Annotated in this window: 85 protein-coding genes (1 of these 85 running past the window's edge); 32 read left to right on the forward strand and 53 right to left on the reverse strand. The window is 71.7% G+C overall.

Going from position 1 to position 91,460, the window contains the following annotated elements:
- The 3 genes in view from ADK57_RS14350 to ADK57_RS14360 are tightly spaced (at most 9 nt apart) and all read left to right on the forward strand, a layout consistent with a single transcriptional unit that may run on beyond the window.
- Positions 1-1,057, forward strand: the 3' portion of a protein-coding gene (locus tag ADK57_RS14350; RefSeq protein WP_053749814.1) for an FHA domain-containing protein. The gene continues 1,283 nt to the left of window position 1, outside the view; 1,057 of the gene's 2,340 nt are visible here — the last part of the coding sequence; its start codon lies beyond the left edge, outside the window; its stop codon occupies positions 1,055-1,057.
- A gap of 9 nt (positions 1,058-1,066) precedes the next feature.
- On the forward strand, positions 1,067-1,612 hold the full coding sequence (locus ADK57_RS14355; protein ID WP_053749815.1) for a hypothetical protein: 546 nt from the start codon (positions 1,067-1,069) through the stop codon (positions 1,610-1,612).
- Complete coding sequence (locus tag ADK57_RS14360) at positions 1,602-2,579, forward strand: serine/threonine-protein kinase (protein ID WP_053749816.1); 978 nt, start codon at positions 1,602-1,604, stop codon at positions 2,577-2,579. Before ADK57_RS14355 ends, ADK57_RS14360 begins: the two co-directional genes overlap by 11 nt.
- A 4-nt stretch (positions 2,580-2,583) precedes the next feature.
- On the opposite strand, the gene ADK57_RS14365 is transcribed toward ADK57_RS14360, so the two are convergent.
- Together ADK57_RS14365 and ADK57_RS14370 are read right to left on the reverse strand one after the other, a co-directional pair.
- A complete protein-coding gene (locus ADK57_RS14365) occupies positions 2,584-2,997 on the reverse strand; it encodes a nuclear transport factor 2 family protein (protein WP_053749817.1) in 414 nt (137 codons plus the stop codon).
- A 45-nt stretch (positions 2,998-3,042) separates the two neighbouring features.
- Positions 3,043-4,323 carry a streptophobe family protein gene (locus ADK57_RS14370; protein ID WP_053749818.1) on the reverse strand — a complete coding sequence of 427 codons (1,281 nt, stop codon included), beginning with the start codon at positions 4,321-4,323 and terminating at the stop codon, positions 3,043-3,045.
- A 181-nt stretch (positions 4,324-4,504) separates the two neighbouring features.
- On the opposite strand from ADK57_RS14370, the gene ADK57_RS14375 reads away from it, so the two are divergent.
- Entirely contained in the window at positions 4,505-5,725 is a 1,221-nt protein-coding gene (locus ADK57_RS14375; RefSeq protein WP_053749819.1) for a DUF6777 domain-containing protein, read from the forward strand.
- A 126-nt stretch (positions 5,726-5,851) separates the two neighbouring features.
- Positions 5,852-6,307 carry an ATP-binding protein gene (locus ADK57_RS14380; RefSeq protein ID WP_053749820.1) on the forward strand — a complete coding sequence of 152 codons (456 nt, stop codon included), beginning with the start codon at positions 5,852-5,854 and terminating at the stop codon, positions 6,305-6,307.
- An 88-nt stretch (positions 6,308-6,395) separates the two neighbouring features.
- Here ADK57_RS14380 and ADK57_RS14385 read toward each other — a convergent pair whose 3' ends face one another.
- Complete coding sequence (locus ADK57_RS14385) at positions 6,396-7,286, reverse strand: RNA polymerase sigma factor SigF (protein WP_053749821.1); 891 nt, start codon at positions 7,284-7,286, stop codon at positions 6,396-6,398.
- A gap of 348 nt (positions 7,287-7,634) precedes the next feature.
- Entirely contained in the window at positions 7,635-8,408 is a 774-nt protein-coding gene (locus tag ADK57_RS14390; protein ID WP_053749822.1) for a class I SAM-dependent methyltransferase, read from the reverse strand.
- An 87-nt stretch (positions 8,409-8,495) separates the two neighbouring features.
- On the opposite strand from ADK57_RS14390, the gene ADK57_RS52230 reads away from it, so the two are divergent.
- Entirely contained in the window at positions 8,496-8,915 is a 420-nt protein-coding gene (locus tag ADK57_RS52230) for a helix-turn-helix domain-containing protein (protein ID WP_053749823.1), read from the forward strand.
- A gap of 21 nt (positions 8,916-8,936) precedes the next feature.
- On the opposite strand, the gene ADK57_RS14400 is transcribed toward ADK57_RS52230, so the two are convergent.
- From ADK57_RS14400 to ADK57_RS14410, 3 genes are all read right to left on the reverse strand, one after another.
- The gene (locus ADK57_RS14400) at positions 8,937-9,539 is read right to left on the reverse strand and encodes a ClpP family protease (protein ID WP_053749824.1); all 603 of its coding nucleotides are present in this window, start codon (positions 9,537-9,539) and stop codon (positions 8,937-8,939) included.
- Between the two features lies 1 nt (position 9,540).
- Positions 9,541-10,179 (reverse strand): ATP-dependent Clp protease proteolytic subunit, encoded by a 639-nt coding sequence (locus ADK57_RS14405; protein WP_053749825.1) that lies wholly within the window; start codon positions 10,177-10,179, stop codon positions 9,541-9,543.
- Between the two features lie 145 nt (positions 10,180-10,324).
- Complete coding sequence (locus tag ADK57_RS14410; protein WP_053749826.1) at positions 10,325-11,536, reverse strand: epoxide hydrolase family protein; 1,212 nt, start codon at positions 11,534-11,536, stop codon at positions 10,325-10,327.
- Between the two features lie 124 nt (positions 11,537-11,660).
- On the opposite strand from ADK57_RS14410, the gene ADK57_RS14415 reads away from it, so the two are divergent.
- Complete coding sequence (locus ADK57_RS14415) at positions 11,661-12,143, forward strand: VOC family protein (protein ID WP_053749827.1); 483 nt, start codon at positions 11,661-11,663, stop codon at positions 12,141-12,143.
- Positions 12,144-12,167: 24 nt separating this feature from the next.
- Here ADK57_RS14415 and ADK57_RS14420 read toward each other — a convergent pair whose 3' ends face one another.
- Positions 12,168-13,076, reverse strand: coding sequence for an SGNH/GDSL hydrolase family protein (locus ADK57_RS14420; protein ID WP_053749828.1), 909 nt, complete (start codon positions 13,074-13,076; stop codon positions 12,168-12,170).
- Between the two features lie 326 nt (positions 13,077-13,402).
- Complete coding sequence (locus ADK57_RS14425; protein ID WP_199830578.1) at positions 13,403-14,410, reverse strand: zinc-binding alcohol dehydrogenase family protein; 1,008 nt, start codon at positions 14,408-14,410, stop codon at positions 13,403-13,405.
- A 211-nt stretch (positions 14,411-14,621) separates the two neighbouring features.
- Between ADK57_RS14425 and ADK57_RS14430 the strand changes: the two genes are divergently transcribed.
- Positions 14,622-15,422: a VOC family protein gene (locus tag ADK57_RS14430; protein ID WP_053749830.1), complete on the forward strand. Its 801-nt coding sequence runs from the start codon at positions 14,622-14,624 to the stop codon at positions 15,420-15,422.
- Between the two features lie 31 nt (positions 15,423-15,453).
- Positions 15,454-16,158, forward strand: coding sequence for a ribonuclease H family protein (locus tag ADK57_RS14435; RefSeq protein ID WP_053749831.1), 705 nt, complete (start codon positions 15,454-15,456; stop codon positions 16,156-16,158).
- Between the two features lie 10 nt (positions 16,159-16,168).
- Here ADK57_RS14435 and ADK57_RS14440 read toward each other — a convergent pair whose 3' ends face one another.
- From ADK57_RS14440 to melC1, 3 genes are all read right to left on the reverse strand, one after another.
- Positions 16,169-16,621 carry an SRPBCC family protein gene (locus ADK57_RS14440; protein ID WP_053749832.1) on the reverse strand — a complete coding sequence of 151 codons (453 nt, stop codon included), beginning with the start codon at positions 16,619-16,621 and terminating at the stop codon, positions 16,169-16,171.
- An 84-nt stretch (positions 16,622-16,705) separates the two neighbouring features.
- Entirely contained in the window at positions 16,706-17,530 is an 825-nt protein-coding gene (melC2, locus tag ADK57_RS14445; RefSeq protein ID WP_053749833.1) for a tyrosinase MelC2, read from the reverse strand.
- 32 nt (positions 17,531-17,562) lie between these two features.
- On the reverse strand, positions 17,563-17,946 hold the full coding sequence (gene melC1, locus ADK57_RS14450) for an apotyrosinase chaperone MelC1 (protein ID WP_053749834.1): 384 nt from the start codon (positions 17,944-17,946) through the stop codon (positions 17,563-17,565).
- A gap of 343 nt (positions 17,947-18,289) precedes the next feature.
- Here melC1 and ADK57_RS14455 point away from each other — a divergent pair, with 343 nt between their 5' ends.
- Positions 18,290-19,507 carry an FAD-dependent monooxygenase gene (locus tag ADK57_RS14455; RefSeq protein ID WP_053749835.1) on the forward strand — a complete coding sequence of 406 codons (1,218 nt, stop codon included), beginning with the start codon at positions 18,290-18,292 and terminating at the stop codon, positions 19,505-19,507.
- A gap of 61 nt (positions 19,508-19,568) precedes the next feature.
- Here the strand turns inward: ADK57_RS14455 and ADK57_RS14460 are convergent, their stop codons facing one another.
- A complete protein-coding gene (locus ADK57_RS14460; RefSeq protein WP_234390181.1) occupies positions 19,569-21,194 on the reverse strand; it encodes a cholesterol oxidase substrate-binding domain-containing protein in 1,626 nt (541 codons plus the stop codon).
- A gap of 235 nt (positions 21,195-21,429) precedes the next feature.
- Between ADK57_RS14460 and ADK57_RS14465 the strand changes: the two genes are divergently transcribed.
- Positions 21,430-22,413: an aldo/keto reductase gene (locus ADK57_RS14465; RefSeq protein ID WP_053749837.1), complete on the forward strand. Its 984-nt coding sequence runs from the start codon at positions 21,430-21,432 to the stop codon at positions 22,411-22,413.
- A 21-nt stretch (positions 22,414-22,434) separates the two neighbouring features.
- Here ADK57_RS14465 and ADK57_RS14470 read toward each other — a convergent pair whose 3' ends face one another.
- The gene (locus tag ADK57_RS14470) at positions 22,435-22,776 is read right to left on the reverse strand and encodes a hypothetical protein (RefSeq protein WP_053749838.1); all 342 of its coding nucleotides are present in this window, start codon (positions 22,774-22,776) and stop codon (positions 22,435-22,437) included.
- A 141-nt stretch (positions 22,777-22,917) separates the two neighbouring features.
- Positions 22,918-23,346, reverse strand: a complete 429-nt coding sequence (locus ADK57_RS14475) for a hypothetical protein (protein WP_107091549.1) — start codon at positions 23,344-23,346, stop codon at positions 22,918-22,920.
- A gap of 143 nt (positions 23,347-23,489) precedes the next feature.
- Here ADK57_RS14475 and ADK57_RS14480 point away from each other — a divergent pair, with 143 nt between their 5' ends.
- Positions 23,490-23,990, forward strand: a complete 501-nt coding sequence (locus ADK57_RS14480) for a DUF6328 family protein (RefSeq protein ID WP_053749840.1) — start codon at positions 23,490-23,492, stop codon at positions 23,988-23,990.
- A gap of 24 nt (positions 23,991-24,014) precedes the next feature.
- Here ADK57_RS14480 and ADK57_RS14485 read toward each other — a convergent pair whose 3' ends face one another.
- The 3 genes from ADK57_RS14485 to ADK57_RS14495 all read right to left on the reverse strand — a co-directional run bounded on the left by ADK57_RS14485 (position 24,015) and on the right by ADK57_RS14495 (position 26,599).
- Positions 24,015-24,440 carry an SsgA family sporulation/cell division regulator gene (locus ADK57_RS14485; RefSeq protein ID WP_053749841.1) on the reverse strand — a complete coding sequence of 142 codons (426 nt, stop codon included), beginning with the start codon at positions 24,438-24,440 and terminating at the stop codon, positions 24,015-24,017.
- 62 nt (positions 24,441-24,502) lie between these two features.
- Positions 24,503-25,534, reverse strand: coding sequence for a hypothetical protein (locus ADK57_RS14490; protein WP_053749842.1), 1,032 nt, complete (start codon positions 25,532-25,534; stop codon positions 24,503-24,505).
- 93 nt (positions 25,535-25,627) lie between these two features.
- Positions 25,628-26,599: an LLM class F420-dependent oxidoreductase gene (locus ADK57_RS14495; protein WP_053749843.1), complete on the reverse strand. Its 972-nt coding sequence runs from the start codon at positions 26,597-26,599 to the stop codon at positions 25,628-25,630.
- Between the two features lie 86 nt (positions 26,600-26,685).
- Here ADK57_RS14495 and ADK57_RS14500 point away from each other — a divergent pair, with 86 nt between their 5' ends.
- Positions 26,686-28,155, forward strand: coding sequence for a serine hydrolase domain-containing protein (locus tag ADK57_RS14500; protein ID WP_053749844.1), 1,470 nt, complete (start codon positions 26,686-26,688; stop codon positions 28,153-28,155).
- Here ADK57_RS14500 and ADK57_RS14505 read toward each other — a convergent pair.
- The 8 genes from ADK57_RS14505 to ADK57_RS14540 form a co-directional block, all read right to left on the reverse strand.
- Positions 28,147-29,790, reverse strand: coding sequence for a serine/threonine-protein kinase (locus ADK57_RS14505; RefSeq protein WP_053749845.1), 1,644 nt, complete (start codon positions 29,788-29,790; stop codon positions 28,147-28,149). The genes ADK57_RS14500 and ADK57_RS14505 overlap by 9 nt on opposite strands.
- A 160-nt stretch (positions 29,791-29,950) precedes the next feature.
- Positions 29,951-30,910 carry a threonine/serine dehydratase gene (locus tag ADK57_RS14510; RefSeq protein ID WP_053749846.1) on the reverse strand — a complete coding sequence of 320 codons (960 nt, stop codon included), beginning with the start codon at positions 30,908-30,910 and terminating at the stop codon, positions 29,951-29,953.
- 81 nt (positions 30,911-30,991) lie between these two features.
- Positions 30,992-32,020: a polyprenyl synthetase family protein gene (locus tag ADK57_RS14515; RefSeq protein ID WP_053749847.1), complete on the reverse strand. Its 1,029-nt coding sequence runs from the start codon at positions 32,018-32,020 to the stop codon at positions 30,992-30,994.
- The gene (locus tag ADK57_RS14520; protein WP_053749848.1) at positions 32,017-33,129 is read right to left on the reverse strand and encodes a tetratricopeptide repeat protein; all 1,113 of its coding nucleotides are present in this window, start codon (positions 33,127-33,129) and stop codon (positions 32,017-32,019) included. Before ADK57_RS14520 ends, ADK57_RS14515 begins: the two co-directional genes overlap by 4 nt.
- A 171-nt stretch (positions 33,130-33,300) precedes the next feature.
- A complete protein-coding gene (locus tag ADK57_RS14525) occupies positions 33,301-33,978 on the reverse strand; it encodes an AIM24 family protein (protein WP_053749849.1) in 678 nt (225 codons plus the stop codon).
- 103 nt (positions 33,979-34,081) lie between these two features.
- Positions 34,082-35,497 carry a CAP domain-containing protein gene (locus ADK57_RS14530; protein WP_053749850.1) on the reverse strand — a complete coding sequence of 472 codons (1,416 nt, stop codon included), beginning with the start codon at positions 35,495-35,497 and terminating at the stop codon, positions 34,082-34,084.
- A gap of 93 nt (positions 35,498-35,590) precedes the next feature.
- Complete coding sequence (locus ADK57_RS14535; protein ID WP_053749851.1) at positions 35,591-36,829, reverse strand: serine hydrolase domain-containing protein; 1,239 nt, start codon at positions 36,827-36,829, stop codon at positions 35,591-35,593.
- 132 nt (positions 36,830-36,961) lie between these two features.
- Positions 36,962-37,699 (reverse strand): hypothetical protein, encoded by a 738-nt coding sequence (locus ADK57_RS14540; RefSeq protein WP_053749852.1) that lies wholly within the window; start codon positions 37,697-37,699, stop codon positions 36,962-36,964.
- Between the two features lie 95 nt (positions 37,700-37,794).
- Between ADK57_RS14540 and ADK57_RS14545 the strand changes: the two genes are divergently transcribed.
- Genes ADK57_RS14545 through ADK57_RS14560 form a run of 4 tightly spaced genes read left to right on the forward strand, consistent with a single transcriptional unit; the run spans position 37,795 to position 44,407 of the window.
- The gene (locus ADK57_RS14545) at positions 37,795-38,967 is read left to right on the forward strand and encodes an ROK family transcriptional regulator (RefSeq protein WP_053749853.1); all 1,173 of its coding nucleotides are present in this window, start codon (positions 37,795-37,797) and stop codon (positions 38,965-38,967) included.
- Between the two features lie 44 nt (positions 38,968-39,011).
- Positions 39,012-40,802, forward strand: a complete 1,791-nt coding sequence (locus tag ADK57_RS14550) for an alpha-galactosidase D (protein ID WP_053749854.1) — start codon at positions 39,012-39,014, stop codon at positions 40,800-40,802.
- Between the two features lie 27 nt (positions 40,803-40,829).
- Positions 40,830-43,199, forward strand: coding sequence for a glycosyl hydrolase family 95 catalytic domain-containing protein (locus ADK57_RS14555; RefSeq protein ID WP_053749855.1), 2,370 nt, complete (start codon positions 40,830-40,832; stop codon positions 43,197-43,199).
- On the forward strand, positions 43,196-44,407 hold the full coding sequence (locus tag ADK57_RS14560) for an SGNH/GDSL hydrolase family protein (RefSeq protein ID WP_053749856.1): 1,212 nt from the start codon (positions 43,196-43,198) through the stop codon (positions 44,405-44,407). Before ADK57_RS14555 ends, ADK57_RS14560 begins: the two co-directional genes overlap by 4 nt.
- Here ADK57_RS14560 and ADK57_RS14565 read toward each other — a convergent pair.
- From ADK57_RS14565 to ADK57_RS14585, 5 genes are all read right to left on the reverse strand, one after another.
- On the reverse strand, positions 44,373-47,384 hold the full coding sequence (locus ADK57_RS14565) for a helix-turn-helix transcriptional regulator (protein WP_053749857.1): 3,012 nt from the start codon (positions 47,382-47,384) through the stop codon (positions 44,373-44,375). The two genes, ADK57_RS14560 and ADK57_RS14565, sit on opposite strands and share 35 nt — an antisense overlap.
- A gap of 107 nt (positions 47,385-47,491) precedes the next feature.
- Complete coding sequence (locus tag ADK57_RS14570) at positions 47,492-47,851, reverse strand: UBP-type zinc finger domain-containing protein (protein ID WP_053749858.1); 360 nt, start codon at positions 47,849-47,851, stop codon at positions 47,492-47,494.
- Positions 47,848-49,308, reverse strand: coding sequence for an ATP-binding protein (locus tag ADK57_RS14575; protein ID WP_053749859.1), 1,461 nt, complete (start codon positions 49,306-49,308; stop codon positions 47,848-47,850). Before ADK57_RS14575 ends, ADK57_RS14570 begins: the two co-directional genes overlap by 4 nt.
- Complete coding sequence (locus tag ADK57_RS14580; RefSeq protein WP_053749860.1) at positions 49,305-50,981, reverse strand: FAD-dependent oxidoreductase; 1,677 nt, start codon at positions 50,979-50,981, stop codon at positions 49,305-49,307. The genes ADK57_RS14575 and ADK57_RS14580 overlap by 4 nt, the downstream gene beginning before the upstream one ends.
- A 129-nt stretch (positions 50,982-51,110) precedes the next feature.
- Positions 51,111-51,464, reverse strand: coding sequence for a VOC family protein (locus ADK57_RS14585; protein ID WP_053749861.1), 354 nt, complete (start codon positions 51,462-51,464; stop codon positions 51,111-51,113).
- A 70-nt stretch (positions 51,465-51,534) separates the two neighbouring features.
- Between ADK57_RS14585 and ADK57_RS14590 the strand changes: the two genes are divergently transcribed.
- Entirely contained in the window at positions 51,535-52,407 is an 873-nt protein-coding gene (locus ADK57_RS14590) for a universal stress protein (protein WP_053749862.1), read from the forward strand.
- Position 52,408: 1 nt separating this feature from the next.
- On the opposite strand, the gene ADK57_RS14595 is transcribed toward ADK57_RS14590, so the two are convergent.
- From ADK57_RS14595 to ADK57_RS14610, 4 genes are all read right to left on the reverse strand, one after another.
- Complete coding sequence (locus ADK57_RS14595; protein WP_053749863.1) at positions 52,409-53,647, reverse strand: DUF4032 domain-containing protein; 1,239 nt, start codon at positions 53,645-53,647, stop codon at positions 52,409-52,411.
- Between the two features lie 57 nt (positions 53,648-53,704).
- Positions 53,705-54,451 (reverse strand): MBL fold metallo-hydrolase, encoded by a 747-nt coding sequence (locus ADK57_RS14600; protein ID WP_053749864.1) that lies wholly within the window; start codon positions 54,449-54,451, stop codon positions 53,705-53,707.
- 49 nt (positions 54,452-54,500) lie between these two features.
- Positions 54,501-55,727 (reverse strand): acyltransferase family protein, encoded by a 1,227-nt coding sequence (locus ADK57_RS14605; protein WP_053749865.1) that lies wholly within the window; start codon positions 55,725-55,727, stop codon positions 54,501-54,503.
- A gap of 158 nt (positions 55,728-55,885) precedes the next feature.
- Positions 55,886-56,515 carry an alpha-ketoglutarate-dependent dioxygenase AlkB gene (locus ADK57_RS14610; protein WP_053749866.1) on the reverse strand — a complete coding sequence of 210 codons (630 nt, stop codon included), beginning with the start codon at positions 56,513-56,515 and terminating at the stop codon, positions 55,886-55,888.
- Positions 56,516-56,641: 126 nt separating this feature from the next.
- Here ADK57_RS14610 and ADK57_RS14615 point away from each other — a divergent pair, with 126 nt between their 5' ends.
- A complete protein-coding gene (locus ADK57_RS14615; protein WP_053749867.1) occupies positions 56,642-57,289 on the forward strand; it encodes a TetR/AcrR family transcriptional regulator in 648 nt (215 codons plus the stop codon).
- Positions 57,290-57,306: 17 nt separating this feature from the next.
- On the forward strand, positions 57,307-58,980 hold the full coding sequence (locus ADK57_RS14620; protein WP_053749868.1) for an FAD-binding dehydrogenase: 1,674 nt from the start codon (positions 57,307-57,309) through the stop codon (positions 58,978-58,980).
- Between the two features lie 30 nt (positions 58,981-59,010).
- Here ADK57_RS14620 and ADK57_RS14625 read toward each other — a convergent pair whose 3' ends face one another.
- Positions 59,011-59,361 (reverse strand): DUF488 domain-containing protein, encoded by a 351-nt coding sequence (locus tag ADK57_RS14625; RefSeq protein ID WP_053749869.1) that lies wholly within the window; start codon positions 59,359-59,361, stop codon positions 59,011-59,013.
- Between the two features lie 158 nt (positions 59,362-59,519).
- Here ADK57_RS14625 and ADK57_RS14630 point away from each other — a divergent pair, with 158 nt between their 5' ends.
- The 4 genes from ADK57_RS14630 to ADK57_RS14645 all read left to right on the forward strand — a co-directional run bounded on the left by ADK57_RS14630 (position 59,520) and on the right by ADK57_RS14645 (position 64,312).
- The gene (locus ADK57_RS14630; RefSeq protein WP_053749870.1) at positions 59,520-60,932 is read left to right on the forward strand and encodes a M1 family metallopeptidase; all 1,413 of its coding nucleotides are present in this window, start codon (positions 59,520-59,522) and stop codon (positions 60,930-60,932) included.
- A gap of 76 nt (positions 60,933-61,008) precedes the next feature.
- Positions 61,009-61,755: a L,D-transpeptidase family protein gene (locus ADK57_RS14635; protein WP_053749871.1), complete on the forward strand. Its 747-nt coding sequence runs from the start codon at positions 61,009-61,011 to the stop codon at positions 61,753-61,755.
- A gap of 38 nt (positions 61,756-61,793) precedes the next feature.
- Positions 61,794-62,492 carry a response regulator transcription factor gene (locus ADK57_RS14640; protein ID WP_053749872.1) on the forward strand — a complete coding sequence of 233 codons (699 nt, stop codon included), beginning with the start codon at positions 61,794-61,796 and terminating at the stop codon, positions 62,490-62,492.
- The gene (locus ADK57_RS14645; RefSeq protein ID WP_053749873.1) at positions 62,489-64,312 is read left to right on the forward strand and encodes a sensor histidine kinase; all 1,824 of its coding nucleotides are present in this window, start codon (positions 62,489-62,491) and stop codon (positions 64,310-64,312) included. The genes ADK57_RS14640 and ADK57_RS14645 overlap by 4 nt, the downstream gene beginning before the upstream one ends.
- 238 nt (positions 64,313-64,550) lie before the next feature.
- On the opposite strand, the gene ADK57_RS14650 is transcribed toward ADK57_RS14645, so the two are convergent.
- Together ADK57_RS14650 and ADK57_RS14655 are read right to left on the reverse strand one after the other, a co-directional pair.
- Positions 64,551-64,802 (reverse strand): WhiB family transcriptional regulator, encoded by a 252-nt coding sequence (locus tag ADK57_RS14650; RefSeq protein WP_053749874.1) that lies wholly within the window; start codon positions 64,800-64,802, stop codon positions 64,551-64,553.
- A 129-nt stretch (positions 64,803-64,931) separates the two neighbouring features.
- Positions 64,932-66,152, reverse strand: coding sequence for a saccharopine dehydrogenase family protein (locus ADK57_RS14655; protein ID WP_053749875.1), 1,221 nt, complete (start codon positions 66,150-66,152; stop codon positions 64,932-64,934).
- 177 nt (positions 66,153-66,329) lie between these two features.
- Here ADK57_RS14655 and ADK57_RS14660 point away from each other — a divergent pair, with 177 nt between their 5' ends.
- Positions 66,330-67,034: a TetR/AcrR family transcriptional regulator gene (locus ADK57_RS14660; protein ID WP_053749876.1), complete on the forward strand. Its 705-nt coding sequence runs from the start codon at positions 66,330-66,332 to the stop codon at positions 67,032-67,034.
- On the opposite strand, the gene ADK57_RS14665 is transcribed toward ADK57_RS14660, so the two are convergent.
- A complete protein-coding gene (locus ADK57_RS14665) occupies positions 67,031-67,930 on the reverse strand; it encodes a LysR family transcriptional regulator ArgP (protein WP_053749919.1) in 900 nt (299 codons plus the stop codon). The two genes, ADK57_RS14660 and ADK57_RS14665, sit on opposite strands and share 4 nt — an antisense overlap.
- Before the next feature lie 69 nt (positions 67,931-67,999).
- Here ADK57_RS14665 and ADK57_RS14670 point away from each other — a divergent pair, with 69 nt between their 5' ends.
- Positions 68,000-68,614: a LysE/ArgO family amino acid transporter gene (locus ADK57_RS14670; protein WP_053749877.1), complete on the forward strand. Its 615-nt coding sequence runs from the start codon at positions 68,000-68,002 to the stop codon at positions 68,612-68,614.
- Between the two features lie 79 nt (positions 68,615-68,693).
- Positions 68,694-70,016 (forward strand): MFS transporter, encoded by a 1,323-nt coding sequence (locus ADK57_RS14675; protein ID WP_107091546.1) that lies wholly within the window; start codon positions 68,694-68,696, stop codon positions 70,014-70,016.
- A 4-nt stretch (positions 70,017-70,020) separates the two neighbouring features.
- Here ADK57_RS14675 and ADK57_RS14680 read toward each other — a convergent pair whose 3' ends face one another.
- The 3 genes from ADK57_RS14680 to ADK57_RS14690 all read right to left on the reverse strand — a co-directional run bounded on the left by ADK57_RS14680 (position 70,021) and on the right by ADK57_RS14690 (position 72,536).
- Positions 70,021-70,476: a cyclic nucleotide-binding domain-containing protein gene (locus ADK57_RS14680; RefSeq protein WP_053749879.1), complete on the reverse strand. Its 456-nt coding sequence runs from the start codon at positions 70,474-70,476 to the stop codon at positions 70,021-70,023.
- A 300-nt stretch (positions 70,477-70,776) separates the two neighbouring features.
- Positions 70,777-72,261, reverse strand: coding sequence for an aminotransferase class I/II-fold pyridoxal phosphate-dependent enzyme (locus ADK57_RS52235; RefSeq protein ID WP_053749920.1), 1,485 nt, complete (start codon positions 72,259-72,261; stop codon positions 70,777-70,779).
- Positions 72,262-72,314: 53 nt separating this feature from the next.
- On the reverse strand, positions 72,315-72,536 hold the full coding sequence (locus tag ADK57_RS14690) for a hypothetical protein (RefSeq protein WP_053749880.1): 222 nt from the start codon (positions 72,534-72,536) through the stop codon (positions 72,315-72,317).
- 259 nt (positions 72,537-72,795) lie between these two features.
- Between ADK57_RS14690 and ADK57_RS14695 the strand changes: the two genes are divergently transcribed.
- From ADK57_RS14695 to ADK57_RS14715, 5 genes are all read left to right on the forward strand, one after another.
- Positions 72,796-73,242 (forward strand): ATP-binding protein, encoded by a 447-nt coding sequence (locus ADK57_RS14695; RefSeq protein WP_053749881.1) that lies wholly within the window; start codon positions 72,796-72,798, stop codon positions 73,240-73,242.
- Between the two features lie 180 nt (positions 73,243-73,422).
- On the forward strand, positions 73,423-74,280 hold the full coding sequence (locus tag ADK57_RS14700) for a SigB/SigF/SigG family RNA polymerase sigma factor (RefSeq protein WP_053749882.1): 858 nt from the start codon (positions 73,423-73,425) through the stop codon (positions 74,278-74,280).
- Between the two features lie 20 nt (positions 74,281-74,300).
- Positions 74,301-74,528, forward strand: coding sequence for a DUF5133 domain-containing protein (locus tag ADK57_RS14705; protein WP_053749883.1), 228 nt, complete (start codon positions 74,301-74,303; stop codon positions 74,526-74,528).
- A gap of 227 nt (positions 74,529-74,755) precedes the next feature.
- Positions 74,756-75,589 (forward strand): DUF1206 domain-containing protein, encoded by an 834-nt coding sequence (locus ADK57_RS14710; RefSeq protein ID WP_053749884.1) that lies wholly within the window; start codon positions 74,756-74,758, stop codon positions 75,587-75,589.
- 68 nt (positions 75,590-75,657) lie between these two features.
- A complete protein-coding gene (locus ADK57_RS14715) occupies positions 75,658-76,089 on the forward strand; it encodes a hypothetical protein (RefSeq protein ID WP_053749885.1) in 432 nt (143 codons plus the stop codon).
- Positions 76,090-76,105: 16 nt separating this feature from the next.
- On the opposite strand, the gene ADK57_RS14720 is transcribed toward ADK57_RS14715, so the two are convergent.
- From ADK57_RS14720 to ADK57_RS14770, 11 genes are all read right to left on the reverse strand, one after another.
- The gene (locus ADK57_RS14720) at positions 76,106-78,355 is read right to left on the reverse strand and encodes an FUSC family protein (RefSeq protein WP_053749886.1); all 2,250 of its coding nucleotides are present in this window, start codon (positions 78,353-78,355) and stop codon (positions 76,106-76,108) included.
- A 65-nt stretch (positions 78,356-78,420) separates the two neighbouring features.
- Positions 78,421-78,633 carry a DUF4287 domain-containing protein gene (locus ADK57_RS14725; RefSeq protein WP_053749887.1) on the reverse strand — a complete coding sequence of 71 codons (213 nt, stop codon included), beginning with the start codon at positions 78,631-78,633 and terminating at the stop codon, positions 78,421-78,423.
- 105 nt (positions 78,634-78,738) lie between these two features.
- Entirely contained in the window at positions 78,739-80,115 is a 1,377-nt protein-coding gene (locus tag ADK57_RS14730) for an NAD(P)/FAD-dependent oxidoreductase (protein WP_053749888.1), read from the reverse strand.
- Between the two features lie 235 nt (positions 80,116-80,350).
- Positions 80,351-82,069: a PP2C family protein-serine/threonine phosphatase gene (locus tag ADK57_RS14735; protein WP_053749889.1), complete on the reverse strand. Its 1,719-nt coding sequence runs from the start codon at positions 82,067-82,069 to the stop codon at positions 80,351-80,353.
- Positions 82,066-83,109 (reverse strand): ATP-binding SpoIIE family protein phosphatase, encoded by a 1,044-nt coding sequence (locus ADK57_RS14740; RefSeq protein WP_053749890.1) that lies wholly within the window; start codon positions 83,107-83,109, stop codon positions 82,066-82,068. Before ADK57_RS14740 ends, ADK57_RS14735 begins: the two co-directional genes overlap by 4 nt.
- On the reverse strand, positions 83,110-83,550 hold the full coding sequence (locus ADK57_RS14745; protein WP_053749891.1) for an anti-sigma regulatory factor: 441 nt from the start codon (positions 83,548-83,550) through the stop codon (positions 83,110-83,112).
- On the reverse strand, positions 83,550-83,969 hold the full coding sequence (locus tag ADK57_RS14750) for an STAS domain-containing protein (RefSeq protein ID WP_053749892.1): 420 nt from the start codon (positions 83,967-83,969) through the stop codon (positions 83,550-83,552). The genes ADK57_RS14745 and ADK57_RS14750 overlap by 1 nt, the downstream gene beginning before the upstream one ends.
- Entirely contained in the window at positions 83,966-84,865 is a 900-nt protein-coding gene (locus ADK57_RS14755; protein ID WP_053749893.1) for an STAS domain-containing protein, read from the reverse strand. The genes ADK57_RS14750 and ADK57_RS14755 overlap by 4 nt, the downstream gene beginning before the upstream one ends.
- A gap of 187 nt (positions 84,866-85,052) precedes the next feature.
- Positions 85,053-85,454, reverse strand: a complete 402-nt coding sequence (locus ADK57_RS14760; RefSeq protein WP_053749894.1) for an anti-sigma factor antagonist — start codon at positions 85,452-85,454, stop codon at positions 85,053-85,055.
- A gap of 237 nt (positions 85,455-85,691) precedes the next feature.
- Positions 85,692-88,136 carry a SpoIIE family protein phosphatase gene (locus ADK57_RS14765; RefSeq protein ID WP_053749895.1) on the reverse strand — a complete coding sequence of 815 codons (2,445 nt, stop codon included), beginning with the start codon at positions 88,134-88,136 and terminating at the stop codon, positions 85,692-85,694.
- The coding region (locus ADK57_RS14770; protein WP_053749896.1) for a HAMP domain-containing protein at positions 88,133-91,460 on the reverse strand (3,328 nt) is incomplete at its 5' end. The genes ADK57_RS14765 and ADK57_RS14770, both read right to left, overlap by 4 nt.

Raw genomic sequence — 91,460 nt, forward strand, 5'->3', positions numbered from 1 at the left:
CCGGCTCCTCGTGCTCGCACCCGGCGGAAAGATCGCCTACTACGGCCCGCCCGAGGAAGCCCTGGCCTTCTTCGGCTTCACCGAGTGGCCGGAGGCCTTCGAGGCCTTCGAACGGGACCGCGACCGGGACTGGGCGGGGGACTTCCGCACCTCGCTCCTCCAGCGCCAGTACGTCCTGGACGCGACCGCGCAGCCCCGGCGGCCGCGCGAGGGCCCCGTCGTCATCACGCCCCCGCCCAGACCCCGCAGCCGTGGCGCACAGCTCGGCACCCTCGCCCGCCGGTACACGGCCGCCCTCGCCGCCGACCGCACCTTCCTCGCCATCATGATCGCGCTGCCGTTCGTGATGGGCGCCATGGGCCGGGCCCTGGCCGGCAGTAAGCTGACCCAGGAAACGGCGATGAACGCCCTGCTCATCCTGTGCGTCGGCGGAGTCCTCACCGGCGCGGCCAACGCCGTGCGCGAACTCGTCAAGGAGCGCGTGATCTACCAGCGTGAGCGGGCCGTCGGCCTGTCCAGATCGGCGTACCTGATGTCCAAGGTCGTCGTCCTCGGCACGATCACCGTGCTGCAGGCCGTGGTGCTGACCCTGGTCGCCCTGCTCGGCGTCGACCTCAACGCGCCCGGTGGCGAAGGCGTGTTGATGCCGCCCCTTGCCGAAATCACCGTCGCCGTGGCCCTGCTGGCGTTCACCGCGATGATGCTCGGCCTGCTGGTCTCCGCGCTGGTGCGCAAGGAAGAGGTGACGATGCCGCTGCTCGTGCTGCTCGCCATCGTCCAAGTGGTGTTCTGCGGCGCCCTGCTGAAACTCGACGGCGTGCCCGGCCTGGAACAGCTGTCGTGGCTGGTGCCCTCGCGGTGGGCGCTCGGTGCGATGGCCGGCACCATCGGCCTGGCCCGGATCGTGCCGGGCGAGCTGACCGGCGATCCGCTGTTCAAGCACTCGGCCGGGGTGTGGCTGCTGAACGTGGCCATGCTGGTCGTGCTGTCGGCGGCCTTCGGATACCTCGTCGCCCGGCTGCTGCGCCGGCACGAACCCGCCGTGATGCGGAAGTAGGGGGCGGCGATGACGACCCCAGGCTTCCGGCCCACCCACGTGGTCCCCCAGAACGGCATGCCCGCCTGGGAGGCCCCCGACCCCGCCCGGCCCACCGTGCCCCTCGACGCGCTGCTGCCGGTCCAGCTCGTCGAGCGGCGCGGCGACTGGGGGTACGTTCTGTGCGCCAACGGCTGGTCCGCCTGGGTCGACGGCCGCCACCTGGTCGCCGTACCCCAGGACCCGCCGCTGGCCGACGGCCCGCTCACCCGCACCGCCGACCCCCGCCCCCTGCTCACCCGCGCCGAACAGACACTGGCCCGCTACCGGGCCGCCGTCGAGGAGCTGGCGGCGGGCGGTCTGGAGGGCGAGGCCTTCCGTGTGCGCACGCGGGGACTGCGGCTCGGCGTCGTCGTGGACGGGGAGTCGATGTGGCTGTACGACGCCGAGCAGGGCAGGTGGGCGTACGCGGACGGGGCGCGGCTCAGCACCTACGTCACGGACGACGGACCCCGCGCCGCCGCCGCGGATGCCGGGCACGCCCCCACCCAGGTCGTGACGCCCGATGGCACGTGAGGCGAGCCTCTTCTCCGGCCGGCCCTCCGAGCTGGTCGGCAAGCAGGTCGCGGGCTACCGCATCGAGCACGAGATCGGCCGGGGCGGCATGGCCGTCGTCTACCGTGCCCGGGACCTGCGGCTGGACCGGACCGTCGCCCTCAAGCTGCTCGCCCCCGAACTCGCCCGCAACGACACCTTCCGCCGTCGCTTCACCCACGAGTCCCATGTGGCCGCCGCGATCGACCACCCGAACATCGTGCCGGTCTTCGAGGCGGGCGAGACGGACGGCGTCCTGTACATCGCGATGCGCTACGTCCCCGGCAGCGACCTGCGCCATCTCCTGGACCGCGACGGGCCTCTGCCGCTCGCCACCGCGGTCCGGATCGCCGCCCAGGTCGGATCCGCGCTGGACGCGGCCCACGAGCACGGGCTGGTCCACCGCGACGTGAAGCCCGGCAACATCCTGGTCGCCCGGGGCACCGACAGCGACCACCCCGAGCACGTCTACCTCACCGACTTCGGCCTGACGAAGAAGTCCCTGTCCCTGACCGGCTTCACCACGGTCGGCCAGTTCGTCGGCACGCTCGACTACGTCGCCCCGGAACAGATCTCCGGCCGCCCCGTCGACGGCCGCTGCGACGTCTACGGCTTCGCCTGCGTCGTCTACGAGACCCTCGCGGGCCGCCCGCCCTTCCGCCGCGACGACGACATGGCCCTGCTCTGGGCCCACCAGTACGACGAACCGCCACCTCTGACCGAGGCCCGCCCCGGGCTCGCCCCGTACCTCGACACCGTGTTCGCCAAGGCCCTGGCCAAGAGCCCCGACGACCGCTACGACTCCTGCCTCACCTTCGTCGCGGCCCTGCGCGGCGCCCCGGCGGTCGGTCACCCGCCGACAGAGGTCGATCGGGGTGTCGTGGCACCGGTTCACGACCGGCCGAAGCCCCCGCCACGGTGGGCCGAGCCGGTCTTCGGGCAACGGTAGGCCGTCAGCCCCGACCGAGCCCGTTCAGCGGCACGCGCCGCGCCAGCACCCTGCGGTGGCTGATGCGCCAGCCGTCGGCGACCCGCACCACGGTGTCCTCGTACGTCGCGGACCCGCACGAACCGTCCGCCATGACACCCAGCCCCTTGCACCGGGCGCGCACCCGGTCGTCGGACACCTCCTCGATCACCACGTTGGTGACGTGGTGCGCGACGGGATTCGCCGCGCCGAGTGCGAGAGCCGCCTTGGTGAGGGCGGCGAGTCCGGTGAGCCGGCCCTGACCGAAGTCGGACACGTCGTAGACGACGTCCGGCGTGAAGACCTCGGACCAGCGGTCCAGTTCCCCGGCGTCTATCAGGTGCCCGTACAGTGCGATCAACTCCGTGACGGCCAGGCGGTCTTCGAGTGCCAGCGCCATGTCAAGCCCTTCCCTCGGCTGCGGCGCACACTCCCACATCCGTCGTCACACGTTCCAGTCCTCTCCTGTCGCGCCCCGCCGCCGTACCGGCCTGGCCAGCAGTCCGCCCAGGAACCCGGTGACCAGCCCCCACAGCAGGGCCAGGCCGACCGCCGACCACACCTCGGGCTTCAGGAACAGGTCGCCGCCCAAGTCGCCGCCCAGGTCGCCGATGCCGAGGACGGACAGGCCGTAGTGCGCGGAGATACGGCCGACGAGGCAGATCATCAGCACCGTCAGCGCGAGGGCGACCGCCATGTGCACGGCGTGCTGCCAGGCGCGCATCCGGGCCGGTGAGCGGGCCGCCATGACGAAGGCGGCGGCCAGCAGCAGCACCGCGTCCACGACCAGGAGCCACCACACCCTGCCGTCGTACTCGGCGAGGGTGCTCAGATTGAGCGTGGCGGTGTCCGAGGAGCGCAGCACCTCGTCGAGCACATGCGGCATCGGCAGCCCGAACGGCCCTTCCACCCGGCCGTTCCAGGTGGCGCCGAGGCCGATCGTGAGGGTGAGCCAGACCAGGTTGGGCATGCCGAGCAGGATCACCGCGAGAGTCTCCGGCGCATGGCCCTTCGTCGCCGCGACGACGAGGGCGATGACGACGCCGAGGGCGACGTACGCGAGCAGCAGCAGGACCATGGCGTACGCGGCCGGCCGCACCGAGGCCTGGAAGCGCAGGAGCCGGGCCGGCAGCGGCGCCCCGCGCGAGACCGCCAGGGCCACCGCCAGCACTCCCGCCATCCACAGCAGACCGAAGAAGAGCGTCGGCGGCACGTCCGTGGTGAAACCGACCTTCGGTGACACCCCGAACACGTCGCCGAGGTCGCTCAGCGTGTCGTCCCCGAGGGAGAGCTGAAAGGTCTGGCGGGCCGCCAGGGCCAGCCCGAGGAGCGTGAGCAGCCACAGGACGGCGAGCCGCGCCGCCCACCCGGCCAGCTCCCCGGCACCCGCCACCGCCCGGTGCCGCAGCGGCCGCAGAAAGCCCGCACCGAGCACCAGCGCCCCGACGAGCGTGACCGAGAGCGGGATCACGGTGAGCCCCGCATTCGTGTCGGCGAGCCCTCCGGCGTCCCCCGACAACTCGATCGTGCCGCCGACGGCCGTGACGACGGTCGCCGCCACGACCCGGGGGAAGGCGTTGTCCGGAAGGTCCGTCGCACCGGCCGCCCACAGCCCCAGCGCGGCGACCACTCCCATGGCGATCAGCGCGCCCAGGACCGTGGCCACCGCCTGCACCCAGCCGTGGCGGGCGAGGACTGCCTGGTCGGAGCGGGTTCGGACACTCACCCTGCCACGCTAAGCAGCGCCCGGGGAGCGCGCCCGTCGGGAGAGCCGTCCGCGTCGGCTTGCGGGAGGCACGGGATCGGGGGACACAATGGGGATGTTGCGGAATAAAGCGGCAAAAGCCAAACAAAGTCCCTGGAATCCCCCGTAGGGAACTGGAATCCCCCGTAGGGAAGAAGAGCTCGTGAGCGTCGAACCGCCGTCCTCCGGCCGCCCCACAGGACCGCCCTCCGGCCCACTGTCGGGTCCCTCCCAGCCGCCCTCGGGCCCGCCCTCGCAGCCCCCGGGCGGCAGCGGAGCGCACGCGCCGGAACCGGGCGGCCGCCCCTGGTGGCGGTCCGTCCCGCGCATCGCGATCCTCTCCACCCTGGTGGTGGCCGCCGTGGTCCTGACGGTCGTCTTCACCCGGTCCGACGGCGGCTCCTCGGGCAAGGGCGGCGAGGTCTTCCTCCAGGCCGCCGGCAAGAGCGGCCCCGACCCCTTCACCGAGTCCACGGCCACGGACAACTCCGCCCCGCCGCTCTCGGCCTCCCCGACCTCCGAGTCGGCCCCCGCCAACGCGGTGCGCGGCGTCGACGGCGGGGCACCCGGCCTCTACGGCGGCACCCGAAACGTCGCCAGCTGCGACGTGGAGAAACAGATCACCGCCCTTCAGGCGGCCCCGGCGAAGAACAGGGCCTTCGCCGACGTCGCCGGTGTCGGCCCGTCCGAGGTCCCCGGCTATCTGCGCGCCCTCACACCCCTGCAACTGCGCATGGACACCCGTGTCACCAACCACGGCTACCGCGACGGCGCCGCCACGAGCTACCAGGCCGTCCTGCAGTCCGGCACCGCCGTCCTCGTCGACGACCACGGGGTGCCCCGCGTGCGCTGCGCCTGCGGCAACCCCCTCACCCCGCCCGTCGCCCAGCAGACCACGCCGCGGCGCACCGGCGACTCCTGGCCGTCGTACCGCCCCTCGAACGTGATCGTGGTCGCCCCCTCGGTGCAGGTCGTCAACATCTTCGTGGTCTATGACCCCGACCGCGGCGAGTGGTTCTCCCGCCACCGCGGAGACACCGGGGAGAAGGACAAGAAGACCGACCCGCCCGCGCACCAGCCGAGCCCGAAGGTCAGCCCGTCCACGCCGAGTTCCCCGTTGCCGTGCGTCACCCTCTCCGACGGCGGCACGAAGACGCCCTCCGGTTCGGCGAGCCCGTGCCCGTCCACGTCGACCGCCCCGTCCTCACCGTCCCCGAGCTCCGAGTCGCCCTCCTCCGAGTCGCCGTCCTCCGAGCCGCCCACCCTCGACCCCGACACGACCGAGCCGCCGTCGCCAGAGTCCTCGCCTCCGCTGGCGTCCGACTCGACGGTCACCACGAGCTCGACGTCCGTCCATTCGCTCTCCGTCCCCCTGGCGCTGTGACCCGATCGGGTTGTTCGACCACGGCGTAAGCGCCGTCACGGTGACTCGGGGACTGCGGCGCGCGGCTCGGGGTACGAGGACTGGTGCAGCAGCGTCCGGCCAGTCCGGCTTCCGAGAGAGAAACGCATGATCGAGCATCTGGACGGGGCAGTGATACCGACTGGTTTCGACGTGCCCGTGGAACCGCTACGGCGGGCGGCGCACTACACGGGCGAACCGGGATGCATAGCCGAGGCGAGGTCCTTCGCCGCGGGCTTCCTTCAGCAGCTCAGGACCGAGTGGTGCGCCGACGTCGAGGACCGGGCCGAGGACGCGGTGCTCCTGGTGGTGAGCGAACTGGTCACCAACGCCGACCGGCACAGCAACGGGCCGTACATCCTGGAGCTTGAGGGTACGGACTCCGCGGTGGCGGTGATCGTCTACGACAGCAGCGCCGCCCTGCCCCGGCGTTTCCCCAAGGATCCCGAGCGCATCGGCCGGCACGGCCTGGAGATCGTCCACGTGCTGGCGACCGACCTCGCCGTGGAACGGGTACCGGTCGGCAAGCGCGTGCGCGCCGTCGTGGACCTGGGCAGAGAGTGAGCAGAGGGTGATTCGTCGAGCCCCCGGTCGCGGGTGCCGCCCCCTACCTGCAGGTAGGGGGCGGCACCCGCTTCTCGGAGTGTTCCGGTCAGGCGCAGCCCAGCTCGCCCAGCATCCCCTGGCGCAGCCGCAGGATGATCCGCTTGATCAGCCGCGACACGTGCATCTGTGAGCAGCCGAGGCGTTCGCCGATCTCCGCCTGGGTGGCCTCCTCGACGAACCGCATATGGATGATCTGACGGTCGCGTTCACTCAGTTCGGCCATGAGCGGGGCCAGCGACTGGAAGTCCTCCACGAGCCGCAGGCCGTTCTCCTCCACGCCGATGAAGTCGGCGAGGACAGCCTCGCCGCCCTCGGCCCCGTCGCCCGTGAGGGCGGCGTCCAGCGACGAGGAGTTGTAGCCGTTGGAGGCGATCTGCGCCTCGACGACCTCGTTCTCGGCGATGTTCATCAGCGTGGCGAGCTCGGCGACGGTCGGCTCGCGGTCCAGGCGGCTGCCGAGTTCCTCGCGGGCCTTGGCCAGCTCCACGCGCAACTCCTGGAGCCGGCGCGGCACATGCACCGCCCATGTCGTGTCACGGAAGAACCGCTTGATCTCACCCACGATGTAGGGAAGCGCGAACGACGTGAACTCGACCTCACGGGCGAGTTCGAAGCGGTCGATGGCCTTGATCAGACCGATCATCCCGGTCTGGACGATGTCCTCCATGTCGTCCCCGCGGCCGCGGAACCGGCCGGCCGCGAAACGCACGAGGGACATGTTCATCTCGATGAGCGTGTTGCGCGCGTACTGGTATTCGTGCGTGCCTTCCTCGAGTTCGGTCAGGCGCTGGAAGAACTGGCGGGACAGCTCTCGCGCGTCGCGCGGAGCCACGGTCCGCGGATTCTCGACTCCCGGCAGCGGTCCGTCACCCGTCGTCCTGGTCCTGGCGGTCCCCTCGACGACCCCTGCCTCCGACCGGATCACGGCGGTGTCCATTACCTCTCCCACGAAAGTCACGGCTCGACGTCTGCCTCTTCGGCCTCGGTTGTCTTCGGGTCCTGCTGAGTACTCGTCGGCTGCGAGTACCCGCATTGCCGCCGGTTATGCACCCCGACCGCCGAACAGGACCTTCTGGGTAGCGCGTACCCGCACTGTGACTACGCATGCTTGTTCTGTGTCCGGTCGGCGGAAATTCGGTGGCGGTGCGGGCGGCGGACGCCGGGGCCGGCCCTCATGGGCGGCACCGCGTGATCGAGGAGTACGCCCGGCACACTCGTCAGGCCGACTTACTGCGTGAGAGTGAGCGGGAGCGGGTCGACGGGCGAGTGGGGCGGCAACGGCCGCTCAGGTGCGGGTGGCGACGATCAACTCGTGCAGGTAGCGCTTGGTGACGCAGCCGTCGTAGCGGCTCTCGATCAGCTCCCGGATGCAGGTCAACAGGCCGTCGCGACGGGCCTCGTCGAGTGCGCGGTGGCCCGAATAGGTGAGCAGTACGTCGATGTACTGGTCGGCGGTGTACGTGATGTCCTGGAGGTACCGGGTCGCCACGACGTTCTCGAAGCGCCCGCCCCGCTCCAGCTCGCCGGTGTCCGTGGCGATGTCCGACTGGTCCTGCAGTCGCAGCCCGGGTGGTGTGGCCGGGTCCCAGCGTTCGTAGCAGCGCTGGGCTTGTGCGAAGAAGTCCGTGCTGCCGCCCGCCACATGATCGGTGGTGACGACCGCGAGCCGGCCTCCGGGATGCAAGGCGTCCGCCGGCTTCCGTACGCGCACGGCCGGGTCGAGCCAGTGGAACGCGGTGGCGCACACCACCAGGTCGAACGGCTCACGCGGCAGCCGCCACTGCTCGAAGTCCGCCACCTCCACGTCCGCCAGGGGAAACTCCCGCAGCCGTCGTCGGGCCATGGCCGCCATGGCGGGGCCCAGCTCCACGCCAGTGATTCGGCAGCCGAACTCCGCCAGCGGAACGGTCAGTTGGCCGGTCCCCAGGGCCACCTCCAGGACCCGGCTGCCCGGTCCGAGGTCCGCGACCCGCGCCAACTCGTCGACCAGAGATCGGGGATAACGGGGCCGTGCCCGGTCGTACAGCTCCGCGACCTCGTTGAACGTCTCCCGCAGCATTCTTCGCACGCCCCCTCGCCGTCGGATTCCACCCAGGGCAGAATGCCGATCTCTTCCCCTGAGGCCCAGGAAACCTAACCTGAAAAGGTGAGCAGCCAAGCGCCGAACCAAGCCCGCGTGATCCCCCTGCGCCCGCCCTCCGCGCGCCCCGGGACCGCCGGCCCAGTGTCCGAACGTCCCGCCGCCGCCCCTCCGGAGCCCGCCGCCAAGGAACCCCTCTGGCGGGACCTGGTCGGCGACGTCCTGCGTCGCGAGCGCCTCGCCCAGGAACGCACGCTCAAGGATGTCGCCGACGCGGCCCGCATTTCCATGCCGTACCTCTCGGAGGTGGAGCGCGGCCGCAAGGAGGCCTCTTCGGAGGTCCTCGCGGCCGCCGCCCACGCCCTCGGCTTCGGCCTCGGCGACCTGCTGTCGCTGGCGCAGGGCGAGCTCGCCCGCCAGTCCCGGCCCGCCAGGAGCCACGGCCGCTCCACGGCGCCGTACAACGGGCTCTGCCTGGCCGCCTGACGACCCCCGCGTGCCGGCGCCTCAGACCGCCACGAGGCGCCGGCTCACCACTTCGTCGGCCAGCCCGTACGCCACCGCCTCCTCGGCGGTGAACACCTTGTCGCGGTCCATGTCCCCGCGCAGTGTCGCGATGTCGTGATGCGTGTGGCGGGCCAGCACCTCCTCCACCTGGGAGCGGATCCGCACCATCTCCTTGGCCTGGAGCGCGAGATCGGACACCGTGCCCTGGCGCCCCCCGCTGGCCGGCTGCCCGAGCAGCACTCGCGCGTGCTCCAGGACGAACCGCCGCCCGGGGTCCCCTCCGGCCAGCAGTACGGCCGCCGTGGAGGCCGCCTGTCCGACGCAGAACGTCGAGATCGGCGACTGTACGTACGTCATCGTGTCGTAGATCGCCATCAGCGAAGTGAACGATCCGCCGGGGGAGTTGATGTAGATCGCGATCTCGTTCTCCGGGGCCGACGACTCCAGATGGAGGAGCTGCGCGATGACGACGTTCGCCACGCCGTCGTCGATCTCGGTCCCGAGGAAGATGATCCGCTCCGACAGCAGCCGGCTGAACACGTCGTACGACCGCTCGCCCTGCGGGGTCCGCTCGACGACGTTCGGAATCGTGTAGCTCCCCATGTCACAGCCCCATCCGTCGCTTCGAGGCGGCCGGGCGGACGTCCGCGAGGGACTCCACGACCCGGTCGACCATGCCGTACTCCCTGGCCTCCTCGGCCGTGAACCAGCGGTCGCGGTCGCCGTCCCGGGAGATGGTCTGCGGGCTCTGTCCGGTGTGTTCGGCGGTGATCCGCTCGATGGTCCGCTTGGTGTGCTCCAGGTTGTCCGCCTGGATCTCGATGTCCGCCGTGGTACCGCCGATACCGGCCGACGGCTGGTGCATCATGATCCGCGCGTTGGGGAGCGCGTAGCGCTTGCCGGGGGTGCCGACGCTCAGCAGGAACTGGCCCATGCTCGCGGCGAAACCCATGGCGAGCGTGGAGACGTCGTTGGGGATCAGCCGCATCGTGTCGTAGATGGCCAGGCCCGCGTGCACGGAGCCACCCGGGCTGTTGACGTACAGGCTGATGTCGGTGCGCGGGTCCTCCGCGGACAGGATCAGCAACTGGGTGCAGACCCGGTTCGCGGAGACCTCGTCGACCTGGGTGCCCAGCAGGACGATGCGCTGCGCGAGCAGCTGGGCGGCCAGGTGGTCGTCGAACCGGGTGGGCGGAGTGTCGCCCTCCTCGGCCCGCCGCGCGAGCATGGTGAGCGGAGTCATCGGTTCTCCTCGTGGTGGCGGGGATGCCGTCGACTCCACTCTTGACCTCGGACGGTGCCGGGATGCGGATTCTCTGCCCGCGGCAGATTCGCTGAGGGCAGAGCGGGCGGTCAGCGTTCTCGTGTCGGTCGACGTTCCCCCCGCGTCAGCCGACGCCCTTCTCGCGCAGCTGCCGGAAGAAGGCGCGCACGTCCTCCACCAGCAGGTCGGGCTCCTCCATCGCCGCGAAGTGTCCGCCCCGGTCGAGTTCCGTCCAGCGCACGATGTTCTCCGTCCGCTCCGCCTTGTGACGCAGGGGGATCTGCGGGTCGCCCGGGAAGGACGCCACCGCGGTCGGGGCGGTCGAGGGCTCGTTCGGAGCGGCGATCCGGTCCCCGCTGGCGTGGGCACGCTCGTAATAGACCCGGGCGGACGAACCCGCCGTCCCCGTCAGCCAGTACAGCATCACGTTCGTCAGCATCTGGTCCCGGTCGACGGCTTCCTCGGGCAGCTCGTCGGAGTCCGTCCACTCCTGGAACTTCTCGACGATCCAGGCGAGTTGGCCGACGGGTGAGTCCGTGAGCGCGTACGAAAGAGTCTGCGGCCGGGTGGACTGCACGTGGAAGTAACCCGTCCCGTCCCGGAACCACTCGGCCCACCGGCGCCACGAGGTGAGCGTGCGCTCCCGCTCCTCGGGGCTCAGCGCCTCCAGCTCCTCGGTGGTCGGCTCGGTGGCCGCCTGTGCGCCGGGCAGCAGGTTGAGGTGGATGCCGATGACCCGGTCGGGGTGGACACGGCCCAGTTCGCGCGAGATCCCGGCGCCCCAGTCGCCGCCCTGCGCGCCGAATCGCTCGTAGCCGAGGCGGGTCATCAGCTCGACCCAGGCGTCGGCGATCCGGCGCGCCTCCCAGCCGGTCTCCCGGGTGGGCCCGGAGAACCCGAAGCCGGGAATGCTCGGCAGTACCACGTGGAAGGCGTCGGCGGGGTCACCGCCGTGAGCGGCCGGGTCCGTCAACGGTCCGACGACGTCGAGGAATTCGACGATCGACCCCGGCCAGCCGTGCGTGATGATCAGCGGGGTGGCGTCGGGCTCGGGGGAGCGGATGTGCGCGAAGTGCACGTGCGCGCCGTCGATCTCGGTCGTGAACTGCGGCCACTCGTTCAGCCGCGCCTCGGCCGCCCGCCAGTCGTACGCGTGCCGCCAGTGGCGCACCAGCTCGCGCAGGTAGTCCGACGGAACGCCGTATGCCCAGCCCACCCCCGGCAGCTCGTCCGGCCACCGGGTCGCATCGAGGCGGTAGTGGAGGTCGTCGAGGTCGCTCTGCGGTATGTCGATGCGGAAGGGCCGGATGCCGCTGTCGGCGCGCGATGACGTCATGGTCGCGATGCTAGTTCCGGTCGGTGCATCGGCCACCCGGATTGATCGGCCGCCCGGCCGATGAGTTCCGCGGCCAGAATCGGTCGACACAGGTGACCGTGTTCCACACGCCCAGGAGGTACGCATGACCACCGACGGATTCACCACGTGTCTCTGGTTCGACGGCCAGGCCGAGGAGGCCGCCCACTTCTACGTCTCGGTCTTCAAGAACTCCAGCGTCGGCAAGGTCGCGCACTACCCCGAGGGAGCGCCCCAGCCTGCCGGCACCGTGCTGACCGTGGAGTTCACGGCCAACGGCCACAAGTTCCTCGGGCTCAACGGCGGCCCCGAGTTCAAGTTCACCGAGGCGGTCTCCTTCATGATCTTCTGCCAGAACCAGGAGGAGGTCGACTACCACTGGACCAAGCTCACCGAGGGCGGCGGCGAGCCCGGCCCCTGCGGCTGGCTGAAGGACAGGTACGGCGTGTCCTGGCAGGTCGTCCCCGACCGCCTCATCGAGCTGACCACCGACCCGGACCGGGAGAAGGCGGCCCGCGCGACCAAGGCCATGATGGCGATGGGCAAGATCGACATCGCCGCCCTGGAGAAGGCGGCCGCGGGGGAGTGACCCCTATTCGCGGGGGAGTGACCCCTATTCGCCGAGGCTCTCGCCGACCACCCGCGTGATCTCCCGGGCGATGCGCAGGATGCCGGGGGAGCGGACCGGGCAGGGCTTCGGCGTGGCCGTCGTCGGGGCCAGACAGAAGTGCAGGTAGTCCTTGTCGAGGTGGAGGGCGGTACGGTCCCGGTCGGGCTGGGTGCAGTAGTCCGGGTGGTCGTGCTCGTAGGCGGTGCACGGCAGGTACTGGACCCAGGTCTGACGGGCACCGGCGGGGCTGACCGTCCCGCCCGCGTCGGCGACGAGGTCGCCCGAGGCGGCGGCCCGCTCCTCGTAGAGGCTGTTCACCCGCCGCACGCGCTCGGGGGTCATCGGGTCCGGGCCCTGCAGCACCCACACGATCCGCGGCCGCTTCGACCCGCCGGCCACGGTGATCTGCTCGGTGAGCCGCTCGGCGTCGGCGGTGTACCGGTCGAAGTACTCGGTGGGCGAGGCGTCGTGGGTGATCCCGTCCATGCACCAGGTGTAGCCCCAGGCGTTGCCCCAGAACTGCAGGACCACGTAGTCCGGGTGCAGCGACCGCACCAGGGCGGCCGCCTTGTCCCGGTCCGGTACGAGCGACCGCGCCCCGGTGCCCTCCAGGTAGTCGCACAACGTGGTCCCCGAATAGGGGGCGCTCGTGTACCGCGCGCCCAGGTCCCGGGTCAGCTGCTGCCCGAGCACCCGCTGGTTCTCCATCGCGAGGGAGTCGCCCAGGTACAGCACGGTGGGCGCCTTCGCCGGGGCACGCGGCGAGGCGACCGGCCGCCGGTGCTCGGTGACGGGGGACGAGGCCGGTACGCCGGGGGCGGGCGGCGCATCCTCCGGACCCGACGACGGATCCGTGCACGCGCCGAGCAGCAGCCCGACCAGCAGCACCCCCACGACCCACACCCTGCGCATGCGACCACTCCCGCCCCGGTCGGCGAAACGGCTCCCCAGGCAAGCACAGCCGGACACAGGGCGGAAGACCCACGACCGGCCAACAGCCGACCCAGATGGTCCGCTTGCTCGCGCAGTTGCCACGATGGCGAGATTGCGGGCCCGGGCGCTTGCGGAATCGGCCTGCGCGGCGGCGATCGTCACCTCGTCGGCCCGGCAGCCGTACCTCAGATGTCAGGGGACGGAGACGGGGCGGCGAGGAGTGCACGGACCACCGCCCGCGCTCCCCGCCGACGACAAGGACCGCCGCCCAGGCTGCCCGGCACGCCCCCCGCGGACCAGCCGGTTCAGCGCGGGTCGTTCACCAGCACCGCCGCCCCGTCGAAGCGACCGGCCTTGAGGTCCCGCAGCGCCTCGTCGGCCCGCGACAGGGGATAGGTGTGCGTGGTGGCGCGCACGCCGTACCGCGCGGCGCGGGCCAGGAACTCGCGCCCGTCCTCGCGCGTGTTGGAGGTGACGCTGCGCAGCTCCTTCTCGTAGAACAGCTCGCTCTCGTAACGCAGTGGCGGGATGTCGGTCAGATGGATCCCGGCGACCGCGAGGACCCCGCCCCGGTCCAGGGCCCGCAGCGCGACCGGCACCAGATCGCCGACCGGCGCGAACAGGATCGCGCTGTCCAGCGGCTCGGGCGGCTGGGCGTACGCCTCCTGCGCGGAGGCGGCTCCGAGGGCCAGCGCCAGCCGCCGCGCGTCGGCGCCCCGTGTCATGACGTGCACGGAGGCACCCTCGGCCAGCGCGACCTGCGCGCACAGGTGGGCGCTGCCCCCGAAGCCGTACAGCCCGAGGCGTCCGCCCGGCGGCGGTGCCGCCCGCCGCAGCGCGCGGTATCCGATGATCCCCGCGCACAGCAGGGGCGCCGCGGACACGTCGTCCAGGCCGTCGGGCAGCCGGTAGGCGAAGGCGCCGGGCACGGTCGTGTACTCCGCGTAACCGCCGTCGGCGTCCCAGCCCGTGTACCGCGAGGCCGGACACAGGTTCTCGGCCCCGCGCAGGCAGTGGGCGCAGGTGCCGTCGGTGCGGCGCAGCCACGCCGCGCCCACCCTGTCCCCGGGGGCGAAGCCGCGCACCGCCGCCCCGAGGCCCGCCACCGCACCGACGACCTCGTGCCCGGGCGTCACCCCGGGTCGGCGCACCGGCAGGTCGCCCTCGGTGACGTGGAGATCGGTACGGCACACCCCGCACGCGCGCACACGCAGGAGCAGCTCGTCCTCCCCGGGCACCGGCACCGGTTTCCCGGCGAACCGGAGAGGCCCTCCCTCGACCGGTCCCGGGGCCACCACGGACCACGCTCGCATCGTTCCGTCCGTCATATCGCTCCCCGTCCCGCCGAAGATCTCGTGGGGTCTGTCGAAAGCCGACCTCTTCTGTCCAGTGTGAAACGGTCCGGACCGTTCGACGCGCGGTCCGGCGAACCGGTGGCTAGCGTGAGGAAACGGACCACGGAAACGGACCACGGAAACGGACCACGGAAACGGACCACCCACCGAATCGGAGAGGGCCGCAGTCATGGCCGTACAACCTGAGGGAACCCCCTGCTGGGCCGATGCGATGTTCAAGGACGTCGAGGGAGCCAAGAGCTTCTACGGCGACGTCCTGGGCTGGACCTTCGGCGAGGCGTCGTCGGAGTACGGCAACTACACGCAGGCCTACGCCGACGGGAAGGCGGTCGCCGCCGTCGTACCGCCGATGTCCGGTCAGGAGGGGCATTCGCAGTGGTGCCTGTACTTCGCGTCGCCGGACGCCGCCGCCACCGCCGGCCGGATCCGTGAGAACGGCGGCGAGGTGGTGATGGAGCCGATGCAGGTCGGCGACTTCGGCACCATGTGCCTGGGCCGCGACCCCAGCGGCGTCGTCTTCGGCGTCTGGCAGGCCGGCGTCCACGAGGGGTTCGAGGCGCCGCCCGAGCAGCCGGGCGCGTTCTGCTGGGCCGAGGTCTTCACCCGTGAGCCCGAGAAGTCGGACGCGTTCTTCCCGGCCGTCTTCCCGTACACCGCGAAGCAGATGCAGGACGACGCGGTCGACTTCCGCATGTTCGAGGTCGACGGCAACACGGTGCTGGGCCGGATGACGATGGGGGACGAGTTCCCGCCCGAGGTGCCGCCGTACATCAACGTCTACTTCACCGTCGACGACTGCGACGACGCCGTCGCCAGGGCCACCAAGCTCGGCGGCGTCCTCAGGTTCGGCCCGATGGACACCCCGTTCGGCCGCTTCGCCGCTCTCAGCGACCCGCAGGGCGCGAGCTTCTCGGTGATCGACGTCACGACGACTTCAGGAGAGATGCCGCAGGTCGCGGACGTCTCCTGAGTACCGTCCGAACGCCCCGCGCGGCCGTGGCATGATCGAGCGCATGCGTGAACGTGTTGTGGCCGCGTGCGACGGGGCTTCGAAGGGAAACCCGGGACCGGCGGGCTGGGCCTGGGTGGTTGCGGACGAAACGGGGACCCCGGCCCGGTGGGAGGCGGGGCCGCTCGGCAAGGCCACCAACAACGTCGCCGAACTGACCGCGCTGGAGCGCCTGTTGGCGTCGACCGACGCGGACGTACCGCTCGAGATCCGGATGGACTCGCAGTACGCCATGAAGGCTGTCACCACCTGGCTGCCCGGCTGGAAGCGCAACGGCTGGAAGACCTCCGCCGGAAAGCCGGTCGCCAACCAGGATCTGGTCGTGCGTATCGACGAACTCCTCGACGGCCGCTCGGTCGAGTTCCGCTATGTGCCCGCCCACCAGGTCGACGGCGACCGGCTCAACGACTTCGCCGACCGCGCCGCCAGCCAGGCGGCGACCGTGCAGGAGCCCGCGGGCAGCGGTCTCGGTTCGCCGGAGCCGCCGCCCGCACCGGACACGCCGCCGACCCGCACTCCGCGCAAGCGGTCCGGTGGGGCCAAGGCGTCCGGCGGGAGCGGCGGCTCCGCACGGACCATCAAGGCGAAGTTCCCCGGCCGCTGCGTCTGCGGACGCCCGTATGCGGCCGGGGAACCCATCGCCAAGAACGATCAGGGCTGGGGCCATCCGGAGTGCCGTACGGCTGCTGCCGGATAGCGCGCGGTGGTCACACGACCACGCCGCGCCATTCCCCGCTCTCCTGGCCGCGCTCCTCGATGTACTTCTTGAAGCGCTCCAGGTCGCCCTTGGTCTGCCGCTTCACGAAGCCGAGCTTGTCGCCGACCTTCTCGGTGACGCTGTCCGGATGGAAGTCCATCTGGAGCATCACCTTGGTGTGCTGGTCGTCGAGCCGGTGGAAGGTCACCGCACCGGCCTGCTGGGCTTCGCCCGCGATCGTGGTCCAGGCGACCCGCTCGTCCGGGATCTGTTCCGTGATCTCCGCGTCGAACTCCCGGTGGACCCCGTTCACGTTGGTCACCCAGTGGGTGAGCGTGTCCGTGCGCTGTTCGATGTGCTCCACCCCGCTCATGAACTCGGGGAAGGTCTCGAACTGCGTCCACTGGTTGTACGCCGTGTGCACGGGGACACCGACCTCGATGGATTCCTCGACCTGCGACACAGGTCATCGCCTCCTTCGTCTCGTCGGGTTGGTCCGGCGCGGGTACCCGTGACCTGCGGAGCAAACCCCGGAAACCGGCGGCCGTCAGTCGGTGTCGAAGGTGTAATGGGCGGTGTGGTCCAGCAGGTCGGCGGGACGCGTGTCGTTCCAGGGCTTCATGGTCTCGCCGAGGTCGACCACGTCCGGCGTCCCGGCGGCCGGCAGGTAACCGGCCCCCGGGTACCGGCGCTGCCACTCGGCCCACAGCTTGTCGACGTACGCGTGGTGCAGCCAGAACACCGGATCGTTGGGGGAGACCCCGGTGGCCATCTGCCCGCCGACCCAGACATGGACCCTGTTGTGCAGGTTGACGCCCCTCCAGCCCTCCAGGTGGTTGCGGAAGCCGTCCGACGCGCTGTTCCAAGGCGCCATGTCGTACGTGGGTATGGACAGGACGGACTCCACCTCGGCCCGCGTCGGCAGCTCCCGCACACCGGTGCCGAGCGAACGCCGAAGAAACGTACGGCCGTCGATGCGCACGCTGATCGGCCAGTTGCCGGCGTCGGCGGCGAACGGACCGTCCGTCACCCGGCCGTCCCTACTGCGCCCGGTGCCGCCGAGGAAGTCGGGCGCCCACAGCGAGGCCCGCGCCGAGCGGTCGCTGCTCCAGTCCCAGTACGGCAGCGCGACCGACGCGTCCACCGACTGCAGGGCGCGTTCGAACTCCAGAAGGAATCTGCGGTGCCAGGGCAGGAACGACGGCGAACGGTGGCCGGTGCGTTCGCCGTTGTCGGTGTCACCGACGATGAAGGCGTTGTGCGTGGTGACGAAGGTGTCGTAGCGGCCACTGCGCTTGAGCTCCAGGACGGCGGCGACGAAACGGCGCTTCTCGTCGGCGGTCAGGCTCGCCTGGTTCTTGCGGACGGTCATGTGCGGGTCTCCCAACGAGCGGGTGGATCAGATCAGTTGGCGGGGAACGGCAGGAGCGCGGCGCCCTGCAGTTCGTCCACCGCGGCACGGGCGGCGGCCCGCGGGGTGGCCACCGGGTCGTAGTGGCTGACGACGCTGATCCAGCTGCCGTCGGCGTTGCGCATCACGTGCAGCTCCACCGTGTCGATGAACACGGCGTATCCGGTGCCGTGGTGGTGACCGCCTCCGGCGGTGGGCCGGCCCTGTATCCGGCGCCCCCTGTAGACCTCGTCGAAGGACGCAGCGGAATCCTGGTGACGGTCGGCGGCGGACGCGCCCGGTGCGGTGATCACCGGGGCTCCGGCCCCCGCGGCGAGGGCCCCCGCGGCGAGGGCCGCCGCGGCGGTGAGCGCGCGGCGACGGCTGAGTTCAGGCATGCGGGACCTCCTGGGGTGTCTTCGGTTGACGACCCCGCATGCCTATCGGCCTGGTCGAGAGCCGGAGAAATCCCCCGCGGCCGGTTGGCTGCGATCCGGACAATTACCAAGATGTCGTGCAGAGTTGAACGAAGTTGATCTTGCCGCGGAGAAGGCCCGTCGTTCCCCGGAAGGGGGAATTCCTTCTCTCGGGAGCGGCGATTCCGGTGGTCCTTCGCGGCGGGGTGCGCGCCCTGTGGCCTGTCTCACCTGCGAAAAGTGACGCGAACCGGAAGGTCTCGGGAGTGCGCCAGGCTCCTGCTACTGTGCGTTGCCAGTTGACCGCTCTGGGTAATTTCTAGGGGTGCGCGTGAAGGTCGCCTGCGTCGGCGGCGGGCCCGCCGGCCTGTATCTCTCGATCCTGCTGAAACGACGGGACCCGTCCCACGACATCACGGTCCACGAACGGAATCCCGAGGGCTCGACCTACGGCTGGGGCGTGACGTACTGGCGGGGACTGCTGGACAGGCTCCGTGAATACGACCCCGAGTCGGCCCGCGCCCTGGAGGAGCACTCGGTCCGCTGGAGCGAAGGCGTCGCGCACGTGCGGGACCTGGCGACCCGGCACAAAGGTGACGAGGCCTTCGGCATCGGCCGCCACCGCCTGCTGGAGATCCTCGCCGGACGAGCCCGCTCCCTCGGCGTACGGCTGGAGTTCGATCAGGGGATCACGGACCGGAACCTTCCCGCCGCCGACCTGGTCGTGGCGGCCGACGGCGTGCACAGCACGCTCCGCACCCGCCACGCGGACCACTTCGGCACGGAGGTCAGGACCGGCCTCAACCGGTACATCTGGCTCGGCACCACCAAGGTCTTCGACGCCTTCACCTTCGCGTTCGTCGAGACCGACCACGGCTGGATCTGGTGCTACGGCTACGCCTTCGACCCCGAGCGCAGCACCTGTGTCGTCGAGTGCGCGCCGCAGACATGGGCCGGCCTCGGCCTCGACGAGGCGAACGAGCCCGACGGACTGGCCCTCCTGGAGAAGCTCTTCGCCGACGTACTGGACGGCCACCCCCTCATCGGGCGCTCCTCGGCCCAGGCCGGCGCCCAGTGGCTGAACTTCCGCACGCTCACCAACCGCACCTGGCACCGCGACAACCTCGTCCTGCTCGGCGACGCGGCCCACACCACGCACTACTCCGTCGGCGCCGGCACCACCCTCGCCCTGGAGGACGCCATCGCCCTGGCCGACGCCCTCGGCGAACACTCCGCCCTGCCGCAGGCCCTCGCCCGTTACGAGCAGCAACGCAAGTCCGAGCTCCTGTCGATCCAGAGCGCGGCCCGCTACAGCGCCCAGTGGTACGAGAACCTGCCGCGCTACATCCACCTCCCCCCGGACCGGATGTTCGCCCTGCTCGGCCAGCGCCACTCACCCCTGCTGCCCTACGTCCCGCCCCAGCTGTACTACCGGATCGACCGGGCGGCCGGACAGCTGGAGGCACTGCGCAGGTTCAAGCGCTGGCTCGGACCGAAGGTGGCGCGGACCGTCCACGCGCGGGCGCTGGCGTCACGCAAGTAGCGCCGGTCACGCAAGTAGCGCCGGTCACGCAAGTGGAGCCGGTCACGCAGGTGGCGCCGCTCTACCGGAACAGCCGGTCGAGGAAGGCGTTGGCGAAGACGCGGTGCGGATCGAGGCGGTCGAGTGTGCCGGCCGCCTGCCCCCACACGCTCTCGCCGAACGAGGTGGGCACCACCGTCCCCAGCACCTCCTCGTCGCTCCACACGGCCTCGTCGGTGTACGCCCACCCCTTGGACCACTCGACCCGGGTGAGGGCGTGTCCGCCGTCGTACGTGTCCAGCAGGAACCGCTCGATCTCGCGCAGGAACATCTCGGCGTACGGCGTGCCGGGCAGCGTCAGCACGTCCAGCCACACGGCCGTGTCCCACTCGGGGTGCTCCTCGCTCGGCCGCAGCGCGGACAGCAGCGGGGCACGGGCGCCCTCCGACTCGACGTCGGCAGGGTCGTCGAGGCCGGTCACCCGGATCTCGACGGTGCCGTTGACCGGGAAGCGGCCCCGGGCCGCGTACTCCGTGAGCCGCTCCCGGTAGTAGGCGGTGAACTCGGCGACGACACGCTGCACCTGGTCCCTGGTGGTGACCACCGCGTACCCGTTCGCGGTCACGCGGAGCGTGGTGGGCTTGAGGTAGAGCAGCGTGTTCTTGGAGGGCCCCCAGATGTCGGCGGACAGCGTGGTCACGAGGCCGAGCGCCGCCGTGTCGTACTGAGCGTTGCCGAGCACCGGGGCCAGATACCAGGCCGCGTCGGAGACCATCCGCCCGGCCAGGTCCGCCACCAGGGTCGGGACGTTGTCGGAGAACGGGTAGTTGTACGGCGACGTCACGTGCCGCGAGGTGAGCGGCCGGGTGGGGGAGACGCTCCACACCTTCAGCCACGGGAACTCGGTGAAGGCGAACCAGATCGCCTCCACCCGCCCGGATTCCGCCAGGAAGCTCGCGAAGGTCCGACCGTCCTCGCCGGGTGCCGCGAACAGCTCGCCCGCCGGGATGTCCACCCGGCTCACACACCGCAGGTTGGTGTTCGCGCCCACCCGCAGCACCACCTCGATGACGAGGGCCCGCCCGAGATGGGTGAGGAGCGCGGCGCAGTCGGCCTCGTCGCGGCGGAACGTCCGCAGGACATAGGTACTGCTGTCCTCGTCCCACACCACCGCCGTCAGCGACAGCACCAGATTGCTCAGCGAGCCGTACGTGTGCCCGGCCGGCGGCCGCTCGTCCTCGGCCGGTACGGCGGTTCCGTGCGCGTCGATCGCCAGGGCGCCGCCCAGGGTGAGGTCGCCGGGTGCGGGTGCGGCCGTCACACCGAGGCCGTGCTCCTCCAGGAAGGTGAGCAGGGCCTCCAGCGTGACGCCCGTGCCGGCGCGGACGGACGAGGCGGACTCCAGGGCCAGGCCGGTGAGACGGGTGGCGGTGTCGACGAGGAGAACCCGCGCGTCCGACGCCGTCCCGTCCGGAACGGTCAGCGGCGACCAGCCGTGCGAGGAACCACGGGCGCGCACCGTCCAGCCGTGCCGCCAGGCCCAGTTGACGACGGCGACGGCCTGCTCGCCGTCCTCCGGGGCACAGGCCCACAGCCCGTCGGCGGTGATCTCGCCGACCCAGTTCCGGTACGCCGATCGGTACAGGGCGACGTCGGCCGGGAAATCCGGCAACTCCTGGGCCGCGACCACCGGATCGGCGGCCACCATGACGGGTACGACGGCCAGCGCGGCGGCGGAGCGGAGGAAGCCGCGGCGGCTCCAGGACGAGTCATCCGGCGGGAAGTTGCTTACTGAACGATCAGTCACGGGATCACGCTAGGGGGCGGTTGACACGTGCATGCCTTCCACCCCGTCCAATCACTCGTGTGGGTGAAAGACTCACCGGTGACCTGCTGGAGCGGCCGGTTCCGCGCGGGGTGGAGGCGGGTGACAGACTGACGCCATGGACGAGCGCACATTCGGTAGGTCGCAACAGCACGCATCCGTCGTCGGTCTCGGCACCTGGCAGCTGGGTGCCGACTGGGGAGACGTCGACGACAAGGAAGCCCTGACGGTTCTGGAGGCGGCGGCCGAGTCGGGGGTCACCTTCTTCGACACGGCCGACGTGTACGGCGACGGGCGCAGCGAGCAGACCATCGCCGCCTTCCTGAGCGGCCGGCCCGACCTGCACGTGCTGGTCGCGACGAAGATGGGCCGCCGCGTCGACCAGATCCCGGAGAACTACGTCCTGGACAACTTCCGGGCGTGGAACGACCGTTCCCGGCGCAACCTCGGCGTCGACCGCCTCGACCTGGTCCAGCTGCACTGCCCGCCCACGCCCGTGTACTCCACGGACGAGGTGTTCGACGCCCTGGACACGCTGGTCGAGGAGGAGCGCATCGCCGCCTACGGCGTCAGCGTGGAGACCTGCGCGGAGGCACTGACCGCGATCGCCCGGCCGGGCGTGGCGAGCGTCCAGATCATCCTGAACCCGTTCCGCATGAAGCCCCTCGCCGAGGTGCTGCCCGCGGCCCGGGAGGCCGGCGTCGGCATCATCGCCCGCGTCCCGCTCGCGTCGGGCCTGCTGTCCGGCAAGTACACCAAGGACACCGTCTTCCCCGAGAACGACCACCGCACCTACAACCGGCACGGCGAGTCCTTCGACCAGGGCGAGACCTTCTCCGGCGTGGACTACGCGACCGGCGTCGAGGCGGCCGCCGAGTTCGCCGCGCTCGCCCCCGAGGGGTACACCCCGGCCCAGTTGGCGCTGCGCTGGATCGTCCAGCAGCCCGGCGTGACCAGCGTGATCCCCGGCGCCCGCTCGCCCGAGCAGGCCCGCGCCAACGCGGCCGCCGCCAGGCTGCCGGAACTGCCCGAGGCGACACTCACCGCGATCCGCGAGCTGTACGACCGACGGATCAAGGGCCAGGTGGAAGCCCGCTGGTAGACCACTCGGCCTCCGGCCGGGTCAGGGTGTGAGGAGCAGCTGACGTTCCTGCTCCTGGTCGCCGGACGCGGTCCCCTGGTCGTGCGCGGAGAAGGCGCGGGCGAGGGTGTCGCTCGCCTTCTCGACGGCCTCCGGTGTGCCCTGCACGGTGACCGTGACCGGCGCCGACAGGTGACCGGCGCTCTCCTGAGGGGAGCCGCCCTCCCCGGCGGCGAACGTGGCCGTGTGGACGGTGGCGTTCGCGTCGGCGGGCGGCTCGTCGGGGGCGCCGAAGGCAGGCTCCAGGGCCTGTACGACCTTCTGCGCATCGGCGGTGCTGCCGCCGGAGACCGTGACAGTGAGTTCGGTGCCGGGCGTGGTCAAAGGGACTCCTCGAGTGATCGGCGTCTGGGGGCGGGGCGGGACGGCTGATGCGGGTGCACCGCACGTTCAACGGCCGCTCGTGCTCCGTGTAACCGCCCGGTGATCGCTGAAACAGCCGCCCGCCCCGGCCGGGGCCGCCCCTCAGAGGCGGCCGCCGGTCAGCCGGGTGACCGGCCCGTACGCGTGGCGCTCCGCCCGGCGGCCCGCCGCGAAGGACGCGGCGCCCAGCGCGGTCAGGCCCGCCCCGACACCCGCGGCGACGAGCTTGCGCTGGCTGAGCACCGTCCATGCCGTCTTCGCGCCGGCCGCTACCTGGCCCGAGGCCGAGACGACCGCCTGTCGGCCGACCTCGACGCTCCTGGCCGCCGTGTGCGCGGCCGCGCTGGTCGCGTCGGCCGCCCGCTGCGCGCCGGCCTTCGCGGCCGACGCCGCCTCGTCGGTCTTCGTGGCCGCCTCCCGTGCGGTCTGCGCCGCCGGGGCCGTCGCCTTGTCCGCGCTCTGCCGTGCCTTGCCCGCGGCGGCCGAGGCGGTTGCTGTCTTCTTGCTCGTGTCCTTGTCCGATTCCGTCATGGGGTCCGGATTGCCGTTCGACCGCATCGCAAACACGTTCCGTCACGGACGTTTCCTCCGCGGCCGCCACCGGTCAGAAACGCGCGAAACAGGGAACCCGGTGCACAGGAGCCAAGCGGGGTTCGATCGGTCAGGGAGGAAGCTTGTCCGCCACGGGAAGCGCAGCAGACACGAGCAACACCGGGCGCAACGAGACCGAGGAGGAGAGAGCCGACCGGAAGTGGGCGGAGCTCATCCAGGAGGTCAGGGTCGCCCAGACGGGCGTGCAGATCCTCTTCGGCTTCCTGCTCACCGTCGTGTTCACCCCGAGGTACGTGGATCTCACGAGCACGGACAAGAACATCTACATCGTCACGGTCGTCCTGGGCGCCGCCGCCACCGGCGCGCTGATCGGCCCGGTGTCCCTGCACCGCCTGGTGTCGGGGCGCAGGGTCAAACCGCAGGCGGTGGAGTGGGCCTCCCGGCTGACCTTCGTCGGCCTCGTGCTGCTGCTCGCCACCATGACGGCCGCCCTCCTGCTGATCCTCCGGGTCGCGACCCACGACGGATACGTGCCCTGGCTGGTCGCGGGAGTGGTCGCCTGGTACCTGCTGTGCTGGTTCGTCGTACCGATGCTGACGCGCCGCCGCCACACGACGAAGTGACGGCGGCCGACGCGTGCGCCCGGATCAGCTCCCCGCGATGACGTCCTGCAGGAAGTCGTCGATCCGCACCTCTTCCCGCCCCGGCGCCACCACCTCGTGGGTCTCCCGCAGGAAGGTCGCGAGCGCCGGAGCCCAGGCGAAGACCACCGCACGCTGGCGGCCTCCGTCGGGGCGGGCGTCTCCGAGGAACTCAAGGCACAGTTCCTCCCACACCCCGGTGGAGACGGGACGCATGCGCACATCACCGACCCCGACCGGGCGGCCCAGTCCGTCCATGAGCATCTCCCGGTCCAGCCGCCACCGCGCCAGCACCCGGCCGTCATGGCTGAACACCACGGTGACGGCGAACGGGTCCGCCGCGTCGTAGCTCAGATGCGCGAGCACCGGGAAGCGGTCCGTGCCGCCCGCCTGGAGCTGCACGACGAGCGTCTTGTGCACGAAGGAGTTCACGAGAGGGCCTCCGGAAGGAACAGTCGTAGAGCCCTCTAGTACCCCCGTCCTGCACAAGATGCTCAGCCTTCCGGGTGATTCCCGCGCGACCCGCGCAGGGCCGTGATGCAGGTGGCGATGGCGCTCTGGAGATCCTCCAGGCGCTGGACCATGTCGTCCTCGTAGAACTCCTGGGCGTCGTCGAAGGTGAGCTCCTCGAACACCTTCGTGGCCCTCTGCAGGCTGCTGTAGAACTTCGTCCGCCGTTCCTGGACGCGCAGTTCGGGATCGGCCTCCACGGCCTCGACGACGAGCGACTTCATGGTGTCGTACGCCTCGGTCGCCCACTCGCCGGTGTCCTCGTCCTCCTCCAGCTCGTCGAGGAGCGACAGATGCCGTTCGGCCTCCTGGCGGAGGTCGACGGGCGCGTCGATCGTCTGTCCGGCGGGGGTCTTGACCTGGCCGGACTCGGCGATCTGGCGCACGTACCCGATCCGGTCGGCCGCCCGGCTCTCGGTGGCGACGGCCTTCTTCAGGTCGTCGGTGCGTACGACGTCACGCGCCAACTCGGCCTGGAGTTCCGGGTCCTCCCGCAGCCGGTCCAGTAGCGCGCTGCGGGCCGCGCGGGCGGTGGAGGGGTCGGCGAGGATCGCGGCGCGCAGCGCGGTCGGGTTCTCGGCGACCTCCAGCGCCTTGGTCGGGCGAATGCCCTCGGCCTCGGCGGCCTCCGCGATGGCGGTGCCGCGCTCGGAGGTGGCGCTGGAGCGGGAGACGTAGTAGCCGAGCCACACGTCGGCGTCCGGCAGTTCGACCTCCTGGCCCGGCGCCAGCGCCTCGAAGTGCGGGACGAGACCGTCGTCGGCGGCCCGGTCCCACGCCTTGTAGTAGCGCATGACACGCTCGGGCGAGCAGCCGGCGAGTTCGGCGAACTCCTTCGCCGACACCTTCGGCGTCTCGTCCGCGCTCTGGCCGCCGGGGCGCACGCTGCGCGCCACCATCAGGCCGAAGGCCCAGCCTCCGGTCCGCGCGTAGACGCCGAACTCGCGGGCGTCCCGCGCCACGAGGTCGGACAGGGGCACGGGGGACGTCTCGGACGGGACGATCGCAAGGGTCACGGGTGATTCTCCTGGGCAGGCTGGTCGGACCGCACAATGTGCAGCTCGGAAGCCTATTGCACTCCCCGGTGCCGCCCGGTGGCCCAGGCCCGGTCAATCGAACGCGTCGTGCAGCGCCGGCAGCAGGGTCTTCTCCGCCCAGTCGAGATACGCGGGCTGCGACTCCCCGCCGATCTGCACCAGCGCGATCTCGGTGAAACCGGCCTCCGCGTAAGGGCGTACCGCCTCGACGAAGTCCTCGGGATCGTCGCCGCACGGGATGGACGCGGCGACGTCGTCGGGCGTGACGAACTGCGTGGCCGACTCGAACGAATCGGGGTGCGGCAACTCGGAGTTGACCTTCCAGCCGTTGCCGAACCAGCGGAACTGGGAGTGGGCGCGCTTGACGGCCGCGTCCCGGTCCGGGTCGTGGCAGACCGGCAGCTGGCCCACGCGCGGCTTGCCCGCGCCGCCGTGCCGGTCGAAGGCGTCGAGCAGCCCCGCCTCGGGCTCGGTGGCGATGACCAGGTCGGCCAGCCGGCCCGCGAGGGAGCAGGACTGCTCGCCGGAGACGGCGATGCCGATCGGCGGCGGCTGGTCGGGCAGGTCCCACAGCCGGGCCGACTCGACGTCGAAGTGCGGCCCGCGGTGGTTCACATGGCCGCCCCCGAAGAGCGCGCGGATGATCTCCACCGCCTCTTCGAGCATCTCGTGCCGCACGTCGACGGACGGCCAACCGCCGCCCACCACATGCTCGTTGAGGTTCTCGCCCGAGCCGAGCCCCAGCCGGAACCGGCCCTGCGACAGCAACTGCATCGTCGCGGCCTTCTGCGCCACCACCGCCGGGTGGTAGCGGACGGTGGGACACGTGACGTACGTCATCAGCGGAATGCGCGAGGTCGCCTGGGCGGCGGCCCCCAGCACACTCCACGCGTACGGCGAGTGACCCTGCGAACGCAGCCACGGAAAGTAGTGGTCCGAGGTCACCGAGAAGTCGTAGCCCGCCTCCTCGGCCCGCACCACATGGTCGACGAGCTCGCGGGGGCCGGCCTGCTCGGTCATCATCGTGTAGCCGATTTGCACCATAAGGGCTGGGTCCCCGGTGAGCGGCAGGGAAAACGGTCCGATCGCGGCCTCTCGATCACGGCGGGGGATCGGGAGAGGATGCCCGCATGAGTACTCGCCGTCAGCCCCTTCGCCCCTTGCCCACGAGTACCCCCGCCGCCCAGGGCGTCGACGCGTCGGGTGTGCACGCCTTTCTCGACGCCCTCGAAGCCGCCCCGGGCATCGAGCCGCACAGCCTGATGATCCTGCGCCACGATCACGTGGTGGCGTCCGGCTGGTGGGCGCCGTACACCCCGGACCGTCTGCACCTCCTGTACTCCCTCAGCAAGAGCTTCACGGCGACGGCCGCGGGCCTCGCGGTCGCCGAGGGGCTGATCGGGCTGGACGATCCGGTGATCTCGTACTTCCCGGAGCTCGACGCCGACATCACCGACCCGCGCAGCCGCGCGATGCTCGTACGGCATGTGGCGTCCATGTCCAGCGGCCACCTCGACGAGACCTACGAGCGAGCGCACGCACTCGACCCGGACGAACTGGTCCGCGGCTTCCTGCTGCTGCCGCCGGACCGGGATCCGGGGACCGTCTTCGCCTACAACCAGCCCACCACGTACACGCTCGCCGCGATCCTCGAGCGTGTCACCGGTCAGCCGCTGACCGAGTACCTGCGGCCGCGGCTGCTGGATCCGCTGGGCATCGGCGAGGTGGCGTGGACGCGGGACCGGGCGGGCCGCGAACTGGGCTTCAGCGGGCTGCACGCCACCACCGACGCGATCGCCCGGTTCGGCCTGCTGTACCTGCGGGACGGGATGTGGGAGGGCGAGCGGCTGCTGCCCGAGGGGTGGGCGGCCGAGGCGAGCCGCGTGCACATCGCGAACGCCGACGGTACGCCCGAGGGCGCGTTGTCGGACTGGCAGCAGGGCTACGGCTTCCAGTTCTGGACGTCCCGGCACGGTTACCGGGGTGACGGCGCGTACGGGCAGTACTGCCTGGTGTTGCCCGAGCACGACGTGGTGGTCGCGATGACGTCGGCGACCGAGGACATGCAGGAGATCCTGAACCTGGCCTGGGAGCATCTCTTGCCCGCCTTCGGGCCCGGAGGGCGGCGGACGTTGTCCGGCAGGCAGGAGGAGGACACGGCCCTGGCCGAGCGGTTCGCCCGGCTCGCGCTGCCGCCGGCGCCGGGCAAGCCGGCACCGCCGGATCGGGCGGAGACCTGGTCCGGCGCCGAGTTCGCCCCCGACGACAGCGCACGCGAGACCCTGCGTGCGCTGACCGGGGTGCGGGTGTCGACGGACGGGGAGGGCTGGCGCCTGACGCTCGTCGAGGACGGCCACGGGCTGGAACTGCCGCTCGGGCAAGGCGGTTGGACTGTCACCGAGGAGCCGGTTCCCGTCGCGGCCGGCGGGGGATGGGCCGACGCGGACACCCTCGTCGCCGACCTGGCCTTCCTGGAGACACCGCACCACCTGGTGGTGACGTGCTCCCTCACGGACCGGACCTTCACGGCACGGTGGAGCACGGAGCCGCTGCACGGAGGGCGGCTCCACTCGATGAAGGCCCCCCGCGGATCAGTCTGAGGGCTGCCGGAACGTTCTCAGGAAGGTGTCCAGCGCCTCCCGGTTCGCGCTGTCGTCCCAGTCCGCGGCCGGGGTCGTCCAGCGCAGCGAGTAGCCGCTGCCTCCTCCGATGAGGAAGCCGCGGCCGAACGTGCGCACGCGGGTGCCCTCGACGTCGGCGAGCCACTCCATGTCGGCGGCCTCGCGCCCCTGGTACGTCGTCGCGCGGATCTCGCCGATCCGCCGGTAGTCGCCCGACGTCTTGAGATCCGGCTCGACGTCGTCCCGCCAGACGGCGACGGCGTCGTCGCCCACCCGTTCGCTGTAGGTGACGGCGAGCGTGCGCGGGTCGTCCTTCGCACCGAGGACCACGCGGTACGCCAGGTCGGCCATACGCGTGGTGCTCAGCGGCTTCCAGCCCTCGGGGAGGGCCACGGAGAAGCCCTCGGGGGAGTGGTAGACGCGGTATCCGGGGGGCAACGCGTTGCCCGAGGGGGTCGCCGTCGGTGTTGGTGTTGGGGTAGGTGTCGGCGTGGGAGTGGGGGTGGGTGTGGGGGGCGCCGTGGTGGGTGACGGAGTCTGCGGGGGCCGGGAGGTCTGTCCGTCGGCGCGGTCGCCGGGCGCGACGGCCGAGGCGGAGGGGGCCGGAGCGGAGGGCGCGTCGCTCGCGGAGGTACTGGTGCCCGGCAGCTGACGGGTCACGGCCAGGACGGCGACGGCGACCGTGACGACGGCCAGGGCGGTTCCGGCGACCATGGTGCGCCTGCTCCACCCCGGGCCCGCCGCGTACATTCCTCGCAACCGGGGGCGAGGCATCGGACTCAGGGTCATGTCCGGGTCGTCGTCGAGCACCCGGACGAGCGCCTCGCGGACCACCGGACGGGTCAGCCGTTCCCGGGAGTTCTTGCGCAGCAGCCCCTGCACGGTCTGGGTGAGCGGACCGGTCCGCAGCGGCGAACGCAGCGGCAACCGGTCCACGCCCTTCAGGGTGGCCTCGGGCCGGTCCCGGTCACGGAAGGGCGGACGGCCCTCGATCATCGTGTAGAGGATCGCGCCCAGCGCCCACAGGTCCGCGGCCGGCCCGATGCGCTCGTCACGGGCCTGCTCGGGGGAGGCGTACGACGGCACGGCGACCCGGGGCGCGAGGGTCGCGCCGGCGAGGCCGAAGCCGGTGACGACGACCGTGCCTCCCTCCTGTACGAACACCTGGCCGGGGCTGAGTTCGCCGTGCGTGATGCCCTCGCCGTGGGCCGCCTCCAGCACGTCGAGCAACTCGAGACCGATGCGTGCCGCCCGCACGTAGCTGAACGTGCCCTGTCGGCCGATCACTTCGCCCAACGGGATGCCGTCGATGCATTCGGTGACGGTCCACAGGGTGTCGGACTCCACGACGGCGTCGACGACCGGGGCGACCCGGCCGGGGCACAGCAGCCCCATGGTCTCCGACATACGGATGACCCGCGCGGTGGCCCGGCGCGCGCTGTCGCCGTCCGGGTCGGCCGGCAGCCCGATCTGGGTGAGCAGGCACGGCCGTTCCACCTGGATGTCCTCGCCGTACCAGCAGATGCGGTTCGTTTCGCGGTGGAGGATCTCCAACAGCCGGTACCTTCCGGCGACCAACTCTTGTGTGGAGACGTGCGCCTTGACCATGGTCATCCCTCGCTGAACCGCTGGCTCTCACCTTTCACACAGGTACGGCGCCCGCGGCGGAAAGTGTTCAATGAATCCTCAACTGAGGGGCGTCTCTTTTCTTTTGTTCACCTGCTGTACGACAGGTCAGGGGGAACTGTCCGACGAACGACCGGAGTTGCTCGTATCAGAGCAGTCCGAACCGCTCCGACCAGGCCAGTACGTCACCGGTCGTCGCGTTGCCCCCGCACACCACGAGTCCCAGTCGGGCACCCTCGCCGACCCGTTCCAGGACCTGCCGGGTCGCGGGAAGCAGGCAGCCGGCGGCGGGTTCGGCCCACACCTTGGCGTGGTCGGCGAGGTCGAGCGAACCCCGCACAGCCTCCCGGTCCGGGACCACGAGCACCTCGGTCACCAGCGCGGACACATGGTCGTAGGTCAGTTGCGACACGGAGGGCGCGCTCAGCGTGGACACGACCGACGACAGCGGGACCGGTACCGGGCCGCCCGCCGCCAGGGCCCGGGACATCGCCTCGGCGCCCTCGGTCTCCACACCCCAGATCCGCAGGCCCGGACGGCGGGCGCGCAACGCGGCCGCGACACCGGCGATCAGCCCGCCGCCGCCCACGCTCACCAGCACGTCGGTGAGCTCGTCGGCGTCCTCGGCGAACTCCAGCCCGACGGTGCCCTGTCCGGCGACCACCACGGGGTCGTCGAACGGGTGCACCAGGGTCAGCCCCTCGTCCCGCAGCCGTGTCACGAGTGAGAACGCGCCGTCCATGTCGTCGGTCAGCCGCACCGACGCGCCCGCCTCCCGCACGATCTCGACGGAACGGGCGGGCGCCGAACGCGGCATGACGACCGTGGCCTTCACGTCGAGGGCCGCCGCCATGACCGCGAGGGCGATCCCGTGGTTGCCGCCGCTGACCGCCACGACCCCGGCGGCCCGCTCGGCCCCACTCAGCGCGAGCAGCCTGGCCGTCGCCCCACGCGCCTTGAACGAGCCGGTGCGCTGGAGCAGTTCGAGCTTCGCCGTGACGGGGACACCGAGCAGCCCGGACAGGCCGGGGCTCGGCACCGTCGGGGTACGTACCACGTGTCCGGCGATGCGCTCGGCCGCGTTCTCGATGTCCGTGATCCCGATCAAGGCAGTCGTCCTCCCGGCACGGGGCGCTGATCCACGCCGACTCGCACCCTGGCGTGCGGTGCGGCGCGGGTCAACCCGCTCTCAGAGGTCCCGCCGTACCAGGAAGGCCAGCAGCGACCTCAGGTCGTCGGCGGCTCCTCCCGCGATCGGCACGTCGGCGAGGGCCGACTCGACGGCGGTGACATGACGGTGTGCCTCGGCCAGCGCCGCCTCCCGGCCGCCGGCCTCGTCGATCAGCACGGCCGCCTCCGCGGGATCCCCGGCGGACTCCAGGAGAGCGGCGAGTCGTCCGGCCCCGGGGGACGCCGAGTCGAGAGCCGCCAGTACCGGGAGGGTTTTCTTGCCCTCCCGCAGATCGCCGTGGACGGGCTTGCCGGTGACGGCCGGGTCGCCCCAGATCCCCAGCACGTCGTCGACGACCTGGAAGGCGATCCCGAGATGCCGTCCGGCCCGGTCGAGGGCGGTGACCGCGGCGGGTGGCGCTCCGCCGAGCAGGGCGCCCAGCGCGGCCGCACAGCCCAGCAGCGCGCCGGTCTTCTGCTCGGCCATCGCGCGGTACTCGCCCGGCCGCACCCGGCGCGGCCCCGTCCACGGACGTGCGGCGAACAGCAGGTCGTCGGCCTGCCCGCGCACCAGATCCCCCAGCGCCACGGACAGCAGGCGCAGGGCCTCGGGGCCGCCCGTCGGCGTCACGGCGAGCGTCTCGACGGCCAGGGCGAACAGCGCGTCGCCCGCGAGGACCGCCGGACCCGTCCCGTACGCCTTCCACACGGTCGGGCGGCGGCGCCGGGCCGCGTCGCCGTCCATGATGTCGTCGTGCAGCAGGGAGAAGGTGTGCACCAGCTCCACCGCGACCGCCGCCGGCACCCCGGCCCGCCCGGGCGCACCGGCCGCCTCGGCACCGAGCACGGCGAGGGCCTGCCGCAGCCCCTTGCCGCCGGACGCGACGGCGGGCCTGCCGCCGACCTCGCACCAGCCGAACGAGTACGCGGCCATCTCGCCGACCCACGGATGCATCCGCCCGACGGCCTCCCGCAGCGCGGGCCGCACCAACGCGCGGCAACGGTCCAGGACTTCGGGTGCGGCGACGGCCGACGTCAGCGCCGTCACCGTACGACCTCCGCCCGCGGACCGGACTCTTCCTGAGCCCGTGGACCGGACTCGTCCCGAGCCCGCAGACCGGACTCCTCCTGAGCCCGCAGACCGAACTCCTCCTGCGCCCGCGCCACCATCTCCCGCGCGTGCCGCAGACCTGTCCGCTCCAACGTGTGGGCAAGGTCCGCCAGTTCGGCCGCGGTCTCGGCGCGGTCGCGGCCCAGCCGGGCCAGGGACTTGGCCAGCCCGAGCCGGGCCAGCGCCTCCCCGCGCGGCTCGCTCATGGCGCGGAACTCCGTCAACGCCTGCTCGTACAGGTCCCGGGCCTCGGCATGACGCCCGGCGCGATAGAGGACGTTGCCGCGCATCTTGTGGTTGTAGGCCAGCGCGCTGGTCAGCTTCATCGTGCGGCACGTGGTCTCCGCCTCGGCCAGCAGGGCGAGCGCCCGCTCGGTGTCGCCGTCGCGCACGGAGACGACGTCGGCGAGCCCGCGCAGCGCCCAGGCATGCCCCCGCCGGTCGTCGGCGCGTGCGGCGATGCCGGCGGCCTCCTCGAACATCGCGTACGCCGTGTCGTACGCGCCGGTGTTGCGGTGCATCTGCGCGATGCCCTCCAGCGCCCACACCGTGTGCCGCGCCTCGCCGCGCCGACGGGCCTCGGCGAGCAGTTGCTCGTGCAGTTCGCCGACGGCCTCGTAGTCGCCCTGGATGCGGCCGGTCTCGGCCAGCCCCGCCAGCGAGTAGCCGCGGACGACGATGTCCCCGCCGCGCTCGCCCAGTTCGGCCGCGAGCCGAAGCAGCCGTCGGGCCAGCGCCAGGGCGCCACGCTGCCGGGCCAGGGTGCCGCCGCTCCACAGGGCCCAGGCCATCGCCGCGATGTCCCCGGCGGCGCGGGCCGCACGGTAACTGGCCTTCCACGCCTGGTCCGCCTCCCCGATGCGGCCGAGCCGGCGGTGCGCCTCGGCGACCGCGAGCCCGGAGCGTGCCGCTTCCCCGTGCTGCCCGGCCCGCTCGGCCGCCCTCAACTGCTCGGTGCCGGCGGCCAGTACGTCGGTCAGCGAGGAGTTCACGGACAGGGTGGTGAGGGCGCCCTGGTACTCCGGGGCGGATGCCTTGCCGTACATGCATGCCTTTCGGTCCGTATGCACACCATCTCTACACTGCGTGTATACATGGCGTGTATAGTGCGTCGGAAATCAGCCCCGGCCCGAGGGCCAGGGCTTGGTCTGCTGCCGATCAAGACGCGGGCGGAGCCGAACGGGTTGCCCGTGAGGCGCAGATCACTTCATGGGGCCTCAGTGCTGCTGGGGCTTCTGGGGCGTGACCTCGCTCGGCCGGACGACGACATGTCCCTGGCCCTGCAGCATCAGCTGCACGGCCTCGCCGGAACCGCCGCGCAGCATCGACCCGATGGACTGCGAACGGTGCAGCGAGGTTCCCAGGCCCGCCGTCCAGCCGACGACCGCGTCCGTGTCGACGTACACCGGGTACTGCGGCGAGACCGGAATGACCAGCGGGTCGCCGTCGCACACCAGGCCCAGCTTGCCCTGCCCGGTGAACACGCTGTTGAACAGGCCGCCACCGGTGATGCCGGCGCCCTTCACCGTGGCGATCCGGTACGACAACGTGGCGTCGAAGCACAGCACGTTGCGGCCGTTGACGGTGAACTCGTCGCCTGGGTCGACCTCGACGACGAAGCAGTTCTGCGCCTCGTGCGCGAACCAGGCCTCGCCCTGTCCGCGTACCGCCATGAGGGGGAGTCCCTCACCGGTGACCGCGCGCTTGAGCATGCCGCCCACGCCCTGGCCCTTGCGCTCGAACTGGAGATTGCCGCGGTAGGCGACCATCGCCCCCTGGCGGGCGAGCATCTCGCCGTGCACCGCGTACTTGATGCATTTGGAGTTCTCGACCGTCATGCCCGGCGCGGAGGCCGGCTGCACCATGTGCTCGCTGGAAAACAGGTCACCCTTCATGGAGGCATCCTGTCCCGGAGGGATGCCTTCCGCCAAGATCGTGGGTCGGGACGCTTTCTCAAGTGCCGCCGTCTCGGGCAGGGCTGTGCCGGGCAGGCCTGCCTCAGGCGCCGAACAGCTGTGTCCAGTACGTGCCCGCAGGGCCGCCGCCCGCGAAGCCGACCCCGATGTGGGTGAAGGTGGACTTGAGGATGTTGGCACGGTGGCCCGGGCTGTTCATCCAGCCCTCCACGACCTCGGCGGGGGAGCGCTGGCCGCAGGCGATGTTCTCGCCGATCGAACGCCGGGTGGAGCCCGCGGCGGCGGCCCGGTCCCAGGGCTGGGTGCCCTCGGGCGAGGTGTGGGAGTAGAAGGCGCGGGCCGCCATGTCCGTGCTGTACGCCTGCGCGGCGGTGGCCAGCAGCGGATCCACCGCGAGGGGCGGCAACCCGGACCGGGCGCGCTGCCGGTTGGTGAGGTCGACGACGTCGGCCTGTGCCCGCGCCAGGTCGGCGGGCGTGAGGGGCCTTGCCCAGAGCGCGGTCCAGAACATGTCGCCGGAGCGGGTGTCGGTGACGTGTGCCAGGCCGACGTGGGTGAACGCCGGGTCGTGCAGGGTGTGCCGGGGCTGTTCGGTGCGCAGGCAGTACGCGACGAACTCGGCGGGCGTGCGCGGGCCGGAGACCAGGTGCTCGCCGACGGTGACATACGCGTATCCGGCGGCGGCGACGCGCTGGTGGACAAAGACCCCGTCCGCGCCCTCGACGCCGAGCCGCCCCGCCGAGGCCATGGCGGATGCGTGGGCGTGCGCCGCGGCGGCCAGCCGTGCGTCGAGGGCGACCGGCGGTGCACCGACGGCGGTCCGGGCGGAGTTGACCAGGCCGAGGAAGCCCTCGGCGTCGGAGGACGGTGGTATCGGCCGGGTCACGGAAGGGGCGAGCGGTGCCGGGCGGGCGAGGGACGGTGCGCTGGGAGCAGGGCGTGACGGAGAGGGGGTCTTCGGCGCCGGCCGGGTGGTCGGGAAGGAGGCGGACGGCAGGGGGCGGGTCGGCGCCGGCGTGTCCTGAACGACGTCCACTCCGAAGTCGCGGGCCAGGCCCGCCAGGCCGTCGGCATACCCCTGCCCCAGGGCCCGCAGCTTCCAGCCGTCGCCGCGTCGGTAGATCTCCGCGAGGAGCAGGACGGTCTCCTGCCGCGGGCGTTGCGGGGCGAACCGGGCGAGGGGCCGGCCGCTCGCGTTGGTGACGTGCAGGGTGGGGGCGGGCAGTCGGCCCAGGGGAGTGCCGGGATCGGCGGGGCTGACGACCACCGTGACCCGGGTGGCGCCGGCGCGCAGCCGCGACGGGTCGACGACCAGTGTGTCGCCGTGCAGCCGGGCGCCCGGAGCGCCCGGCTGGTTGTAGAAGACGAAGTCGTCGTCGCCCCGGACCTTGCCGCCGTCGTCCGTGATGAGCGCGGACACGTCGAACGGGCCGGGCACCCGGACGGTCACGGCACCGCCCGGGAGGGGCAGATTGCCCCCGGGGACCAACTCGCTCATCGTGCCGCCCTGATGTCGTCGTCCGGGACCCCTCGGGGTCGTCCGGACAACGTGCGTCAGCGCGTGAGCGTTCCCCGCCCGCCCGGTCCGCGGTCAGTCCAGGGCGGTCCCCGGAGCGATGTCCTCGTGTCGTTCGACGGGCGTGGTCACACCGCGAGTCGCCTTCGTCCGCTTGCCGCAGAACGCGGACTCCAGCGTGCCCAGCATCGTGTTGAGGACCGTGCCGTTGTTGGAGGTGTTGGCGAGTGCGCTGAGGCTGCGTCCACCGTCCTTCGAGGTGAAGGCGTACGTGTAGTAGCCCTGGACGGCACCTGTATGGCCGTACACCGACACGCCGCACGAGAGGGTGCGGCGGCGCAGCCCGAGTCCGTACGCCTGTGAAGTGCCCGCCGACACCCACCGCTGCATCTGCGCCAGTTGCGCGGCTGAGGTCAGCCGGCCGCGGAGCAGCGCCGTGAGGAAGGTGTTGACGTCCCGGGTGCTGGAGATGAGCGCGCCTGCGCTCTGTGCCCAGGACGCCGTCTGCCGGGTGGCGTCGACCGGTGCGGCGCCGGCCTGGTCCGGGGTGAGGTAGCCGCGGGCGTGGCGGCCGGGGATGTCCGTGCCGGGGTGCACATAGAAGGTGTCGCGCAGCTTCAGCGGTTCGATGATCCGGTTCTGGTACTCGGTCCGCAAGGAGTGGCCGGTCAGCTTCCTGACGAGCATCCCCGCGATGACGAAGTTGGTGTTGGAGTACGAGTAGACGGCGCCCGGCGCGTGGGTCCGAGGCCGGCGCAGCGACCGGTCCACCAGCTGGCGGAGTGTGAAGACCTTCGTGCGGACCGCCTCGAACCCCGGGACCGTCCCCGCGAACATCTCGTTCGTGTAGTCGTACAGCCCGCTGCGATGGCTCAGCACGTGCCGCACCGTGATCCGGCCGTCGGGCAGCAGCCCCGGCAGATAGTGATTGACCGACGAGTCGAGGTTCAGCTTCTTCTCGTCGACCAGTTGCAGCAGCACCGTCGCGGTGAAGACCTTGGTGACGCTGCCGATGCGGAAGCGGTCGGCGTTGTCGATGGCCCGCCGTGTCGTCCGGTCGGCGACGCCCGTGGCGGCCAGGTGGACCGTCCCGGCGTCGTCGATCCGGGCCATCGCGCCGGGCGCGCCCTGCTTCAGCGCCGCGCCCAGGACGCTGCGCAGACCGGTGAGGTCGGGCTTCGGCAGCGCGTCGGCCGAGGCGGTACCGGCCTCGGAGGCCGTCGATTCCCGGGGTGCGGCATGTGCGGGAACCGCCAGCAGGGACAGTAGAACCGCCCCCACCGCCGTGCCCCTGCGCACCGTTGCTGATGCCATGTGACTGCTCTCCTGTTCCTGTCGGCGAGTCACATACGCACAGGGGACACACGGTTGGTCACTCGGTGATCACTGCGCGATGTGGATTCGCGCAGTATTGCTGCTGAAGTGCCTGAAATCGACCATTTCGCGCTAGGTCCAGCGTCGTTCCACCTGCTCGGACACGGAGAACACGGCATCGCAGGACGGGCAGCGGGCCTCGCCGAACACGTGGGTCAGTGCCTGGGCGACCTGGGTCCGGCCCGCTTCGGCCGCCGCCCGATACAGCCGGGCCCCGATGCCCTCCAGTCGGTCCGGGACCGCCGGTACGAGCTCGGCCCGGCCCTCCTCGCCCACGGCGTCGGAGCCGACGTAGTCACCGGACGAGGTGAAGGTCCCGTACGAGCCGAAGGCGACGAAGAGGCCGCCCTCGCATGCCGGGCAGTCGAGTTCGTACTCCTCGTCGCACACCCCCTCCAGCTCCCGCGACCACACGGCAACGCCCTCGAAGGCGAGGACCGACTGCAGCAGGTAGACGAACGAGCTCTCGTCCACGGCGGGGTCAAAGAGCAGGCCGCGTGCGACGCCGAGCAGCTCGCCGATCTCCCGTGCGAACCGGGCCCGGCGGGCCTCGTCCGGGCCGGACGCGATCAGCCCCGCCATGAGCACCGCCTGTATCGGCTCGCCCGGCGCGCGGCCCAGCGCGATGTCCCTGAGGACGGGCATCGCCATCCAGCTCGCCTCGTACACGTCCCCCTGGTGGCACAGCGCAGACCAGAGGTCGTTCCACACGGCGTCGTCCTCCGTGCCGCCGAGGCGGGCGAAGAGGGCCGGAATGTCCTCGGCGGAGCCGTAGGCATGGGTCAGCTCGTGCCAATGGGGTGTCGTCACAAGGCGATTGTGCCGTGGGGCACCGACAGTCAGGCGTCCCGCGAATTCCGCTTCTTTTATTGACGACGGAAAAGAACCCCTCTAGGTTCCCGGCCATGCGCCACACTCACCGGGCCGAGACGTTCCCCGTCAACACCCCGGCCGCCGCACAGATCTTCACCACCGTCCTGTCCCAAGGCCCCCTCACCCGCCTGGAGGTGGCCCGACGGGCCGGACTGTCAGCGGCCGCCGTCACCAAGGCCGTCCGGCCCCTGATCGAGGACGGATACCTGGTGGAGGACGCCGCCGAGGAGGCGCGGCCCGCACTCGGGCGGCCCGCGACCCTGGTGCGGGTCGACGGCGGGCGGGCGCTCTTCCTCGGGATCAAGGTGACCGGCGACGAGATCATCGGCGTGCTCACCGACCTGTGCTGCCGGATCCGCGCCGCCCGCCACGTACCGCTGACGGACCGTGACCTCAAGGTGGTGCTGGCCGCGACCGCGGACGTGGTCCAGGAACTGCTGGCCGACGCGGACGGCTCCGGCGCGGGAGTCCTGGGTCTCGGCATCGCCGTCTCCGGCGACGTCGACCGCGCCGCGGGAGTCGTCCGCTACTCGCCCTTCCTGGAGTGGCGCGACGTCCCGCTCGCCGAACTCGCCGCCACGACCACCGGGTTGCCGGTGACGGTCGACAACGACGTGCGCGCCCTGACCGTCGCCGAGCAGTGGTTCGGCGCGGGCGCGGGTCTGTCCGACTTCGCCGTGGTCACGGTCGGAGCCGGCATCGGCTGCGGCCTCGTCGTGCACGGCCGGGTGGTCGCCGGTGCGCATGGCGTGGCGGGCGAGATCGGCCATGTGACAGTCGACCCGTCCGGACCCTCGTGCCACTGCGGCAACCGCGGCTGCGTGGAGGCGATCGCGGGGGACGCCGCCATCCTCCGCCGGATCCGTGAGACCACGGGCGTCGACGTCGCCGACACGGCGGAGGCCGTACGGCTCGCCCGCCGCGGGGTTCCCGGAGCCCGCGAGGCGTACGCGCGCGCGGGCGAGGCGATCGGCCGCGGCATCGCCACCGTGGCCAACCTCCTCGGCCCCGAGCGCGTGATCATCTCCGGCGAGGGTCTGGCCGCCCACGACCTGTTCGCCGAGCAGATCCGCGACGCCTTCGCCGCGGCCGCCTTCGGCTCCGCCGCGCAGTGCGACGTACAGACCCGCCCGCTGCCCTTCGAGGAGTGGGCCCGCGGGGCCGCGGCCACCGCGATCCAGTCCTTCATCCGAGCCGACACCTAGCCACCGCCCCGCACCCGCCGAACCGACCCCAGGAGGTACGACCCATGCGGTCATCCTCGTACTCCGTCATGCCCGCACGCGCCCTGAGAGCCGTGCTGGTGCTCGCCCTCACCGCAGCCGCCGCGCCGGCGGCCCACGCGGACACCGCCCCGGCCCCTGCCCTCGCGGCCAAGCCCTACATGGGCTGGTCCAGTTGGAGCATGCAGTCGTCCAAGTACCCCGGCCTCAACCCGGACGGCGACTACAGCTACCTGACCGAGGAGAACGTCCTCAAGCAGACCGACGCCATGGCCGCCAGGCTGAAGAAGTACGGCTACGAGTACGTCAACATCGACGCCGGCTGGTGGCGCGACACCACCTGGAAGCCCGAGTTCGACGAGTACGGGCGCCAGAAGGCCGACCCGGCCCGCTTCCCCGGCGGAATGAAGACGGTCGCCGACCGCATCCACGCCAAGGGCCTCAAGGCCGGCATCTACCTGCCCGCCGGCCTGGAGAAGGAGGCGTACGGCGCCGGCAAGGTCCCGGTTCGGAACGCCGAGGGCTGCACGACCGCCGACATCGTCTACGGCGACCTGCGCACCACCAACGGCTGGGACAGCTCGTACAAACTCGACTTCTCCCGCCCCTGCAGCCAGAAGTACATCGACTCCCAGGCGCAGCTCATCGCCGACTGGGGCTACGACTTCCTCAAGCTCGACGGCGTCGGCCCCGGCTCCGGAAAGAGCGGCGACCAGTACGACAACGTTGCCGACGTGGCCGCCTGGAACAAGGCGATCGCCGCCACCGGCCGCACCATCCACCTGGAACTGTCCTGGTCGCTCGACATCGGCCATGCCGCCGACTGGAAGAAGTACTCCAACGGCTGGCGCATCGACACCGACGTCGAGTGCTACTGCAACACCCTCGTCAGCTGGGAGAACTCCGTCGACGACCGCTGGGACGACGCCCCCGCCTGGACCCGGCACGCCGGACCCGGCGGCTGGAACGACCTCGACTCCCTCGACGTCGGCAACGGCGAGATGGACGGCCTCACCAAGGCCGAGCGGCAGAGCTACGCCACCTTGTGGGCCATCGCCAAGTCCCCCCTCTACACCGGCGACGACCTCACCCGCCTCGACTCCTACGGCCTGTCCCTGCTGACCAACCGCGAGGTCATCGCCGTCAACCAGGGCGAGACCCCGCCCGCACGCCCCGTCACCCCCTCCGACCCCCAGCAGGTGTGGGCCGCGAGGAACCCCGACGGCACCTACACCGTCGCACTCTTCAACCTCGCCGACGCGCCCGCCGCCGTCACCGCCGACTGGTCCACCCTCGGCTTCACCGGCAAGGCGGCCGTCCGGGACCTCTGGAACCACGAGAACCTCGGCACGTACAGGAACAAGGTCACCCAGGCCCTCCCCGCCCACGGCTCCCGGCTCTTCACCGTCACCTCGTACGGCAGCGCGCTCACCACGACCGCCCACGAGGCCGAGTCCCCGGCGAACACCCTCGGCGGCAACGCCTCCCTCGCCGACTGTTCCGCGTGCTCCGGCGGGAAGAAGGTCGGCAATCTGTACGCCGGCGGCAAGCTCCGCTTCAACGACGTCGTCGTCGGCAAGGCGGGCACCTACTGGATCAAGGTCGCCTACGTCAGCGGTGACGCCCGCTCGGTCGACGTCTCCGCCAACACGGGCGGCGCGCTTCGCCACAGGTTCCCGTCCACCGGCGACTGGGGAACGGTCGGGACGGTCAGTGTGCCGGTCACGCTGAAGGCGGGCAGCAACACGGTCACCTTCGACAGCGGTACGGGCTACGCCCCCGACCTCGACCGCATCGACGTACCGAAGTCCTCCTGACCCGCCTGCCCGGAGCGGAGCCCCCCCATGGACACCGACCGCCCTTCCGACCAGCTGCCCAGACGCAACCTCCTCGGCCTCGCCGCGACGACCGGCGCACTCGCCACCCTGCCGGCGTTCACCGCCACCGCCGCTCCACAGCGACCCGCCGACGCGCCTGTGCCCGAAGGAGATTCACGCCACGAGCTGTGGTGGCAGGCCCCCGCCGCCGACGACGGCTCGATGATCGAACAGGGCCTGCCCGTCGGCAACGGCCGCCTCGGCGCCCTCGCGGGCAACGACCCCGGCCGTGAAGCCCTCCTGATCACCGACGCCACGATGTGGACCGGCGGCCTCAACGACTCCCTCGACGCCGACGGCCAATTCCCCTACGACCGCGAGAACTTCGGCTCCTTCACCCTGCTCGCCCGCCTCACCGTCGAACTCCCCGACCACGACCTGTCCGCCGTCTCCGGCTACCGGCGCGCCCTCGCCCTCGACCAGGGCGTGGTGACGACCTCGTACGTCCGCTCCGGAGTGACGTACCGACGGCAGATCTTCGCCAGCCGCCCCGACGACGTGATCGTGCTGCACTTCACGCAGAGCGGCGGCGGCCGCCACACCGGCACCGTCACCCTGGAGGGCACGCACGGCGAGGGTGCCGCGAACTCGTTCGGCGCCGCCTTCCCCAACGGCCTGCGCTACGGCGCAGCGGTCACGGCGTACGGCAACGGCGGTCGCGTCGCTGTCGACGGGCCGCACATCTCCTTCTCCGGGTGCAGCGAACTCACCGTGGTGGTGAGCGGCGGTACCGACTACGCGCCCGACGCCGCCACCCAGTACCGCGACCCGTCCCTCGACCCCGAGCGACTGGCCCGCACCAAGGTCCGTACCGCCGCCGCGCACTCGGCCGACACGCTCCTGCGCACGCATGTCGCCGACTACCGGGCCCTGTTCGGGCAGTTGGACGTCAGACTCGGTACGTCGTCCGCCGGGCAGCGCTCCCTGAACACCTGGGAGCGGCTGAAGGCGCGGGCCCGGGACGGGGCGCCGGATCCCGAACTGGAAGCCGCCTACCTGCAGTTCGGTCGGTACCTGATGATCTCGGGGTCCCTTGGCAGCCTGCCGCTCGCCCTCCAGGGGCTCTGGCTCGACGGCAACGACCCGGACTGGATGGGCGACTACCACACCGACATCAACATCCAGATGAACTACTGGATGGCCGATCGCGCGGGCCTGTCCGCCTGCTTCGACGCGCTCACCGACTACTGCGTCGCGCAGCTCCCGTCCTGGACGGACCTGACCCGCAGACACTTCAACGATCCGCGCAACCGCTACCGCAACTCCACCGGCACGAACGCCGGTTGGACCGTCGCCATCTCCACGAATCCCCATGGCGGCAACGGCTGGTGGTGGCATCCCGCGGGCAACGCCTGGCTGTGCACCACGCTGTGGGAACATTACGAGTTCACCGGGTCGTCATCACATCTGGAGAGGATCTACCCGCTGCTGAAGGGCGCGTGCGAGTTCTGGGAGGCGAGATTGCTCACCACGACGCTGCCGGGCACCTCGCGGGAGGTCCTCGTGGCCGACAGCGACTGGTCGCCGGAACACGGACCGCTCGACGCCAAGGGCATCACATACGCCCAGGAACTGGTGTGGGCACTGTTCGGCAACTACTGCACGGCCTCAGCGGAGTTGAAGAGGGACACCGGCTACGCGGACACGATCGCCTCGCTGCGGCGGAAGCTGTACCTGCCCCAGGTGAGCCCGAAGACGGGCCGGCTGGAGGAGTGGATGTCTCCCGACAACCTCGGCGAGACGACCCACCGGCACCTGTCCCCGCTCGTCGGGCTCTTCCCCGGCGACCGCATCCGCCCCGACGGCTCCACCCCGGCCGACATCGTCGACGGCGCCACCGCCCTGCTCACCGCGCGCGGCATGGAGAGCTTCGGCTGGGCGAACGCCTGGCGCGGCCTGTGCTGGGCCCGCCTGAAGAACGCCGAGCACGCCTATCAACTGGTCGTGAACAACCTGCGTCCCTCGACCGGCGGCGGCAACGGCACCGCCCCCAACCTCTTCGACATCTACGAAGTGTCACAGGGCCGGGGCATCTTCCAGATCGACGCCAACTTCGGTACGCCGGCGGCGATGATCGAGATGCTCCTCTACTCCCGACCGGGCCACATCGAGCTCCTCCCGGCCCTGCCCGGCGCCTGGGCCAAGTCCGGCTCCCTCACCGGCGCCGGAGCCCGCGGCGGCTTCGTCGTCGACCTGGACTGGCAGGACGGCAGGCCGACCCGGGCGCGGATCCGCAGCGTGGGCGGCCGGACCACGTCGGTGGCGTACGGCGACCGGGTCCGGACCGTGAGTCTGAAGCCCGGGGAGTCCGTCACGGTGAAGGACTTCGCACGGTGAAGGCCCGGCTCGTGCGTGCGGCCCGCCCGGCCGTCGTCCTTCTGCTGGCCTCCGCCTGCCAGTCCACGTCCACGCCCGCCGAAGCGCCCGACGCCCCCGCGGGCGTCGTCACCTGGGGAGCGAGCGCCGACCGCTTCGGCGAGGCCGCCGCCGACCGCGGCCACCGGCTCGTCGTGCACACCAGCGCCGGGGGGCGCGATCCGCGGATCCGGCTCTCCAACGCCTTCGGGAACGGGCCGGTGACGTTCGGCAGCGTGTACGCCGGCCTTCAGAAGGAGGGCGCCGAACTGGTCCGCGGCAGCAACCGGAGGCTGACCTTCGACGGGGCGCGCTCCGTCACCGTCCCCGCCGGGGCGACCGTGCTGAGCGACCCGCTGCCGGGCAGACTGCCCGCAGCGAGCAACCTGGTGATCAGCATCCACACGCCCGAGGCGGCGGGCCCGGCGACCGGTCACTGGATGGCCATGCAGACGTCCTACGCCACCTGGGGCGACCACACCGCCGAGGAGAGCGCCGCGAACTGGACGGAGACCACCGGCTCCTGGTTCTACCTGGACGCGGTCTCCGTCCGGGCGGGCGCGGACACCGGAGCCGTCGTCGCCCTCGGCGACTCCGTCACCGACGGCTGGCAGTCCACCAGCGACAAGAACCGCCGCTGGCCCGACTACCTCGCCCGCCGCCTCCAACAGGCGGACACCGCCGTCAAGGGCGTCGCCAACGAGGGCATCGCCGGCAACAAGGTCCTCGCCGACGGCGCAGGGCAGAGCGCCCTGAACCGACTGGACCGGGACGTCCTCTCCCAGCCCGGCCTGCGCACCGTCTTCCTCTTCGAGGGCGTCAACGACATCAAGGCCCACACGGGCGTCACCGCGGACGAGCTGATCGACGGCTACCGCGAGATCGTCGACCGGGCGCACACGGCCGGCAAATGCGTCGCCGCGGCCACCGTCGGCCCGTTCAAGGGCTGGTCCGAATGGGACCCGGAGGCCGAGGCCGTCCGCCGGGAAGTCAACCAATTCATCAGGTCCGGCGGTGAGTTCGACACCGTCACCGACTTCGACCGCATCCTCCGCAGCCCCTACGACCCCGAGCGTCTCCACCCCGCCTTCGACGGCGGCGACCATCTGCACCCCAACGACAAGGGAATGCAGGCGATGGCCGACGCCGTCGACCTCAAAAGCCTCGACTGCGCCGACCCGCTGCCCTAGTTGAGGACGACGCCCCGCGGTCCGATCCGCTCGGCTCCGGAGCGATCAGGCCCTCCCGGTAGGCGACGGCCACCGCCTCCGTACGGCTCGCCGCGCCGAGCTTGCCGAGGATGTTCGAGACATGGACGCTGGCCGTCTTGCCGCTGATGAACAGTTCCTCGCCGATCTGCCGGTTGCTGCGGCCGAGGGCGAGGAGCCGCAGCACGTCCTGTTCGCGGGCGGTGAGGATCGTGGCCCGGTCGGCGGTGGACGGGGTGTCCGACAGGCGGCCGCGGCGGATCAGGGAGGTCAGCTGATCGAGGAGTGGCGTCGCTCCGAAGCGGACCGCCGTCTCCCGGGCCGCGCGGGCCTGCACGGCGGCCTCCTCACGCCGGTCGGCCGCCAACAGGGCCTCGGCCAGCCGCAGTTGGCAGCGCGCCCGCTCGTACACGTCGCCGAAGTCGAACGCCTCGACCGCGTTCGCCCAGGCCGCCGCATCCGGCCCGGTCACGGCCCGCGCCCACTCCGCCTCCGCGCGGGCCAGCCACGCCTGCCCCTCCGGCCCCTGCGGCGGGCCGGCGTCGCCGCGTGCGGCCGTGCTGCGGGCCAGGTCGCGGAGTTCCGTCGCCGTGTCCGCCCAGCCGCGAGAGCCGGCCTCGTCGCCGGTGAGGCGGAGCGCGGCGGTCCGGTCGGCCACCGCGGACAGCGCGAGGGCGGCCAGCCGGACCGTGACGTCCGGGAGGGTGCCCGCGTCGTCGGTGAGTGCCGTGACGGTGGACCGCATCCGCTCCACGGCCGCCTCCGGCTCCCCCCGCTGCGCCGCCGCTTCGGTCAGCACGATGCCCGCGACGAGGGTGCCCATCCAGTCGAACGGGCCCTCCAGCAGGGCCCGGGCCCGGTCGGCGGCCCCGAGGTCGCCACGCGCCAGCGCCACGTACAACGCGGGCGCGACCGTGTATCCGCCGGCCGCCGGCAGCACCTCGGCGTCCGCGGCCGCCGCGCCGACGCACTCGTCCCAGCGGCCCAGCGTGTACAGCACCAGCAGCCGGAGGTAGCGCATCTCCAGTGGATAAGGCGACGACAGCAGGCCCGCGCGCCGGGCCCGGTCCAGCCCCTCGGTCAGCCACGGCAGGCACTCGTCGAGGTCACCCGACTCGAAGCAGCCGACGGCGAGGTTGAACAGGGCGCGCATCTCCACCGGCGCGTTGCCCGAACCGCGCGCGAGGTCCCGGGCCTCCCGGAGCCGCTCGCGGCCCTCCGGGGTCCGGCGGCCGCCCCCTTCGAGAGTGGCCAGGGAGACGAGCAGGTCGGCCCGGGCGTCCGCCACGTCCAGTTGCTCGGCGATGGCCAGGGCCTGCCGGGCGATTCGCAACGCGGTCTCGCTCGCACCGACCTGACGCGCCGCCATGACGTGCGTGGCCGCCGCCCACACCCAGGTGCGGGACGGGGGATCGGCGGGGATCAGGGCGAGCGCCTCGCTGCTGTAGGCGAAGGCGGCCGTCAGACTGTCGACGGTCATCAGGTTCCCGGCGAGTGTGTACCGCACCCGGGCGGCCAGTTCGGAGTCCGCGTCCTGGCCGACGCCCGCGAGCGCGGCCCGGGTGAGGGAGACCGCCCGGTGTGCCTCACCGGCGTGGGCGGCGGCCGCCGAGGCGCGCAGCGTGAGCGTCACCTGGTCGACGCCCTCGCCCGTGGGCCGCTCGGTTGCGTCCACCGCCGACCACAGTTCGAGGGCGGCTTCGAGGTGTCGTAGCTCCTCGGCGGGCGCACCGACCCGCTGGGCGTGGTCCGCGGCCTCCAGCGAGGCGGCGAGCGCCTCGGGCAGGTCGTGGCTCTCCCGGTAGTGGTGGGCCCGCTCGGCCGCGCTCTCGGCCCGGTGGCCCCGACCGGCCAGCAGCCGGGCGAACGCGCCGTGCAGCCGGGCCCGTTCCCCCGGGAGCAGGTCCGCGTACACCGCCTCGCGGGCCAGGGCGTGCCGGAAGGCGTACGTGTCGCCGTCTCCGGGTGTCAGCAGCTGGCGCCCTACGGCCTCGCGCAGCGCCGACTCCAGCTCGTCCTCGGGGATCCCCACGGCTTCTCGCAGCAGGTCGTGCTCGACGCGGCGCCCGGCGACCGCGGCCGTGCGCAGCACCTGCTGGGCGGTGTCGGAGAGCTGCTCGAAGCGGATGAGGAGGACGTCCGCGAGCCCGCTGGGCACCCCGCCGACGTCGGTCGCGGTGGCCGCGACGAGCTCCTCCGCGTAGAAGGCGTTGCCCTCGGCGCGCTCGACGATCCGCCGGACCGTGGCGTCCGGCAGCGGACGGTCCTCCACCGCGCGCACCAGCCGTGTCACCTCGGCGTCGGCCATCGGGCGCAGCTCCAGGCGCTCCACTGCGGGCAGCCGCACCAGCTCGGCCAGCAGCGGGCGCAGGGGATGGCGGCGGTGCAGGTCGTCCGCGCGGTAGGAGGCGAACACCGCCAGCCGGTGCGTGGGCGCTCCGCCCGCCGCCCGCTGGAGGATGCCCCGGCTGAGCAGGAACCGCAGGAGGTCCCGGGAGGACTGGTCGGCCCAGTGCAGGTCCTCTAGGACGAGCAGCAGGGGAGCGATGTCCGCCAGGTCGGCCAGCACCCCCGCGATGCCCTCGAACAGCCGCAGCCGTCCGCCCATGTCCCGCACGGCGTCCGTGCCGCCGCCCAGCAGACGATCGACCACGGGATGCGCGGCGAGGGCGTCCGCGAACCGCTCGTCGCCCGCGAGCACCCCGAGGACCTCGGTGAACGGGAGATACGGCAGACCGACGTCCCCCAGGTCCACACAGTGCCCGGTGAGCACCGTCATGCCGTCCCCGGCGGCCTGTCCGGCCACCTCGTCCAGCATCCGCGTCTTGCCGACGCCCGCGTCCCCGGCGATCAGCACCGCCCGGGCCTCACCGCCCCGGGCACGCTCCAGCAGCCCGGAGAGCCGGGCGAGTTCTTCCTCCCGGCCGATGAGCGGTGTGATGAACGAGGTCTGCGGCACACATCCATCCTGGCACGCGGGACTGACAACGCCCCTGCCCAGCAGGGGTGGGACTCAGCGCTGCACCCCTACCCGGCAGGGAGGGACGCGGCGGCCGGGAGAAGGAATCAGCGCAACGTCTCCGCCCAGTTCGCCGGCACCCGTCCCGCCGGCCCCGGCGACGGCTGCTCCTTGGGATGGCTCACCGGAGGAGCGAGCTCGGGCCCGGCCTCGTACAGCTCGTTCGTCGCGTAGTTCCAGTACCAGTCCTCGCCGGGTTCGAAGCTCTGCACCAGGGGATGCCCGGTGGCCCGGTGGTGACCGGTGGCGTGCTGGGCGGGGGAGGAGTCGCAGCAGCCGACATGGCCGCACTGCGCACAGCGCCGCAGATGGAACCACCATCCGCCGGCCGCGTCGCACTCCATGCACCCGGCGCCGCTCGGCGGCACGCCGGGGTCGACACCGTCGATGGCGTTGTCGCTGGTCATACAGGCTCCTCGGGTGCTGTGTCGGACTCCGCGGCCGTGAGGGGGAGAAGGACCTGGAAGCGGGTGTCGCCCGGCTCGGACTCGACCTGGAGCGTGCCGTGGTGCTTGTTGACGACGATCCGCCAGGAGATGTCCAGGCCGAGCCCGGTGCCCTCACCCACCGGCTTGGTGGTGAAGAACGGGTCGAAGATGCGGCCGCGGATCTCCTTCGGAACCCCGGGCCCGGTGTCGCGGAACTCCACCAGCAGCCGGTCGTTGTCGAGCGCCGTCCGCACGGTCAGCGTGCCTTCCCCGCCCGCGCCGTTGACGGCCTGGACCGCGTTGTCGATGAGGTTGGTCCACACCTGGTTGAGCTCCGCCGGGTACGCCGGGATCCTCGGGACCGTACGGTCGTACTCCTTGACCACCTTGATCCGCGGGCCGATCTTGCCCGACAGCATCAGCAGGGTGCTGTCGAGGAGTTCGTGGACGTCGGCTACCTGGTAGGGAGCCCGGTCGAGCTGGGAGTACTGCTTGGCGGCATCGACCAGATGGGAGATCCGGGTGGTGGAGTCCTCGATCTCGTCCATCAACAGCTCGGTCTCGACCGTGTAGTTGAGCCAGCCGACCGCGCTCGGCAGCATCTCCTCGTCCACGGCGGCGGCGACCTGGTCCAGCCAGTCGATGTCGAGTCCGGCCTGCACGAAGGTGGGCGCGATCCGCCAGCCCTCGGAAATGTCGTGGTCGTCGAGCCAGTCGGTGAGGGCGTCCTCGCGGTCCGAGGCCTCCAGAGGGCTCAACGCGGGTGCCTTGGCGACGCGTTCGGCGGTGCGTTCCTGGATGTCGATGAGGTTCGCCAGGGTCTCCGGTGAGAACGAGCCCGCGGAGATCACCCGCAGCTTGTGCCGCATCTTGCCGACGCGTTCCCGCAGCGTCGCGGTGGCCCGGACGGCCGCCGCCGCGGGATTGTTGAGCTCGTGCGTGAGACCGGCGGACAACGAGCCCAGCGCCAGCAGCCGTTCGCGCTGCCCGATCGCCCGCTGGGTGTTCTTCGAACCGGAGAAGAGCCCCTCCAGCAGGTGGACCGCCATCGGGAACCACTCCTGCATGAAGCTCGCGAAGGTGTCCGCGGGCAGCACGAAGAACCGCGTCGGCTCCGTGACGCGCATCGAGTTGTTGTACACCTGCCGCACCCGGTCACCCAGGTACGCCTGCATGGACCCCGAGTACACCCCGCGCTGCGAGGTCCGGTTGACCTCCACGTCGTCACCGCCGACCCGGCGGGACAGCACGACCGTGCCCTCGATCATCACGTAGAAGCAGGTGGCGGGCTCGCCCTCGGTGTAGACGGGCCCGGCCTCGAACCTCTCCACCCGCCCCGCGGCGCACAGCTGGCCCAACTGCTCGGGGGACAGCTTCTCGAACAGGAACAGCGCCCCGATCTCCTGCGGGCTGCACGGCATGAGCCGCCCGCTCACGACTGCTCCAGATACCGGTGGACGAGCATCACGGCCATGGCTCCCTCTCCGACGGCGGACGCGACCCGCTTCGCCGACTCGGCACGGGCGTCGCCCGCGACGAACACGCCGGGAATGCTGGTCTCCAGGTGGTACGGCGGCCGGTCAAGCTCCCAGCCCGCCGGCGGCCGCCCGTCCGGGGTGAGGTCGGGCCCGGCGAGGATGAAACCGTGCTCGTCGCGCAGCACCGTGCCGTCCAGCCAGTCGGTCAGCGGGGCCGCGCCGATGAACACGAACATCCACTGCGCGTCGACGAGTTCGGTCGCCCCGCTCCCGACGTCGCGCAGCGTGAGCTGCTCCAGGTGCTCGCCGCCGTGCGCGGCCTCGACGACCGTGCCGCAGCGCACGGAGATGTTGGGCGACTCCTCGATCTGCTGGATCAGGTAGTACGACATCGACGCCGACAGCGATTCCCCGCGCACCAGCAGGGTCACCGACTTGGCGCCCCGGGCCAGGTACATCGCCGCCTGCCCCGCGGAGTTGGCGCCGCCGACGATGTACACGTCGTGGCCCTGGCAGGAGGCCGCCTCGGTCAGTGCCGAGCCGTAGAAGACCCCGCAGCCCGTCAGGTCGGTCGTGCCGGGCGCCTCCAGCTGCCGGTACGACACGCCGGTCGCCAGGATCACGCTGTGCGCGGCGATGGCCGAGCCGTCCGAGAACCGTACGACCCGGGCGGACCCGTTGATCTCCAGTCCCGTCACCTCGCGCGCGGTGAGGATCTCGGCGCCGAACTTCGACGCCTGCCGCCGGGCCCGGTCGGTGAGCTGTCCCCCCGACACGCCGTCGGGGAAGCCGAGGTAGTTCTCGATGCGGGAGCTCTGCCCGGCCTGCCCGCCGGTCGCCGACCGCTCCACGAGCACGGTCCGCAGCCCCTCGGAGGCCCCGTACACGGCCGCGCCGAGCCCGGCCGGGCCGCCGCCGATGACGACGAGGTCGTAGAAGTCCGCGGCGGGCGTCGTGGCCAGGCCCACCCGTGCGGCCAGCTCGGGGGCCTCCGGCTGGACCAGGGGCGTGCCGTCCGCGGTGATCACGAGCGGCAGCCGCTGGGCGTCCTGCCCGGCCGCCGCCAGCAGGCGCTGCCCCTCGGGCTCGTCGGCCGAGTACCAGCGGTACGGCACCTGGTTGCGCGCCAGGAACTCCCGTACGTCCGACGACCGCGCCGACCAGCGGTGTCCGACCACCTTGGTGGCGGGCACCGGCCGGTGGTCGCTGCACCGCCACGCCTCCAGGAGGTCGTCCAGGACCGGGTACAGCTTCTCCTCGGGCGGGTCCCACGGCTTGAGGAGGTAGTGGTCGAGGTCGACGACGTTGATCGCGTCGATCGCCGCGTTCGTGTCCGCGTACGCGGTCAGCAGCACCCGCCGCGCCCCCGGATACACGTCCAGGGCCTGTTCCAGGAACTCGATGCCGTTCATCTGCGGCATCCGGTAGTCCGCCAGGATCACGGCCACCAGATCACCGCGCAGCTTCAGCTCGCGCAGGGCCTCCAGCGCGGACTCGCCGGACTCCGCGCGCACGATCCGGTACGACTCGCCGTAGCGACGTCGCAGATCCCGGGCGACGGCGCGGGAGACTCCCGGGTCGTCGTCCACGGTCAAGATGACGGTCCGCGCTGCGTCCGCGGCCTGTGCCATACGTCTCCCACCCCGAGGTCGGACTCACGGCACGGAGAACCCGTGATCAAGCAGCCACCGGGCCGGTTCCCGCCCATCGTATGTTCGATCGCCCCGCTTCGCTCAGGTATGCGGGAGCCCACGGGGAGGTCAGCCCCGGCGCGGTCCGAGCACGCAGAACTCGTTGTCCTCGGGATCCGCAAGCGTCACCCAAGGCTGCTCGCCCTGGCCGACATCCGCGTGCCGCGCGCCGAGGGCGAGAAGGCGAGCCACCTCGGCTTCCCGGTCGTCCGGCCGGAAGTCGAGATGGAGGCGGTTCTTCACCGTCTTCGACTCCGGCACCGGTACGAAGACCAGCCCGGGAAGGCGGTCCTTCTCCGGCCGGATCTCGAACTCGTCGGGGAGGTCGCCCACGACCACCCACCCGAGCGCCTCGGCCCACCAGCGGCCCAGAGCGGCCGGATCGGCCGCGTCCACGACAACCTGCTCCCATTCCAAAGTCATGCCGTCAGCGTAGTGAAGACTGGGTACCGGACCACGGGATACGGGATCACGACACAGGGAGGCCGGCAGCATGACGCGCCCGATCACGGCAGGGGTCGACGGAACCGAGGAGAGCCTGGCCGCGCTGGCCTGGGCGGCCAGGGAGGCGGTGCGCCGGAGGCTGGCGTTGCGGGTGGTGCATGCCTGGCAGTACGAGCCGCACGAGGTGATCGAGGCGGCGGACCCCGACGTGCAGGCCGGATGGGCTCGGGAGGCGGTGGGCGAGGCCGCGCGCACCGTCACCGACCGGCACCCCGACCTGGAGGTGTCCACCGACGTGGTGACGGGGGACAGCGTGGAGGCGCTGGTCGCCGCGGCGGCGGAGGCCGAGATGCTGGTCCTCGGCTCACGCGGCCACGGCCGGGTCATGGGCTTCCTGCTCGGCTCGGTCGGCCAGCAGGTCATCGTCGACGCACAGCGGCCGGTCGTCCTGGTGCGCGCCGGGGACGAACCCTCCGCCGAGGCGGCCGGACGCGAGATCGTCGTGGGCCAGCAGGGCGTCCCGGAGGACAGCGCGGACGTGCTGCGCTTCGCGTTCGAGACGGCCGCTGCACGCGGGGCGACCGTGCGCGCGGTCCGGGCCTGGACCCTGCCTCCGGTCTTCGCCTACAGCCCGGGCTCGCTGAAGCTCCTCGACGAGGCCGGCGGCCTCGAGCCGTACGAGAAGAAGGCCCTGTCCGCGGCACTGCAGCCGTTGCGGGACCGCTTCCCCGACGTTCCGGTCGTCGAGCACGTGGAGATGGGCAGCGCCGGGCAGGTGCTGCTGTCGGTGGCCCAAGAGGCCCAGCTGATGGTCGTCGGGCGCCGCGCGCACCGTACGGCCGTCGGCGCCCGCATCGGCTCGGTCGCCCATGGCGTCCTGCACCACGCCGGCTGCCCGGTGGCCGTGGTGCCGCACGCCTGAGTCAGTCGGCGGAGGGGGTGGGCTGGAGCGTCTCGCGCGCCTTGGGAAGGATGTTGTTGATGTAGTCCTCGACGGCCGTGTCCAGCCCGATGTCGTGCTGCGCGCGCTCGGACAGGTACCAGCGGTGTTCCAGCAGCTCGTGGTAGATCTCGGCCGGGTCCATGGAGCCGCGCAGGTCGAGCGGCACGGCCCGCACGGTGGGGCGGAAGACGTCCCGCACCCAGCGGTGCGCGAGCACCTCGGGGCGGGCCGCGAGCGGGTCGCCCGGGGCGTAGTCGTCCTGGGTGGCCATCCAGGACTCCAGGTCGCTCAGGAGCCGACGCGCCTGGTTCTCCTCGGTGTCCAGGCCGGTCAGCCGCAGCAGCTGGCGCTGGTGGTGGCCCGCGTCCACGACCTTCGGCACGAAGGTGACCGTGTCGCCGTTGGAGGAGTGCTCGATCTGCATCTCGGCCACGTCGAAACCGAGCTCGTTCAGACGGCGGATCCGGCGCTCGATGTAGTGGTACTTGCCGGCCGGGTAGACGGACGTGCGGGTCAGCTCCTGCCACAGGCGTCCGTAGCGGGCGCAGATCTCCGTGCCGAACTCGATCGGGTCCACGGAGGGGTGCAGCGCCCCGGACGCCTCCAGGTCGAGCAGTTCGCCGCTGATGTTCACCCGGGCCAGGTCGAGGTCGTAGTCGCGCTGCCCGGTGCTGAGCTGCGGGTGCAGGTCACCGGTCTCCGCGTCCACCAGGTACGCGGCGTAGGCGCCCGCGTCACGCCGGAACAGCGTGTTGGACAGCGAGCAGTCGCCCCAGGCGAACCCGGTGAGGTGCAGCCGCACCAGCAGCACCGCCAGCGCGTCCATCAGCCGGTGCATGGTCGCGGGCCGCATCGTCGTCTCGAACATCAGCCGGTACGGCATCGAGCCGCCCAGATGCCGGGTGACCAGCACCGACTCCAGCGGGGCGTCGCCCGCGTCGGTGCGTCCGGTGACCACGGCCAGCGGGTCGACCGCGGGGATGCCGAGCCGGTCCAGGTCCCGCAGCAGTTCGTACTCGCGCAGCGCCGGGCGCTCGGCGAGCTCCTTGACGGCGATCACCTCGTCGCCGGCGCGGGCATAGCGCACGACGTGTCGGGAGATGCCGCGGGGCAGCGGCACGAGGTACTCGTCGGGCCACTCCTCCAGGGGGAGATGCCACGGCAGCTCCAGCAGGAGCGCGGGGTGCTCCGGGTTGGTCGCGCTGATCTGCAGGGCCATGGTTCGCGTGTCCTCATCTTGCGTATCGCGTACTGCCTCGGTGATCGTCACCTCACCTTAGAGCGCGCGCTCCCTGGCCTGAAGTGTCGCTTCACGGACCGGACCGCGGTGCACCGGCCCGTGCCCGGGCAGCAGCAGGTCGCCCGACAGCCCTTCGAGGGCGTCCAGTGAGACCACGGCACGGGCCCGCTCGTGGTGGAACATGTCGGGCAGCAGCTGCGGACCCTTGATCCGCGAGGTGGGGTGGCCGCTCACCAGGGCGTCGCCGGAGATCACCACGCCCCGGTCCGGGAGGTGGTATGCGGCGTGTCCGTCGGTGTGGCCGGGGGTGTGCACCGGGACGGGCCGGCCGGGCAGGTCGAGCGCACCGGCCGCCGGGAACGACTGGGGCGAGGCGACCGGGACGTGGGCGGTGCCGCCCGAGCGGATCGCGTGCACGGCCCACGGCAGGACGCCGGGCCGCCAGCCGTTCTTCAGGACCGTCGCGACGTTCACCTGGTGCAGGAACTCCCGCCGGGCGTGCGGCACTTCGGCCTCGTGCAGATACACGGGCATGCCGTACGCGGCGCGCAGGTACTCGGCGGAGCCCAGGTGGTCGTTGTGGGCGTGCGTGATCAGCACGGCCGTGACCGCCTCCGGCGAACTGCCCACCTCCGCAAGGGAGGAGAGGAGCTGTTCGCGGTCTCCGGGGTAGCCGGTGTCGACCAGTGTGACCGCGTCCCCCTCCGTGAGGATCACCCAGTTCGTGTTGCTGCCGTGCACCAGATAGGTGCCGTCGGCGACTTGCTGCACATCCGAGCGCATGATCGTCCCGCGTGGTGAGGTCCCTGACCGACGGAAACAGCAAAGCAGATCAGGAAGGAGGCGGAGCCGTCGGGTCCGGTCGCATGCCGAACAGGAAGCGGGTGACGCGTGTCCGGCGTACGACGTACTCGTACACGAAGAGGATCACCGCCAGGGAACAGGCCACGATCACCGTGTACTTGACCACGATCGGTGCGGACCAGCCCACGACTCCGTACGCGAACGCGACCACCACGGGCTGGTGCAGGACGTACAACGGCAGGGCGGCGACGGCGAGATACGGCATCACGCGGGAGGACGGCCGGGCTTCCCGCGGCTCGCCGTCCCGTGACGCGCCGTCCCGTGACCGGCCGTCGCGCGGCCGGTCCAGCAGCCCCAGGATCGCCACCACCCAGCACCAGCCCGCCGCCCCGAACAGCGCCCGGGTGGACAGGGCGACCGCGTTCCTCGCGGTGAACGGATCGTCCTCGGAGAGGAACCCGGGCGCGGTCCCGAGGAACAGGACGATCCCGAGGACGCCGACCGGAACGGCGAGTCGGCGCATGGCCGCGCGGATCCGGTCGTCGTCGGCCGACGCGTGGCCGAAGAGGAAGAACAGCAGGTAGGCCCAGCGGTTCCAGCCCGCGAAGCTCTCCTCCATGCCGAGCAGTGAGTTGATCAGGGCGAGCGGCAGCGCGGGCAGCAGGAGCAGGAGCGGCCGTCGCTCCACCGCGTCCCCCGCGTGCCGGGCGGCGGCCCCGAGGGGCGCCGCGACGGGCGCGAGGAGAAGGCTGAAGACCAGCAGGAGGACGACGAACCACAGGTGGCCGGTCTCGAAGTGGTCGCCTTCGAGGACGAACGGGAAGTCGCCGGGATCCGGATGGACGGTGAGGAAACGGGGCCAGAACTCCCAGTAGGACTCGCGATAACCGGGGTCGGCGGCGCGCAGCCGCAGCCACTGCGGCAGGGGGCACAGGACGAGCGTCGCGAAGACCAGGGGGACGCCGAGGCGCAGCAGTCGTTCACGAACGAAGCCGCCCGGCCCGCGTCGGCGCAGCGAGTGGCGGGCGCCGAGTCCGGCGACGAGGAACAGCAGGGGCATCGCCCACACCACCCCGAGCCCGGCGACGACGGTGACGACGTCGGTCGTCTCCCGGTTCTTGACGTAGAAGTCGTCGTCCGGGGAGAAGACCAGCGCGGAGTGGAAGAAGACGAGGCCGAGGACGACGAGCGCACGGAGCATGTCGAGTTCGACGCGTCGGCGAACGGCCGGCGGCTGCCCGGTCTCCGCACTCATCCAGGCCTCCCTCCGACGCGCGCCAGTGTGGGGGAGAGGGCGCGGAGGACGACAGGGTTCCGCCGGAACGGGGCCGCCTCCGGCACCGTCCGCCGGAGGCGGCCCCCGCGTGCTGCCGAAGCGGCCGCCTCTCCGCCTCGTGCACGCCGTCCCGGGCCTCAGCGCACGCCGTGCGGCCGGAACTGGATGCTGATGCGCGGCCCCGAGGCGCGCGTGGTCTTCGGTACGGAGTGCTCCCAGGTCCGCTGGCAGGAGCCGCCCATCACGATCAGGTCGCCGTGCCCCAGCGGGCGTCGGACCGTGTCCCCGCCGCGCATCGGCCGCAACAGCAGGTCCCGGGGGGCGCCCACGGAGAGGATCGCGACCATCGTGTCCTCGTGCGCGCCCCGCCCGATCCGGTCGCCGTGCCAGGCCACGCTGTCCCGGCCGTCGCGGTAGTAGCACAACCCGGCCGTGGTGAAGGGCTCGCCCAGCTCCGGGGCGTAGTGCGCGGACAGCGCCTCGCGTGCCTTCGTGAGCAACGGGTGCGGCAGGGCGTCGTCCGCCCCGTAGAACGCCAGCAGCCGAGGTACGTCGACCACGTGGTCGTACATCTTCCGGCGCTCCGCACGCCACGGCACCTCGGTGGCCAGCTGTTCGAACAGTTCGTCCGAGCCGCTCAGCCAACCGGACAGCACGTCGATCCAGGCGCCGAGGCCGAGGTCGGTCCGGCGGATCCCGTCGAGGGGGCCGAGCCGCAGCTGGTCGGCCTGGTCGAAGAGGGAGCCTTGGAGGTGGTGCGTGGTCATGGATCCAGCGTACTCCTTATTCGAAAATATGTTCCCATACGGTGTCGACCGCCCGTCGGATGTCCGTCCGACCTTTCGATACATCGTCGTATCGGATACATTCCCGTATCGAACGGAGGTCGGGAGATGGCGGTGGAGGAGACGACCAGGCGCGTCACCAAGCGCCGTGTCCGCACGCGGGCCAAGCTGCTGGACGCGGCCTTCGCGGTCTTCGCCGCCAAGGGTTTCGGGCGGGTCTCGATCGAGGAGGTCTGCGAGGCCGCCGGCTACAGCCGGGGTGCCTTCTACTCGAACTTCGACAGCCTGGACGAGCTGTTCTTCGCCCTGTACCGGCAGCGGGCCGACCTGATCGCCGAGCAGGTGGCCGAGGCCCTGGCCCTCGACGGGCCCGAACTCGACGTACCGGCATCCGTGGACCGGGTCACCGAGGTGCTCCTGCTCGACGTGGACTGGCTGCTGGTGAAGACCGACTTCCTGGTGCACGCCGCCCGCGATCCGGCCGTCGCGCACAGCCTCCTGGAGCACCGGGAGCGGCTGCGGCGGGCGATCGAGGAACGGCTCGCCCGAGCCACGGGACACACCGCACTGCCCGCCGTGCTCGGCGGCATCGACGGCGCCGCCCGCGCGGTCGTCGCCGCGTACGACGGAGTCACCACCCAACTGCTCCTGGACAAGGACGTCGAGCGCGCCCGCGTCTGGCTGGGGCAGTTGCTCACCGCGCTGCTGACCGACGGCAGCGGCACACCCGAACGAGACCCAATGAGACCCCAATGAGAAGGGCAACGGTCGCCATGGATGCGGACGTCATCGTCGTCGGAGCCGGACTCGCGGGCCTGGTCGCGGCGCACGAACTCACCAGCCGCGGCCGCAGGGTCGCGCTGGTCGACCAGGAGAACGCCGCCAACCTCGGCGGCCAGGCGTTCTGGTCCTTCGGCGGGCTGTTCCTCGTCGACTCCCCGGAGCAGCGGCGCCTCGGTATCAAGGACTCCTTCGACCTGGCCTGGAACGACTGGCAGGGCAGCGCCCGGTTCGACCGGATCGACGACGAGGACTCCTGGGCGGTGCGCTGGGCGCGTGCCTACGTCGAGTTCGCGGCGGGGGAGAAGCGGTCCTGGCTGGAGGGGCACGGCATCAAGTTCCTGCCCACCGTCGGCTGGGCCGAGCGCGGCGACCTGACGGCCCACGGACACGGCAACTCCGTCCCCCGCTTCCACATCGCGTGGGGCACCGGCACCGGGGTCGTCGAGCCGTTCGTCGAGTACGCCAAGCAGGCCGCGCGCGACGGGCTGCTCACCTTCTACCACCGTCACCAGGTGGACGAGCTGGTCGTCGAGGAGGGCACGGCACGCGGGGTACGCGGCACACTCCTGGCCGAGGACAACTCCCCTCGCGGTGTCGCCTCCAACCGCGACCGGGTGGGCGACTTCGAGCTCACCGCCCGGGCCGTCGTCGTCACCTCCGGCGGTATCGGCGCCAACCACGACATCGTGCGCCGCTACTGGCCGGAGCGGCTCGGCACCCCGCCCGCCGAGATGGTCACCGGAGTGCCGGCGTACGTCGACGGCCGGATGCTCGACATCAGCGCGAACGCCGGGGTGCGTCTGGTCAACCGCGACCGCATGTGGCACTACACCGAGGGCCTGCAGAACTGGGACCCGATCTGGCCCGGCCACGGCATCCGCATCCTGCCCGGCCCCTCCTCGATGTGGTTCGACGCCCTCGGCCGCCGCCTGCCCGAGCCGTGCCTGCCCGGCTACGACACCCTCAGCACCCTCGAGTACCTGCGCACCACCGAGGACATCGCCGACCACGACCACTCCTGGTTCATCCTCACCCAGAAGATCATCGAGAAGGAGTTCGCGCTGTCGGGCTCCGAGCAGAACCCCGACATCACGGCCAAGGACCGCGCGGGGTTCCTCAAGGAGCGGGTGCTCGGCAAGGGTGCGCCGGGCCCGGTCGACGCGTTCCTGCGCAAGGGTGCCGACTTCGTGACCGCCCCGAACCTGGAACAACTCGTCGAGAAGATGAACGGGCTCACCGACAAGGCGCTCCTCGACGCGGCCGGGATCCGGCGCCAGATCGAGGCCCGCGACCTCCAGATCGCCAACGCCTACAGCAAGGACGCCCAGGTGCAGGGCATCCGCAACGCCCGCCGCTACATCGGCGACCGCCTCGGCCGCGTCGCCACCCCGCACCGCATCCTCGACCCGGCCGCCGGGCCCCTCATCGGCGTCAAGCTGCACACCCTCACCCGCAAGACCCTCGGCGGCATCCAGACCGACCTCGACTCGCGCGCCCTCGGCACCGACGGCAAGCCTCTCGACGGTCTGTACGCGGCGGGCGAGGTCGCCGGCTTCGGCGGCGGTGGCGTCCACGGCTACAACGCGCTGGAGGGCACCTTCCTCGGTGGCTGTCTCTTCTCGGGGCGTGCGGCCGGCCGAGCCGCCGCCCGGCAGACGGCCTGACCGTGACGGCCCGTCTCCTCGCACATCGAGTCACCCATCGAGGAGACGGGCCAGGACCGAGGCGTGGCTCTGCTCGGGGGACTTGGCGGCGGTCAGCAGCGTGACGGTGCCCTTGCCCGCCAACTCCCTCACGCGGTCGAGGAGTTCGACCGCCTCGGGAGCGGCCAGCTCCGCCTCGTACCGCCCGCTGAACTCCTCGTACGACTCCTCGCCCGCGTGGTACCAGCGGCGCAGCTCGGTCGACGGGGTGAGGGCCTTGGGCCACTCGTCGACTCTCGCCGCGTCCTTCGACAGGCCGCGCGGCCACAGCCGGTCGACCAGGACGCGTACGCCGTCGTCGGGCTCGGGCGGTTCGTAGACGCGGCGCACGCGCACACTCACGGGCAGGCCTTTCTCGCGTGGGTCACGGTGCCGGGAGCGTATCGCCGTGTTCCGGGTGAGCCCGGTCCACGCAACGCGCCTTGACCTGATCAAGGGTGATCTTCGGGCCGGACGGCCCCTAGCCTGAGGCGGTCGGCCCCCCACTCGTAGGAGCGCACGTGACGCAGCCCGCCAGACGTACCGCCGTTCTCCGCCGCGAAGCCGTGATCGCCACCGTCCCGGTCGCCCTCACGGCCCTGCTCGTGGCCGCCGGGCCCGCTTCGGCGGGCACCGTCGGCACGTCCGGCGTCGGCGACCCGTACTTCCCGCTCGCCGGCAACGGCGGATACGACGTCGGCCACTACGACCTGACCCTCCGTTACGACCCCGACAGCGGCCGGCTCGCCGGGAAGGCGGTCCTCACCGCCCGCGCCACCCAGCGGCTCACCCGCTTCGACCTCGACCTCAACGGCCTGAAGGTCACCGGCCTCACGGTCGACCACGTCAAGGCGGACCACACGCGCGACGGCCAGGAACTCGTCGTCACCCCGCGTCACGCCCTGCGCCAGGGCCGGAAGTTCCGGATCACCGTCACCTACGAGGGCAAGCCCGGCCCGGTCACCGACCCGGACGGTTCGCTCGACGGCTGGATCCCCACCGACGACGGCGCCTTCGTCGCCGGGGAGCCCCAGGGCGCCATGACCTGGTTCCCGGCGAACAGCCACCCCACGGACAAGGCGTCCTACGATTTCACGATCACCGTCCCCAAGGGGAGGACCGCCGTCGCCAACGGCGTCTTCCTCGGCGAGCGCACCGCGCACGGACAGACCACGTTCCGCTGGCGCCAGCGGGAGCCGATGGCGGCCTACCTCGCCACCGCGACGGTCGGGAAGTTCGAGGTGAAGCAGTACACCACCCGCGACGGGGTCCGGGTCTACGACGCCGTCGACCCCCGCGAGGCCGAGGCCGCGGCACCCGTCCTCAAGCAGCTGCCCTCCGTGCTGGAGTGGGAGAGCAAACTCTTCGGGCCCTACCCCTTCCGCGCCGCCGGTTCGATCGTGGACCGCGCCCCGAACGTCGGCTATGCCCTGGAGACCCAGACGCGTCCCGTCTACGACGCGGCCCCCGACCTGAGCACGCTCGTCCACGAGAGCGCCCACCAGTGGTTCGGCGACTCGGTCACCCTCACCTCCTGGAAGGAGATCTGGCTCAACGAGGGCTTCGCGACCTACACCGAGTGGTTGTACGGCGAACAGCACGGCGGCAAGACCGCACAGCAGACCTTCGACGCGCTCTACGCCCGCCCGGCGAGCGACGGCCTGTGGGAGTTCCCGCCCGGCGACCCGGGCAGCGGCGCGAACATCTTCGGCACCCCCGTCTACGACCGCGGCGCCATGACCCTGCACGTCCTGCGCAAGGCCGTGGGGGACCGGGTGTTCTTCCGGATCCTGCGGGCCTGGGCGGCGGAGCACCGCGCCGGCCACGGCACGACACCGCAGTTCGTGCGCCTCGCGGAGCGGGAGTCAGGGAAGGACCTGGGCGCCCTGTTCCGGACCTGGCTGTACACGGAGGGCAAGCCGAGCAAGCCCTAGCACCGAACGGGCCGCATTAACCGAACAGGTCCCGGAACCTGACGAGTTCCTTACAACTGTCGGTCAAGGTCGATCCGTGATCGGACACAGACCTTCCGCCGCGTTGCTCGCCGCGTCCCTGCTGCTCACCGGATGCGGCAGCGGCGCGGCGGCGATCCCGGACCACCGTCCCGAGGCCGTCCCGACGACGAGCGCACCCCCGCCCTCCCCGTCGATCACGGTCGAGGCGGCTCCGCGTCAACTGCCCGGCCTGGGGCCGAAGACCCTCGCCCAGGTGCCCTCCCGCGCCCGGCAGGCCGTCATGGTCACCGGCCGCGGGAAGGACTCCGCGCTGTCCACGGTCGTGCTGTACGAACGCACCGCGGCCGGCTGGGAGGCCATCGGGAAGAGTTGGCCCGCGCACAATGCGCTCAAGGGCTGGACCGACCATCACCGGGCCGGTGACCTGCACTCGCCCATCGGGGTCTACACCCTCACCGACGCCGGGGGCCGGCTCCGCGACCCCGGCACACGGCTGCCGTACGACCGTTCCGGCGGGTTCACCGCGACCGGCACGGGGTTCGAGGGGGAGCCGCTGGCCGGGTCCTTCGACCACGTGATCGCCATCAACTACAACCGTGAGCCGGGCACTTCGCCGCTGGACTGGACGCGTCCGCTCGGCGCGGGCCGTGGCGGCGGCATCTGGCTGCATGTCGACCACGACGGTCCCACGCAGGGCTGTGTCAGCATCGCCCGGAGGCACATGAGGGAACTTCTGCTGGCGCTCGACCCGGGCCTCGACCCGGTGGTCGTCATGGGCGACACCAAGTCCCTGGCCCGCTGAGCCCGTCGAGGTCTCCCCAACCGCTTAGGATCCGCCGGGTGTGCGCACATGTGCTGGTCGCCGAGGACGACGAGATGCAGGCCGAACTCATACGCCGCTCCCTGCTGGCGGAGGGCCACACCGCCACGGTGGTCCACGACGGCCGGTCCGCCCTCGACGCGGCCCGCCGGCTTCGGCCGGACCTCGTCGTGCTGGACCTGATGCTGCCGGTGATCGACGGCTTCGGCGTGTGCCGGGTGCTGCGCCGGGACGACGACGTCCCCGTCCTGATGCTGACCGCCCGCGCCACCGAGGACGATCTGCTGCTGGGCCTGGAGCTGGGCGCGGACGACTACATGACCAAGCCGTACAGCCCGCGCGAGCTGATGGCCCGCATCCGCACGGTCCTGCGCCGCAGCGGGCGTGCGCCCGTCGACCGGCGGGAGGACCCCGTCGTGCGTGCCGGAGGGATCACGGTCGACCCGGTACGGCACGAGGTGCGCTGCGACGGAGTGCCCGTGGAGTGCACGCCGGCCGAGTTCGAGATCCTCCTCGCGATGGCCGCCGAGCCTGAACGGGTCTTCTCGCGGCGGCAGTTGCTGGAGATCACCCGAGGCACCGACCGCGCCTCCACCGAACGGGCCGTCGACGTCCACATCATGAACCTGCGCCGGAAGACGGAGGCGGACCCGCGCCGGCCGGTCCGGCTGCTGACCGTCTTCGGGGTCGGCTACAAGCTCAGCGAGGCCCGCGGATGAACGGCCGGATACCGCTGCGCAAGCGCCTGCTGGTCCGGTTGCTGATCGCCTCCGGTCTCATCGCCGTGTGCTCGGTGGCGGCGACCGCCTGGCTGGCCGTGGAGACCACCACCCGCGCTCTGCGGGAGGAGCAGGGCCAGGTCCTCGCCGACGACATGGACGTCCTCGCCCGGCTCAGCGGCTATGCCGCGTCCCATCCCGACTGGACGGGAGTCGAGAAGACCGTACGGGAGCTGTCCGCGCAGACCGGGCGGCGCATCGCCCTCACCACCACCGACCGCACGCCGATCGCCGACTCCGCGCCGCCCGGCACCTCCCTGCCGGTGAGTGCCGCCGCCACCGTCGACCCCCTGCGCACCGACACCTTCAGTGAACGCGGAGCCCAACTCGGCGGCACCGACCCGCGGGTGGTGGGCCCCTACCGGCTGACGGCGGTGGAACGCACGAAGCTCGACGCCCTGGCCCGGGAACGGCAGCGCTGCTTCGCCCGCTACGGCATCGACACCAGCCTCACCCGCACGCCGAGCGGCCGCCCGGTCCTCACACAGACAGAGGGCGCCGACCCCGTCTACGAGCCCGAGGTGTGCGCCGACGACTGGCTCAACACCCCGATGCCCACGGAGGAGAAGGCGCTGACCGCACTCCAGAAGCGGGCCCGCGGCTGCCTGACCCGGGCGGGCCTGGAACCCGGCGTGCCGCTGGCGCTCGGGGTCGACCTCACCGGCGTGACTCCCAAGACGCCGACGATCGCGCCGGGCTTCGCCAAGTCAGGAGAGGGCGAGCTCTGGCGCGAGGCCAAGGCATGCCTCGACGACGCCCGCCGCGCCCAGCTCGACCCGTACGTCGCCCCCGCCGCCGAGCTGTTCCTGGGCGGCGGCGGAGACACGCCCGCCGTGCGCTTCGACATGTCGCCGGCCAACAAGACCAAGGTCGTCGGCGCCGCCGGGCTCGTGCTCGCCGTCACCGTCGCCGTGACCGCCGTGGTCGCCACCCGGCTCGTCCGGCCGCTGCGGGCGCTGACCGAGGCGGCCCAGCAGCCGCCGGACCGGCATGTCCGCGTCCCCGTCACCACCCGGGACGAGACCGGCATTCTCGCCGCCGCCTTCAACGAACTGACCGAGCGCCGTGAACGCCTCGAAACCCAGCGCAGGGCGATGGTCAGCGACATCGCCCACGAACTGCGCAGCCCGCTCACCAACATCCGCGGCTGGCTGGAGGTGACCCGCGACGGCGTCGTCGACCCCGACCCCGCCCTGCTCGCCTCACTGCACGACGAGGCCCTCGTGCTCCAGCGCGTCATCGACGACCTGCGCGACCTCGCGGACGCCGACGCCGGCACCCTGCGCCTGCACCCGGAGCCCGTGCGGTGCGACGAACTCCTCGGCCAGGTCGTCGCGGCCCACCGCGTCGCGGCCGACGCCGCCGGCGTCTCCCTGCGCACCGCGGTCGACGGCACGCCGTGGCTGGATGCCGACCCGGTGCGGATGCGGCAGGCGCTGGGCAACCTGGTGTCCAACGCACTGCGCCACACGCCCGAGGGCGGCACCGTCACGCTGGCCGCGCGCCGCGCCGGCGACTGCGTCCTGCTGGAGGTCACCGACACCGGCAGCGGCCTGGCTCCGGACGAACTGCCGCACGTCTTCGACCGGTTCTGGCGCGCGGAGAAGTCCCGCAGCCGCCGCACCGGCGGCAGCGGCCTCGGTCTGCCGATCGTCCGGCACCTCGTCGCCGCGCACGGCGGAACGGCCGAAGCGACGAGCGAACCCGGCGCCGGGAGCGTCTTCACGCTGCGGCTGCCGGGTACGGCCGGGCAGGACTAACCACCGGGGGAGCCGACCACCGCGGTGCCTCCGGCGCGGTAGCGGTCGGTTCGGTTCGGTTCCGTTCGCTTCGAGCGCAGCGGACGACCTGTCGGAAGTACGGACACTCGCCGAACTCGCCGACCTGGTCGAGCAGCACCGTGGCCTCTTCACATCGACGAGGCCACGGGACGCGGTGGACCGGCAGGAGAACTCCTGGGGTCCACCGCGTCGCACCGGCCGCTCACGCGGCCCCGCGTCACCCGGAGTTCCTCCGGGAGCCCGCGCGCCGCCGGAGCGCACGGCGTTCGTTCTCGCTCGTGCCGCCCCAGACGCCCAGGGTCTGACCGGTGCCCAGCGCCCACTGCAGGCACTGCTCCCGCACCGGACAACGTCCGCAGACCGCCTTGGCCTGCTCCTGCTGTACCAGTGCCGGGCCGGTGCTGCCGATCGGGAAGAAGAGATCGGGGTCCTCGTGGCGGCACGCGGCGTGGTCTCGCCAGCTGTCCATGAAATGTCACCTGCGATCGAAAGTCGTGTGCCCTCGGGAATTCCTTACTCGCTTCCGGGTCACCTGTCGATGCGGGGGTGAAACAATCGAGTCCTGTGAGACGCCGTACGAACGCGCCGGGCAAGGCCGTTACTGCTCGCGGACGCCCCACGGGGAGCCGTAGGCGGTCAGCAGATCCAGGAAGGGACGGGCCGGGAACGCCTCGGGGCCGAGAACGCCCGCGCCGGACCAGACGCCTGTGGCGAGGAGTTCAAGGGCGACGACCGGGTTGACCGCGGTCTGCCACACCACCGCCTGACAGCCGTACTCCGCCATGGACCACTGGTTGTCGACCACGTGGTACAGGTACACCTCACGCGGTGCCCCGTCCTTGACGCCCCGCACCCAGGTGCCCGCGCACGTCTTGCCGTGCATCCGCTCGCCCAGCGTCGCCGGATCGGGCAGACACGCGGCCACGACGTCCCGCGGCGAGACGGCGACCGGCCCCGCGGCGCTCGGCACGGTCACCGGGTCGGTGCGGTCGAGGCCCAGCAGGTGCAGTGTCTTGAGGGTCTCGATGAACTCCCGGCCCAGGCCGTACTTGAAGGTGACGCGGCGCGCGCCGACCCAGCGCGGCACGAGCAGGACCTCCTCGTGCTCCACGTTCACGCACTCGACCGGCCCGATGCCCTCAGGGAAGTCGAACAGCTCGGGCTCGCTGAACGGTTCCGTGGTGAACCATCCCCTGTCGGCTTCATAGACGATCGGCGGGTTGAGGCATTCCTCGATGGTGGTCCAGATGCTGAAGGAGGGGGCGAAGTCGTAGCCGTCGACCGTCAGGTTCGCGCCGTCGCGGATGCCGATCTCCTCGATCTCGTCGAAGAGTTCGTCGGCCGCGTACCGGGCGAAGACGTCCGACAGACCCGGCTCCACCCCCATGCCGACGAGCGCCAGCACGCCCGCCTTCTCCCACTCCTGTGCCTGCGCGAACTGCTCGTCGCCGAGCTTCACTCCGCACTCCTCGTACGGCCGTTCGGCGTGCGGGCGGGACAGCGACATCGCCATGTCCAGGTAGGTGGCGCCGGCTGTGCGCGCCGCCCGGAACAGCGGCATCACGAAGCGCGGGTCGGTGGCGTTGAGGAGGACGTCGCAGTCGTGCCGCTCCAGCAGCGCCGCCACGGCCGCCTCGTCGCCGGCGTCCACGCGCTCCGCCAGGAACCGGCCACCGTCGCCGCCGAGGGCCGCGACGGCCGCCTCGGCCCGGGCCGGGGCGAAGTCGGCGACCACCATCGTGTCGAAAAAGGGCCGCCGGGCCGCGATCCGGGTGATGGCGGTGCCCACACCACCGGCTCCCACGAGCAGTACACGCATGACAGGAACTCCATCCGTCGAAGAGCGGTCGAAGAGCAGCCGAAGAGCGGTCGAATCGCTCTCGAGGAGCTCTCGAAGAGCGGGGGCCCGGGAGTGATACAACGCCGCGGCCTCACATAAGGTCAATGGCGTTGGCATAAGCGCAGCAGGCCTACGAGGACCTACGAGGAGACGGTCGTGCCGAAGCCAGTGGTCCCCGAGGAGAGGCGGCGGCGCCGCAGACCCACCAAGGGCGGCACCGTGCTGTCCGAGCGGCTCATCGTCGAGACCGCGCTGCGCATGCTGCGCGAGCACGGCAGCGCGGGCCTCACCGCCCGCCGGCTCGGCCTCGCCCTGGACGCCGACCCGTCCACGCTCTACCGGTACTTCCGCGGCATGGACGACCTGACGCTCGCCATCGGCGACGCGCTCATCGGCCAGGCCCTGCGGGGCTGGCGGCCGACGGGGGAGTGGCGGGGGGACCTGCGTGCCGTCGGGCTGCGCATCCACGCCGAGTACGTCGCCCACCCGCAGGCCGCCCTGCTGACCACGAGCCGGGTCACTGGCCGAGCGAACGAACTGGCCGCCGACGAGGCTGTCCTGGACGTCCTGCGCACGGCGGGTTTCCCGCTGCCGGACACCGTGCGCATCTACCACGCCTTCATCGACCAGACCCTGGCCTTCGCCGCCCTCGACGCCGCCTCGCTCGCCCTGCCGAGCGACTCCCAGCACGCCGACGAGGACATGTGGCGCTCGACGTACGCCCGCCTGCCCCGCACCACCCACCCCCGCATCGCCGAGGCGGCACCCCTGCTGGCCACCCGCATGGTCACCAGTGCCTATCCGACGGCCCTGGAGATGCTCCTGGACAGCGCGGAGGCCCGGCTGCGGGCGTGCGCCTAACTGCGGAGCGTCTCCGCGGCGGCCGTCACCACCGCCTCGGCCACGGCGGCCAGCGCCGGGGAGTCCAGCTTCCACTGCTGCCAGTACAGCGGTACGTCGACCGTGCGGTCCGGCGCCAGGGGGACGAGGCGGCCCTCACGCAGCAGCCGGTCCGCCTGCACCTCGGGCACCAGACCCCAGCCCAGACCGGCCGTGACGGCCTCGACGAAGCCCTCCGAGGTCGGCACGAAGTGGCGTACGGGACTCGCCCCGCCTCCGCCGCGCCGCAGCCGCCGGACGAACGCGTCCTGGAGGTCGTCGCTCCGGTCGAAGGTCACCACCGGCGCCTTTGCGAGCGCATCCCGCAGCGGTCCGCCGAGATGCCGCTCCGCGAACTCCGGGCCGGCCGCCGCGACGTACCGCATCCGCCCCAGGGCCCGCACGGAACAGCCCGCCACGGCATCGGGCGACGAGGTCACCGCGGCCATCACCAGACCCTCACGCAGCAGCGCAGCCGTACGGGTCTCGTCCTCGCGGCGCAGCTCGAAGCAGATCCGCGGCTCCTGCGGGACACGCGTGAGCGCCCCCAGGAACCACGTGGACAGGGAGTCCGCGTTCACCGCGACCGACACCCGGGTCGGCTCCCCGTCCCCGCGCATGCCCAGCTCGGACCGAGCGTCCCGCTCCAGCCGGGCCAGCTGCCGGGCGAACCGCACCACGACCTCGCCGGACTCCGTCGGCCGCACGGGCTTGGTGCGCACCAGCAGTACCCGCCCCGTGCGCTGCTCCAGCGCCTTCACCCGCTGACTCACCGCCGACGGCGTCACGTGCAGCGCGGCGGCCGCCGCGTCGAACGTGCCCTCGTCGACCACCGCGAGCAGCGTGCGGACCTGATCCAGCGGAAGTTCGGTCATCATCACGACAGCTAATGGTACGTAAGAATCTTTAGCTGTACTCGTGGTGATCCTTTCCCTAGCGTCGACGTCATGACCGCCTCCCTGACCGCCGCGGCCGCCGGATTCGGCACCGGCCTCTCGCTCATCGTCGCCATCGGCGCCCAGAACGCCTTCGTCCTGCGCCAGGGGATACGGCGCAACGCGGTCCTCGCCGTGGTCGGCATCTGCGCGCTGTCCGACGCCCTGCTCATCGCCCTGGGCGTCGGCGGGGTGGGCGCCGTGGTGGTGGCGTGGCCGGGCGCGCTGACCGCGGTCGGCTGGATCGGCGGCGCCTTCCTGCTCGGCTACGGCGTCCTCGCCGGCCGCCGGGTGTTCAGGCCGGGCGGCGTCCTGCACACCGAGGGCGAGGCGGAGGGATCGGTCCGGCGGGCGGTGCTCACCTGCCTGGCGATGACCTGGCTCAACCCGCACGTCTACCTCGACACCGTGTTCCTGCTCGGCTCCGTCGCCGCCGACCGCGGCCCGCTGCGCTGGACGTTCGGGCTCGGCGCGGTGCTCGCCAGCCTGTGCTGGTTCACCGCGCTCGGCTTCGGCGCCCGCCTGCTCGGCCGCTTCCTGGCCAGGCCGGCCGCCTGGCGGGTCCTGGACGGCCTGGTCGCCGCGACGATGATCGCCCTGGGAATCACACTCGTCGCCGGAGCCTGAGCAACCTCGTCGCCGGAAGCTCAGGATGCGGATCCGGAACGCTCGGCCGGTGCTGCGATAGTGATCCCTGATTCGAAAGATGTATCGAGCAACCAGGAAGCCCGTGGACACCAGCGAGAGCAGCAGCGAACCACAGACGGCGGCCGCGGACGAGGTGAAGCGGACCCGGCGCGGCCGGCGCCGCTGGGCCATGGACACCCGCCCCCTGCGCCGGCCGGCCTACCGCCGCCTGTGGTCCTCGACGATCGTCACGGCCGTGGGGAGCCAGCTCACCGCCGTCGCCGTGCCGAAGCAGATCTACGACATCACCGGCTCCTCGGCCTGGGTCGGCGCCGCCAGCCTCGCCGGGCTGCTGCCCCTGATCGTGTTCGCGCTGTGGGGCGGGGCGATCGCCGACAGCATGGACCGCCGCAAGCTGCTCCTGATCACCAACAGCGGCATAGCCGTGACCTCGGTCCTGTTCTGGCTCCAGGCCGTCACCGGGCTGGACTCGGTGGCCGTCCTGATGGTCCTGCTCGCCGTGCAGCAGGCGTTCTGGGGCCTGAACGCCCCGGCCCGCAACGCCTCCATCGCCCGACTGGTCCCCGAGGAGGAACTGGCCGCCGCGAACGCCCTCGGCTCGACGGTCATGCAGACCGGCCAGGTGGTCGGCCCGCTGCTCGCCGGCGTACTCATCCCCGTCATCGGCCTGCCCGAGCTGTACCTCATCGACGCCCTGGCACTGTGCGTCACGGTGTGGGCCGTCTACCGACTGCCCTCGCTGCCGCCCCTCGCCGGCACCGGGCCGCGCCGGGCGGGCGTGCGGGAGATAGCGGCCGGCTTCCGCTACATCTCCCTGCACAAGGTGCTGCTGCTGTCCTTCCTCGCCGACATCATCGCGATGGTCTTCGGCATGCCCCGCGCCCTGTTCCCGCAGCTCGCCTCCCAGACGTACGCCCCCTACGGCGAGGGACTCGCCCTCGGTCTCCTCTTCGCGGCGATCCCCATCGGTGCGGTGGTGGGCGGACTGTTCTCCGGCACGTTCTCCCGGGCCCGCCGGCACGGCTGGATGGTCATCGGGGCGGTGGTCGCCTGGGGCGCCGCCATCACCGGCTTCGGGCTCAGCGGCAGCCTGTGGCTCGCCGTGGGGTTCCTCGCCCTGGCCGGGGTCGCCGACATGGTCTCCATGGTCTTCCGCGGGGCGATCCTGCTGTCGGCCGCCACCGACGAGATGCGCGGCCGTATGCAGGGCGTCTTCACGGTCGTGGTCGCGGGCGGCCCCCGCCTGGCCGACGTCCTGCACGGCTCGGCGGGCTCGGCCTTCGGCGCCCGTACGGCGGTCGCGGGCGGCGGGATCCTGGTGGTGGCCGTCATGCTGAGCCTGGCCCTCGCGGTGCCGGCGCTGCGCCGCTACCGCGTCTGACCTCCTACAGAGCGCTTCGCCGGCCTGTCGTGTACTGCTCCATGAGCTTGCCCCGCGTCGTCTCCAGCCGGTGCGCGAGGATCTCCGCGACGGACCGCACCAGGATCATCCCGAGCTGCCGGTCCTCCTCGCACAGTTCGAGCACCGCCGCCGCGTCGAACTCGTAGGCGCGGACCGGGCTGAAGGCCTCCGCGCCGAAGTCCCACTGGTACGGCGGGAACAGCCAGGACCAGCCGAGCAGGTCGCCCGCGCCGAGCCCGGCGACCGTCACCCTCCGGTGGGCCGTCACCTGCTGGGTGAGGGAGACCGCTCCCGAGCGGATGACCCAGAAGCGGTCGGCCGTGCCGCCCGCCTCGAAGATCCGGGCGTCCTCCGGGAAGGAGACCTCCCGGGCGAGCGACATCAGCCGCTGACGCTGGGGTGACGGAAGGGCGGTGAGCAGTTTGATCGCTTTGGTCATGACGCGGGGCTCCTCGCCGGCGATGGATTCCGGTTTTTCCCTACGCCCATTTCAGCGGCTGCCGCCGCCCCGGGCACCTCGGCGGACGGCAGAATCGCACGCGGGACGTCGGAGGGCCATGTCGCCATGTGGCGCTGAAGGCATGAAAAAGCCCTGGCTGGACGGGGGAGGCCAGCCAGGGCAGCTTGGGTGTGGCACGCGGAGGAGGGGGGTGGTTCACTCCGTGGTCACTATGAATGAACGGTAAACCATCCATGCGCATTGTGCGAAACCCAATCCGGGTCACGTGACCTGTTTCACTCAATCTTCACTCGGAGTCCCCGCCGCGACCCTGATCGTCGCCAACTCTGCGTCGGTGGCGTCCGGGAGGTTCATGCCCGCCTTCAGGCCGGTGAGCAGATACCGCAGCACGGGCTCCGTCAGCCGCTCACCCGGGAGGACGGCGGGAATCCCCGGCGGATACGGCGTGATCATCTCCGCCGCGACCCGGCCGGCGGCCTCGGACACCGGCACGTTCTCGGCGGGGCCGAAGAACGCGTCCCGGGGCAGACGGGCCTGTGCCATGCGCAGCTCGGACGGCGAGGGCACCTCCACCCGCGGTGCAGGGCGCAGCTCCGGGGCGGCATCGGCCAACTCCTTGAGCGCGGCGAGCAACTCGCCCGCCGTCTCCCGGTCGTCGGCGTGGGTGATCTGCGCGCCGATGCGGCGGTGGTCCGTCAGATGCATGTCGATGCCCCGGTGCTCCCGCAGCCAGTCCGCGGCCTGGTACCCGGTGATCCCGAGCGCGTCGATGTCGATGATGCCGGGCAGCGGGTCCATGTCGTCGGCCATCCCCGCGCCGCAGAAGTCGTCGCGGTCGTTGACGTGCATCCCGTCGATCTCCTCGACGGCGGCCCGGACCTCGGCGGCGAGATCCAGCGCGCCGCCCATCAGTTCCTTGCCGTGCAGGGCCATCTGCCGCCGCCAGCCGTCGAGCCCCGCGTACAGCAGCACCGACGGACTGGTGGTTCCCAGCAGATCGGAGCGCATCTGCAACAGGTCCGCCGGCACCAGGTCCCCCTGCAGATGGAAGACCGACCCCTGCTCCAGGCCGCTGCCCATCTTGTGGATGCTGGTCACGCAGATGTCGGCGCCCGCGTCCATGGCCCAGGACGGCAGATCGGGGTGGAAGGGCAGATGGGCACCCCACGCCTCGTCCACGATCAGCGGGACCGCACGACGGTGACAGACCTCGGCGACCGCGCGCAGGTCCGCGCAGGTGCCGTACGGCGTGGGGCTGGTGATCAGCGCGCCCTTCGCGTCCGGATGGGCGTCGAACGCCTTCTCGAAGTCGGCTGCGGTGGGCGGATGCGCCAGATTCCGCTCGGCGTCCCACCGGGGTTCGACCCAGACCGGCTCGACCCCGGACAGGATCAGCCCCGACACGACGGACTTGTGGGCGTCCCGCCCGATCAGCAGCTTCTCGTGCGGACCCGCGACGGCCAGCATCGCCGCCTTGACGGACAGGGAACTCCCGCACGTCGTGAAGAACGTGTGGTCGGCGTGCACGGCGTCGGCCATCAGCGCCTGGGCCCGCTCCAGCACCCGGCCCCGGGTGAGCCGGTCGTCCAGGCCGCCCGACGCCAGCACGTCACCGAGGAACACCGCGTCGCCGAGCACCTCCCGCACCGCGGGATCGGCGCCCCGGGCCTGCTTGTGCCCCGGCGGCGCGAACGACATCCGCCCCTTGCGGTGATAGTCGGACAGGGCTTCCAGAACCGGTGCGCCGGTGTGATCGACAGTCATGGACGCCGGGTCCCCGGAACCGGTGCCCGTCAATCCGCCGACCGGGCGGCCCGTCACCCCTGCACGGTGTGCTTGCCCGGCGTCAGGATTTCGTCCAGCACCCTGACCACGCTCTCGAACGCCAGGGTGCGTACGGCCGCGTCGCGGGCCTCCTCCGGGTCCTCCCGGCGCAGCTCGTCACTGCGGGTCCGCCAGTTCTGTTCCTCCTTGGCCGCACAGGTCCGGGCGCGTTGGATGCGTCGCAGCAGTTCGTCTGAGTCCACCACATCGGTCATGACATCCGCGTACCCGCTCCAGGCGCAGAGATGGCCCGAGTGCCCGCCCGGCATGAGAGGTTTGGCGCGCCCCGGAGGGGTCAGCCGAAGAGGAGAGACCTGCGGAAGTCCGTGCAGCGTGACGCAGAAGTCGCTGCGGCCGGGGCACTCCGGCCGTCGTGTCCGCGGGGGGTCTGCGAGGTGTCCACCTCCGGCCGCGATCGCCGCGGTCGGTACCGGGTGCCGCTTCTCTTCTTCAGCGAATCAGGGAGCTTCAGGGATGTGCGAGGAGCACAGGACCGAATACGCCCTCGAACCGTCGCTCGCCGTGGACCAAGGCGGGCAGCCGCGGCCGTGCAAACCGGCCGAGGCGCGCAGGGCGGTCGAGCGGGCCGTGACCGAACGCTGCCGCGCCACCCGTACCCGGTGCGACGAGGGCGCCCTCTCCGACGCCGTGCTCGTCGCCTCGGAACTCACCACCAACGCGATCCTGCACGGCGGCGGCATCACCGACTTCCATGTCGACGTCGTGGGACCCGGCGTACGCGTGTCGGTGAGTGACCGCAGCGACGAACTGCCGGTGGTCCACGCGCCGGTGGACCCGAACGGCCGCCGACGCGTCGGCGGCCACGGCTGGCCGATCGTCTGCCGGCTGTCCCGCGACGTCCGGGTGGCCGACCTGCCCGCGGGCGGGAAGTGCATCACCGCTGTCGTGCCCCTGTCCTGAAGACTTTCCCGGAACCTGAGTTTGCGCCCAGGGGGGCAGGGCAGACGCAATTTCGTGCTTCGGACCGGAGGCGCCCCAGCGGGAGCGGTATGGCTGCTCCGGGGCCCTTCCAGGTCATCCGGACAGCGCCTTTCCCTTCCGCGGTAACCACCTGAGACGACCGTTCAGGAGCGATTCCGCATGCTCATCGACATGTCGACAACCCGTCCCGGCACGCCCGCTCGACAGAGCGCTCCCAACCGGCGCCGTCACGACGACGCCCCCGACACCACCGCCCTCTTCACCCGGCTGGCCGCCCTGGACGACGGCCCCGAGCGCGACGCCCTCCGCGACGAACTGGTCACCGCCTGGCTGCCCATGGCCCACCGGATCGCCGGCCGGTTCCGCGACCGCGGGGAGTCCACCGAGGACCTCCGCCAGGTGGCGGCCCTGGGCCTGGTGAAGGCGATCGACCGGTTCGAGCCGGAGCGGGGAGCCTTCGAGAGCTACGCCGTGCCGACCATCACCGGTGAGGTCAAGCGCCACTTCCGGGACCGGATGTGGGCGCTGAGGGTGCCCCGCCGGGTGCAGGAACTGCGCAACAAGGTGCGGGTGGCCCGGCGTGAGCTGACCCAGAGCCCCGGTTCCGCCGAGCCGTCGGCCGCCGACATCGCCGCCCACACGGGACTGACCGAGGACGAGGTCGCCGCGGGCATGGAGGCCCTCGAAAGCTTCAGCACCCTGTCGCTGGACGCCGAACTCTCCGCCGGCGACGACGGCTACAGCCTCGCCGACACGCTCGGCTCCTCCGACGCCTCCTACGACGTCGTCATCGACCGCGAGTCCGCCAAGGAGGGGCTGCGCCGACTGCCCGAGCGTGAGCGGGCCATCCTCTACATGCGCTTCTTCGAGGACATGACCCAAAGCCGTATCGCCGACCAGCTCGGCATCTCCCAGATGCACGTCTCCCGGCTGATCAGCCGCAGCTGCGCCCGGGTGCGCGACGAGGCGCTGGGGCAGCCGACGAGCCTGCGCGGCCCCGGCGGCCGGGCGATCTGAGCGAACGAGGAGTGAGAGGGATGCTGAGGCCCCATCCGGCCTTCCTGCGCCGACTCGTCGAGCAGTACGAGTCGCTCCGGGCCGAGGAGGCCGCGCGCGGCCTGGAAGCACCGAGCCCGCGGGCCCTCGACCTCGCCTACACGCTGTGCGTGTCGACCGGTACGCGGGACGTGAGGCTGGCGCTGGACGCGGCACGCCGTGTGCTGAGGGCGGTGCCGGAGTCCCGGTCCGGGCCACTGGCCGAGTGAAGTGACGGACCCGCACGACGATCCGCCGGGAGGCGGCGGTGCGGAGTACAGAGCGCGACGAATCAGAGCGGCTGCGGGCCGGAATGCGCGACCCGCAGCCGCTCGGCCGCGGCAGACGCGGCCGACGGCTGAGGCGGCCGTGAACCCACGACCGCGCCCCGTGGACCACCACCCACGCCGGGTGTGTCCGCCCGCGACCAGGGCATTCGGATTCCAGGAGGTCAAAGATGAGCACGGGTGCCACGGCGCGAACCCCCCGGTCCGACGCCCGCCGGGTCGCGAACGGCTCGGCCCGCGAAGGGGCCGCGCGGGCGGGACTGACCGCGCGGGGTGTGATCTACCTGCTGGTCGGCGTCCTGGCACTGCAGATCGCCTTCGGCGAGGGCAAGCGCCAGGCCGACCGCGGCGGCGCCCTCGCCGAACTCGCCGACAAGCCGTTCGGCGCGGTACTGCTGTGGGCGCTCGGCATCGGCCTCGTCGGCATGGCCCTGTGGCGGCTGGCCGAGGCCATTTTCGGTTCGGTCGGGCCGGACGGGCGTAAGGCGAGCAAACGACTGCTGTCGGCAGTGCGCTGCGCTTTCTACACCTTCGTCGCCTACTCCGTGCTGTCCTTCGCCGCGGGCTCGGGCGGCAGCGGATCCAGCGACGAGCAGTCCAAGGACGTCACCGCCCGGCTGCTCGAGGTCCCGGCCGGGCAGTGGCTCGTGGGCTTGGCCGGCGCCGGGATCGCGGTCGCCGGGGTGTGGATAGGCGCGCGGGCGGTGCTCCGCAAGTACCACGACAAGCTCAAGCTCGGCGAGATGTCCTCGCGGACCCGCAAGCTGGTCGACGTCACCGGCGTGGGCGGCGGCGCGGCGCGCGGAGCGGTGTTCGCCGTGGCGGGTGCCTTCGCCGTGCGCGCCGCGGTCGATTACCGGCCCGACAGGGCGAAGGGCCTCGACGACACCCTTCGCTCGTTCGCCGACACTCCCCTCGGCCCGTGGCTGCTGGTCTGTGTCGCGGCCGGTCTGGTGCTCTTCGGACTGTTCTCGTTCGCGATGGCCCGCTGGCGTCGGGTCTGAGACGCGGCCCCGGGGTTTCGAGATCCGGCACGGGGTCTGAGATCCCGCAGACGGGGAACACGGACCGGATGAACGAACCCGAGCTCCCGCCCGACGGCCGGGCCGTGGACGTCTACCTCGACCTGCTGCGCGTCCGCATGGACACGGAGGACTACCGCCTCCTGCTCAGCGTGGTCGAACCGGCCCTGCGGGCGATCGAGGAACAACGGCTGCCCGCAATCGACTTCGCCCTCGACGAGGCACACGCCGAGGGGCTGCCCCAGGAGGTCCGCGACGAGGCCGCGCTGGTCATCGCCACCGCTGTCACCGGCCGACTGGACAACGAGGTGATCGAGCTGAACATCGAGGACACCGGTCCGGTCCGCGTCGTCACCGACGCGGCCACCGCGTCCGACCCGGTGCGCCTGGGCGAGATCGCCGACTACATCCGCGAACGACAGCGGACGAACGACGAACTGCGCGGCATAGCCGAGGTGAGCGACCTGCCGACGGACATCTGAGCGGCGCGCTCGACCTTCACCGCCGGGGTGCCGGGACAGGCACCCTGAGCGGCCGGGCCAGCCCCGCCACCGACTCGTCCAGGCGCTGCACGTGCCGCAGCACGCGGTCGGTGACCCGGCCGTACCGGGGTGTGCCCGGGATGTCCGGCTCCAGGAGCGAGGCGATGCTCGGGCCGGTCTCGATCTCGACGCAGGCGTGCTCGTCGGCGACGCGCGCCGAGATCGCCTCGATGTTGTGCGCGATACGCCGCCCGGCCCGGCGCAGCCTCGGGTCCGCCGCGATCGAGGGGTGGGTGGGCAGCAGTTCGGCCGTCGCGGCCAGCGAACGCGCGTGGTACGCGCAGGTCTCAAGGAGCGCGACGACATAACGGGCAGTGTCCCGGCGGGCCCGCAGCGGCGTGATGGGATGGGTGAGCGGCTGGGTGGCCGCGCGCAGATCGGCCAGCGCCTGGTCCAGGTCGCGCGCCTTGTCCAGCAGGTCGACCGGCGGGCCGCCGCTGAGCTGGTCCACGGCCGCCTCGGTGACGTCGCCGAGCCGGTCCAGGACGGTGACCAGCAGTTCGTTCGTACGGCGGTCCGTCCGCACCGGCAGCACGAACGCCGCCGCGACGATCCCGCAGGCCGCACCGAGCGCCGTCTCCGCCACGCGCAGCACCAGCACCGAGGGGCTGTAGGTGTGCAGGAGGGTGTAGAGGACGCCCAGCGCCGCGGTGACGAAGAAGGACATCAGCGTGTACGACAACGGCGCGGTGTAGAACATCGCGAACACGCACAGCAGCACCACCGCGAACGCGGTCCATGTGTGCTGCCCGACCAGCCCCGCCAGCACGATGCCGGCCACGACCCCGAACACCGTGCCCAGGAGCCGCCGGTAGCCCTTGACCATGATCTCGCCCGTGGACGCGGTGTTGATGAACACGATCCAGCAGGCCAGCACCGCCCAGTACCAGCGTTGGCTGGACAGGAACTCCCCGCCGACGATCGCGAGCGACGAGCCCACGGCGACCTGTACGGCGGCCCGTGTGGTCGGCCGCTGCAGCCCGGTGAGCTGCTCCTCGTCGCCGGTGTCGTCCTCGCCGGCGTCGATGGCGGCGTCCTCGGCGTCCAGTTCCTCGCGCGAGCGGGCCGTCGCCGGGCTGTCGTCCGAGTCGTCCTGGGGGCCGTCCAGGGCGATCCGCAGGCCCAGCACCGCCCGGGCGGCCTCGCCGATGGCCCGGAAGACGTCCTGGACGGCGGGTGAGGCGGGCGGCAGGTTCTCCTCGTCGCGGTACCCGAGCAGCCGGTTGCGCACGTGCGACAGAGCCGTGCCTGACCCCCCGGTGACGGGCCGCAGCACCAGCATGCGCAGCGCCTCCAGATCGCGGCGGAGGGTGGCGGTCCCCTCGTCCCGCACGGGCAGATGCCCTCCCGCCGGGACGGGGGCGCCGGGCAGATGCAGGGTCAGTGTGGTCGCCCGCTCGGCGCTGCGCGCGGTCAGCAGCAACAGTCCCAGCCGCTCGGCGGCGATCTCGGCGTCCGCGATTCGCCGCTGCACGAGCCGGGCCGCCGCCTTGTCGGAGGTGCCCTCCTCCAGCCGGCCCTGGATCATCATCGCCGTCTCGTTCAGGCGGGCGGTGCCGCTGCGCACGTCCTCCAGCGCCTTCTCCACCTCGTCCGGCCCGGCGTCGAGCAGTTCGAGCTGCGCGGACACCAGTTGGGCCAGCCTGGCGCGGAAGGCCTCGCGCAGCCGCTGCAGGATGTTCGCGGGCGTCTCGGGCACGAGCACGAAGCGCACCAGCCCACTGCTGAGGATGGCGACGAGGAGGGCGCCGTACAGCTCGGGCAGTCCGGAGACGGTGGCGCCGACGAACAGGGACAGGAAGTAGACCTGGAATCCGATCAGGCCGAGCGTGGTGCCGCGATCGCCGAACCGGCGGCCGTAGACGGCGCAGAAGATGAGGGCGACGAAGAAGAGGTCGCCGGCCACCACCCGGGAACTGAGGAGCGCGCCGAGCGTCACCGACGTCAGCGCCACCGGCAGCCCCAGCGCGAGTGTCACGGCCTGCTGCCCGCGCTGCTTCTCCCGGATGGAGAAGGTGGCGACCATCGCCGCCATGGCACCCGCGACCAGATGCGTGACGTCGGCGTCCAGGAAGCTGAGTACGGCCAGCGTGAGGGCGATCGCGCCCACGGTCCTCAGACCGGCGGTCAGTCTGAGCAGGCCGGGATCGGATGCGGCGATACCGTCCCGCAGTCGTGCCCGCACCGACCGTCCCGCTGCCTTCACGCTGCCGTACTCACTCCTGTGTCACGTCATGATCTCCGCCATCAGCATGACACGGCGGGCAGGGCCTACCGGTCCCGGCTCTCGGCCAGGGTGTACGCCACCAGAGCATTGGCATGGCCGTGCCCCAGGCCGTGCTCCGTCTTGAGCCAGCCGACCAGCTCCATGTGCCGGGTCAGCGGCGAGGAGCGGATGAGCTCCTGCCACTCGGCGATCGGCCGGCCGTACTTCTTCTCGATCGAGGGGAAGTAGCTCGCGGGGCCCTTCACGGTCTCGGCCATGGCGGTGTCCTTTCGCTGTGACGCTGTCTTGTCACTCCTCGGACCGCCGACCGACCGGGAACTGATCGGCGGTCCGGAGTGATCTACAACACTCGCGCGAAAGCGTCACTGCTCCAGTCGCTCGGAACCCTCGACGTGGGCCCGCACCTGTTCCGGCGTCAGGTAGGCGTCGACGGCCTCCAGGTCCTTCAGCTTGAGGGACCTGCCGGTCTGGAAACCGGTGCGGACGAAATCGTCGCCGGCGACCGCGTTGAGCACCCAGTTCGTCATGACCCGGGTCTTGGCCACGTTGGTGCGCAGCGCCGACCAGTGGTAGCCGCGGGCCACGGCCTGGGCGGGCAGTCCGCGAAGTTCGATGCCGAGCGGCTTGGAGACGGCGTCCTTGCCGCCGAGGTCGACGACCAGGCCGAGGTCCTTGTGGACGTACGGCTTCGTCGTCCGGCCCCGCAGCGTGGCGATGACGTTGTCGGCGACGTGTTTGCCCTGCCGCAGGGCGTGCTGCGCGGTGGGCGGGCACACCGCGCCCTCCACACCCTTGGCCTCGTCGGGCACCGCGGCGGCGTCGCCGAGCGCGAACACCCCGTCGTGGCCCGGCAGGTTCATGTCGGCGGTGACCGAGAGCCGCCCCCGCACGGTCTCCGCTCCGAGCGTGGCGATGAGCGGGCTCGCGACCACACCTGCCGTCCAGATCAGGGTGCGGGTGGGGATCACCCGGCCGTCGGTGAAGGTGACCTCTTCAGGGCCCGCCTTGTCGATCGAGACCCCGAGCGAGATCTCGATGCCTCGCCGGCGCAGGATCTCCGTGGCGCTGCCGCCGAGCTTGTCGCCCAGCTCCGGCATCAGCTTCGGGGCGATGTCGATCAGATGCCACTTGATCAGGCCCGGGTCCAGGCGGGGGTAGCGCTTGACGGCGGCGTGCGTGAGGCGCTGCAGGCAAGCCGCGGTCTCGGTGCCGGCGTAGCCGCCGCCGACCACCACGAACTGGAGCCGTGCGGCGCGCTCGGCCGGGTCCTCGCTGGCGTCGGCGAGGTCGAGCTGGGAGATGACGTGGTCGCGGACGTACGCGGCCTCGGCGAGCGTCTTCATGCCGAAGGCGTTGTCGGTGAGGCCGGGGATGTCGAAGGTGCGGGTGACGCTGCCGGGGGCCAGCACGATGTAGTCGTACGGCTCGTTGACGATCTCGTCGGTGATGGTGCGGATGACGCAGACCTTGGCCTTGAGGTCCACGCCGATGGCGCCGCCCGGAATGATCCGGGTGCGGTACTTCTTGCTGCGGCGCAGCGAGACGGCGATCGACTGTGGCGTCAGCACGCCGGAGGCGACTTGGGGCAGCAGGGGGAGGTAGAGCTGGTAGGCGCGCGGCGTCACCAGGGTGACGTCGGCCTCGTCGGGGGAGAGTTTGCGTTCCAGACGGCGGACGCACTCCACGCCGGCGAAGCCTGCGCCGACCACCAGGATCCTGGGTCGTGTCACGGTGTTCATCCCTTTCTGCGGCTCCAGGCGGTCTGCCTCGAACGCCTTTCGCCTGCCCGTGGATCGCTGCTTCGCACATCGATCCCACCGCGGTGTCGGCCGTTCCGCCAGCCGAGCGCGGCAGGCAGACGAACGCGTCGAGCACCACCATGCCCGCCCGGCTGCCGAAACGCACCGGGGCGATCGTGAAGATCGTGGGACAGAAGCGGTGGACGGGGCCCTCGGGCACCCGTGGGACGGGGCCTCAGGCAGCCAGATGACACAGCAGCAGGCACACGTCGTCGTCCCGTTCGGAGTCGCTGAGCAGGGGCGTGAGGATCCGGTCGGCCGAACCGTCCAGGTCCGCGTCCAGCTCCGCGGAACGGAACGACCCGAGCGCCTGAGCCAGGCGCTCGATGCCCGGGTCTATCCCCTGCGCGCGCCGCTCCACCAGGCCGTCCGTGTACAGCGCCAGCGTGGAGCCGGGCGCGAGCGGCGCGGTGTGGTCGTGGATCACCTGCCGCAGCGGGATGCCGAGCATGGCGCCCGGTTTGGCGTCCAGCGTGTGCACCTGTCCGTCGGGGGTGCGCAGCACCGGCGGCGGATGGCCCGCGGCCGCCCACGTGAGCGTCGGGTCGCCGGGGCGGAAGCGGGCGATGACGGCGGTGGCGTACAGATCCGGCTGGAGATGGTGCAGGAACGTGTGCAACCGGGTCAGCAACTCGCCGGGGCTGCCGCCGTCGACGGCGTACGCCCGCAGCGCGGTGCGCAGCTGGCTCATCATCACGGCCGCGTGCAGACCGTGCCCGGTGACGTCGCCGATGACGGTGATCAGGCTGCCGTCGGGCTGCCGGAAGGCGTCGTACCAGTCGCCGCCGATGTTCAGCCCGTGTGTGGCCGGCAGATAGCGGGCGGCCAGGCTGAGGCCCGGCGTGGTGGGCAGATCGGTGAGCAGGGCGCGTTGGAGCGTCTCGGCGATGTCCCGGTTGTGCTCGAAGCGCCGGGCGTTGTCGATGGCGATGCTGGCCCGTCTGGTGAGCTCGATCAGCATCACGGCGTCGTCCGGGTCCCAGCGGTCGCCGGGCGGCGACAGCGTCAGCACGCCCAGCGGGGCGCGCCGCGTCGGCAGCGGGACGCACAGCAGCGGCCGCGCGGGATCCAGCGCGGAGGGCGGCTGGTCGGCGACACCGGGCAGGCCGCCCGGGTGGTCGGCGGCGTACTGCGGACGCCCGGTGCGGGCGGCGAGCACGGCGGCGGCCGGGTGCGGTGCGGGCCGGTGCCGGTCCTCGTCGCCCTCGAACAGCCAGATGTCGACGCTGCGGGCGTACTCGGGCACCAGCAGGTCCGGCAGGCGGCGCACGATCTCGTCGTGGTTCAGCGACGCCGTCAGTACGGCACTGGCGTCCGCCAGGAACGTCAGCCTGCGGCGGGCGCTCTCCGCCTCGGTCCGTGCCTTGCGTTCGGCGGCGAACGCGTCGCGCTGGGCCCGACCGGCGGCGTCCAGTTCGGCGTGCAGGGCCAGCACGCCCTGGTTGGTCTGGTGCAGCTCCTCCCGGTGGAAGTTGACCAGCTCCTCCTGTTCGCCGAGCCTGTCCAGCACCAGCGCGGTGTCCTCGTCGGCGCCGAGCAGGGCCTCCGCCAGGACCGCCGGGTCGTCCGCCACTAAGGCGCCGTCGGGTGTGTCCGCCGCTTCGGCGCAGCGGACCGTCGTACGCCACGGCGGTTGCGCGGCGGCCGCGCCCGTGCCGTACGAGGGGGTCACCACCACGTGCAGGAGCCCCTCCTCGGCGGATGCGGCCGGGGCTTCCAGGGTGAGTCGCCAGGTGCCGCCCTTGGTGAGGCACTGCCGCAGATGCGAGCTGAGCGCCGTGGTCAGACGGGTGCGGTCGAGGGTTGGCACGCCGTACGCGGCGGCCAACCGGGCGGTGGCGATCCGGGCCCGGGCGGCGTCGACGACGGTCGTGATCTGCCAACTGCGCGTCATGGCCCCTCCAACGGGGTCGGGGCCAGCACCACCACGGCCGTGTCGTCCCGCACCGGCCAGGCGGAACTGCTCGTGTCGCGCACCGTCACGGCCGCCACGACGGCCGGGTCGGCCGCCAGCAGGTCCTCGTCGGACGGAGGCGTCCAGCGACTGGGCAGGCCGTCGCTGTGCAGGATCAACAGCCGGTCGGCCGCCCAGGGCACACGGTCCTCCCGCAGCGTCGCGTGCCGGTGCACGCCCACGATCCCGGGCCGGGACACCAGGGAACGCCACCGGTCGCCCTCGCGCAGCCGAGCCCCTACGTTGCCGACGCCCGCGAACCGCAACAGGCCGCCGCGGGTGTCCACCTGGGCGACGGCTACGGCCGCGCCCCGAGTGCCGCGCAACGCCGTGTCGAGGTGCACCAGCGCCTCGGCCGGCGGCAGGTGGGCGGCGCGGTGCAGGGCCTCCACGGCCGTCGTCGAGGCGCGGGCGGCCGCCGGACCGTGACCCAGCCCGTCGGCCAGCATCAGGGTCAGCCGGTCACCGGAGCAAGCCCACGCCCAGGCGTCGCCGGAGTACTCCGCCCCGGCGAACGGCACGTTCACCCCGCCGGCCCGCACCGCGGCGACCGGCGCCGGGTCCTTGGGGCGGGCGCCGACCCGGGCCACTGCCACCGTGCCCCGGCCCGGCGCGCTGTGCAGCCCGAAGCCGTCGGCTATACGGCGGCACGTGCCGAGCCCGGCCCCGAGGGAACGGGTGGTCGAGAACCCGTCGCGCAGGGCGGCGGCGACATCGGACATGCCCGGACCGTGGTCGATCGCCGCGATCTGCACCAGACAGGCGCCGTCCGAGGGCGTGGGCGGATCCACCACCTCGATGAGAATGCGTCCGCCCCCGGCGTACTTGAGCAGATTGGTGGCCAGCTCGGTGGCCACCAGCGCGGCGGCCGCCTTACGCGGCTCGTCGAGCCCCGCCAGGGCGGCCGCGTTCTCCGCGGCCACCCTCGCGTCCCGCACCCGGGTCGAGTCGTGGACCGGGACCTCCCACACGCGCGGCATTCAGAACTCTCCCCGCGGCCGTGGCGGCCGGGCCGCCCAGGAGACCACCGTGACCTTGGTGCCGACCCCCGGAGTGCTGTCGACGGCGAACTCGTGCACCAGACGGCGCGCACCGCCCAGGCCCATCCCCAGCCCGTCGCCGGAGGTGTAGCCGTCGCTCAGCGCCCGCTCCAGGTCCGGGATGCCCGGCCCCTCGTCGGAGAACGTCAGCCGCAGCCCCTGCGTGTGCCCGTTGGTGACGCGGGCCGTCTCCATCTGTCCGCCTCCGCCGTGCACGAGGGTGTTGCGGGCCAGTTCGCTGGCCGCGGTGACCAGCTTGGTCTGTTCCACCAGGCCGAACCCGAGCAGACCGGCGGCCTGCCGCACGTGCTGGCGCACCCACACCAGATCCATGTCCGAACGGATCGGCAGGCAGGCGTCGACGCCCGCGGCTGTCTGCATCACCGGCTCTCCTGGCGCGGGCCGCCGGAGCGGGTGGCCGGATCGAGTCCCGCGAGGAGGTCCAGGGCCGCCTCCGTGGTGAGCGCGGTGCGCAGTCCCGGAAGCGTCAGCCCCAGCTCCACCAGCGTGATCGCGACCGCCGGCCGCATGCCGGCCACCACGGTCCGCGCGGCCAGCAACGAGGCCTGTGCCGCGATCTCGGCCAGCACCCGTCCGAGGAAGGAGTCGACGATCTCGATACCGGAGATGTCGATGACCACGCCGGTCACCCCGGTGCCGACGATGGTCTCGCCGATGTCCTGCTGGAGCTGCTGCGCCGTGCTGTCGTGCAGATCCCCCTGGAGGGTCACCAGGAGGACGTCGCCGAGCCTGAGGACCGGCACGTGTCCCGTGACGGGGCGGGAGAAGTCGTGGTTCACCGTGGACCCGCACCGCCGGGCGTCGCGTTGATGATGTCGGCCCCCAGTTCGTGCAGGGCGTACGCCAGGGCGTCGGCCAGGCTCGCCCGGGTGATCACCGTGCCCAGGTCCAGGCCCAGGTGGACGATGGTCTGTGCGATCGCCGGGCGGATGCCGGAGACGACGCACTCCGCGCCCATCAGCCGGGCGGCCGCGACCGTCTTCATCAGGTGCTGGGCGACCAGGGAGTCGACCGTCGGCACACCGGTGATGTCGAGGATCGCGAACCGGGCGTGCTGGTCGACGACGGCCTCCAGCAGCGTCTCCATCACGACCTGGCTGCGGGCACTGTCGAGCGTCCCGATCAGCGGGACGGCCACGATGCCGTCCCAGAGCTTGATGACCGGCGTGGCCACTTCCATCAACTGCAGCCGCTGCCGCTCGATCAGGGCCTGACCCTCGCTCAGCGCGGTCTCCACCACGACCAGCCGCAGCGTGCCCATCAGCACGGTCAGCGCCGTCGTACAGTCCCGGACCAGCTCGGTCGGCTCTTCGGGGAGGTCGGCGACCAGGAGGTTCTCGACGGGCGGGCGCAGCGCGTCCACGTCGTTCGACACCTGCGCGGTGGTGAAGCCCGCCCGGGAGCGGGCAGCGCCCATCCGCGACAACTGCTCGCGCACCAGGGTGAATCCGGCGGCGTCGGGATCGTGTACCTGATCCGTGTCGGCGACCTGGGCCAGCGCGTCGACGACGGTCTTGCCCGCTTCCACCGCCTCGTCCCGCGAGACGGTGAACACCGTACGGAACAGCGGCTCGTCGGCCCATCGCTGGGCGATCTGCTCGGCGCGGCGGCGCAGGAAGTCCCCGACCTCCTGTGCCGGTGATCCGTGCTGGCCTACCGTTGCGTGCTCCGGCACCTGTACTACTCCTCAGCGTCTTCTTCGGGGTTTCGTCGCACCGAACCCGATGGAGGCAACGAGACGGCGATGTGACCCTGCCGGGCGACCACTGTAACCATGGCCCCACCTCGTGAGACACGGCCTTCCGGACAGACGATCACGTGGTGCGAGAAGCCCGTTGACGGCCCGTGGACCGCCCGCCGGATCAGGTCTGCTGCCCGTCCTGCTCGACCTGCTCCTCCTCGGGCGCGTCGACGCGGGCGAGCGCCTCGTCGAGGCTCTCGGACACCGGGACCGTGATGCTCACGCCCGTCAGGTCCAGGATCCGCCGGACCGCCGGCGTGGGGGAGATGATGTGCACGCTGCCCGGTATGCCGCGGGCCTCCTGGTAGACCCTCAGGATGATGTTCATGCCGGACGAGTCCATGAACGGCACGGACGACAGGTCGAGCAGGAAGTGCCGGCGGCCGTGGTGGAGCTGGTTGGCCAGGTGATGCTGGAACTCCGTTGCGGTGTCTACGTCCAAGTAGCCCTCGACCGAGATCAGAGCGACGTCCTCCCGGGGCAGGGTGACCTCGACGGACAAGGGGTTCTGGGCAATGGACACGAGTACCTCCACAAGTCTTACGGCCAGGGCTGGTTACCCCTGTGGGCGACATCGATGCACACCGAATCCGACGGTGCTCCGTGATCAAGATCTCATCGGTCCGGGGGGTGCTGAGCGGTTCCGTTCCCCGCCCGGCACCACGTCCCGCAGCTGCCGAATCCCATCCTGTGCGCCTTTCCGCCGCCGGTCGTCATCTGTCACCGCGCCCCGCGTTTACCCCTGAATGAACCAGGTATGTCAGCCGACCCGGATGCCCACGAGGCACGTGTCGTCGTCCGTGTCCGATCTGCTGTACGTCAGCAGGCGGTCCAACTGCCGGTCGAGTGTCCGGGGAGGCGTACGGGCGGTGGTCAGCAGGTGCTTCAGCGACTCCTCCACGGAACGGTCCCGGCGCTCGATCAGACCGTCGGTGTACATCAACAGGGTGTCCCCGGCCGCCAGTTGGACCTCGGCCTCCTCGTAGAGCGCCTCGGGCACGGCCCCGAGCAGCATGCCCTTGACCAGGGGCAGCGGCGTGGCCTCCGCGTCGCGCACGAGCACGGGCGGGAGATGGCCGCCTCGCGCCCAGCGGAGTGTGTGCCGGGCGGGGTCGTACAGTCCGCAGACCGCCGTGGCGGTGACGGCGCCGGTGAGGTGGTGCGCCACGATGTTCAGCCATGACAGCAGTTGGCCCGGCCCGGCGCCGGTGACGGCCAGTCCGCGCAGCGCGTTGCGCAGCACGACCATGCTGGTGGCCGCCTCCATCCCGTGCCCCGCCACGTCGCCGACGCACAGCAGCACCTTCCCGGTCGGTAGCACGACGGCGTCGTACCAGTCGCCGCCCACGAGTTGCTCGGTCTCGGCGGGCCGGTAGCGGACGGCCACCTGGAGATCGGGGACCTGGAGCGGCGCCTGCGTCGGCGGCATGATGGCGTGCTGCAACTGCAGGGTGAGCCGGTTGCGTTCGGTCGCCTGCTGCTCGGTGTGCGCGAGCTGGTCGCGGGTGGCCGCGAGGGCGACCTCGGTCCAGTGCTGGGCCGAGATGTCCTGGTAGGCCCCGCGCACGGCGAACAGCCGGCCGTCCGTGTCGAGCACCGGTTCGGCCACGACCCGGATGTGCCGGGTCACCCCGTCGGGCCGCTGCAGCCGGAACGCCGTCGACGCGGGACGCCGCTGGTGCAGCAGCGTGCGCAGGAACCGGCGGATGGCCTCGGTGTCGTCGGGGTGGGCGTGGGCGGTCAGTTCCTCCAGTGGGACCGGGGTGCTCGACGGGGAACGGCCGTACAGGTCGAAGAGCTGGCCGTTCCAGGTGATGTCGCCGGTCAGCAGGTTCTCCTCGAACCCGCCGATCCGCCCGAGCCGCTGGGCGTGCTGCAACAGGCTCGCCAGCCGCGCGGTCTCGTCCTCGATCCGCAACAGCAGCAGGACGCAGGTTCCGTGCCGGCTGATGCTGATGTCGGCGACCGCCGAGAGCGGGACCTGGTCGACCAGGGCGGTGAGGTTCATCCGGTGCGCACGGAACGGCTCGCCGGTCGCGTAGACCCGCTCGACGCGCTGGAAGAGCTCGCTCTCCCCGGCGGCCATCGGGTAGGCCTCCAGCAGCAGGGCCCCGTTGACGACGGCGCGCGACCGGCCCGCGGGGTCGAGGAACCGGCTGTTCACATGCTGGATGCGGAAGTCCACCAGGTGGCCGGAGCCGTCGAGGTGCGGCACGAGGACCAGAGCGGGGTCGTGCAGCCCGTCGGCCAGGTCCATGAGTTCCGCCGCGTCCGGCAGCACGCGGGGCTGCCGTACGGAGCCGTGAGGCAGCGTGTACGTCTCCAGGGTGTGGGCGCACAGCTCGGCCAGGGCCTCCACCTGACGGACGATCCGCGGCGGCTGCGGGGCCAGCGGTTCGGGCCAGACGATCTCCAGGACGCCGTGCACACGTCCACCGGTACCGGCGGGCAGCGCGGCCCGGCCGCCGTCCGGATGCTGGTGCCGGCCGATGCTCGGCAGACCGGTCCGGGCGAGCGACGTGATCCACCGACCGTCGCGCTCGGTCAGGCCGCGCCGCGCCACCGTCGTCACGTCCGGCGGCACATAGCGCCAGCGCGCCGCCTCGACCGGGGAGAAGCCGGCGCTGCCCGCCAGGGTCAGGGAGCCGTCCGGTCCCGCCGCCCAGATGGCCACGGCCACTGCCCCGAGCGGCTGCAGGGCCTGCTGCAACAGGGACTCCGCGACGGCCTCGGTGTCGTCCGCGGCCAGCGCACCGCTCTCCGCGGCCCGCAGCCGTACGGCCGCGGAGTCGCCCACCGGTTCCGCGGTCTGCGAGGTGGCGGCGAGGAAGGCGTCGGTGACCTCGGACATCTTGTCCCGGGCGGCCTGGTTGATGACCTCGACCGCGAACTCCAGAGGCGTCACCTTGGACTGCTCGGCCAGCTCCGCGAGCTGTCGGGCGGCCTGGGCGGGACCGCACTGCAGACGTTCGACCAGGATGCCCTTGGCCAGTTCGATCAGGGCACGCCCCTCGGCCTCGGCCTGGGCGGCCCGCACCTCGCGGCGCAACCGCTCGACGGTCGCGGCCAGTCTGCCCACGGGGGAGGCGGAGGGGACGGGCGCGCCGTCGGGCTCCGGGTCCGGGCGAGCCGGGGGAGAGGCGGAGGCGACATGCGCCCCCGCGTCACCGTGCGCATGCGGGCGGTCGGAACTCGGCGGCCTCATGCGGGCAACCAGCGTCGGACGCAGGCGATCAGGTCCCGGGTGTCGACGGGCTTGGTGACATAGTCGCTGGCGCCCGAGGCGAGGGACTTCTCGCGGTCGCCGGGCATCGCCTTCGCGGTGACGGCGATGATGGGCAGCTCGACGTACTGCGGCATCCTGCGGATCTCGGCCGTGGCGGTGTATCCGTCCATCTCGGGCATCATCACGTCCATCAGTACGAGGGCCACGTCCGGGTTGTCGACCAGCGCCTCGATGCCCTTGCGGCCGTTGTCCGCGTGCAGCACCCGGAAGCCGTGGAGTTCGAGGATCCCGCTGAGCGCGAAGAGGTTGCGCGCGTCGTCGTCGACGACGAGCACGGTACGGCCGGGGGACGAGTCGTCGACCGGCTGTGGGGTGACCGGCTGCGGTTCCTCGGGGCGGACCAGGGACAGCACGTCGCCGGGTTCCTCGGCCGAGAGGTGCAGTGCGATGCGTTCGCGCAGCTCGTCCAGGCTGGACAGGAACTCCAGCGACCCGCCCTGCGCACGGGTCCGCAGAGCCTCTTCCATGGCGAGGTCGGCACGGTGACCGCTGTGTACGAGTATCGGAACACCGGCCAGCGCGGAGTCACCCCGCAGGGCCTCCAGGAAACGGGCGGCGTCACCGTCCGGCATGCCCAGTTCCAGTACGACGCAGTGGCACGGCTCGTCGGCCAGGGCACCCGCGGCCTCCTGGGCCCCGACGGCGGTGATGATGTCCACCCCCGCCCCCGGCCCGCTTCCGCCCCCGCTGTGGGCCACGTCCGCGACGACGCTCTCGGCGACGAGCGTCAGCAGTCCACGGGAGCGCTCCTCCACCACGAGCAGACGGCGCCGGCGCCGTCCCGATCCGGTCGGCACGCCGCCCGCCGTCTGACGGCTTCCGTCGGCGTCGGACGCCAGCGCGCTCTCCGGCACCTGCTCGGGGGATCGGCCGCTGTGCGCCAGTTCCTCGAAGTCGGGACGGGCCACCGGCAGGAAGAGGGTGAACGTACTGCCCAGGCCAGGGGTGCTGTCCACGGTGACCGCGCCGCCGAGCAGATGGGCGATCTCCCGGGTGATGGACAGGCCGAGCCCGGTGCCTCCGTACTTGCGGCTCGTGGTGCCGTCCGCCTGCTGGAACGCTCCGAAGATGGTCTCCAGTTGCTGCACCGGGATGCCGATTCCCGTGTCCTTCACACGGAACGCCACGATGGTGCTGCTGCGCAGCACGCCCTGGGGCACCTCGTCATCGGCCGCGGGTTCGACGCGCAGCTCCACACTGCCCTGTTCGGTGAACTTGACCGCGTTGGACAGCAGGTTGCGCAGCACCTGGCGCAGGCGGGAGTCGTCGGTCAGCAGGTCCGCCGGCGCGCCGGGGGCCGTGGACACCGTGAAGTCCAGGCTCTTCTGCGTCGTCATCGGCCGGAAGGTGGCCTCCACGTACTCGATGAGCTGGCGCAGGGAGACAACTTCCGGCGCGACGTCCATCTTTCCGGCCTCGACCTTCGACAGGTCGAGGATGTCGTTGATCAGCTGGAGCAGGTCCGAACCGGCCGAGTGGATGATGCCCGCGTACTCGACCTGCTTCGGCGTGAGGTTGCGCGAGGGGTTCTGGGCCAGCAACTGGGCCAGGATGAGCAGACTGTTGAGGGGGGTGCGCAGCTCGTGGCTCATGTTCGCCAGGAACTCCGACTTGTACTTCGAGGCCAGCGACAACTGTTGGGCGCGGGCCTCCAGTTCCTGCCGGGCCTGCTCGATCTGCAGGTTCTTCGCCTCGATGTCCCGGTTCTGGGCCACCAGCAGTGAGGCCTTCTCCTCCAACTCCTCGTTGGAATGCTGCAGTTCCTCCTGCTGCGACTGCAACTCGGCGGATCGGGCCTGGAGTTCCGCCGTGAGGCGTTGGGACTCGCCCAGGAGTTCGTCGGTCCGGGCGTTGGCCACGATCGTGTTGAGGTTGACGCCGATGGTCTCCATCAGCTGTTCCAGGAAGTCCTGGTGAGTCTGTGTGAAGGCCGTGACCGAGGCCAGTTCGATCACGCCGAGGACCTGGCCCTCCACCACGATGGGCAGCAGCACGAGCGCGGTGGGCACCACCTGACCGAGCCCCGAGGAGATGGTCACGTAGTCGGACGGCAGTTCGTCCACCGTGATGGTGCGCCGGCTGCGCGCGGCCTGGCCGACCAGGGTGCGACCGAAGGCGACGCGGGTGGGCCGGGTGTCGTCCTCGGGACGGCCGTAGGAGCCGACCAGCCGCAGTTCGGGGCCGTCGTCACCGTCCTCGGCGAGGTAGAACGCACCGTACTGGGCCAGCACCAGCGGTACGAGCTCATCCATGATCAGCTCGGCCACGACGGGCAGGTCGCGGTGGCCCTGCATCAGGCCGGAGATCCGGGCGAGGTTGGTCTTGAGCCAGTCCTGCTCCTGGTTGGCCCGGGTGGTCTCGCGCAGGGAGCCGACCATGGAGTTGATGTTGTCCTTGAGCTCGGCGACCTCGCCGGATGCCTCCACCGTGATCGAGCGTGTCAGGTCGCCCTCGGCGACCGCGCTCGCCACCTCGGCGATCGCGCGCACCTGCCGGGTCAGGTTGCCCGCGAGTTCGTTCACGTTCTCGGTGAGGCGCTTCCAGGTGCCCGAGACACCCTCCACCTCGGCCTGTCCGCCGAGCCGTCCCTCGGTGCCGACCTCGCGGGCGACGCGGGTGACCTCGTCGGCGAAGGCGGAGAGCTGGTCGACCATCGTGTTGATCGTCGTCTTCAGTTCGAGGATCTCGCCGCGGGCGTCGACGTCGATCTTCTTCGACAGGTCGCCCTTGGCCACCGCGGTCGTCACCAGCGCGATGTTGCGCACCTGACCGGTGAGGTTGTTGGCCATCGAGTTGACGTTGTCGGTCAGGTCCTTCCACGTGCCGGCCACGTTCGGCACGTGGGCCTGTCCGCCGAGCCGCCCTTCGGTGCCGACCTCGCGGGCGACCCGGGTGACCTCGTCGGCGAACGCGGACAGGGTGTCGACCATGGTGTTGATGACGTCCGCCAGGGCCGCGACCTCGCCCTTGGCCTCGACCGTGATCTTCTGCGACAGGTCGCCCCGGGCCACGGCGGTGGCGACCTGGGCGATCGAACGGACCTGGCCGGTCAGGTTCGACGCCATCACGTTGACGTTGTCCGTGAGGTCCTTCCAGGTGCCCGAGACGCCCCGGACCTGCGCCTGACCGCCGAGGTTTCCGGCCGTGCCGACCTCGCGGGCGACGCGGGTGACCTCGTCGGCGAAGGCGGAGAGCTGGTCGACCATCGTGTTGATGGTGTTCTTGAGTTCGAGGATCTCGCCG

The sequence above is a fragment of the Streptomyces sp. MMG1533 genome, from assembly GCF_001279775.1.
Lineage (GTDB): Bacteria > Actinomycetota > Actinomycetes > Streptomycetales > Streptomycetaceae > Streptomyces.

What these genes read in the sequence shown, in the direction of transcription:
- ADK57_RS14355 (WP_053749815.1), top strand. Translation starts at nt 1,067, where the DNA reads ATGACGACCCCAGGCTTCCGGCCCACCCACGTGGTCCCCCAGAACGGC.
- ADK57_RS14360 (WP_053749816.1), top strand. Translation starts at nt 1,602, where the DNA reads ATGGCACGTGAGGCGAGCCTCTTCTCCGGCCGGCCCTCCGAGCTGGTC.
- ADK57_RS14365 (WP_053749817.1), bottom strand. Translation starts at nt 2,997, where the DNA reads ATGGCGCTGGCACTCGAAGACCGCCTGGCCGTCACGGAGTTGATCGCA.
- ADK57_RS14380 (WP_053749820.1), top strand. Translation starts at nt 5,852, where the DNA reads ATGATCGAGCATCTGGACGGGGCAGTGATACCGACTGGTTTCGACGTG.
- ADK57_RS14385 (WP_053749821.1), bottom strand. Translation starts at nt 7,286, where the DNA reads ATGGACACCGCCGTGATCCGGTCGGAGGCAGGGGTCGTCGAGGGGACC.
- ADK57_RS14390 (WP_053749822.1), bottom strand. Translation starts at nt 8,408, where the DNA reads ATGCTGCGGGAGACGTTCAACGAGGTCGCGGAGCTGTACGACCGGGCA.
- ADK57_RS14400 (WP_053749824.1), bottom strand. Translation starts at nt 9,539, where the DNA reads ATGGGGAGCTACACGATTCCGAACGTCGTCGAGCGGACCCCGCAGGGC.
- ADK57_RS14405 (WP_053749825.1), bottom strand. Translation starts at nt 10,179, where the DNA reads ATGACTCCGCTCACCATGCTCGCGCGGCGGGCCGAGGAGGGCGACACT.
- ADK57_RS14410 (WP_053749826.1), bottom strand. Translation starts at nt 11,536, where the DNA reads ATGACGTCATCGCGCGCCGACAGCGGCATCCGGCCCTTCCGCATCGAC.
- ADK57_RS14415 (WP_053749827.1), top strand. Translation starts at nt 11,661, where the DNA reads ATGACCACCGACGGATTCACCACGTGTCTCTGGTTCGACGGCCAGGCC.
- ADK57_RS14420 (WP_053749828.1), bottom strand. Translation starts at nt 13,076, where the DNA reads ATGCGCAGGGTGTGGGTCGTGGGGGTGCTGCTGGTCGGGCTGCTGCTC.
- ADK57_RS14425 (WP_199830578.1), bottom strand. Translation starts at nt 14,410, where the DNA reads ATGCGAGCGTGGTCCGTGGTGGCCCCGGGACCGGTCGAGGGAGGGCCT.
- ADK57_RS14430 (WP_053749830.1), top strand. Translation starts at nt 14,622, where the DNA reads ATGGCCGTACAACCTGAGGGAACCCCCTGCTGGGCCGATGCGATGTTC.
- ADK57_RS14435 (WP_053749831.1), top strand. Translation starts at nt 15,454, where the DNA reads ATGATCGAGCGCATGCGTGAACGTGTTGTGGCCGCGTGCGACGGGGCT.
- melC2 (WP_053749833.1), bottom strand. Translation starts at nt 17,530, where the DNA reads ATGACCGTCCGCAAGAACCAGGCGAGCCTGACCGCCGACGAGAAGCGC.
- melC1 (WP_053749834.1), bottom strand. Translation starts at nt 17,946, where the DNA reads ATGCCTGAACTCAGCCGTCGCCGCGCGCTCACCGCCGCGGCGGCCCTC.
- ADK57_RS14460 (WP_234390181.1), bottom strand. Translation starts at nt 21,194, where the DNA reads ATGGTGGCCGCCGATCCGGTGGTCGCGGCCCAGGAGTTGCCGGATTTC.
- ADK57_RS14465 (WP_053749837.1), top strand. Translation starts at nt 21,430, where the DNA reads ATGGACGAGCGCACATTCGGTAGGTCGCAACAGCACGCATCCGTCGTC.
- ADK57_RS14475 (WP_107091549.1), bottom strand. Translation starts at nt 23,346, where the DNA reads ATGACGGAATCGGACAAGGACACGAGCAAGAAGACAGCAACCGCCTCG.
- ADK57_RS14495 (WP_053749843.1), bottom strand. Translation starts at nt 26,599, where the DNA reads ATGGTGCAAATCGGCTACACGATGATGACCGAGCAGGCCGGCCCCCGC.
- ADK57_RS14500 (WP_053749844.1), top strand. Translation starts at nt 26,686, where the DNA reads ATGAGTACTCGCCGTCAGCCCCTTCGCCCCTTGCCCACGAGTACCCCC.
- ADK57_RS14505 (WP_053749845.1), bottom strand. Translation starts at nt 29,790, where the DNA reads ATGACCATGGTCAAGGCGCACGTCTCCACACAAGAGTTGGTCGCCGGA.
- ADK57_RS14520 (WP_053749848.1), bottom strand. Translation starts at nt 33,129, where the DNA reads ATGTACGGCAAGGCATCCGCCCCGGAGTACCAGGGCGCCCTCACCACC.
- ADK57_RS14525 (WP_053749849.1), bottom strand. Translation starts at nt 33,978, where the DNA reads ATGAAGGGTGACCTGTTTTCCAGCGAGCACATGGTGCAGCCGGCCTCC.
- ADK57_RS14530 (WP_053749850.1), bottom strand. Translation starts at nt 35,497, where the DNA reads ATGAGCGAGTTGGTCCCCGGGGGCAATCTGCCCCTCCCGGGCGGTGCC.
- ADK57_RS14535 (WP_053749851.1), bottom strand. Translation starts at nt 36,829, where the DNA reads ATGGCATCAGCAACGGTGCGCAGGGGCACGGCGGTGGGGGCGGTTCTA.
- ADK57_RS14545 (WP_053749853.1), top strand. Translation starts at nt 37,795, where the DNA reads ATGCGCCACACTCACCGGGCCGAGACGTTCCCCGTCAACACCCCGGCC.
- ADK57_RS14550 (WP_053749854.1), top strand. Translation starts at nt 39,012, where the DNA reads ATGCGGTCATCCTCGTACTCCGTCATGCCCGCACGCGCCCTGAGAGCC.
- ADK57_RS14555 (WP_053749855.1), top strand. Translation starts at nt 40,830, where the DNA reads ATGGACACCGACCGCCCTTCCGACCAGCTGCCCAGACGCAACCTCCTC.
- ADK57_RS14570 (WP_053749858.1), bottom strand. Translation starts at nt 47,851, where the DNA reads ATGACCAGCGACAACGCCATCGACGGTGTCGACCCCGGCGTGCCGCCG.
- ADK57_RS14580 (WP_053749860.1), bottom strand. Translation starts at nt 50,981, where the DNA reads ATGGCACAGGCCGCGGACGCAGCGCGGACCGTCATCTTGACCGTGGAC.
- ADK57_RS14585 (WP_053749861.1), bottom strand. Translation starts at nt 51,464, where the DNA reads ATGACTTTGGAATGGGAGCAGGTTGTCGTGGACGCGGCCGATCCGGCC.
- ADK57_RS14590 (WP_053749862.1), top strand. Translation starts at nt 51,535, where the DNA reads ATGACGCGCCCGATCACGGCAGGGGTCGACGGAACCGAGGAGAGCCTG.
- ADK57_RS14595 (WP_053749863.1), bottom strand. Translation starts at nt 53,647, where the DNA reads ATGGCCCTGCAGATCAGCGCGACCAACCCGGAGCACCCCGCGCTCCTG.
- ADK57_RS14600 (WP_053749864.1), bottom strand. Translation starts at nt 54,451, where the DNA reads ATGCGCTCGGATGTGCAGCAAGTCGCCGACGGCACCTATCTGGTGCAC.
- ADK57_RS14605 (WP_053749865.1), bottom strand. Translation starts at nt 55,727, where the DNA reads ATGAGTGCGGAGACCGGGCAGCCGCCGGCCGTTCGCCGACGCGTCGAA.
- ADK57_RS14610 (WP_053749866.1), bottom strand. Translation starts at nt 56,515, where the DNA reads ATGACCACGCACCACCTCCAAGGCTCCCTCTTCGACCAGGCCGACCAG.
- ADK57_RS14615 (WP_053749867.1), top strand. Translation starts at nt 56,642, where the DNA reads ATGGCGGTGGAGGAGACGACCAGGCGCGTCACCAAGCGCCGTGTCCGC.
- ADK57_RS14620 (WP_053749868.1), top strand. Translation starts at nt 57,307, where the DNA reads ATGGATGCGGACGTCATCGTCGTCGGAGCCGGACTCGCGGGCCTGGTC.
- ADK57_RS14645 (WP_053749873.1), top strand. Translation starts at nt 62,489, where the DNA reads ATGAACGGCCGGATACCGCTGCGCAAGCGCCTGCTGGTCCGGTTGCTG.
- ADK57_RS14650 (WP_053749874.1), bottom strand. Translation starts at nt 64,802, where the DNA reads ATGGACAGCTGGCGAGACCACGCCGCGTGCCGCCACGAGGACCCCGAT.
- ADK57_RS14655 (WP_053749875.1), bottom strand. Translation starts at nt 66,152, where the DNA reads ATGCGTGTACTGCTCGTGGGAGCCGGTGGTGTGGGCACCGCCATCACC.
- ADK57_RS14665 (WP_053749919.1), bottom strand. Translation starts at nt 67,930, where the DNA reads ATGATGACCGAACTTCCGCTGGATCAGGTCCGCACGCTGCTCGCGGTG.
- ADK57_RS14670 (WP_053749877.1), top strand. Translation starts at nt 68,000, where the DNA reads ATGACCGCCTCCCTGACCGCCGCGGCCGCCGGATTCGGCACCGGCCTC.
- ADK57_RS14675 (WP_107091546.1), top strand. Translation starts at nt 68,694, where the DNA reads ATGTATCGAGCAACCAGGAAGCCCGTGGACACCAGCGAGAGCAGCAGC.
- ADK57_RS14680 (WP_053749879.1), bottom strand. Translation starts at nt 70,476, where the DNA reads ATGACCAAAGCGATCAAACTGCTCACCGCCCTTCCGTCACCCCAGCGT.
- ADK57_RS52235 (WP_053749920.1), bottom strand. Translation starts at nt 72,261, where the DNA reads ATGACTGTCGATCACACCGGCGCACCGGTTCTGGAAGCCCTGTCCGAC.
- ADK57_RS14690 (WP_053749880.1), bottom strand. Translation starts at nt 72,536, where the DNA reads ATGACCGATGTGGTGGACTCAGACGAACTGCTGCGACGCATCCAACGC.
- ADK57_RS14695 (WP_053749881.1), top strand. Translation starts at nt 72,796, where the DNA reads ATGTGCGAGGAGCACAGGACCGAATACGCCCTCGAACCGTCGCTCGCC.
- ADK57_RS14700 (WP_053749882.1), top strand. Translation starts at nt 73,423, where the DNA reads ATGCTCATCGACATGTCGACAACCCGTCCCGGCACGCCCGCTCGACAG.
- ADK57_RS14705 (WP_053749883.1), top strand. Translation starts at nt 74,301, where the DNA reads ATGCTGAGGCCCCATCCGGCCTTCCTGCGCCGACTCGTCGAGCAGTAC.
- ADK57_RS14710 (WP_053749884.1), top strand. Translation starts at nt 74,756, where the DNA reads ATGAGCACGGGTGCCACGGCGCGAACCCCCCGGTCCGACGCCCGCCGG.
- ADK57_RS14715 (WP_053749885.1), top strand. Translation starts at nt 75,658, where the DNA reads ATGAACGAACCCGAGCTCCCGCCCGACGGCCGGGCCGTGGACGTCTAC.
- ADK57_RS14725 (WP_053749887.1), bottom strand. Translation starts at nt 78,633, where the DNA reads ATGGCCGAGACCGTGAAGGGCCCCGCGAGCTACTTCCCCTCGATCGAG.
- ADK57_RS14730 (WP_053749888.1), bottom strand. Translation starts at nt 80,115, where the DNA reads ATGAACACCGTGACACGACCCAGGATCCTGGTGGTCGGCGCAGGCTTC.
- ADK57_RS14735 (WP_053749889.1), bottom strand. Translation starts at nt 82,069, where the DNA reads ATGACGCGCAGTTGGCAGATCACGACCGTCGTCGACGCCGCCCGGGCC.
- ADK57_RS14740 (WP_053749890.1), bottom strand. Translation starts at nt 83,109, where the DNA reads ATGCCGCGCGTGTGGGAGGTCCCGGTCCACGACTCGACCCGGGTGCGG.
- ADK57_RS14745 (WP_053749891.1), bottom strand. Translation starts at nt 83,550, where the DNA reads ATGCAGACAGCCGCGGGCGTCGACGCCTGCCTGCCGATCCGTTCGGAC.
- ADK57_RS14765 (WP_053749895.1), bottom strand. Translation starts at nt 88,136, where the DNA reads ATGAGGCCGCCGAGTTCCGACCGCCCGCATGCGCACGGTGACGCGGGG.